The sequence below is a fragment of the Tsukamurella spumae genome (assembly GCF_012396015.1).
GTDB classification, from domain to species: Bacteria; Actinomycetota; Actinomycetes; order Mycobacteriales; family Mycobacteriaceae; genus Tsukamurella; species Tsukamurella spumae.
Genome location: NZ_JAAXOQ010000021.1, coordinates 1 through 85,287, shown reverse-complemented (window position 1 = coordinate 85,287; position 85,287 = coordinate 1). Strand labels below are relative to the sequence as shown.

Here is an 85,287-nt window from a genome sequence, read left to right as displayed (position 1 = left end):
GTGGACGGCGAAGTCGACTTTGAAGGCGCCGGGTCCGCGTCGGAATCTGGTGAAGGCGCGGTGGATTCGGGGTGGTAGGGCGTCGTCGAGGATGCGGGCGACCTGTGCGGGGTCGAGGTCGAACAGGGTGAGGTCGCTGGGTGGTAGGTCGTTGCGCGAGGTGACGCGGGCACCGGTCTCGATTCGTCCGCCGAGCTCTGTGAGTTCCGCGGCCAGCGCGGCTGCGATCGCCCCGGAGCCGCCGGCCGCGACCTTCCACCCGAAGGCGTGGCCGGCGGAGAGCAGGCCGAGACCGATGGCCGAGGTCATCGGTTGGTGCAGGGGTCGGAAGGTGTGCGCGGCGATACCGCCCCACAGTGCGCGGCCCTGCGGGGTACGGAACGCCCGGGCGAGCGCGGAGGCGGGAAGCGGTGCCGGAGCGCCGAACCGGGCCAGGTGGATCGGGTGCCTCGGGACGCGGAGGAGGGGCGAGAGGATCGCCGGCCCGACCTTGTCGATGTTCTCGACGGTGCCGGCGAACAGTCCCCGCCACAGCGCACCGTCGGCCCCGAGCCCGGCGGCGGTCTCCGCGACGGACCGCCGCAGCACCCCGCCGGTGCCGTCGTCGAGCGGCTGTACACAGTCGATCTCGGTGTCGAGCCAGTGCAGTCCGTGCCGGGCCAGGTCCAGCGAGTTCAGGAACGGGGACCCCACGGCCATGGGGTGGATCGCGGCGCAGTGGTCGTGGATCAGGCCGGGCGCGATGCCCTCGTAGGACCGGGTGCCACCGCCGACGGTGGCGGCCGCCTCCAGGACCGTCACGTCCACCCCCGCACGGGCCAGGGTGATCGCGGCGGCGAGGCCGTTGGGGCCGGAGCCGACGACGGTGGCGGTGCTCATGCTCCGACCGCCGGCCGATCACCGCTGGGCGTGCCGGTGCGGATCGTCGACCAGGTGGGAGTGTGCGGGGCGGGACCGTCGGGCAGCCAGGGCTGCGTCGCGGCGACCTCGTGCACGTTCCAGACGCCCTCCTCCACGACGCCCAGGGCGGCGTCGATCACCTTGTACGCCTGCGTCTTCTTGTGCACCGGCTGCGACTCGACCCACACCACGACGCACTCGCCGGGCTCGAACCGCGCCTCGTCCTGCACGGCCTTGATCATGTCCTCGTTGTGCAGGTGACCGTCGCCGAAGTTGAAGCCGAGGATCGAGTTGCTGAGGAACTCCGCCTCGCGGACGGTGCGGCTGTCGATGTCGGGCAGGGTGGCCAGCAGCACCGAGAAGATGCCGCGTCCCTGGCTGTGCAGCGACCGCCAGCCGATCGTCATCTGCAGCGTGATCTCCGCCCACAGCGGCGGGTAGCCGGCCGCGATGAACTGGTCGATCTGGTTCGGGGCGGAGCGGGTCACGCGGTTGAGCTTCTCCTCCGCGCCCGGGGCGAAGGCCCACACCGCAGAGGCCCAGTTGCCGGCGTACTGGCGCATGGACGGCAGGAACGAGACCTTGTCCGGGCGGAGGTTCCCGAGGACCGGGAAGAAGGCGAGCCCCGCGGCGATGATGATCGCCAGCCAGGCGGGAGTCATGTCCCACGGTGCGTAGCCGCTGCCGGCGGGGAAGCCGATGAACAGGAAGATCGCGGTGTAGCCGAACAGCAGGTTCCACTCCAGCGGCACCGCGAGCGGGAAGGTGGAGACGATGAACAGGTGGTAGAGACACATGAACACGGCGGCCACCACGGTGACGGTGCGGTTGGTCGAGAACAGCAGGATCAGTGGCGCGATGGTCTCGATGACCACGCCGGGGCCGTGTGCCATGAACCGCGCGACGGTGGACGGACGCATGTCCCGCGAGAAGTCCGTGTACTGCAACTTCTTGAACCAGCTGCCGGGCACGAGCGGGCTGTTGGAGACCATGGGTGGGATGACCATGGCGAAGTGGAGGTTGCACTTGGAGATGCCCGCGCCGATCCACACCACGCCGATGATCAGCTTGAGCGCGATGATCATGTTCACGAAGCCGTGGTCGCCGAACAACAGCGGCAGGAGCGCGAAGGCGAGCATCGGGGGCAGGTACTGTTCGCCGCGCGCGGCGAGGAAGATCGTCTTGTCCCGCAAGCCGATCAGGATCAGCAGGGCGATCGGCGCGATCAGCAGCGCCGGGCGCATCAGGCCGTGGGAGGCGTCGATGCCGAGCGCCGCGATCGCGCCGTCGAACCCGCCGAGGCCCGGCACGCCGGGGAGAGCGATGGCCACCACGAGCGAGACGAGCAGCGCGAGGTACACGAGGACGTCGAAAGCGGTGCGGCGGTTGCCGTTCGTGCCCGGGACCCACTTCCACGGGCGTAGCCGGATCGTGCCGGGGCGAGCCCAGAACAGGATCCCGCCGGTCATCGGCTTCGCCTTGCCGGCGAGCGGGCCCCACGACCCGGCGACGCCGATCGCCTCCAGGAGCACCGTCCACAGCACCAGCTTCTGGTACACGATGGGCTGATTCCACCATTCGCCCAGGGCGAAGGGCTGCATCCCGGAGGTGAGCGTGGCCAGCGCTACGCCGCCGAGGCCGTAGAAGACGAACAGCTTGAGCACGTAGATGACGTGGACCATGTACGGAGTGCCGAAACCGAATTCGGCCCACTGCGTGCTGAGTACGCGAATGCGCTCCATGAGGGGGCGCTGGAGGAATTCCTCGGGTTCCACTGCGGGGAACACCGGATCCTTGAATCCCATGATGACTCTCCTTGGTCGGGTGGTGGGTGGGGTGATGCGAGGTTGCTAGGGCGCGGCGACCGGGGGCGCGGTGCGCCTGCGCATCGTGGGCTTGTCGAGCTTGCCGACCGCGTTCTTGGGAAGGCTCGGGAGAGTCGTGATCTCCACCGGCAGTTTGTACTTGGCGAGCCTGCCCGCCGCGTGGGCGAGGATCTCCGCGGACTCGAGGGCCGCACCGTCGGTGAAGGCGACGAACAGGACCGGCACCTCGCCGAACTTCGGGTCCGGCCGGCCCACGACCGCCGCCTCGGCGACCTCCGGGAGCTGGTAGACCACCGACTCGATCTCCTTGGGGTAGATGTTCTCGCCGCCGCGGATGATGATGTCCTTCGCCCGGTCCACGAGCGTGAGGTAGCCGTCGTCGTCGAGGACACCGATGTCGCCCGTACGGAGCCAGCCGTCCACGAGCGTCGTCGCGGTGTCCTCGGGCCGGTTCAGGTAGCCGCGCATCACGTTCGGGCCGGCGATCAGCACGTCGCCCGGCACGCCGGCCGGCAGCGCCGCGCCGCCCGCACCGACCACCTTCACCTGCACGCCGGGGATCGGCGGCCCGACGGTGCCGGGCTTGCGCACGCCGTCGAACGGGTTGACGGTGGCGACGCACGTGCATTCGGAGAGGCCGTACCCCTCCCCGAGTGGGAATCCGTAGCGCCGCTGCACCTTCGCGAGCAGTTCGACGCTGGCGGGTGCGGCCCCACAGACGCCGAACCGGATCGAGGAGGTGTCCGGCCGGACGTCGGCGGGAAGGTCGGCGAGCATCTGGTAGATCGTCGGGACGGCCGAGAAGTAGGTGGGGCGCGCGCTGCGGACCTGCTCGAAGAAGGTCTCCGGGCGGAACCGGCCGGCCACCGTCGTGCGCCCGCCGACCAGCAACGGCGACAGGGTCCCCACGATGATCCCGTTGGCGTGGAAGAGCGGCAGGATGAGCAGGCTGTGATCGGCCGGCGTGAGCCCCAACGCCTGCGCCACCGAGGTGCACTGCGCGGTCAGGTTGGCGTGGTCGAGGCGAACGCCCTTGGGGCGGCCGGTCGTGCCGGAGGTGTAGATGAGGAGGGCGAGGTCGTCGGCGTGCGCGTCGGTCCGGGGGTGCGCCCCGTCGGCACGCAGATCGTGGGTCAGGAGTGCGGGCGCTCCGAGATCGACGTCGGGTTCGTTGTCGGTGACCAACACCGACGAGCCCGCGTCCGTCACCTGGTACCGCACCTCGTCGGCGGTGAGGGCGGGGTTGATCGAGGTGACGGCCGCACCGAGCCGCCACGCGGCGAACAAGGTGATGATGAGGTCGGCGGTGTTGGGGAGGAGGACCGCGACCACGTCGCCCCGGCGCGTACCGCGGGCGGCGAGGGCGGCGGCTGCGCGGGATACCGCCTGGTCGAAGGCGGTGTTGTCGAGGGCTCGGCCGTCGTCGGCGATCGCCATGTCCGACGGTGCGGTGCGGGCCCGGTGAGCGGGGAGGAGCGCGAAGTGCATCGGGGGTGCCCTCTCGGGGGACGGGAAATGCTGCACCTCGAAACCTAGGTGCGCGTGATCGGCGTCACATCGTCCGCGGCGGCCAACGATTCCCGCCGCGTTGTCCGCGACGAACAACGGCGGAAGTCGGCGAACCGTGATCGGGCGTGGGATCGATCGATACGCTCGGTGCCATGCCGGATACCGAGGACTCCAGCGCGTCCGCCGCCGCGTCGGCCGTGATCGTGCGGATGGAGCCCCGTGCCGCGGAGGTCACCGACGCGGTCCGGGACGTGATCCTCGCCCAGATCCCGGAACTGCGCGGCGACGCGCAGCTGGTCCAGCTGCTCCGCGCCAGCGTCGACGGCAACATCACGACGATCTTCGCCGCGATCCGGCACGGCATCGACGTGGCCGGCGTGACCGCGCCGGTCGCGGCGGTCGAATACGCGCGGCGGCTCGCACAGCACGACGTGACCCCCAACGCCCTGGTCCGGGCGTACCGCCTCGGCCAGCAGGAGCTGCTGCGCCTGGTCTTCGCGGAGGTGCGGGCGGGCGGGCTCGACGCCGACACCGCGCTGGAGGTCTTCGAGGCCACCTTCACCGCCACCTCGCAGTACATCGACTGGATCTCCGAGCAGGTCGTCGAGGTCTACCGGCAGGAGTTGGACCGGTGGCGCGAGGGCCGCGAGCGGATTCGCGGCGAGCAGATCCGGCGGATCCTCGCCGGTGGGGCGGAATCCCGCAGCGTCGACGATTGGAGCTCCGCGCTGCGGTACCCACTGCGCGAGCACAGCCTCGCCGTCATCGCCTGGTACCCGCAGCCGGCGCTCGAGCGCGGCGAGCTGATCGGGATGGAACGCTTCCTGCACCTCGCGGCGAAGCAGCTCGGCGCCGTCTCGACGCCACTGTTCATGGCGCACGACCGGCAGACGGCCTGGGGGTGGATCCCGCTGTCCGCCGAGGCTTCCGACGGTGCTGTGGAGGCGCTCCGGCGGTTCGCCGCCGCGGACGGCCAGGCCCCGTCGCTGGCGATCGGCTCGCCCCGTCGTGGTGTCGCGGGCTTCGTCCGCTCGCACCAGCTCGCGGCCGATGCCAGGACGGTGGCGCTGCGCGCCGCGGGGGAGGAGCGCGTGACCGTCGCCGCCGACGACACGGGTGTGGCGATCGCGGCGATGCTCGGCGGAGACCTGTCCACGGCCGATGTCTGGGTGCGCGAGGTGCTCGGGCCGCTCGCCGAGCCCACCGAATCGGATGCGCACCTGCGGCACTCGCTGCAGGTCTACCTGGAGGCCGGTTCCAGCTTCACCGCCGCCGCGCCGCTGCTGCACCTGCACACCAACACGGTGAAGTACCGGGTCCGCAAGGCCGTCGAGCGCCGCGGCCGGCCGCTCGAGGACGGCCGGCTCGACGTGGAGATCGCCCTGCTGCTGTGCCGGCGGTTCCCGACGATCACCGGACCGCACTGGCGCTGAACCGTTCGTCGAGCGGCCGACGCCCGATCGGTCAGCCGAACTCCTTCTTCGCACCGCGGACGAGGCCGCCGCCGATGATCAGCCGCTGGATCTCGGAGGTGCCCTCGTAGAGGCGCAGCAACCGGACGTCGCGGTAGATCCGCTCGACCGTGCTCTCGCGCATGTAGCCCGCGCCGCCGTGGATCTGCACGGCGCGGTCCGCCACGTCGCCGACCATCTCGGTGCAGTACAGCTTCGCGACCGACGGCGCGATCCGCCGGTCCTCGCCGGAGACCCACTTCGCGGCGGCGTCCCGGGCGAGGGCTCGGCCCGCCATGACTCCGGTCTGCATGTCCGCCAGATGCGCCTGGACCAGCTGGAAGTCGCCGATCGGTGTGCCGCCCTGCGTCGCGATCGCCGCGTGCCGCAGGGACTCGTCCAGTGCCCGTTGCGCAGTGCCGACCGCGAGGCCCGCGATGTGCACGCGGCCGCGGGCCAGCGAGGTCATCGCGGCCCGGTAGCCGCCGTCCTCGTCTGCGCCAACCAGGGCGGATGCCGGGACGCGCACACCGCTGAACGAGACATTCGAGGTCCAGGCGCCCTGCTGGCCCATCTTCTCGTCGTGCGGCGCGACGGTGAGCCCGGGGGCGTCCGCGGGGACGAGGAACACCGCGATGCCCGGGCCGGCGCCGGCCGCCGCCGGGCGGGTGCGCGCGAAGGTCACGAACAGGTCCGCCGATTGCGCATTGGTGATGAAGCACTTCTCGCCGTCGAGCACCCAGTCGGCGTCGACCCCCGCGCCGTCCCGGACGGCCCGGGTGCGCAGGCCCGCCGGGTTCGACCCCGCGCCGGGCTCCGTCAGCGCGAAGGACGCGACGACCTCGCCGGACGCGATCGGTTCCAGCCACGCCGACTTCTGTTCGGCGGTACCGAAGTTCACCAGCACCTGGCCGGCGATGCCGTTGTTCGTGCCGAACATCGACCGCACCGCTAGCGAGGTGTAGCCGAGCTCCATCGCGAGCTCGACGTCCTGCGCGAGATCGAGACCGAGGCCGCCCCACTCCTGCGGGATCGCGAAACCGAAGAGCCCCATGTCCTTCGCCTGCCGGCGCAGGTCGTCGGGGATCGCATCGGCGTCGGAGATCTCCCGTTCGCGGGGGACGACGCGGGTGCGCACCCACTGCCGGACCTGCTGCAGGATCTGCGCGAAATCCTCGGCATCGACCCCGCTCATGCGGCGGCCTCGAACAGCCAGGACATCACCAGCGCACCGGGATCCGGCACGCCGCGCACCGCATCGCCGAGGTAGCTCGCCCGGCCGCGGGAGGCGACGCCGTCGGCCGTGGCCGCCACGCCCCGGGCGGCCGCCGCGGCGGCGTCCGGCAGGGACCCGCCGCCCGACAGCACATCCGCGGCGGGCGAGAGCGCATCGACCACGGTCTTGTCGCCGACCCGCGCCCCGCCCAGCTCGACGACGGCGTCGAGACCGGCCCGCACCCCGGCGGCGAAGCCGGCACCGTCGGGCGCCAGGGCCCTGCCGAGCTCGGTGAGGAAGGTCCCGAAGACGGCCCCGGAGGTTCCGCCCGAGCGCACCAGGTACGAGGTGGCGATCGCTTCCAGGACATCGGAATCCGGGCCGCGCAGGGGCAGGGTGAAGTGGCCCAGCGCGGCGGCCATGTTGGTTCCGAAGTCGCCGTCGCCGGCCCGGCGGTCGAGGTCGGTGAGCTCGTCGATCGAGCGTTGCACGCGGCCCACGAAGTCCGAGAGCCACACGTTCGGCTCGCCGCGGTCCGCGGAATCGTCGGGCAGCGCGTGCGCGAGCGGGTCCGGATACGACGGTGCCGTGGCGGTGTTCGGCCAGCCCGGGGCGGCGGTCGGCGCGTCCCAGAGCCGGATCAGCTCCTCGTCCAGCGGGACGACGGTGACGGAGGCGCCGGCCATGTCCAGCGCGGTGATCACGCGCCCGACGAGCGAGCGCGTGACCTCGATCCCGCGCTCGCCCAATTGCTTGACGGTCTCGGCGAACAGCACGCCGAGCTCGAGATCGGTGACGGCGCCGAGGTTGTTGACCAGGACCAGTGCGCGGTCGCCGGAGCCCAGGCCGGTGCCCGGCAGGATCCGCGCGAGCAGGTCGGTGACGATGTCCTCGGCGGCGAGCACGGGCCGCTGGTCCCGGGCGCGCTCGCCGTGGATGCCGACGCCGAAGGCCATCTCGCCATCGGGGAGGTCGAAGGACGGCTCGGTCGCGCCGGGCACGGTGCAGGCCGACACCGACACCGCCATCGACCTCGCCCGGGCGACCGTACGCCGGCCCAGCTCGGCGACCTCGGCCAGCGGCGCCCCGAGATCGGCTGCCGCACCGCAGATCTTCTCCACGACGATCGTGGCGGCGGTGCCGCGCCGGCCGGGGCCCGCCGTGTCCTCGGTGGCCACGTCGTCGTCGACGAGCACCACCTCCGTCCGGACGGCGGGCCCCTGCGCATCGGCGACCGCGACCAGCCGCCGGGCGACCGCGAAGTTCATGACATCGCCCGTGTAGTTCTTCACGATGTGCAGTACGCCGGCGCCGGTGTCCACGGCGCGGGTCGCCGCGGCGATCTGAACGGCGTTGGGGGAGGTGAAGATCAGCCCGGGGCATGCGGCGTCGAGCATGCCGGCGCCGATCATGCCCACGTGCATGGGCTCGTGCCCGGAGCCGCCGCCGGAGACCAGGGCGACACCGGAGGCGCGCGGCGTGCGGCGGGAGACGAAGCCCGCGTCGTGCCAGACGGCATCGGGATGGGCCGCGAGGACGCCCCGCAGACCGTCGGTGAACAGGGAGCCGGCGGAGTTCTCGAAGCGCGCGCGTACCGTCACGCCCCCACGTTAGCGAGGAATGTGCAGCTCCGCGTGCCCGTCCTCGACAACGGCGAAGGCCGAGGTCGGGAACTTGGCGAAGGTGAAGGTGGGATCGAGGAGCTGGGCCGCCTCGGCGAGCCCCGGATCGTGACCCACCACCAGTACCGTGGTCGCGTCGCCCCGCTCCGCGTCGACGATCGTGAGGATCTGCTCGCCCGTGGCGCCGTACAACGTCGGGAGGAAGCGCACCGGCGCATCCATCGCCGCCTGCGCGAGCGTCGCCCGCGCCCGCTCGGCGGTGGAACACAGCACCAGATCCACCACGTGCCCGTAGCGGCGGATCGCCTTGCCCGCCAAGCCCGCCTGCCGGATCCCGCGCTGGGCCAGCGGCCGGTCGTGATCCTTCACCTTGTCCGGATACGCGGACTTTCCGTGCCGCAGCAGGATCAGGGTGTCCATATCGGACATCCTACGGGGTGAACCACGCGCGCAGTCGCCCCGATCCGGGTGCGGCGGGGCCGTCGTCGAGGTCCAGCAGCACGACGGTGCCGGGCGAGAAGCCCGGCAGCTCGGCGTGCGGGTCGAGCTCGGCGGCCGCCTCGGGCAGGCCGGGGAAGTGCGCGACCACCAGCAGGACCGGCACGTCGCCGGGGACGCCGTTGATCTCGTCGAGCACCCGGCGGCCGGGGCACTCGTACAGCTCCTCGGTCGCGGTCATCGGGCACCCCAGCCCCATCGCGTGGAAGGTCTCGACGGTGCGCCGCGCGAACGAGACGAGCGCGTGGTCGGGCTCGAGCCCCTGCTCGGCGAGCCACGCCGCGGACCGTCGGGCCTGGTCCCTGCCGTTCTCGGTGATCGGCCGGGCCTCGTCCGGGATCGACATGCCCGCCTCGCCGTGCCGCATGAGTGCCACCACCGTCATGCCCCGATCTTGCCCTGCCGGGAATGCGTACATTGGTGACATGGCTGGAAAAGAGCTCGATCCCGCGCGCAAGCAGGCCGCGCTGGACGTCGTGAAGCAGCATCCGGGGATGGTCGCCGCAATGGCCGCCCCGGCGGTGGTCGTGGTCGCGGTGGGATTCTTCATCAGCACGGGCCTCGGGTTCCTGCTGCTGGTGGCCCTCGGTGTGCTCGGAGCCGTCGGGTACTCGCGGCTCACGCGCCGTCGCTGAGACGTGCGGGTAGACGCCTGGCTGTGGTCGGTGCGGCTGACCAAGACGCGGTCGGCCGCCGCCACGGCATGCCGTGGCGGGCACGTGCGTGTCAACGGTGCCACCGCGAAGCCGGCGCAGCACATCGTGGTGGGCGATGAGGTGCGGCTGCGCCTCGGTGGCCGCGAGCGCATCGTCGAGGTGGCCACGCTGATCGCCAAGCGGGTCGGCGCGCCCGTGGCCGCCACCTGCTACATCGATCACAGTCCGCCCCCGCCGCCACGGGAGATCGTCGCCTCCATGCCGCACCGCGACCGCGGCGCGGGCCGTCCCACCAAGCGCGAGCGCCGCGACACCGACCGGCTACTCGGGCGGGACTGACGCGGCGTCGATGATCCGCTCGAACCACAGCTCCTGCGCGCCGAAGATCGCCGGGTCGTCGCCGAAGTAGCGGCGGATCACCGCCTCGATCTCGTCCTCGCGCGTAAAGCCGAGGAGCCGGCACAGTCTCGCGGCGTCTTCCAGGTCTCCTGCGGACAGTCGCGTCGACATCGCCTTCATCGCGAGAATGTATTCGGGGGAGGCGCTCGAGTGCGGCGAGCAGCTCCTCGATGTCCGCGGTCGTGAGGGAGAGCGGCACGTCAGACCCCCTCGAGATTCCCGGCCGCGAGGATCACGTTACGTTCGCGGAAGGCCGCCGGAGTGCGCAACATCTCGAGGAGCCGGTACCGGTGCGGGATGCCGAGCGGATCGAAGAGTTCGGTGCAGGTGCGGCTCGGATCGTCGCACCAGTCGAGTACTCCCGCCGAGACGCGGCCCGCACCGGTGAACACCGCCGCGCCGGCCAGGATCGTGTCCCATCCCGGCAGGTCCGTCGCCGGAGGCTCGCGATGGAAGGCGTCGAGCGCGGCACCGTTGGGCAGGCTGCGCGCCTGGAGGACGGACTCGCGGAGGACTCGCACCGAGAGGGACGCGTCCGCGCGCAGCACCTCGTCCGTGCGCAGGTGGCGAGCCAGGTCGGCGTAGGACGTGAGGCCGCGCGGGACCCCCGTCGATCCGATCGCCGACGCGAGCGTCTCCGACCTCTCCTTCCGTTCGTTTCAGCGTACGTCCGCACCCTCTACCGTGGAACCCATGACACCATCACCGGCCCGGGTCGCGCGGGCGCAGGACGCCGCCGCCGTGGCGGCGCTCGCCGCGCGGACCTTCCCGCTCGCCTGCCCGCCGTCGCTCCCGCGCGAGCACATCGCCGCCTTCATCGCGCAGCACCTCGGTGCGGCCGAGTTCGCCGCGCACATCGCCGATCCGGACCACCGGGTCTGGGTGGTCGACGGTGCGCCGGGACCCGACGGCACCGTGCGGCCGGTCGGGTACGCGCTGGTCCTGCACGGCGATTTCGCGGAGGGGCCCGAGAGCCTGCGCGGCGCACCGTCGAGCTACCTGTCCAAGCTCTACGTGGATCCGGACCACCACGGTGCCGGGGTGGCGCGGACGCTCCTCGACGCCGCGGCGCTGGACGCGGGCCGCGAGCCGCTGTGGCTCGGCGTGAACAACGACAACGCCCGCGCGAAGCGGTTCTACGCCAAGTCGGGGTTCGTGGTGGCGGGCACGCGCACGTTCACCGTGGGGGAGACGACCTTCGTCGACGACGTGCTGGTGCTCGCGGCGGAGGCGGCGCGCGGCGCGTAGAGCCGGGTGATCTCGTTGCGGCCCCGCAGATCCTGTTCGTCGGTGAAGCGCCAGTGCTGCGACTCCGCCTCGCGGGCACCCATGACCGCGGGCTCGGAGGCGACCGGCAACGAGGTGTCGCGCTTGGCCACCTCGGACAGGCGCGCGGACTCGTTGACCGGGTCGCCGATGACGGTGAACTCGTACCTCTCGATCGCACCCACGTTGCCCGCGACGACGATGCCGTACGACACGCCGATCCCGGCGGCGAGGTCGGGCACCGCGGCGGGCAGGCGGTCCGCGATCATCCGGGCCGCCCGGAGCGCGCCGCCGGCCGGATCCGGGTGGGGGAGCGGCGCGCCGAACACGGCGAGCACCGCGTCGCCCTCGAACTTGTTCACCAGGCCGTCGTTCTCCTCGACGGCCGTCACGATCACCTCGAAGAACCGGTTGAGCAGCCCCACCACCTCGGTGGCCGGCCGCTCCCGGGCCAGCGTCGTCGACCCGACCACGTCGACGAAGAGGACCCCCACCACCTGCTCGGAGCCACCCAACTGCACGCCCCAGCCCAGAGCCTGTTCGGCGACCTCGCGGCCGACGTGCCGGCCGAACAGGTCGCGCAGGCGTTCGCGCTCGGCCAGTCCCGTGGTCATCTCGTTGAAACCGGCCTGCAGCTCGCCCATGTCGGAACCGTCGAACACCGTGATGGAGACGTCGTGCTCGCCGTCCCGGACGCGCCGCAGGGCGCTGCGCAGTACGCGCAGCGGCCCGACGATGGTGTCGGCGTTGAGCAGGGTCAGCAGCGGGCCGGTGAGCAGCGCGATCGCGGCGATCGCGGTGACGCCGACGAAGATGTCCATCGTCGAGGTGTCGTCGCGGAAGGTGGCGAACACGACGACGAGGACGATCCCGACGATCGGCACGCCCGAGCCCACCGCCCACGCGGTGAACGCCCGCGCCCGCAGGCGGCTGCGGCGCGCGATCGGGTACCCGGCCTCGAGCGCCCGCGCCGCGGTCGGACGCAGCGCGAACTCGGTGATCAGATAGGAGATGGCGCACACCACCACACCGCTGAGCCCGGTGATGAGGGAGACCTTCGGCATCAGTTCGGGCGCGACGATGCCGTAGCCCACCGTGACCACGATCGTGCCGCCCGCCCACAGCAGCGCCTGGATCACGGTGAGCCGCCAGGGCGCGGTCATGGCCGCCCGCGCCTCCTGCGCAGTGGGCGTCTCACCCCGGATCGACCAGCGCAGCGACCGGACCAGCCGGACCGTGCCGAGCACGACGCCGAGGAGGAAGGCGATGCCGATGTAGATCGGCATCACCAGGAAGGGCATCCACCAGGGGTCCCACCGCATCGCGGGTCTGGGGATGCCGACCGTCGCCAGTGCGATGGCGAGCCCCACGCCGATGGCGTTGGCGATGAGCACGCCGGTGGTGAGCACCAGCTGGATCCGCACCCGGCTGGTGCGGGGGCTGTCGTCGGTGGAGCCCAGCAGGACGGACCCGTAGTCGTTGCGGAACCGAGGCAACCTCATTCCGACAAGGTACCGGTCCCGGGCCCTGCTCGGGTCAGACCTCGCGCGCGTCGAGGAGCTCGTCGAGCTTCGCGTATCCCTCGACGATGCCCTTCTCCATGCCGCTGGCCAGCATGCCGTCGCGGCTGTCGAAGCTGTCCAGCAGGGAGACGATGCGCAGCCGGGTGCGGTCGTCGCCGAGGTCCTCGAAGGTCATGGTCTCCAGCGAGACGCCGTCGGGCACGTCGTCGTAGGTGAAGGTCTGCACGATCCGGTCCTCCCGGACGTCGTGGAAGCTGCCGTGGAAGGCGTAGCGCTCGTCGCCGCGGCGACTGACGTACGCCCAACTGCCGCCGGTGCGGGCGTCCCAGTGCAGGATCTCGGTATCGATGTCGGACGGGCCCACCCAGCGGGTGTAGATCTCCGGGTCGGTGTGGGCGCGGAAGAGCTGCGCGGGGGTGGCGTGGAAGTCGCGCGTGATGGTGACGGTGGGGAGGGTGGCGGAGGCCTCGATGGCGGCCTCGGCGTTGACGCTGGTCATGATGCTGCTCCTCGTTCAGTGGTGTCGGTGGGGTTCTCTTCGGCGTTCATGTCGGCGAGCACCGCGTCGAGGCGCTGGTAGCGCTGCTCGGCACGGCGGCGGTACCGCTCGATCCAGCCGTTCATGAGGTCGAAGACCTCCGCCTCCAGGTGGGCCGGCCGGGCCTGCGCCCGCCGGGTCCTGCTGATCAGGCCGGCGTTCTCGAGCACCGTGAGGTGCTTCGAGACGGCCTGGATGCTCACGTCGTAGCGTTCCGCGATCTCCGTGAGCGTGGCGTCGCCGTCCGAGAGCCGGGCGACGATGTCGCGGCGCGTGGGGTCCGCCAGCGCGGCGAACGCGCGGGACAGGTCGTCGGTGTCGTCCGTGGCGCACCTCCCTTCATGTTCAACCAATCGATTGAATACGACGGTACGCCGCCGGCTCGGGTTATTCAACCCCTTGGTTGAATGGGCTCGTCCTCGGGACGAACGTCCGCCTCGGTGATAGGAACGACGCATGCGAACAACAGCATCCGTCGCCGACGCCGCCCGCACCGGGCGCACGGCGCTGCGCCGGGTGGTCCTCGCGCTGGTGGCGGTGCTGCTCGTCGCGGCCCCGCTGCCGGCGCAGGCCGACCCGGTGCCGCCCGTGGGCGGTGTCCTGCGCGTGGGCACGGAGGGCGTCTACCAGGTCTACAGCTACCACGACGATTCCGGGAAACTGACGGGCTACGACGTGGAGATGATCACCGCGATCGCCGAGAAGATCGGCGTCCGTGTGGAATTCGTGGAGACGCCCTGGGACTCGATGTTCTCCGCGCTGGAGGCGAACCGGCTCGACCTGGTGGCGAACCAGGTCTCCGCCAGCCCCGCGCGCGCCGCCAAGTACGACCTGTCCGATCCCTACAGCACCGCGACCGGGTCGATCCTGGTCCGCAAGGGCGACGACTCGGTGAAGTCCCTCGCCGACATCCGGGGCAAGCTCGCGGCGCAGAGTTCCACCAGCAGTTGGTCCGGCGTCGCCGAGCAGGCGGGCGCGCGGATCGAGCCGGTCGCGGGGTTCACCGAGGCGGCCACCCTGCTCGCGCAGGGCCGGGTGGACGTGGTGGTCAACGACACCGGCGTCATCCGCAACTACCTCGCGGTCAACCGCGACGCACCGGTGGCGATCGCCGCCGAGACGCCCGACAGGTCCGAGTCGGTCTTCGCGGCCCGCAAGGGATCCGGGCTCATGCCCGCGATCAACCGCGGCCTCGCCGAGATCCGTTCCGACGGCACCGCCGAGCGGATCTCACAGAAGTACTTCGGGGCCGAGGGTACCGCGCCGAAGCGGTCCACCACCTGGGACCTGGTGCGGCGCAGTCTGGTTCCCCTCCTCAAGGCGATGGTCACGAAGACCCTGCCGCTCACCGCCATCAGCTTCGTGATCGCGCTGGCCGTCGCGCTGGCGCGGATGTCGGCCCGACGGCCGCTGCGCGCGCTCGCGACCGCGTACATCTCCGTGATCCGCGGCACCCCGCTGCTGGTGCAGCTGGTCATCATCTTCTACGGGCTGCCGGCCATCGGACTCGTCTTCGACCCGTTCTTCGCGGCGGTGATCGCCTTCTCGCTCAACGTGGGCGGCTACGCGGCGGAGATCATCCGGGCCGCGATCGGCGCGGTCCCGCGCGGGCAATGGGAGGCGGCCACCACGATCGGCATGGACTACCGCACCGCGCTGCGCCGGATCATCCTGCCGCAGGCCGCGCGCACCGCCACCCCGCCGCTCGCGAACACCCTGATCTCGCTGGTCAAGGACACCTCGCTCGCGTCCACGATCCTGGTGACGGAGGTGTTCCGGCAGGCCCAGATCGCCGCGGCGCCCACCTTCGACTTCTTCGTCATGTACGTGGTCGCCGCCTGCTACTACTGGGTGATCTGCCAGGTCCTCAGCGTGTTCCAGACCCACCTCGAGAACCGCTTCGAAAGGTACGTGACGCGATGAGCGACCTGATCTCCGTCCGCGGGCTGACCAAGTCCTTCGGCGACGTGGACGTGTTGCGCGGCATCGACTTCGCGGTCCCGGAGGGAACCGTCACCGTCATCATCGGGCCCTCCGGGTCGGGCAAGACGACGGTGCTCCGCTCGCTCAACGCGCTCGAGCTGCCGGACGGGGGGACGGTCACCGTCGGCGATGCGACGGTGGACTTCGGCGCCGGGCCGCCGGGGAAGGCGGAGCTGAAGCGCTACCGGGCGCAGAGCGCGATGGTCTTCCAGTCGCACAACCTGTTCCCGCATTTCACGGCGCTGCGGAACGTGACCGAGGGGCCCGTCGTCGTGCAGAAGCGGCCCGCGGCCGAGGTCGAATCGCAGGCGCGGGAGATGCTCGCGCGGGTCGGCCTGGCCGAGCACGCGGACAAGTACCCGCACCAGCTCTCGGGCGGGCAGCAGCAGCGCGTCGGGATCGCGCGGGCGCTGGCGCTGCGGCCGCGGGTCGTACTGTTCGACGAGCCGACGTCCGCGCTCGACCCCGAGCTGGTGGGCGACGTGCTGACCGCGATGCGCGACCTCGCGGACGAGGGGCGGACCATGGTCGTGGTGACGCACGAGATGGCCTTCGCGCGGGACGTGGCCGATCAGGTGCTGTTCGTCGACCGCGGCGTGGTGCTCGAGGCCGGCGCACCCGCCGAGGTCATCGGGAACCCGCAGCAGGACCGCACCCGCGAGTTCCTCGACCGGATCCTGCGGCCGTTGTAGTCGCGGGAACCCCGCGCGGGTCGTGCCGGCGCGGTGCCTGAGCTTTACTGGGTCCATGCACCGTTTCCGCCAGGTCGACGTCTTCTCCTCCGAGCCCCCGCGGGGCAACCCGGTGGCGGTGGTGCACGACGCCGACGACCTCACGGACGAGCAGATGGCGGCGTTCGCGCGCTGGACCAACCTCAGCGAGACGACCTTCCTGCTGCGCCCCACCGACCCGGCGGCCGACTACCGGCTCCGGATCTTCACGCCCGGCGCCGAGCTGCCCTTCGCCGGGCACCCGACCCTCGGCAGTGCGCACGCGTGGCTGGAGGACGGCGGCGTCCCCGCGGCGGACGGCACCGTCGTGCAGGAGTGCGGCGCCGGCCTGGTGCGCCTGCGCCGCGGCGCCGCGCTCGCCTTCGCGGCACCGCCGCTCGTCCGGTCCGGGCCCGCGGACGCGGCCACCGTCGACCGGATCGCCGCGGGCCTGCGCCTTCCGGTGGCGGAGATCGTCGCCGCTCAGTGGGTGGACAACGGCCCCGGCTGGGTGGCGGCGCGGCTGCGCGACGCGGATGCCGTACTGGCGCTCCGCCCGGACTTCGCGGCGATGGGAGACCTGAACGTGGGCGTCGTGGGCGCGTATCCGGCGGGTGCCGACGTCGATGTCGAGGTCCGCGCCTTCTGCCCGGACCTCGCCGTGCCGGAGGATCCGGTGACGGGTTCCCTCAACGCGGGCCTCGCGCAGTGGCTCATCGGCACCGGTGCGCTGCCGGACCGCTACACGGCGTCCCAGGGCACCGCGCTCGGCCGGCGCGGCCGGGTGCACGTCGCGTCCGGCGACGGTGAGATCTGGATCGGCGGCGCGACCAGCACCACGATCAGCGGGACCGTCACGCTGGGCTGAGCCGGGAGACCTCCACACCTCCGCGGAGCACCCGCAGCAGGTCCAGGTCGGCGGACAGTTCGAGCAGGTCGGCGCGCAGGCCGGCGGAGAGCTCGCCCCGATCCGTCAGCCCCAGCAGCCGCGCGGGCGTCGTCGCGCCCGCCCGGGCCGCGTCGGCGAGGGGGACCCCCGAATACCGGACAGCGCGCGAGAACACGTCGAACACCGACGAGGTGCCCCCGGCGATCGCGCCCGGCGTCCCGTCGGGCGTGGTCAGGCGGGCCGTGCCGTCCCCGACGGTGACCTGCAGCGGCCCCAGCGAGTACTGGCCGTCGGGCATCCCGGCCGCCTGCATCGCGTCGGAGACGAGCGTGACGTGGTCGGGCCCGACGGTCGCGAAGACCATCGCGACGGTGCCGGCCGCGAGGTGCACGCCGTCGCCGATGATCTCGGCGACCGCGCGCCCCTCGGCCGCGACCTCGAGCGCCGCACCGACCGCGCCGGGGTGCCGGTGGTGCATCGGGTGCATGCCGTTGAACAGGTGCGTGATGCTCACCGGGCCGGTCGGCGTGCCGAGCGCGGCCGCGACGGTGTCGTAGTCGCCGGCGGTGTGCCCCACCGAGACGACGGCCCCGGCCGCGGACAACTGCTGGGCCAGCACGTCGAAGTGCGCCGTCTCGGCGGCGACGGTCATCGAGCGGATCCGGCCGCCCGCGGCGTCGAGGAGCGTCGCCAGTAGCGCCGGGTCACCGTCGACGATGTACCGCGGGTCCTGCGCCCCGCACACCTCCCGGGCCAGGAAGGGCCCTTCGAGGTGCAGGCCGGCGACGGTGCCGTCGTCGACGAGGGGCGCGAGGGTCGCGATCCGCTCGAGCAGCTTCTCCGGCGCCGCCGAGACGAGCGAGGCGAGCATCGTCGTGGTGCCGCGACCGAGATGGTGCGCGGCGGCCGCGCGGGCACCGTCGGCATCGGAGTCGGGGAAGCCGAACCCGCCGCCGCCGTGGCAGTGCACGTCGATCATGCCGGGCACGTACACCCGGTCCGACGGTGCCGGGAGCGTCGCGGCCGGGAACGCGGAGGCCGGGCCGACCTCCGCGATCACGCCGTCGACGAGGGCGAGGACCCCGTCGTCGATCGCCCCGGAGGGCGTGACGACGGTGCCGCGCAACAGTGGGGTCAAGCCGTGGCCTCCGCGTCCAGGTCCTCGTCCTCGCGACCGGGGGTCTTGAGGTTGCGCCGTTTGATGATGAAGGTGAACGAGAAGTAGTAGATCACGGCGTAGACGAGGCCCATCGGGATGAGCCAGAGCGGATTGGTCGCCTTGCCGAAGTTGAGCACGTAGTCGATCGCCCCCGCGGAGAAGGTGAAACCGTGGTGGATGCCGAGCCAGTTCGCTATCAGTAGGGAACTGCCGGTCAGGAGCGCGTGCACGAACAGCAGCGGCCAGGCGACGAAGATGAAGGAGAACTCCAGCGGCTCGGTGATGCCGGTGACGAAGCTGGTGAGGCCGACGGAGAGCATGATCCCGCCGACCACCTTGCGGTTCTCGGGCTTGGCGCAGCGGTAGATCGCCAGGGCGGCGCCGGGGAGGCCGAACATCATGATCGGGAAGAAGCCCGTCATGAACGTGCCGGCGGTGGGGTCGCCCTGGAGGAAGCGCGCGATGTCGCCGTGCACGACGGTGCCGGACGCGGTCTTGTAGTCGCCGAGCACGAACCAGACCACCGAGTTGATGATGTGGTGCAGGCCGAGCGGGAGCAGCAGGCGGTTGGCCGTGCCGTAGACGCCGCCGCCCACGACCGAGTTCTCGGCGACCCAATTGCCGAGACCCGTGAGCGCCCAGTTGAACGCGGGGTAGATGAAGGACATGACCACGCCCACGACGATCGCGCCGGACGCGGTGAGGATCGGCACGAGACGCCGGCCGGAGAAGAAGCCGATGTAATCGGGCAGCGTCGTCTTGTAGTACCGCTGCCACAGCATCGCCGACATGATGCCGATGACGATGCCGCCGAGCACGCCGTACTCGACCACCGCCGCGGCGCCGTCCTTGTCCGTCTTCCCGGCCAGGACGACCGGGGACATCGCCTTCTCGACGGCCTGGAAGGACAGGTAGCCGACGAGGGCGGCGAGCGCGGTGGAACCGTCGGCCTTCTTCGCCCAGCCGATCGCGATGCCGACCGCGAACAGCATCCCGAGGTTAGCGAACAGGGCGTTTCCCGCCCCGCCGATGACGGCGGCGACCGTCTTCATCGAGGAGAAGCGGCCGAGGAGATCGTCCTGGCCGAGGCGCAGCAGGATGCCCGCAGCGGGCAGGACCGCGATGGGCAGCATGAGACTGCGGCCGAGTTTCTGGAGACCGCTCAGATCGAGCCGTCGTGCTGATATACCGGATCCGGATGAGGAACTCATTTTTCGCTCCTGTCGAGGGACGAGTCCACTAGGGTGACGACAGGTTATAACCAGTTGGGGGCGGCGGGAGCCGGTTTCCCCGAACCTCACCGGAAGGGCGGCAGGCATGTCGAAGGCTCAGGACATCGTGAACGGACTCGGCGGGGCCGACAACATCGAGGAGGTCGAGGGCTGTATCACCCGGCTGCGCTGAGAGGTCAAGGACGCCGGTCTCGTCGATCAGGCCGCGCTCAAGAAGCTGTCGCACGGAGTGATGGTGGCCGGCTCCGCGGTCCAGGTCGTGGTCGGGCCGACCGCCGATGCCCTCGCGGAGGAAGTGCAGGACCTCCTGTGACCGACGTCCTCGCGCCGGTCGGCGGGCGGCTGGTGCCGCTCTCCGCGGTCCCCGATCCGGTCTTCGCGGGCCAGATGGTCGGTTCGGGTGTCGCGATCGAGCCGGCCGTTCCCGCCGACGGTGCCGACGCCGTCGTCGTCTCCCCGGTCGCGGGAACGGTGGTCAAGCTGCATCCGCATGCGGCGATCGTGCTCGGCGACGGTGGCGTCGGTGTTCTGGTGCACGTCGGGATCGACACCGTGAATCTGGCCGGCGAGGGCTTCACGCTGCTCGCTGCGGAGAAGGCGAGGGTCGCGGCGGGGGACCCGCTGATCTCCTTTTCCCCGTCGGGCATTCGCGATCGGGGCCTCAGCGCGATCTGTCCGGTCGTGGTGATGGATTCCGGCCCCGGATCGATCGCGGATCCCGAGGAGCGCGATGTGGTTGCAGGGGAGCTGCTGTTCGCGATGTGATCGGGCGTGTGCTCCGGCGTGTTCATCTGGTCACAGTGATCGAATCGAGGGGTAATCCTCTCATCGGGTTGAGTACTGTGAGCGCGAACGATGTCGAGCGGGTGACCGTGAACCATTCGTAGGACAAGTGATTCGGGCCGCGCGAGCGGAGATGGAGGGTACGTGGTGCGCTCGACGACCACTGTCGATGAGGGGTGTGTTCCGTGAACGCACATCTGATCGAGCAACTCATCACGATCCCGTTGTTCACCGGCGTCATCGGCTACATCACCAACTGGACCGGCATTCTGATGCTGTTCGAGCCCAAGCGGTTCTACGGCGTCAAGGTTCCCGGCATGGCCACGCTGTACCTCCTCCTGCCACGGCGGGTCCAGGTGATCCCGGCCATCCAGCCGGACGGCCGTGTCGGATGGCAGGGGATCGTGCCCTCGAGAGCTGAGAAGATGGCGAGCATCGCCGTCGACAAGTCGCTCAACAAGGTGGGCAGCATCGCCGAGTTCTACGAGGTGATGGATCCCGAGCACGTCTCCGAGGTGCTCACCCGCTCGTCGCTGCCGATGATCCCGTCGATCGTCGAATCCGTGATGCGGCGCGAGAATCCGCGCCTGTGGTACTCGCTCCCCGAGGACGTGAAGCTGCTCGTCTACCGCCGCGTGTCGGCATCGCTGCCGAAGGACGTACGGCGGATCACGTCGACCATCGGCGAGAACATCGACGACTACATCGACGCCAAACTCCTGGTGATCCGGTACCTCACCAACAATCCTGCGGTCCTCAAGGACATCTTCTACAACATGGGCCGCAAGGAGCTGAAGTTCATGCAGAACTTCGGCTTCTACTTCGGATTCCCGATGGGTTTCCTCCTCGTCGCGCTACTGCACTTCTTCCCGTACTGGTGGCTGCTACCGCTGGGCGGCATCGTCATCGGCTACGTGGTCAACTACATCGGGATCCTGATGATCTTCGAACCGATCCACCCCACCTGGTGGGTGCCGTGGAAGCAGGGCCTGTTCCTCAAGCGGAAGAAGGAGATCGGCGAGGAGTACGCCAAGGTGATGGCCGACAAGGTGATCACCATCGAGAACATCTGCGACGAGCTGTTGCACGGACCGCGCTCGGACCGGACCCGGGCCACCGTCGAGACGGTGCTGCGCGAGTCGATCGACAATGCCGCGGGCTGGGCGCGCGGCTTCGTCAAACTGTCGGTGGGGAGTGAGACCTACGACCGCGTGCCGCAGTTGGTCGGTGCCGAGGCGCTCAAGGTTGCCGAGGCGACGGTCAGCCAACCGCAGTTCGTGGCCGAGCAGCAGACCAAGGTCCGCGAGTTCGTCATCGAGCGCATGAGCAAGCTCGGCCCGGACGATCTCAGTGAGCTGCTCCGGTCGGCGATCAAGCAGGACGAGTGGCTATTGTTCCTGCACGGAGCGGTGCTCGGCTCGTTCGCCGGGTTCCTTCATCTAGCGATCTTCGGGGTGTGACAGACGTGAGTGACGAGTTCGGTTCCACCGCAGCGCGGAACGCCGATGATGCCGAGGTGCGCGAGCTGGCGGTGCGCGGCGAGGGGGAGTCCGGCGGTGGCCTCCTCGGGCGGCTCGGGCGCGTGTCGAACTCGGCGTTCAACGTGACCCGCGAGATCGGCGGCTCGGCGCAGCGGCTGACGCAGCAGTTCGTCAGCGAGGCCGGCCATCTCGTGGACGTCGCGCTGACCACCGAGGTGGCGCCGCGCGTCGTCGTCCACGGTGAGGTCGTCGACGAGCTCGACGAGCGTGAGGACGAGCCCGTCACCACCGCCGAGCAGCTGCGCCGCACGGGCGATCGACTGCTCGCCCAGTCCGCCGAGCCGGCCGGGGCGCAGGCTCCCCATCCGGCGTTCGCGCACATCCTGCAGGAGCTCTGCCCCGACGAGGCCCGGATCCTTCGGCTGCTGTTCGACGACGGTGCGCAGCCCGCCATCGACGTGCGCACCAACCGGCCGTTCGGGGTCGGCGCGGAGACGGTGGCCGCCGGTCTGTCGATGATCCCCGAGATTGCGGGCTGCAGGCACCCCGAGCGCATCGCCGCGTATCTCGGCAACCTGCACCGCCTGGGCCTGATCTGGTTCTCGAAGGAGCAGGTCGAGGTGCGGCGGTACGAGCTGCTCCAGGTTCAGCCGCAGATCATCGAGGCGGTCAGCGCGGCGGGCAGGTACGCCAAGACGGTGCGCCGCCGGATCGAGATCACCCCGTTCGGCCGGGACTTCTACGCGACCTGCTTCACCCCCTCGGCGTCGCGGGACGGCTTCTCCGCGTCCCACTGACTCGGTCACCGGTCTTTCTGCACAGCGGAAGGTCATTGCCGCGGTCCTGTGACGGCGCCCACAGTCGATGAATGATCGATACTCGCCTCAGCGCCGCCACCGACACAGGATTCCGGTGGCTCACACCGGTTACCGCCATCGCACTGTCCGTGTGCTGGCTCATGGTCGTCTTCGACGGCTACGACATCGTCATCTACGGCAACGTGATCTCCAGCCTGCAGGACGAATGGGGGATCAGCTCGTCCACGGCCGGCACGCTCGGCAGCCTGTGCATCGTGGGCATGATGTTCGGCGCCCTGGTCGCCGGACGCCTCGCGGACGCCATCGGCCGCCGGCGTGCCGTGCTCGGCTGCGTAGCGCTGTTCTCCGTGGCCACCGTGTTCTGCGCGCTGGCCACCGGCCCGGTCATGTTCGGCATCACGCGGCTGATCGCCGGGCTCGGCCTCGGCGGCCTCGTTCCGACGGCGAACACCCTCGCCGCGGAGCTGGTTCCGGACCGCGTCCGGGCCGCCGTCGCGACGCTGATGATGTCCGGAGCGCCCATCGGCGGCGTCGTGGCGGCCCTGCTGGGCCGGCAGGTGATCCCGGCGTGGGGCTGGCGGCCGATGTTCTGGTTCGCGCTGGTGGCGCTCGTCGTGCTCCTGCCCCTGGGCCTGCGCTTCCTGCCCAAGGACGAGCGCGCCGTCCGCGGTTCTCGCGCGGGGGCCGGATCCGAGGTGGGGGAGGGCTTCCGCGCCGTTCTCAGTCCCCGGTACCGCACGGCGTCGATCCTGTTCGCCCTCGTCACCGTTGCGACCCTCCTGGCCTGGTACGGCTTGGGCACCTGGCTGCCCAAGCTGATGCAGGACGGTGGTGCCGATCTCGGGAGCGCGTTGACCTTCGCCCTCGCACTGAATCTCGGCGCGGTGGCAGGCTCCTTCCTGACCGCATGGGCGGGTGTGCGGTTCGGGCCGATCCGGACCGGGGTGGTCACCGCCGGCCTCGCCGGGATCGGACTGCTCCTGCTACTGACCGAGCCGCCGACCGGCGTCATCTACCTCATCATCGTGATCGCGGGCATCGGCACGCACGGCACGCAGTGCCTGGTGATCGCGGCCGTGGCCTCGCGGTACCCGGAGGCCCTGCGCGGGACCGCACTCGGCTGGACGCTGGGCATCGGACGGATCGGCGCCGTGATGGCGCCGCAGATGGGCGGATGGTTGCTCTCCGGCGGGGCCGGTGCCAGCGGCAACTTCATCTTCTTCGGAACCAGCGCCCTGGTCGCCGCCGCACTGTTGCTCGTCATCCTGCGCAACGCCCGGAGCTCGGCGCCGGTGGCCATCGCGGCATAGGGAATTAGTTGCGCGAACGAGCGTTGTAGTCGGCGAAGAGAATCTGACTCGGACGAAGGACGAATGATGAGCGTGGATGGCAAGACTGCACTGGTGACCGGCGGCGGGCGCGGAATCGGGAGGGCGATCGCCCTGCGGCTCGCGGCCGACGGAGCGGATGTGATCGTCAACTACCGCAGCGGCCGAGAGGCGGCGGAGAGCGTCGCGCAGGAGGTGGAGCGCCTGGGCCGCAAGGCCTTCGTCATCCAGGCGGACGTCAGCCGACCCGAGGAGATCACGCGGCTGTTCGCGGAGGCTCGCGAGGTCGCGGACCTCGACATCGTGTGCAGCAACGCCGGTATCGAGCACTTCGGTCCGTTCCACGAGGTGACCGCGGACGACTTCGACGCGGTCTTCCGCACGAACGCCCGCGCCCAGTTCCTCGTGGCCCAAGCGGCGGGCACGCAGCTCTCGCGCGGCGGGGCGATCGTGCTGACCTCGTCGACCAGCGCGCGTACCCCCGTCTATCAGCACACCCTGTACGCGGCCAGTAAGGCCGCGGTCGAGGCCATCGTGCAGCACCTCGCGCTCGAGTTCGCGGATCTGGGGATCCGCATCAATGCGATCGCCCCGGGTGGCACGTCGACGGACATGGCCGCCGAGGTGGGGGCGGAGTACGTGCATCCCGCGCTCCGCGGCAAGATCGGTACGGAGGAGTTCATGCGCTCCTTCGCGGCTCTGGGCCGCATGGCGTCGGTCGACGAGATCGCCGCCGCCGTGGCCTTCCTGGTCTCGCCCGACGCCTCGTACGTCACCGGCAGCACCCTGCGCGTGGACGGTGGGCAATTGTGATCGCGTCGCGCCCGCGCCGACTATCCTGTGGAATCGCAGAATCTTCCATCCCGACTCGCCGGAGGTCACATCGTGGCATCGTTCGCCCCTGAAGAACTGGACTACATGCGCACCCAACCGCTGGTGCGCGTCGCCACGGTCGATTCGGACGGCCAGCCGGACCTGGTGGTCACCGGGTACGAGTTCGACGGCCGGGACTTCTGGATCGGCGGATTCGACCCCACGCGGACCCGCCGCACCCGCAACATCCAGAGTGGAAACAACAAGGTGGCACTGCTCTTCGACGATCTGATCACGCAGGGCGGCTGGACGCCGCGCTACATCCGCATCTACGGCACCGTCGAGCTGGTCGAGGCGCCCGCCGGGTCGGGGACGCTGAACATGCGCATCACCCCGGACGTCTCGTGGAGCGTGAACCTCACCCCGGATTCCACCGGCCCCGCGCACTCCCTCAAGCCGCGCAAGACCATCCACAGGTAGGCGGGAACGCCGCTCCCGCTGCCGGACCCGGCTACACCGTCGCGAAGAACTCCCGGAGGATCTTCGCGACGGTGTGCGGGGCCTCGTCGCACACCCAGTGCCCGCAGTCGTCGATGATGCCGCCCGTGACGGATACCGCGGCTTGATCCATGCAGGCCTTCGGCGCGTCGCGCAGGCAGTGCGAGCCGCCCCACGCCGTCACCGGGATCGTCAGCGGCGTGCGCGCGTGCGCGATGTTCTGCTCGGCGCTGGTGAAGAAGTCGCGGTAGTAGCCGAGCCCGGCGTGCAGGGCGCCGGGAGCGGTCATATCGCGCACGTAGGCCTCGATGTGCTCCTCGGGCACCGAGTCGGGCGCGTACGCGTACTCCTTGTAGAAGAAGCGCAGGTACTCCTCCTCGTGGCCGGCGAGCAGCAGATCGGGGATCGCCGGGACGCTCTGGAAGGCCATGTGCCAGAGGAAATTCCCGCCCGGCTGGGGAGTCATCGCGGCCTCCATGATGCCGAACCCGGGCGGCGCCATCTCCAGTACCGCCAGCGCGCTCACCTCGTCGCGGTAGTTCGCGGCGTAGCTGTAGGCGACAGCGCCACCCCAGTCGTGTCCGGCGATCCTGACCGATTCGATCCCCATGCCCGTGATCAGCTCGTGCACGTCGGAGGCCACCGCGTCGGTGTCGTAGGCGGTGGCGTTCTTGCCCGAGTAGCCCATGCCGCGCATGTCCGGTGCGATCAGCAGGTAGGTGTCGGACAGATCCGCCATCACGCGGTGCCACTCCCTGCTGCTCTGCGGCCACCCGTGCAGGAGCACGACCGGTTCGCCGGCGCCGGCCATGGCGTAGTGCAGGCGGATCCCGTTCACCACGGTGGTGTGGTGGGTGCGCGCGGACGCGTCCCCGCTCATTGCGGGTCCGTGCCGAAGATCTCTCCCGCCATCTTCTGGAAGTCCGGGTCGCTCCCGTCGATCAGGTTGGGATTTCCGTCCGCCCACTGGAACTGGTGCTTGAGGCGGTTGATCCGCCAGCCCTCGGGCGTCCGGACGAGGTCGTTGTCGTACCAGCCGTACTGCGTGTAGTGGTCGTCGCCGGACTTGTTCGGCTTCCGGTGGCGTGAGACGTGGTAGACGATGGCGTGCGCGTGGTCGGGGTCGCCATCGGGCGCCAGGTCGATGTGGAAGTTGGTGTACCGGTGCAGCACCACCAGCGGTCCGAGGGCGTTCTCCGCGAACCGGGCCCACAGCTCGGGCGTCGTCCGGCCCGCGGGCAGTCCGGTGAGGTCGTAGAAGTCGACATCGAACGGATCGGTCAGAGTGGTCGCGTACCGGGACCAGTCGTGGGTGTCGAGTGCCCGCCCGAAGGAGAGCATCACATCGGCGATCTGCTGGCGGTCCCACAGCTCGCGCACCATCGATTCCAAGGGGGGATAGGCGGTGTCGGTCATGTCGGTCTCCGATCGGAGGAAGGGGGTTGGTCAGTGCTCCATGAGCGCGGGGTTGATCGGGCCCCAGTTGTTGGCGGCCGCGACGTCCACCTCCCAGGTCTTGGGGTACTGGGGCGAATCCTCGTGCCACGGCCGGGGCTCGAAGTAGCCCTTGTCCTCGTCCGCGATCTGGTCGAGCTGCGTGAACAGCTCCACCATGTTGCCGTCGGGGTCCTTGTGGTAGGTGAAGACGTTGTGGCCGGCGCCGTGCCGGCCGGGACCCCACTCGAGCCGGAACTCGTTCGAGGCCAGTGAGTCCAGCATCATCTGCAGGTGATTGAGATCGCGGGCCTCGTAGGCGATGTGGTGCAGGTCCTTGAACGATGAGCTCTTGAGGAAGTTCGCCGTGTGGTGATCGCGTCCGCAGCGCATGAACACGAAGAAGTCGCCGATGGTGTCCGACCAGCGGAAGCCGAGCAGATCCTCGTAGAAGCTCTGGGCCTTGTCGAGGTCCGGCACGAAGGACGCCACGTGACCCAGCTTGGTGGGCCGCAGCCAACTGCGCGGCACCTCCACCGCATCGATCTCCGAGAACAGGTGCAGCGGCGTCTGCGTCCCGGGCTCGGTGAGGATCAGGGTGTCGGGCGAGCCGGGGCCGATGTCGCGCCGCCGCTCGGTCTCGTAGCCCCGCTCACGCATGCGGCGCTCGGCGTCGTCGAGCGACTCCTCGATCTGCCATCCGACGAAGGTCCGCCCGCGCGGCGCGCTGGTCTTCTGCAGCACCACGTTGTGGTGCTCGGATCCCGTGGTGAGGTAGGCGTACTCGGCCCCCGCGTCCACGACCACGAAATCCAGGTTCTTGGTGTAGTAGTCGACCATCGCGTCGATGTCGGGGGTCTCGAAGCCGACGTAGCCGAGCTTGGTCACGGTCGCGGCGGGATCGGTACGGGGGGTGCTCATTGCGGGGTCCTCTCGGGTTGGTGTGCTCGATCGATCGCCGCGGGCGCGGCGGAGTATTCGTTGAGGTAGTTCCACAGCCGCTGCAGCAGCGGCGGTCCGGCGGCGCGCCAGGCGGCTATCTCGTCCGCGTCCAGCTCGTGCGCGTCCCTCCCGGCAGCGAGTCGGACTCGGCACGCGGTGTCCAGCAGGTGCATCCGGGCAACGGCGAGCCCGGGCGAGGCGCCGACGGTGACGGCGCCGTTGCCGCGCAGCACCACCGCGTCGGACTGATCGAGCGTGCCGGCGACGGCGACGCCCGCCTCCCGGTCGCGCACCAGGCGCGCGGTCGGATGGACGGGCACCGTCGGGCCGAGCAGCGCGGCCTGGCCGTGGACGGGTCGCAGGGCGTCGTACACCGCGCCGGCGGCGAAGGAGGACTCCGGAATCGCCCGGCAGATGCCGCCGACGTCCGCGCGGGAGTGATACACGCCCAGGTGGATCCACGCCTCCCCCGGGGCGCGGGGCGGGAGCTCGGAGGCATCGAGTTCGACGGTGACCAGCTCGTCCGGGGTGGCGGAGGCGAGTGGCGCCGCCGGGGTGATGATGATCCGCTTCTCGTCGATCCGCGCGGACACGTGCCCGAAGGGGCCGACGATGCCCAGCGCCGCGACGACCCGCGCGGCGGCCACCGTCTCGGCGACGAGGTCGGCTGGAGTCATGACGAGGCGTCGGCCTCGGACGCGATCTGCGCGAACAGGGGCGCAGAATCGATGTAGACCCGCATCGAGGTGATCAGTCCGGCGCCGTCCCGGTCGATCTGAGTCACCACCGGCAGCGGCACCGGTGTCCCGGCCCGCGTGGTGTAGTGGCAGATCGCCTCGATGGAGGTCGGGCCGTCCCCGACGACGTTGACGAACTCGTGGCGCAGGCCGCCGATCGAGCTCCAGAACTCGCCGAGCATGCCGCGGATCGCGTCGTGCCCGATGGCGGCCGGATTGTTGCCGAAGCGCAACTCGGCACCGGGGGTGAAGAGCGGCAGCAGGTTCTCCATGTCCTCGGCGTCGACGATGCCGTAGGTCGTGGTGACCCAATCGGGTGCGGTCATTTCGGGTCCTCGCGATCCTGTGTGATTACTTGTTTACGAAGGGGTTTCGCCGGAGGCGACTTTGCGAATGGCGGTGAGCGTGGCCTTCACCGCGCTGAGGTAGTCCACGGTCATCCCGTCCGCGAACTCCTTCTCCCGGGGCGAGCCGCCTTCGACGCCGCTGATCACCAGCGCGAAGCTGAACCGCAGCTCCATGGTGTCCCCGTCGCCGATGATCTCGTTGGCGATCACGCCCAGGATCGGGCCCGACGTGCGGGTGAACACCACACGGTGTGGCTCCTCGAGGGTGATCCGCTCGGTGTAGGCGTCACCGCGGATCACGATGTCGCGGTCGAAGACCGTCTCGCTGAGCCGGCCCGTCACGGTGCAGTCGCTCATGGCGGGCACGAAGGGCAGGGCGTTGTTGGCCTTCCGTACGAGGCCGGCCCAGACGTCCTCGCGGCTGAGACGGATCGATCCGGGCTCGTTCACCGGGATTGCGTGGCTGACGAAGATCATCGTGTGGTGCTCCTCACTCTCTGGCCTCTAACTGTATGCACTTTTCGGAGTTCGTCAAGCCTGTATACAGGTTTGCTCGCAGTCTGTTGCACAATGTGCGCATGGGAACACGGACCTCGCGCGTGGATGGGTTGGAGCGCTTGCAGATCGCCGGGCAACGCCAGTCGATCGGGCCCATCCACGCGTACCTGCGCGAATGCATCATGGATGGCACGCTGCCGCCCGGAACCAAGCTCTCCCAGGTGGGGCTCGGCGAACAGCTCGGCGTGAGCAGGACACCCGTGCGCGAGGCGCTGCGGATGCTGCAGGAGGAGGGCCTCGTCGAGTTCGAGCCGAACCAGCGCATGCGCGTGGTCGGCTTCGATCCGGAGGTACTGGACTCGATCTACGGCTCGCGGATCATGCTCGAGTGCCTGGCGGTGTCGGTGACGGCGGAGGTGTTCACCGCCGCCGATTCCCGCCGCGCGAAGGTGAAGCTGTCCGAGATGCGCAGTGCGGCGAAGAAGAACGACACCGAATCGTGGTTCGTCGCGCACGCGCAGTTCCATCAGATCCTGGGCCACGCCGTGGGCGAGCCCCTCGACGGTGAGCTCCGCTCCCTCGCCGACCGCAGTACGCGCTACATCCGCCTCGCGCAGGAGTTCGACCCGCGGGTGTGGGCCGAGGCGGGCGACCTCGAGCATCTGGCGATCCTGGAGGCCGTCGCCGGGCACGACGGCGCCGAGGCGGTGTCCCTGATGGCGCACCACCTCGAGCGCACTGCGCTGCAGGTGCTTTCCCACTGTGCCGTGGACTTCGATCCGCTGCGCGTACGCAAGGCCCTCAGCATCGTGGTCGCGCCGCACCCGGTCGTGGAGGCCTAGGGACGCCCCGAGGACGCCCCGAGGTCAGAGCTGCATCTGGCGCACAGTGGGTGCGATCGGTCCGCGCCACATGTCGATCGACGATTCCAGGGAGGCGTCGAAGACGCGCGGGGTCCAGGCGTCGTCGTCGTGGATCAGGCGAGTGCCCACCGCGTACTCGTAGGTCAGGTTCTCGGGTCCGCGGAAGTAGACGAACGCCGATCCGGACGTGGGGTGCCGGCCGGGACCCTGGATGATCTCCACGCCGTTGTCCACCAGGAAGTGCCAGTTCCGGAACAGGTCGTCGTGGCTGGCCACCTGGAAGTTCACGTGGCACAGGGCCGGCCGCTCGCCGTAGAACACGGCGAGCTTGTGGTGCATGGGATCCACGCGCAGCAGGCAGGCCTTGTCGCCCACCCAGTCCGAGACCTTGGCGCTGAACACGGTGGTCCAGAACTTCCCGGCGGCGATCACGTCCGGGGCGTCGAAGCACGAGTGCCCGAACTCGGTGATCCCGGCGTTGCGGCCCGGCGAGAGCAGATCGGCCGTCACGAACTGGCGCGCGACCAGTTCGACCCGGTTGCCCCACGGATCGTCGAAGCCGATGAAGGCGCCGCATCCGCGCGACGCGGCACCGGCCTCGTCGCCACGGGTCACGGTGATCCCCAGCTTCTCCAGCTGCGTCTCGGCGTCCGCGAGCTCGTCGAGGCCACCCACGCGCAGGCCGGTCGCGATCGCCCCGGAGGGACCCTGCACGAAGGTCAGGCAGTGGACGCGATCGTCGGCGCGCAGGTGCGCGACGCCGGGTTCATCGGTGGGGACCTGCGTCAGGCCCACGATGCGGGTGGCGAAATCCACTGCCCCGTCGAGGTCTTCGACGCCGGAGCGGACATAGGCGATGTCGGGGATGGTGATCATGATGGAACTCCTTGCTCGAATCCGAGGTAACCGCGTTCGCGGGCCTCGGGGGGCCAGTGATCGCACTGGGCCCCGGTCAGCTGTGTCTGCAGGCACAACGGCGGATGACAGGGGCAGCTGCGGACGCTCGCGCGTCGATCCTGCTCCATCTTGTTCGGCCAGTCCGGATCGACGAAGAGCGCTCGTGCGAGGGCGATTCCGGCTGCCTTTCCCTCGGTGACGGTGCGTGCGGCCAGGTCGGGATCGGAGAGGGCGCCGTTCGCGATCACCGGGATGTCGGTGGCCGCACTCAGCGCCGCGGTGTCGCCGAGCGAGTACCCGGGGCGCCCCAGTAGTCCGAGGTTCTCGGGCAGACGCAAGGTCTCGAAGGTCGACGGGATCGCGAACAGGAACTCGGCACCGTCATCGGCGAGCAGCGGTGCCAGTCGCGCCGCCTCGGCGATCGACCAGCCACCGTCGATCAGCTCGTCCGACATCAGGTGCACGCCGACCACGAAGTCCTTCGAGGTGGCCTCGCGGACGGCCCGGACCACCTCGCGGACCAGCCGGGTGCGACCGTCGAAGTCGCCGCCGTACTCGTCGGTGCGGAGGTTGTGCCGGGGCGACAGGAAGCCGGACAGCAGGAATCCCTGCGCGGCGTGGATGTCGACACCGTCGAGCCCGGCCTGCTCGCAGAGCCTGGCGGAGTTGACGAATTCGGCGATCGTTTCATCGATCTCGGCCCGGGTGATCTCGTCGGGCATGACCTCGCGTCCGGGGAGCAGTTCGAAGGCGACCGCCGACGGCGAGAGCCGGCGTCGTGCCTCGTACTCCTCCCAGGGACCGCCGTAGCGACCCGAGTGCACGAGCTGCACCATGGCGAGGGCGCCGTGCCGGTGCACCGCATCCGCGAGCGCCGTGAGTCCGGGGAGGTGCTCGGGTCCGGAGACGATCGGCTGCAGCGGCATCTGCCTGCCGCCGAGGCTCACCGCGAAGTTCTCGGTGAACACGGTGCCGACGCCGCCGGCCGCGCGACGCGCGTAGTGCTCGACCTGCTTCGGCGAGATGAACCCGTCCGGAGTGCCGTATCCCACGGACATCGGCGCCATGGACAGGCGGTTGCGGGCGGTGGCCCGACCCAGGGGCAGCGGTTCGAACAGGGTCTCGATCGCGGAGCTCATGCTGGTCACGCCTTTCCCGCCATGGTGTTCCGGAGCGAACCGACGCCGGCGATCTCGATCCGCAGGACATCGCCGTCGGCCAGGAAGCTCTCCTTGCCCGCGCCCACCCCCGCGGGCGTGCCGGTGGCGATCACGTCCCCCGGCTCGAGTGTCATGCGGTGGCTGGCGGCGCTGATGAGCTGCGCGACATCGAAGATCATGTCGGAGGTGTTTCCGTCCTGCTCGTTGACATCGTTGCGCCACAGCTTGATCGACAGATTCCGCGGGTCCTCGATGAACCACGCCGGCCGCAGTCCCGGGCCGATGGGAGTGAATCCGTCGGCGCCCTTGGAGGCGAGCCAGTCGAAGGCGAAGGGCGGGGCCAGCGGATCCGGGCGGCGGTGCCTGCCGCGCGAGGATATGTCGTTGACCACGGTGTACCCGGCCACCCGGTCCAGGGCCTCCTCGACCGTGACCTCCTTGGCGCGGGCGCCGATCACCACTCCGAGCTCGGCCTCCCAGTCCACTCGCGCGGCGGGATCGGAGGGGATGTCGACGGTGTCGTCCGGCGCACTGATCGACGTGCTCGGCAGGAGGAAGAAGAACGGTTCCATGGTGGGCGGCACCGAGTCGATCCCCATCTCACGGAGGTGATCGGTGTAGTTGGCGCCGGCGCAGATCAGCTTGCCAGGCGCGGGGAACGGGGCCACGATCCGGCCCGCTGCGACCCTGGTTCCGGAGCGCGGATCGACCCCGCGCAGGACGGGACCGAGTGTCGGCCAGTCCCGGGCGACCGCGCCGACATCGGCGTAGCCGGACAGCTCGGGGGTGCTCCAGTACGTGCCGTCGTCATCGGCGAAGGCGACGCTCGTGGCCGGCGAGCCGGGCGGCGTGGATTCGGCCTGGTACGTCACTAGGGTCCACATGGCGTTCCTCCGGGTCGGCTGATTGTTCGTCGGGCACTGACAGGGATGCCGTGCATCCCCTCGCTTCATAGTGCATACAGTTTCGCCCGGATGTCAACGCTTGACTTGACCGACAAAACTGTACACACTTTTGGGGACGGGTCGATCTCCCTGATGTCGACCGAGGAGGGTGCGGTAATGACCACGCAGATCATCTCCGACTGTGCGGCGGAGCTCGCCGAGGCGTATCGCACGCGCCGGGCGATCACGCCGATCGCCGAGCGGTTCCCGGAGCTGACGATCGACGACGCGTACCGGATCCAGCAGCTGCAGGTCCAGTCCTGGATCGACGACGGTGCCGCCGTCCGCGGCCACAAGGTGGGCCTCAGTTCGCGGGCGATGCAGCGCCAACTCGGCGTGGACCGGCCCGATTTCGGTCACCTGCTGAACACGATGTTCTATCCGGACGGAGGCCGGGTGCCCGCGGGCACCTTCATCGCCCCGCGGGTGGAGGCGGAGATCGCCCTGATCCTGGGGAGTGACCTGAGCGGACCCGGAATCACCCCCGCGGAGGCGCTCGGCGCGATCGCCTGGGTGACCCCCGCACTGGAGCTCATCGACTCACGCATCGCCGACTGGCGGATCGGGATCGTCGACACGGTGGCGGACAACGCCTCGTCCGGCGGCGTGGTCCTGGGCTCGCAGCGCGTCCCCGTCGAGCAGGTCGATCTGCGGGGAATCGGCGGAACACTACGGGTGGGCGGCGCTCTCGTGGACACCGGCGCCGGCGGCGCGGTCCTCGGATCGCCGGTCAACGCCCTGGTGTGGCTGGCGAACGTGATGGGCGAGCACGGGGTGACGCTGCGCGCCGGGGAGGTGATCCTCCCGGGCTCCGTCACCGCGGCGCACGCGGTGGGACCGGGTGATGTGGCCGTGGCGACCTTCGACCGGATCGGCTCGGCCACAGTTCGATTCGTAGGTGAGGAGAGCGAATGAGTGCATCCGAGTGGACCGTCGAGCGGGCCGCTGATGAGATCCGTCATGCCGAGGTCAGTCGTACCGACCGGACGCCGATCTCCGACGAATGGCCCGAGCTGGACGTCGCCACCGCGTACCGAGTGCAGGACCTGGTGATCAACCGCCGGTTGGAGGCGGGGGAGACGATGGTCGGCGTCAAGCTCGGGCTGACCTCGCGCGCCAAACAGCAGCGCATGGGCGTCGACTCGCCGGTCACCGGCTGGCTGACGGACGAGATGGTGCTGGGCGTGGAGATCCCGCTGCAGGTGGACGAGCTCATCCACCCGCGGATCGAGCCCGAGATCGTCTTCGTGCTCGGCGAGCGCCTGATGGGCCCCGGGATCACCGCCGCGCGCGCCATGGGCGCCGTCGCCTCGGTGCACGCCGGGGCCGAAGTGATCGACAGCCGGTACAAGGACTTCCGGTTCCGGATCACCGACACCATCCTCGACAACGCCTCGTCCGCGAAGTTCGTGGTCAATCCCACCGGCGTCTCGCCGGTCGGGCTGGATCTCGCGCTGCAGGGCTGCCTGCTGGAGGTCGACGGGGACGTCGTCGATTCCGCCACCGGGGCCGCCGTGCAAGGGCACCCGGGGGAGGCGCTGGCGCTGGCCGCCAATGAACTCGGACGGCGCGGGATCGCGCTCGAGGCCGGCTGGATCGTGCTCACCGGAGGCATGACGGACGCGGTCTACGCCGAACCGGGCCATCAGGTGGCCGCCCATTTCGCGGATCTCGGCAGCGTGTGCATTGCGTGCCGCTGACTCGCTCGAACGCACAACAGAGAGGACCTGAAATGCCATTGGTGGAGATCACTCTCGCCCAGAAGCGAGAGCCGGAGGTGATCCGAGAACTGCTCCGGTCCGTCCATGACGCGGTCAAGGCGGCGCTGAGCGTTCCGGACGAGAAGATTCGTGTGGTGGTGCGGGAGGTGCCGTCCACGCACTGGTCCGCCGGCGGCGTCACGCTGGCCGAACGGGAGGAGCGGGCATGAGTCTTCCGTTCTTCGGTCATGTCATCGACGGCGAGGAGGTGCCGTCGGCTTCCGGCGAGACCTTCACATCCATCGATCCGTACACGCAGGAGCCCTGGGCCGAGATCGCGCTGGGCGGTGCGGCCGAGGCCGATCGCGCGGTCGCGGCGGCACGCCGCGCCTTCGACGAGGGCCCCTGGCCCAGGATGGGTTTCACCGAGCGCGGCCGCCTGATCCACCGGTTCGCGGATCTCATCGAGGAGCACGCCGAGGAACTGGGGCGGGCCGATACGCACGACATGGGCAAGCCCATCACGCAGTCCCGGGACAGCGACGTGCCCCGCACCGCGATGAACTTCCGCTTCTTCGCCGACCACGCGCGGCTCGCCACGGGTGAGACCCTCCCGATGGATACCGGCCACCACGCCTACACCCGGTTCGACCCGGCGGGCGTCGTGGCCGCGGTGGCGCCGTGGAACTTCCCGATGATGCTGGAGTCGTGGAAGGTCGCGCCCGCCCTGGGGTGGGGCAACACCGTCGTCCTCAAGCCTGCGGAGGACACTCCGACCTCGGCCACGATCATGGCGCGCCTCGCGCTGGAGGCGGGGATTCCCCCCGGCGTGTTCAACGTGGTGCACGGCTACGGGCCGGATTCGGCCGGAGCCGCGCTCACCGAGAATCCCCACGTGGACCGGATCACCTTCACGGGCGAGTCGGGTACGGGCCGGATCATCGCCGCGGCGGGTGCGCGCAACCTCGTGCCGGTCAGTCTCGAGCTCGGCGGCAAGGGGGCGAACATCGTCTTCGACGACGCAGAATTGGAGAACGCGGTCAGCTGGTCGATCCGCGCGATCTTCACCAACACCGGTCAGGTGTGCGTCGCCGGCTCCAGGCTGTACGTGCAGCGCGGCATCTTCGACACGTTCATGAAGCGGTTCACCGAGGTCGCATCCGCGATGGTGATCGGTGATCCGCAGGACGAGCGGACCGAGATCGGTCCGCTCGCCTCGCAGGAGCACTTCGGCAAGGTGTCCGAGTACGTGAGCACCGTCGAGTCCTCGGGCGGAACCATCGAGACCGGCGGCTTCGTCGACGGCTGGCGCGTCGCGCCCACGGTGGTGACCGGTCTGGGACAGGATTCCCGGCACGCCCGGGAGGAGATCTTCGGCCCGCTGGTCGTGGCGATCCCGTTCGACACGGAGGAGGAGGCGCTGGCCCTGGCGAACGACAGCAGGTACGGCCTCAACGCGATGCTCTTCACCGAGAATCTTTCTCGCGCACACCGTATGGCGGCGCGGCTCAAGGCCGGCAGCGTGTGGGTGAACTGCTTCTTCATCCGCGATCTGCGGGCTCCGTTCGGTGGAGCCGGCGATTCCGGCATCGGCCGGGAGGGCGGCGACTTCAGCCGGGAGTTCTTCACCGAGCCCAAGGCCGTGGTGATGCAGATCGAGCAGTAGCGGCCGGCGCCCCTCGGCGCCCCTCCGCGGTTTCGGGGGATGCCCGAAGCCATCCCCAGTTATGCATAGGATGCGAAGGTACAAGTATCAGAACTCCTGAGAGGTGCTTTCCGTGGCGCAGGGCAAGTCCAACATCAAGATCGTCCCGGCGACCGACGGCGAGGTGTACGCGGTCGCGGGCGACAACTATCGCGTGGTGATCTCCGGCGATCAGAGCAACGGGATGTACTCGGCGTTCGACATGATCGTGCCGCCCGGGGGCGGCCCCACGCCCCATTCGCACCCCAACTTCATGGAGTTCTTCTTCGTCATCGAGGGCGAACTGACCTACAAGACGGAGGCCGGCCACGCCGTGGTCGGCAAGGGGGGCCTGGTGCACATCCCCTTCGGCGGCGACATCCACTGCTTCAAGAACGAGTCGGATTCGGTCGCCCGCGTTCTGTGCGTGACGCTGCCGACCGGGATGGAGCGCATGTTCGCCAAGATCGGTGAGGCCGCGGCCATCGGCGAGTTCAAGCCCGTGCCCGACATGACCGCAGAGCGGATCGCCCTGCTGAACTCCGTCAACGACGAGTTCCAGCAGGTGACCTACCCCGCCGACTACCTCGACTGACCGTCCCATGGGCAGACCGGGCGGGTTCGGTCCAGGGCCGGGTATGGGCCGGCCGGCCATGGACGAGGATGCGGTTCGGCGGCGCAACGCCGAGGCGCCCGCGGTGGCCGATCTCGGCCGCCGGGTCGCGGTGCTGTTCGCGCCGTACCGGTGGCAGATCGCGGCCACCTGCGTGATCGTGATGGGCGCGGCCGCGCTCGGCGTCGTCCCACCGCTACTGGTGGAGAAAGTGTTCGACGACGCCCTGTTCCCCGCGTCCGGGCATTCGTCGTTGTCGCTGCTGGTCCGGCTGGTGCTGGCCATGATCGGGCTGTACCTGCTCTCCGCCGCGCTCAACGTGGCGCAGACCTGGCTCACCTCCACGATCGGCAACCGCATCACCGGCGACCTGCGCGTGCGACTCTTCGAGCACCTGCAGTCGATGGAGTTGGGCTTCTTCACCCGCACCAAGACGGGCGTGATCCAGTCGCGCCTGCAGAACGACGTGGGCGGCGTCTCCGGGGTGCTCACCTCGACGGTGACCTCGATCCTGGGCAACGTGGTCACGGTGGTCGCCTCGATCGTGGCCATGGTGCTCATCGACTGGAGGCTGACCCTGGCCTCCGTGGCGGTCATGCCGATCCTCATGCTGGTGCAGCGCCGCGTGGGCAAGGTGCGCGCGCGGATCGCGGGACAGACCCAGGAATCGCTGTCCGAATTGACCGCGATCACCCAGGAGACGCTGAGCATCTCGGGAATCCTGCTGTCGAAGTCCTTCAATCGGCAGCGCACCGAATCGGGCCGATACCAGGCGGAGAACGCCAATCAGATCCGCCTGCAGGTCAAACAGGCCATGAGCGGGCAGACCTTCTTCGCGGTGGTCCAGGTACTGATGTCCTCGGTGCCGGCGGTGATCTACCTGCTGGCGGGTGTCCTGCTCACCGACGGATCGGGATCGTCGATCACAGCGGGAGCCATCGTCGCGTTCACCACCGTGCAGGCGCGACTGCTGCAGCCGCTGGTCTCCCTGATGCGAGTGGCTCTCGACGTGCAGACCTCGCGGGCCCTGTTCGCGCGGATCTTCGAGTACCTCGACCTGGTCCCGCAGATCGTGGACGCACCCGACGCCATCGACGCCTCCCGGGCGCCGGGCCCGCGCGGAAGCGTCGCCCTCGACGGGGTGCTCTTCCGGTTCCCGGACGCCTCGCCCGAGAGCCGCCCGACGCTCGATCACGTCAGTCTGACGGTCGCGCCGGGCCAGCACGTCGCGCTGGTCGGGCCGTCCGGTTCGGGCAAGTCGACGATCCTGTACCTGATTCCCCGCCTGTACGACGCCACCGAGGGCGTGGTCGGGCTCGACGGTGCGGACGTCCGCACGCTGACCGGGGCCTCGATCATCGATGAGGTCGGGATCGTCTCGCAGGAGACCTACCTGTTCCACGCCACGATCGCGGAGAACCTGCGCTACGCCAAGCCCGACGCCACCGACGAGGAACTGGTACGGGCCTGCACCGCGGCCAACGTGCACCACATCATCATGAGCTTCGAGAACGGGTACGACACCATGGTGGGCGAGCGCGGCTACCGGCTCTCCGGCGGCGAGAAGCAGCGGATCGCCATCGCCCGGGTGTTGCTCAAGGACCCGCCGATCCTGCTGCTCGACGAGGCGACATCGGCGCTCGACACCGTCTCCGAGCGGGTGGTGCAGGAGGCCCTCGACGCCGTCGCCGATGGGCGCACCACCATCACTGTGGCGCACCGACTTTCGACCATCGTCGATTCCGATATGATTCACGTGGTGAACGCGGGAAGGATCGTCGAATCCGGGACGCACGCCGAGCTGATGGCGGTCGGCGGCCTCTACGCCGAACTCGCCGAGCAGCAGGTGGCCGCCGCGCGCATCGACGGCGCCGGCCCGAAGGACGAGCCGCCGCTCCCGGCGCGGCGCGCCGACAAGTGCCCGGAGCCCGACGACCTGCCGGAGGAGATCGCGGCCCTCACCGCACCCGATCTCACGGCACGGGCCACCGTGCCGCCTGCGGGATCGGGCGTCGAATGGCCGCCGAGGATCCAGTAGTGGCGCGCGGACCTTCGGCCAGCGATTTCATCGCCTGTGGAATAAGTCGGCCAGGGGTGCGTTGCACGGGGCACAGAGTCAATCGAAATCGCACCGTGGACCGGCCGTCGCGCTCATGCCGACGCGCCCCGTGGGTGCGGCGATCGGGAGGGTAGTGATGGGTTCCTTCGGGCATCCGCTCAGGTTCGGCGTGGTCATCGAGGCCGCCGCGGGGGATCCCGCGCGGGCGGCTCGACTCGCGGCCGTCGCCGAGTCGGTGGGTTTGGACCTGGTGGCCGTGGAGGGCGACGCGACGTCCGAGGGGTTCGACCCGTGGACCACGCTGAGTTGGGTGGCGGGCCGAACGACGACGATCGGGTTGCTGCCGGTATCGCTCGATCCGGCGGAGCAGCCGCCGGCCGTGACGGCGCGTGCGGCACTGAGCCTCGATCGACTGTCGGACGGACGGGTGAGCCTCGCCCTCACCACCGGGCACGACACGCAGCAGGAGTCCGTCGCGCAGCTCGCGGAGGCGGTGGACATCGTGCGCGGAGTGTTGACCCCTGGCGCGGGTGGGTTGGACTACCGGGGCGATCACTTCCAGGCGCACGTCGACGCGGGACCGGCGGCGAAGCACCGCATTCCGCTGTGGCTGAGCGGCTCGGGAGCGAAGCTGCTGTCCCTGGTGGGCCGTTCCGCCGACGGGTGGTTGGCAGATCTGGGCACCGGCGATGAGCGTGCACTGGAGGATCTGCGGTCGGGCAACTCCGCGATCGACCTCGCCGCGCACTTCGCCTCCCGCGACGCGGGCGACATCGCCCGCATCGTCCGGGTGCGCGGCGGTTTCGACGCCGCCGGCGCGGCCGACGGATTCTGCCACGGCGAACCCGCGCGCTGGGTCAAGGATCTGGCGCCGCTCGCCGTGCGCGACGGCGTCTCGACCTTCCTCGTGACCCTGGCCGACGAAGCCGCGATCGAGCGCTTCGCGGCCGAGGTCGTCCCCGCCCTCCGCGAGCGGGTGAACGCCGACCTGGGGGTGGAACTGCCCACCCGATGGCCGCGCACCGCGCAGGCCCGCAGCCGGCGGGCGCCGGGACTGGACTACGACGCGATCCCGGAGGAACTCGCCGAGATCGCCGTCGAGCCGGGCGATTTCGACTACGCGCGGGTGCGTTCGACGCTGTTCGTGACCGGGACCCCCGCCCTCGTGCTCAGGCCGCGCACCGTCGACGAGGCCGGCAGTGCGGTGCGGTTCGCCGCGGGCACGGGCCTGGAGATCGCCGTGCGCAGCGGCGGACACGGGATCGGCGGCCGCTCGACCAACGACGGCGGCATCGTGATCGATCTCGCTCGGATGAACACCGTCGAGGTGCTCGATGCCGGGGCCGGACTCGTCCGCGTGGGCGCGGGTGCGAAATGGGGCCAGGTCGCCGTCGCTCTGGCTCCGTACGGCCTCGCTCTGACCTCGGGCGACAGCCCCGGCGTCGGGGTGGGCGGTCTGGCCCTGGGCGGCGGGATCGGCTTCCTGGGCCGGGAGGACGGCCTGACGATCGACCGGATGCGTGCGGCCACCGTCGTCACGGCGGACGGTTCCGTGCTCCGCGCCAGCGCGGAGGAGAATCCCGATCTGTTCTGGGCGCTCCGCGGTGCCGGAGCGAACATGGGGCTGGTCGCGGAGTTCGAGTTCGAGGCCGCCCACCGGACGGACGTGGGGTGGGCGCAACTGGTGGTGGACGCCTCCGACCTTCCGGGCCTGATCGCCGGGTACGGGCGGGTCGCCCAGGCGGCGCCGCGGGACACCACGGCCTTCTTCCACGTCGGTCCGTCGGCGCCGAATCAGCCACGGGTGGCCCAGATCTCCGTGATGGTGGCATCGTCGGACCCCGATCAGGTGCGTCAGCGCCTGGTGCCCTTCACCGAGCTCGCGCCGGTGTACGACGTGCAGGCCGTGATCGCCCCCTATGCGGCGATCATGGGCTCGCTGCCCGACGACGAGGACGGCGGCGGACAGCAGGGCGGGGGCGAACTGGTCTCGCGTTCCGCGCTGGTGCCCGAACTGGACGCGGGCGTCGTGACGAGCCTGGCGACGATGCTCGAGCGCCGCGTGGTGTGGGTGGTGGCGATCCGTGCGATGGGCGGCGCGATCAGCGACGTGCCCGTCGGCGACACGGCATTCGCCCACCGCGACGCGGGATTCCAGATCTTCGCCCGCGGAGCGCGTCTCGCGCAGGTCGACGGGGCGTGGGACCAGCTCTCGCAGTCGGCGGTCGGCACCTACATCGGCTTCGACTCCGACGAGCGGCCCGAGCGGATCAACGCCGCGTACCCGGACCTGACGCTGGCCAAGCTGCGCGAGATCAAGAAGACCTACGATCCGCGCAATCTCTTCCACGACAACTTCGACGTGGCGCTGCCGCGCACGCGCCGTCCCGAGTAAGGAGACGAACATGCCCGACTACGGACACGAGCCGATCTTCGGTTCGTTCGCGACCCCCGTCAACGAGCCCACCTTCGCCGCGGTGGAATCCGCGATCGCGGCCGAGAACGCAGGCTTCGACCTGGTCAGCATCCAGGACCATCCCTATCAGCCGCGGTTCCACGACACGTGGACCCTGATGAGCTACATCGCCGCGCGCACCAGCCGGATCTCCATCACCGCGAATGTCTTCAATCTCCCGCTGCGTCCGCCGGCGATGCTGGCCAAGTCCGTGGCCACGCTTGATCAGCTCTCCGGCGGCAGGATCGAGGTGGGCATCGGCGCGGGCGGCTTCTGGGACCCGATCGTCGCGATGGGCGGTCCCCGGCGCACACCCGGCGAGTCCCTGGTGGGCCTGTCCGAGGCGATCGACATCATGCACGAGATGTGGGACACGAGTAAGCCGGGGGGCGTGCACTACCGGGGCGAGATCTACACGGTCGACGGCGCGAAGCGCGGTCCCGCACCCGCGCACGAGGTCGGGATCTGGGTGGGCGGCTACAAGCCGCGGATGCTGGGGCTGATCGGTGGCAAGGCCGATGGCTGGCTGCCCTCGCTGAGCCGCCTGGAGGGTGGACTCGAGGACGTGGCCCGGATGAACGCGGTGATCGACGAGGCCGCCCTGGCCGCTGGGCGCGAACCCGCGGACATCCGCCGGCTGTTCAACCACAGCGGTCGACCGGGATCCCCGCGCGAGGGCCGGTTGACCGGGCCGTCCGAGGCGTGGGTCGACGATCTGGTGGAGCTCGCGATCGACTACGGCATGAGCGGTTTCATCATCGGCGGGGACGACCGCTACACCCTGGACGTGATCGGTGCCGAGGTCATTCCCGCGGCGCGAGAAGCGATTCGACGGGCGCGGGCCTGAGCGCCCGCACTGAGTAGAACAACGAAAGGATCGACGACGATGTCGGACATGAGGAAGCTCCCCAAGGAGCAGGAACTGCGATTCAACCAGCAGAACATCAAGGAGTTCCGCGAGAACGCGGGCAAGGTCGGCGGACCGTTCGCCGGCATGCCGCTGCTTCTCCTGACCTCGATCGGTGCGAAGTCGGGCGAGGAACGGACCTCCCCGATGGCGGCCTTCGAGATCGACGGCGGCATCTACGTGGTGGGCTCGGCCGCCGGCCGGGACGCCGACCCGGCGTGGGTGCACAACATCCGCAAGAACCCCTCGGTGAAGGTGGAACTGCACCACAGGACCTACCAGGCCACCGCGGTGGAGCTCGATCGCGCCAAGCGGGACGAGATCTTCGCCGTCGTTTCCGCGAAGGCGCCCGGCTTCGCGCAGTACCAGCGACTGACCGAGCGCGTGATCCCGGTTTTCGAGATCACCGCCTGACGCGGCCCCACGCGGTCAGCGGGCCCCGCCGGACTCGGTGACCGTCATCTGCACCTGGTAACGGTCGGAGCGGTACCAGGAGTAGCTGTGTTCGACCCGCGTGGTGCCCGAGAACGCGACGCGATCGAAGGCCAGGATCGGGGCGCCCGCGGGCACCCCGAGCAGGCGCGCCAGCTCGCCATCGGCGGAGATCGCCCCGATCGACTGCTCGGCGCGGTCGATGTGGTGTCCGTACTCGGTGCGCAGCAGCTCGTAGATCGACTGCGTGAGATCGTGCGTGTCCATCCCGGGCGCGACGGACTGGGGGTACCAGGCGTCGTCGATCGAGATCGGCACCCCGTCGGCCAGCCGCAGCCGCTTGATGCGGAACGCCGGGTCCGCGGCGCGGATCTGCAGCGCCGCCGTCGTCGACGGGGGCGGGATCCGCAGCTCGGTCTGCAGCACCACCGTCGACGGTGAGCGGCCCAGGCGCCGCATGTCGTCGTGGAACGACGCGAGGTGCAGCTGGGAGCGGGCGGGACGGTCCGCGACGAAGGTGCCCTTGCCGCGGATCCGCACGAGCGTGCCCTCGGCGACGAGTTGCCGCAGCGCCTCGCGCACCGTGATGCGGGAGACGCCGTACTCCTCGCACAGCTGCCGTTCGCTGGGGAGCGCCGAGCCGGGCGCGAGACCGTCTGCGCAGCGCTGCTCGAGGAGCGAGCGGAGCTGCTCGTGCTTCGGAATCGGGCCGTCCGAGATCATGCCAGCATCTTGTCACACCAGGTCATGACCAGTGGATCAGCGGACCCCGGCGACCCGGAACTGCACGCTGATGCGCGGCCCGGCGTGCGGGACCTTCGGCACCGCGTGCTCCCAGGTGCGCTGCGCGGAGCCGCCCATCGCCAGGAGGTCGCCGTGGCCGATCGACAGCTTCGTGCTGGCACCGCCGCCCCGCGGCCGCATCAGGAAGGGGCGCGTGGCGCCCAGGGAGACGATGGCGACGATCGTGTCGTGCGTGGCACCGCGGCCGATCGTGTCGCCGTGCCAGGCCACGGAATCCGCCCCGTCGCGGTACAGGCACAAACCGACGGACGTGAAGGGCTCGCGCAGATCGTCCCAGTACAGCTCGGTGAGCCGCTCCCGCGTGCGGGCCAGCTCGGGGTGCGGGAGTGCGGCCCCCGTGTCGTAGTAGCGCAGCAGTCTGGGGACGGGCAGCGTGCGCTCGTACATGCGGCGCCGCTCCTCGACCCACGGCACATCGCGGCCCAGGGCCTCGAACAACTCGTCGGCCTCCGGCTGCCACGCCGTGCGCACGTCGAGCCACGCACCGTGGGCCAGGTCCCGACGGTGCGGGGCCAGCGGTACGGCGTCGTCGAACAGCGAGTCCTGCATCGCCCACGACGATACGACGACCCACCGACATGTTCGGGCCGGCGTCCGTAGGGTTGGGGGGTGCGATTCGGACTCTTCCTCCCGCAAGGCTGGCGCTTCGACCTCGTCGGCATCGACCCGGCGGACCACTGGTCCGTCATGAACGGCCTCGCCCAGCGCGCCGACGGCGGGCCCTGGGACTCGGTGTGGGTCTACGACCATTTCCACACCACACCGGTGCCCAGCCGGGAGGCCACCCACGAGGCGTGGTCCCTCATGGCGGCCCTCGCCGCCACCACCGACCGCGTCAAGCTGGGCCAGATGTGCACGGCCATGGGCTATCGCAACCCCGCCTACCTGGCGAAGGTGGCGGCCACCGTCGACCTGATCTCCGGCGGCCGCACGCAGATGGGGATCGGCGGCGGCTGGTACGAGCACGAGTGGCGGGCCTACGGGTACGGCTTCCCGTCGGCCGGCGAGCGGCTGGGCCGGCTCGACGAGGGCGTGCGGATCATGCGGCAGGCCTGGACCGAGGGAACGGCCACCCTGGACGGGAAGTACTACCAGGTCGACGGTGCCATCTGCGAGCCCCGCCCCCTGCAGGACGGGGGCATCCCGCTGTGGGTCGCCGGCGGCGGCGAGAAGAAGACGCTGCGGATCGCCGCGCAATACGCGCAGTACACGAACTTCGACGGCACCTTCGACGGTTTCGCGCACAAGTCGCAGGTGCTGCGGCAGCACTGCGCCGACCTCGGCCGCGACTTCGACGCCATCACCCGGTCGGCCAACTACAACATCGCGATCGGCGAGGCCGCCCGCGACGTGCAGACCCGGCTCGACGAGACGCGCAACCGGCTGCTCGAGCACGCGCCCGAGGCGGCGGTCGACGCCACCATGGGCAGCTTCCTCGGCATGCCCGGAGTGGGCACGCCCGCCGAGATCGTCGCGAACCTCCAGCGCCTCGAGGCCGAGGGGATGACCTATGCCATCTGCTACTTCCCCGAGATCGCCTACGACACTTCGGGACTCGAGCTCTTCGAGCGCGAGGTGATCCCCGCCTTCAGCTGACCGAGGCGGCGCGCCCCCTCGGTGAGTACCTCCTCGCGCTTGGCGAACGCGAACCGCAGGAGGTGTCCCCACCGCGCATGGTCGTCGGCGAGCGCGCTCACGGGCACCGCGGCCACACCGATGCGTCCCGGCAGTTCCCGGGCGAGGGCGGCGGCGTCGTCGAACCCGAGCGCCCGCCCGTCGGCCACGACGAAGTACGTGCCCTCCGACGGGTGCACCGTGAATCCCGCCTCGACGAGCGAGGCGGTGAGCAGGTCGCGACTGTCCTGCAGTGTGGGGGAGAGCTTCTCGAGCCACGAGGACTCGTGGTCGAGGGCGTGCGCGACCGCGTGCTGCAGCGGCGTGGCGCCCGTGAAGGTGAGCCACTGCTTGGCGGAGCGGCACGCGTCGGCGAGCTCGCGCGGGGCCGTGATCCAGCCGATTTTCCAGCCCGTCACGTTGAAGGTCTTGGCGGCGCCCGAGATCCGGACCGTTCGCTCCCGCATGCCCTCGAAGGCGGCGAGTGGGCGGTGCACCCGGCCGTCGAAGAGCAGGTACTCGTAGACCTCGTCGGTGAAGCAGAGCAGGTCCCGCTCGATGCACAGGTCGGCCACGAGCCGCAGGTCCTCGTCGGAGAGCACGGTGCCCGTGGGGTTGTGCGGGGAGTTCACGATGATCGCCGCGGTCCGGTCCGTGACCGCGCCCCGGAGCATTGCCGGATCGAGGCGGTAGCGGCCGCCGTCCTCGACCAGCGGCACCACGACGCGTACCGCGCCGGCCATCGCCACCGTCGCGGCGTAGGAGTCGTAGTAGGGCTCGATCAGGATCACCTCCTGGCCGGGCTCGACGAGGCCGAGGACCGCCGCGGCGATCCCCTCGGAGGCGCCGACGGTGATCAGCACCTCGCCGTCCGGGTCGTAGTGCAGGCCGTACTCGCGCTCGACCTGCGCGGAGACGGCCCGACGGAGCTCGGGCAGACCGTCGCCCGGCGGGTACTGGTTCATCCCGCCGTCGATCGCGGCCTTCGCGGCCGCGAGCATCCCGGCCGGGCCGTCCGTGTCCGGGAACCCCTGCCCCAGGTTGACGGCGCCGGTATCGGCGGCGAGCGCCGAGATCTCCGCGAAGATCGTCGACGTGAAGGGTTGCAGTCGTCGCACCGTGCGCATACCGGCAGCCTACTGACGGCGCTGGCTAGTGTGGAGCAATGACCTCAGCCGTCGTCGTCGGATCCGGCCCCAACGGGCTCACCGCTGCCGCGTACCTGGCCCGCGCAGGGCTCGAGGTGACGGTGCTCGAGGCCGAGACGACGATCGGCGGAGCCTGCCGGTCGGACGAGATGTCCGGCACCGTCGTCGATCGGTTCTCGACGGGGCATCCGCTCGCCTACGCCTCGCCCGCGCTCCGGGACGTGGGTCTCGACATCGCCTGGGGCACGGCGGAGATCGACGTGGCGCACCCGCTGTCCGCGGACGCACGCGCTGTCGTGGGCACACTCGCGGACGTCCCGGACTGCGGCCCCGACGTAATGGCTGCCTTCTTCGCGCCGATGACCGAGGTGCCGCGGCACCCCGTCCTCGCCACCCGGTGGGGCCCGCGCTTCGCGCTCCCGGCCGCCGTCACGGCCGCCGCGCTGGGCCGCGTCGGCGGCGCCGTCTTCGCCGGAGTCGCCGCGCACGGCATCGTGCCCCAGCACCTGCCGCTCACGAGTTCGCTCGGATACCTCCTGGCGGGCGTGCGGCCCTGGCCGGTGCCGCTGGGCGGCTCGCAGCGGATCTCGGACGGGCTGGCCGCGCTGGTGCAGGAGCACGGCGGGACGATCCGCACGGGCGAGCGGGTGACCGCACTACCCGATGCCGACCTCGTCCTCCTCGATACGGGCGTACCCGCGGCGCGGGAGTTGTTGGGGCGCAACGCTCCCGCGTGGCTGCGTCGCCGGACCCGGCGGTGGCGGTTCGGTGCTGCCGCGTTCAAGGTGGACCTGGTGATCGACGGCGGGATCCCCTGGGCGCAGGAGGATCTCCGACGGTCCGCCTTCGTCCATCTGGGCGGCACGGCGCGGGAGATCGCCGCCAAGGAACTCATGGTCAACAAGGGTCGGATGCCCGAGCGCCCCGTGATGATCCTCTCCCAGCAGTACCTGGCGGACCCGTCGCGCTCCGCCGGCGATCTCGTGCCCGTGTCGATGTACGTGCACTGCCCCAACGGATTCCCCGGCGATCTGACCGAGTCCGTGGTCGCCGAGGTGGAGCGGCACGCGCCGGGCGTACGGGAGCGCATCGTCGAACTCCGGTCCGTGGGGCCGGCCGGCCTGGAGGCGGGCAATGCCAACCTCGTCGGCGGCGACATCGCCGCCGGCGCGGCGATTCCGGCGCAGTTGGTCCGCCGACCGAAGCTGGTCGATCCCTACCGGCTCACCGATCGGGTGTACCTGTGCTCGGCCGCCGCGGCCCCCGGGCCGGGCGTGCACGGCATGGTCGGGTGGCACGCGGCGAAGGCGGCACTGCGGGCGCTGTAGTCGGCTACCGCGCGGTCGCCACCGCTACAGGGCACGGATCGCGTCGAGCTCGCGAGCACGCCGAGCCCTGGCGGTGAGCGCCTGGTCGAGGCTGACCGCCTCGAACCGCACTCTCGTGTTCGGCGGCATCTGGCCGATGAGGTCCATGTCCGCGCTGATGACGGTTCCGATCATCAGGTATCCGCCGCCAGAGACGGCGTCCCGGTGCAGGATGATCGGCTCCTGCCCGGACGGCACCTGGATCGAGCCGATCGGGTAGCACGCGTCCACGATGTTCGACGGGTCGTCGCCGGCGCCGAAGGGCGGCTCACGATCGACGAAGGCGAGCGGAGTGCCGCCCTTGAGGCGGTAGCCGATCCGGTCCGCCTCGGAGCCCACGGTCCAGGTCTCGGCGAGGAAGGTCGCCATCGACGCGGGCTGGACCCGGTGGTCGTAGAGCCCCGGGACCATGCGCAGGACGTGCTCCTTCGCGAGCGGGGTGCGCAGCTCGGGTGGCAATGTGCGCCCCGCGGCGCGGGCGGCGTTCGCCGCACTCCGGGGGCCGGTCGGCAGCACATCGCCGGCCTCGAGCTTGCGGCCGTTCAGCCCTCCGAGGGAGCCGAGCGCGTAGGTGGAGCGGCTGCCGAGGCGCTCGGGCACGTCCAACCCGCCGGCCACCGCGAGGTAGGCGCGGGCGCCGGCGGTGGCGAAGCCGAACGAGAGGACCTGTCCCGCTCGGACCGCGAGCACCGTATCGGTCGGTTGCTCGACACCGTCGATCTTGGGCGCCATCGCCGCGCCCGTCACGGCGATGGACGTGTCGGCGGTGAACCGGAGCTCGGGACCGAGGAGCGCGCACTCGAGGACGGCGGCGGTCTCCTCGTTGCCGACCAAGAGGTTCGCGGCGCGGAAGGACCGCTGATCCATCGCGCCGGACGGTGGGATGCCTAGGTGGTAGTAGCCTGCTCGCCCCTGATCCTGCACCGAGCTGAGCAGGCCGGGCTTGATGACCTCGATCGTCACGGGAGTGCCTCCAGGAGTGTCGCGGGGTAGCCGGTGGGGTCGGCGGTGAACTCGGCGAGGTCGAACCGGACCGGGGCCGTGCGCGGGGCGTACCGCCCGGCCTGCGCCTCGGCCTCGATCGCGTCGTACTCGGCGCGGTCGATGGGACGGAACTTCACGATGTCTCCGGGGCGGAAGAAGATCATGAACTCCCGCAGGTGCGGGGCGCGCTGCTCCGGGTCGTAGATGGGAACCGGTGTGATGCCGAACATCTGGTACCCGCCGGCGCCGCGGACGGAGTAGATGCAGCTGAACGCCCCGCCGTAGCCGAGTGTGCCCTTCGGCGTGTCGGTGCGGGGCCGCAGGTACTTGGGCACCTGGATCTGGCGGTCCCGTTCGACCATCTGGTACATGAACGGCAGGCCGGCGACGAAGCCGACCATGGACACGAACCACGGTGTGGCCGAGTGCGCTTCGATGAATCGCTCGGCATCGGTGTAGCCGTTGATGCGGGCGGCGTACTCGAGGTCCGTGGCCTCGGGGGCCTGGTGCCGGTCGCGGAATCGCATGAGTGTCTCGTGCGTCCACGGATCGTTGTACAGCACCGGGATCTCGACGATCCGGGTGTCGAGCACGGCCTCCGTCGTGCCGAGCCCGGCTTCGATCGCCTCGAGCTCGGCGCGCAGTGTCTGCACGCTCAGCACGTCGGGGTCGAAGCGCACCTGGTAGGAGGCGTTGGCCGGGCAGATCTCCGTGACACCCGGCAGGTTGCGTGCGGCGAGCTCGCGGGTGATCAGGATGCCGCGGAAGAAGGCGTCCAGGGACATCGATTCGGACAGCTCGACGAACAGGTGCTCGTCGCCGCCCGGGGTGTAGCGGGTGCTCACCGGGTCTCCGTTCGTTGTTCGATCCACGTGGTGTGCAGCTCGTTGTTGCGGACATCGTCCTCGGCGAGGAGCTCCTCGAAGAAGGGCAGCGTCGTCGCCGGGCCGACCAGCTCGGTCTCGCGCAGCGCACGCGCGAGCCGGGCCAGTGCCTGTTCGCGGGTCTCCGCCCACACGATCAGCTTGCCGATCATGGAGTCGTAGAACGGCGGGATCCGGTATCCGGAGTAGACCAGCGAATCCACGCGCACCCCGGGCCCCTGGGCCCAGTCGACGTTGTCGATCGTGCCGGGGGAGGGGCGGAAACCGGCGGCCGGATCCTCCGCGTTGATCCGCACCTCGATCGCGTGCCCCCGCCGGTGGATCCGGTCCTGGCGGTACGGCAGCGGGTCACCCTGGCACACGGTGATCATGGCGCGGATCAGGTCCACGCCGCAGATCTCCTCGGTGATCGGGTGCTCCACCTGGATGCGGGTGTTCATCTCGATGAAGTAGTACTCGCCGGTGTCCGGGTCGTAGAGGTACTCGATGGTGCCGGCGCCCACGTACCCGACGGAGCGGGTGAGAGCGACCGCCGAGGTGCACAGCGCGGTGCGGGTGGCCTCGTCGAGGATCGCGGCGGGCGCCTCCTCCCAGACCTTCTGCCGGCGCCGCTGCAGTGAGCAGTCGCGCTCGAAGAAGTGCACCGCGTCCGTGCCGTCGCCGAGGACCTGCACCTCGATGTGCCGAGCGCGCGCGATGAACTTCTCCAGGTAGATGCCGGCGTCGCCGAAGGCCGCCTCGGCCTCTTGCCGAGCCTCCGCGAAGGCCTGCGCGACCTCGTCGTCGCTGCCGGCGATGCGGATCCCGCGCCCACCGCCCCCGGCTGCGGCCTTGAGCAGTACCGGATAGCCGATCCGCCGGGCACATGCCACCGCATCGTCGGCGTCGGTCAGCAGGCCGTCGCTGCCCGGGACCACGGGTACGCCCGCGGACCGTGCGGTGGCGATGGCCTCCGCCTTGTGGCCCATCCGCGAGATGGTCGCCGCGGCGGGCCCGATCCAGACCATTCCGGCGTCGGTGACGGCCCGGGCGAAATCGGCGTTCTCGGACAGGAATCCGTAGCCCGGGTGCACCGCGTCGGCGTTCACCGTGCGCGCTGCGGCGAGCAGTGCCTCCGGGTTGAGGTAGCTCTTCTTGGCGTGTGCGCCGCCGATGTTGATCGCCTCGTCGGCGAGAAGCACCGCGAGGGAGGACTCATCGGCGTCGCTGTACGCGGCGATCGCGACGATGCCCATCTCCTGCGCCGCGCGGATCACCCGCACTGCGATCTCGCCACGGTTGGCGACGAGGAGTCGTTCGATCCGGGCCATCAGTCGGCCACTTCGATGCGCAGCAGCGTCTGGCCCACGTCGACCGGATCCTCCGATGCGACGAGGATCTCCACGACCGTGCCGGCCACGTCGGCGGTGATCGGGTTGAACATCTTCATCACCTCGATGAGGCCGATCTGGTCGCCGACGGCGACCACCGATCCCACGGTCACGAACGGCGGGCTGGTGGGGGACTCCTGCTGGTAGAAGGTGCCGGGAAGGGGTGCGGGAACCTCATGGATACTCATGGCGGGTCCTCTCTTTCGGTGTCGTTCGGGGTGCTGTGCGCGGTGCTGGTCGGAGCGTCAGGACAGGGGGACGGGCGGCGCGAAGGAGCGGACGGTGATCCCGGCACCGTCGAGCGCGGACCGGGTGCTGGTCATCAGGTCGATCGCGCCGCGGGTATCGCTGTGGATGCAGATGGATTCGAAGGGCACCCGGACGGTGGTGCCGTCGACGGCGGTGACGACACCGTCGCGGCAGGCGCGGATCACCTTGGCCGCCACCTCGTCCGGGGAGAGTGCCCCGACATCGCGGGTGAAGACGATCTGCCCGTCGGGGCCGTAGTGCCGGTCGGCGTAGAACTCCCGGATCACCGGGTGTGCGCGCTCGCGGGCCACGCCCTCGATGACGGAGCCGGCCATGACGAGGACCGGGAGCTCCGGGTCGATCCGGTGCAGCGTGCCGATCAGCGATTCGGCGAAGGCGGCGTCGCGCGAGGCGTGCATGTAGAGGGCGCCGTGCAGCTTGAAGTGCTGCAGGCGCAGGCCGTTCAGGGCCACGAACTCCCGCACCGCGCCCAACTGGTAGACGCAGTCGTCCACCAGTTCCTCGGGGCGCGCGTCGATGTGCCGGCGGCCGAATCCGGCGAGGTCGCGGAAACCGGGGTGCACGCCGACGCCGACGCCGTGCTCGCGTGCCAGAGCGACGGTGCGGGCGATGATCCTCGGATCACCGGCGTGGAAGCCGGCGGCGACATTGATCGAGCTGACCAGGGGCATCATCTGCGCGTCGACGTCGTCGCCGAAGGACCATGCGCCGAAGCCCTCGCTCATGTCGCAATTGATATCGATCGTGGTGGTCACGGGTCTCCTTCTGTGATCTGAGGCATAACCTACGAAAGCGCCCGGGTATTGGGAAGAACAAATATCTGATCCTTCAATATCGGCAGAACCGATAGCCTGGCCCCATGAGCTTCTCGGTGCGGCAACTGCGCTATTTCGTGGCCGTCGCGGAGTCGGGGCAGGTCAGCGGGGCGGCGCGCGAGCTCTTCGTCTCGCAGTCGTCGGTCACCGCTGCCGTTCAGCAGATCGAGCAGCGGCTCAAGGCCCCGGTCTTCCACCGCAGCGCCCGCGGCGTCGCGCTCACGCCGACGGGCCGTGCGCTGCTGCCCAAGGCGCGGCAGATCCTGCAACTCCTCGAGGAGGCGGAGGGCGTGACGCCGGCGGACCTGACGGTGTCGGGGACCCTGCGCGTCGGGGTGTCGTACACCGTGATGGGGTACTTCCTGCCGCATCACGTGCAGCAATTGGCGGTGCTGTACCCCGGGCTCAAGGTCGAGTGGTCCGAGATGGACCGGCAGCCCATCGAGGACAGAGTCGTGGCGGGTGACCTGGACTTCGGTCTGCTCCTCACCTCGAACCTGGCCGACGACTCGCAGCTCCAGTACGAGACCTTCGTGCACTCACGGCGGCGACTGTGGATGGCGCCGACGCATCCGCTCGCGGGCCGGGAGGGCGTGCGCCTCGCCGATGTCGAGCAGTACCCGTACGCCCTGCTCACCGTCGACGAGGCGGCCGTCACCACCCGTTCCTACTGGCAGGAGCGACCGATGAACGTCCTCATCAAGACCTCGTCGATCGAGGCGATCCGCAGCGTGGTCGCGAACGGCAACGCCGTGACGATCCTGTCGGACATGGTCTACCGTCCGTGGTCGCTCGAGGGGCGCAGGATCGACACGACGCTGTTGGCGGATCCGGTGCCGGACATGCGGATCGGGCTCACCTGGGACCGCGGCCGGGAGTTCACGCCGGCCATGGTCGCGCTGCACGACTACTTCTACCGGATCTTCCTCACACCCGCCCTGGGGTGAACGCCCGCGGCGCCCCGGGGCGACCGTTCAGTATCGCCACCGAATGGCGGTAGAAATACTCGCTGGACCCGGCCCCGCGGGTCCCGCAGGATCGTGGCAAGTGATGCACGATCCGACGAAAAGGCGGGTGACCAATGCGATTCCACGACCATCTCGCGGACCTGTGGGCACGCTTCGGCGAGCTCCGCCGCACCCACGTCGAGCTGTACGAGCGGCGTCAGATCCTGCTCGAGCCGTGGACGCACGAGATTCTGCACTGGGGGTCGGACAGGACCCTGCACGGATCGATCGCCGTCGGGCGGGCGAGGCCTCCGGTGACGCGCGGAGGGTGGTGCCCGTGCCGTCCGTTGGACGTGGTCGCCGAGGGGCGCGGGGTTGTGATTAGTAATTAGTAACTACTAATCTATTCGGGTGGCCACCCGAATGAGCGGATCCGAACGCAGAGCGCAGGTATTGGGGATCGCCGCGCGTGAGTTCGGCGCGCACGGCCTGCACGGAGCGTCGATCGACACCGTCGCTGCGGAGGCGGGGATCACGCAGGCGTACGTGTTCCGGATGTTCGGCACGAAGAAGGCGCTGTTCCTGCAATTGGTCACCGAGGCGTTCGGCGGACTGGTCGACGCGATGGCGAGGGCGGGCCAGGGCACCGTCGGGATCGAGGCGCTCTCGCGGATGGGCGCCGAGTACTACGACAACCTCGCCGACGACACGGCCCTCCGGCTGCAGCTCCAGGGCTTCGCCGCGTGCGGGGATCCCGAGGTCCGCGACGTGGTCCGCGACTGCTTCGCGAGCCTGTGGGACACCACTGCGGGCGGCACGGGGCTCGATCCCGTCACCGTCAAGACCTTCCTGGCCTTCGGCATGCTGCTCAACGCGGGCGCCGCGCTCGGCGTCGGCGAGGTCGACGCGCCCTGGGCCGACGGCGTGCGGACCCTGATCCGGCCCGGGCTGTTCGAGCACGTGCGCGCCGAGACCAACCGGCCGGCCTCGTGACCGGGCGGCTCCCCGGTGCGCTGGTCACCGTCGCCCTCTGCGCGGCGGTGATCGGGAGCGTCGGGGCGCCGCTCATCACCGCCGTGGCTTGGTCCGAGGACGTGTCGCTGGGCGCCGCCCAGTGGACCCTGACGATCACGCTGTTCGCGGGCGCGATCGCGGGGCCCGTGCTCGGCCGGCTCGGCGCCGGACCGCTCCGCCGACGCACGATCCTCGGCACGCTCGGCCCGGTGGCTCTCGGCGGTGTCCTGACGGTGCTGCCCCTACCGTTCGGCGTGCTCCTGCTGGGTCGCGCGCTGCAGGGCGTGGGCACGGCGCTGGTGCCACTGCTGATCAGTGTGGCCCGCAGTGCCCTCGGGACCGAGCGGGCGGCGAGGACGATCGCGTCGCTGTCGGTCGCGTCGACGGTGGGCATCGGCGTGGGGTACCCGTTGATCAGCCTCGTCGATCAGTTGCTCGGCCTGCGCGCGGCCTACGGAACCGGGCTCGCGATCACCCTGGTCGCCCTCGCCGTCGCGTGGCGGGTGGTCCCCGTCGACGAACCCGGGGTGCGCCCGCGGATCGACGTGCCCGGCGCGCTCCTGCTCGGTGTGGGCACCCTCGGTGTGCTGCTGCTCGTCGCGGAGCCCGCGCTCTGGAGTCGGCCGGGGGCGGCACTGGGCGTGCTCGCCGGTACCGTCGCCGTGCTCGTGGCGTGGGCCGCCGTCGAGCTCCGGACCGACGCGCCCCTCGTGGACCTGAGGCTCGCCGCGCGTCCGGTCGTGGCCGCCGCGAACCTGGCGATGCTGGTGGCCGGGATCGGGATGTACCTGCTGTTCAGCGATCTCACGCGGTACGTCCAGGTGCCATCGGGTGCGGCGTACGGCTTCGCCCTCCCCGGTGTGCTGGCCGGCGCCGCGCTGATCCCGTTCTCGGTACTCGGCTTCGTCGCGGGCAGGCTCGTGCCGCGGGCATCGGACCGGCTCGGCCCGCGCGGGACCTTCGCCGCGGCTTCGTCTCTCGTGGTCCTCGCTGCCGGGGTGTTCGTCGCCGGACGGGACCACCTCCCGGCGGTGCTGCTCGCGTTCGCGGCGCTGGGTCTCGGCGTCGGCGGGGCGTCCGCGGTGATGCCGCGTCTCGTGCTCGACGGGACGCCGCAGTCCGAGACCGCCAGTGCCATGGCGGTCAATCAGATCGCCAGGGCCGTCGGATTCGCGGTCGGTAGCGCGCTCGCGGGATTCCTCCTCGCCCGTGCCACGCCCGACGGTGCGCTCCTTCCCGCGCAGGGCGGGTACGTCGCCGTTGCGCTCTGGTCGGCGGTGCCAGCGATGGCGGCCGTCGCGGTGCTGGTGGCGGGGCGAGGGAGCCGCGTGCCGGGCATGCGTTCTACCTAGTCGCCTCATCTCGAAAACTTGTCGGTGGGTCCGGGTAGCGTCCTGGTATGGACGAAAAGCTTGCGGTAGAGGATGACCCGCCTCCTGATGGGGCGGTGGGTGTGGATGTGGTGGACCGGTTACGTTCGAGTGAACTCCGACGCTGCCGATTGGCGGTCGAGCAGTACGCACTCGCGGCGGACCTGCTCCGGCAACGGGTCTGCGAACGCGCCGCGGCGGGGGTGCCGCAGGACCGGTGGCAGCAGGGCGTCGCCGCCGAGGTCGCGCTCGCCCTGCACATCTCCCCGAACACCGCCGCCCGGTTCCTCGCCCGCGCGGTGCAGTTGGAGAAGTACATGCCGCACACCCGCGCCCGCCTCTACGACGGTGACCTCTCCCCGGAGGCGATCCCCACCCTGCTGGCCGGCCTGTCCCATTTGGACCTCGCCCGCCGTCAGCAGGCCGACACGGAGCTGTGCGCCGACCCCGCGACCCTGGCGGGGTTGGGGCTCAAGCAGTTGGCGGGGAAGGTCGAGCAGGTCGCCTACCGGTTGGACGCCCGCGCCACGGTGGATCGGAATGCGGCGGCGGAGAAGGACCGGTCGGTGACCCTCCGGCCGCTGCCGGAGGGCATGGCCCGGCTGTCGGTGCTGCTGCCGATGGCGCAGGCCGTCGGCGCCTACGCGGCGCTGCGCACCCACGCCGACACCCATGTGGGGCGCGATCAGGAACTGCGGACCCGGCCGCAGCTGATGGCCGACACCGCGTTCACGCGTCTGACCGGCCGCGACACCGCCGACGGGCAACCCGTCACCGTGCACCTCACCGTTCCCGCGACGGTGCTCCTCGGTGACCGGCCCGGTACCGCGCATCTTGACGGCGGCGGCCCCCTGCCGGCGGAGATCGCCCGCAACCTCATCGGGAAAGCCACCGCCGCCGGCGTCGCCTGGGTCAAGCGGCTCTTCGTGACGCCGGAGACGGGTGCGGTGGTGGCGATGGACTCCCGGCAACGCCTCTTCCCCGACGGACTGGCGGAGGTCATCCGGGTGCGGGATCGGTACTGCCGCACCCCCTACTGCGACGCGCCGATCGCGCACACCGACCACATCACCCCACACGCCGCCGGCGGAGCGACGAGCTACAGCAACGGGCAGGGCCTGTGCGCGGCATGCAACTACGCCAAGGAAGCCCCCGGCTGGCGCAGCGCAACCGTTGACGACCCGTCCGGGAGGCACACCGTCGAAACCCGAACCCCGACAGGGCATGTCCACCGATCCACGGCCCCGGAACAGGCGGCCTGAGGGGAGAGATTCAGTTCGCCTCGCCGATGGCGGGGCCGAGGATGTCGTCGGCATCGACGATGCGGTAGGCGTAGCCCTGCTCCGCGAGGAAGCGCTGGCGGTGTGCGGCGTAGTCGGCGTCGAGGGTGTCGCGGGAGACGACGGAGTAGAAGTGCGCGGTGCCGCCGTCGTGCTTCGGGCGCAGGAGCCGACCGAGACGCTGGGCCTCCTCCTGCCGCGACCCGAAGGTGCCCGAGACCTGCACGGCCACCGAGGCTTCCGGGAGGTCGATCGAGAAGTTCGCGACCTTGCTCACCACGAGTGTCGAGATCTCGCCCGATCGGAACCTGTCGAACAGGGCCTCGCGTTCCTTGTTCTTCACCGACCCGGTGATCACGGGCGCATCGAGCTCGCGCCCCAGTTCCTCCAGCTGATCGAGGTAGGCGCCGATCACGAGCGTCGGAGCGCCCTTGTGCCGCTCCAGGATCGACTTCACCACGGCGATCTTCGTGTGGGCGGTGGAGCACATCTGGTAGCGCTCGTCGGCCTCCGCGGTCGCGTACTGCATCCGCTGGTTCTCGGTGAGCGTCACCCGCACCTCGACGCAGTCGGCGGGAGCGATCCAGCCCTGCGCCTCGATGTCCTTCCACGGGGCGTCGTAGCGCTTCGGGCCGATCAACGAGAAGACGTCGCCCTCGCGGCCGTCCTCGCGCACGAGCGTGGCGGTGAGCCCCAACCGCCTGCGGGACTGCAGGTCCGCCGTCATCCGGAACACGGGTGCGGGGAGCAGATGCACCTCGTCGTAGATCATCAGGCCCCAGTCGCGGGAGTCGAACAGGTCGAGGTTGCGGTACTCGCCCTTCGACTTCCGCGTGAGCACCTGGTACGTGGCGATGGTGACCGGGCGGATCTCCTTCTTCTCGCCCGAGTACTCGCCGATCTCCTCCTCCGTGAGCGAGGTCCGGGCCAGGAGCTCACGCTTCCACTGGCGCCCCGCGACGGTGTTCGTCACCAGGATCAGCGTCGTGGCCTGCGCCCGGGCCATCGCCGCCGCGCCGACCATCGTCTTGCCCGCGCCGCAGGGGAGCACCACGACACCGGAACCGCCCAGCCAGAACGAATCGGCCGCGGTCTTCTGGTAGTCCCGCAGCTCCCACGGGTTCGAGTCCGTGTCCAGCGTGATCGGATGCGATTCGCCGTCGACGTAGCCGGCGAGGTCCTCCGCGGGCCACCCGACCTTGAGCAGCAGCTGCTTGAGGTGACCGCGCTCCGAGGGATGCACCACCACGGTGTCGTCGTCGATGCGGGCGCCCACCATCGGGGCGATCTTCTTGTGTCGGAGGATCTCCTCGAGGACTGCCCGATCCAGCGAGACCAGCGTGAGCCCGTGCGCCGGATGCTTGACCAGCTGGAGGCGGCCGTAGCGGCTCATGGTGTCGACCACGTCCACCAGCAGCGGTTGCGGCACCGGGTACCGCGAGAAGCTGACGAGCGCGTCGACGACCTGCTCCGCGTCGTGGCCCGCGGCGCGCGCGTTCCACAGCGCCAACGGCGTCACCCGGTACGTGTGCACGTGCTCGGGCGCACGCTCCAGCTCGGCGAAGGGGGCGATCGCCGCGCGGGCGGCGTTCGCGAGCTCGTGGTCGACCTCGAGGAGCAGGGTCTTGTCGGACTGGACGATGAGCGGTCCGTCGGTCATGAGTCAGTTCCTGTCCTTATTTGTGCTGGTAGCAGGTCCAGCGTCCCATGTGAACGGTTCGTGATCAGGCTTCGATCCCGCAGCAATCCCGCAGGAGTTCTTGGCGAGGGCTTCGATGGCGGCGTCCAGGTTCGCGGCGACCTCATCGAGGTCGGAGTCGAACAAGTCGCTGTACACGTCCAAGGTCATGCTCGGTTTCGAGTGTCCGAGCATCCTCCTGAGAGCAAGGACGTTCGCGCCTTCGGACACCGCGAGGGACGCCGCAGTGTGGCGTAGGTCGTGAGGGGTGACTGTAGGGAACATCGAGTCGGAACTCTGACAACGCGCCACAGCGGGACGGAACACTCTATTCCGCCACGTCCCGACGCGGAGCACATTCCCCTGTGTGTTCGTGAACACCAGGTCGCCTCGCGCCTTGCCCTTCACCTGCTCGGCGAGAGAGGCGGCGAGAGCAGAGGGGAACGGGACCGAACGCCGCTCGGTTGACTTAGGCGTCTTCCATACGAGCTTGCTCGCCTCCACTACAGCGCGCGAGACATTGATCCGTCGTCGTGTGAAGTCGATGTCTTGGACGCGCAACGCCGCCATCTCCGACCAGCGCAGCCCCGTGTACCCCAGCGTTAGCACCACCAGTTCATCATCCTCGCACTGTGCGGCAAGCTCGCGAAGTTGCAGGTGAGTGAGGTAGCCACGGTCGGGATGATCCCGTTTCGGGAGCCGTACTCCTGCTGCGGGGTTCTGGGCGATCCGCTTATCCTCCACCGCTGCATCGAGAATCATTTTCAACAGACCGTGGGCGTTTTCGATGGACGGCACTCCTGTGCCTTCGGAGACCATCTCTGCGATCCACGTCCGCACGGTGCTGGGCTTGACCTCGCCGACGGGCTTCTTCTCCCACTTCGGCGCGACGTGGACCTTCCACGTGCTGGCACGCTGGATCGCGGTGCTCTTGGCGATGTGCCCTTGTCCGGTGCTCCACTCGCGGTGGATGTCGCCGATGGTGACCTTCCCCTTGGAGCGGGGGACATGCTTGCCGCTGTCCACCTCGGCGAGCCGCGCGCGGAGCCACGTCTCAGCCTCGCGCTTGACCTTGAAGACCTTCTCGACCTCGGTGGAGTCGTCCGTTACGTACCGAGCCCGCCAGCGGGACTCCACGCCGTGCTTGGCGGACGGCACCTCGGACCATGAGCCATCGCTCTGGCGAACCCGCTTGACCCATCGGTCCTCGACCCCGCCACGGACACCCCTGTAGCCCACGGGTTACCTGCTGGTGATCGTGAGCAGGTTCGGCACCTGCTCCACGAGGTCGCGCACCTGCGCCGCAGCCGTGCTGTCGGCAATCTCGACCACCTCGGGGTTCCGAGGTGCCGCGTCGTCGGCAGCGTCGGGGGCAAGCGTCATCCACTCGCCGACCGCCTGCGCCCACGCGACCAGGGACGCGCGCAGCGCTTGTTCCGCCTGCTGGGCAGCCGCACGAGCGGGCGCGGCGGGATCGTCGGCGTCGTCGGACTCCGCGATGAGCACCGTCGGGGTGGTGCCCAGGGACGCCGCTATGGCGACCAGCTCGGGCACGCGAGCAGGACGCGTACCCGCTTCAATGCGCGCGAGAACGCTTGCTGCCATAGGTATTTCGTTCTGTTCACGGACACGCTTCGCGAATAGCTCCTGACTGAGCGGGAGCTGTTCGCGTCGTCGGCGGATCGCCGCGCCGAGGCTGTCATCCGTGAGCACGTGGTCAGCGTACCCGACTATCCCCCATATCAGACGACAACCCCCTGAAATGGGGTTGTGATACCTCAACCCTCAATATAGACTGGGCGATGCTAAAACAGGCGGGGCTTCGCCCCCATTGCAGACAGGAGGGGAGCATGACGCTCCTGACTACCCGAGAAGTGGCGAAGCTGGTGAGCAAGTCGCCCGCCACTGTCGCCGACTGGCGCAAGGACGGAATCGGACCCGCGTACCTCAAGCTGTCTCCGGGGCGGCAAGGCAGTGTGCGCTACGAGCTGAGCGCCGTCGAGGCGTGGATCGCCGAGCGTGCCGCTGCTACCCGCGCGGTGATCGAGGCGAAGCCCATCGCCACGGAGGTCGCCTAAGCCCATGACCACCAGCACATTCACCGCCTGCGGCGTGACCGTGACCCCAAACCCAGAGTCGGGCACGATCACGATGACCGACACCCTCGGATGCACGATCACGGTGCCCGCTGGCTATGCGTCGGACCTCGCCCATGACATCTGCGAAGCGATGCGTGAGGGCTGCACGGACGGTGTGCTCGAAGATGGTCCGCACTCGATTGCCTACGACGGGGCTCTCGGCGGCGCGGACCCGCGCTGGGTGCAGGGCGGTCTCCCCGACGCTTTCGCCGCCGTGACGACTTTGTACCTGGGCATCTTCGCGGCGGTCGCGGGGATCAAGTCGGTGCCGATCCAGCAGGCACTAGAGGTGCTGGGGGTTACCGGGTACATCGCGAGCGGCGGACCCCACTACGAGAACGACGGCTACGCGCTGTTCGTCAGCTCGATGGACGTGGCGCGGTTGCTCGGCGTCGATGAGGCATCCCTGCTGCGGCTCGCCGAGCTGGGACTGCTCGGGAACCACGGTCGTCGCGACGGGTCCGTGCTCGCCGTGGATGTGCTTCGTGCGCTCGGGCACGCAGTGCCGCAACGGATTCACCCATAAAACACGTCAGCCACCTCGGGCGGAGGTGGCTGACGGCAATCCCGAAAGGAATATCGACTTGTCAACCCAGGTTAACAGCGCGCCCTCTGCGTCCGCAAGCGGATCGCTGAAGAAGGCTGCGCCGCGCAAGAAGTCCGCGCCGAAGGCGACCAACGGCACCCAGCCCGAGGACACCACCACCGCAGCGGCTGCGTCCGCGCCCGCCGTGGACCCGACCACGGGCAAGATCAGCATCGACACCTCGCTGCCAGGGAAGCTGGTCGCGGGTGGTGTTTCGCCCGTGGGCGACTGGGGCGACCCGTCCAAGAAGCTGCTCGACAAGGACGGCAAGCCCGACCCGTTCTCGCAGGTTTCAGCTCCGCCGACGTACTCGGCTTGGGGCAGCCTCACGCGCCCCCTGCGTCCGTGTCAGACCACGGAGGTGGGTGAGAAGCACGTCGCGGCGATGCAGGCGCTCACGGGTAAGGCTCGCGAGCAGCTCATGCAGCAAGTGTTCCCGCCCGTGGTCCCGACCATTCCAGAAGTCGGCCCCACCCCATCGCTTCCTCCTCACCGCGCGGACTGGTCCGACGCGCTCGACCCTCAGCGCGAGTGGGACTTCTTCTCTGCGACGCCCTTCCTTCGGGCGATCCGCAACTGGGCGCGGGCGAACAGCATCAACCCCTGGTCGGCGTTCGCGGCGGCAATGGAAGCGATCCTCGGACATGTAGGGCCGCATGTGGTTATCCCGCAGATCGTCGGTGGAAAGCTCGGGAGCCTGAACACGGTGGTCGTGTTCGTCGCTCATCCAGGTGGAGGCAAGGGCACCGTGTTTGAGATTCGGGTCCGACTGGGCGGGACCGAGGAGCCTATTGGTGCGCCCGTGATCGACACGCCTGGATCAGGGGCGGCGGTCCCGGAGGCGTTCGCCTCACCTGAGACCACAGAGCTGGGCGAGAAGCGGATGCTGATCCGCAACGCGTCAGCGATCCTGCGGTACAACGAGATCACTCAGTTCGCCGACATCGTGACGCGTAAGGGCGACACGATGGATGCTGAGTTGCTCAAGAGCTACTCGGCGGAGGGGCACGGAAGTCGTGTCAAGAACTCCCCGTGTTGGACGCAGGACCACGAGACTCGTTCAGGGTTCGCGATCAACTGCCAGCCCGAAGCGGGGCAGTCTGTAACCGGAGACATCAACGCGGCCACGGGCAAGGTTCAGCGCACCCTCTACATGCCCGCCGAGTTCATCTCGGACGAGCCCACTGAGGAGGAGCTGGCAGCGGTCAAAGCCGACCTCTACGGCCACGAGAACCCCGATGACGACGACCTCAGCGCGTACGACGATCCCGAGTTCGAGAGGGTCTCCGAGCCGTTCACGGTGTACTTGCACCCCTTGTTCGGCACGACACGGTACAACGCAGCGGGCTACGTCGCGGGTGAGCAGGACTTCCACCTGATCAAGGTGCATAAGGCGGTCCGCGACCTGATCAAGCAGATGCGGCGTGTGCGTGGCTGGGACGCCGAGTTCGACGCCCGTGACACCCACGCCGCACTGACGCGGCTCAAGGTGGCGGTGGCACTCACAGTGATGCACGGCGGATACCTCGTGACTGTGCGGTGGTGGAACCTCGCGGGACTGGTGATGCAGACCTCGAATGCGGGGCGCACCATCGCCTACAACGGTGCTTCCAAGGCGAAGCGCAACGAGGCGCGGGCGGAGGGTGAAACCTCCGCTGAGCGTCGCGACGCTGAGGCGGAGAAGCTCAAGGAGCTCAAGGCTGAGCGTCTCGCCCTCCTCCGCAAGAAGACGCTCGACCGTGCACTGCAATGGGTGAAGGCGAAGCCTGTGAAGCACCCGTTGGGCTGGACGATCACCGAGATGTGCACGAGTCTGAACAGCTTCATGAACCCCAAGGGCACGACCCCGAAGACGACCGCTGAGGACGTGCGAGCCTGCGTCGATTCGCTGGTCGAGGAGGGCAAGCTCACGCTGATTCCCGACTCTCGGTTCGACATCAAGGGGAACGCGGTGCCCACCTTCCTGCCGACGGTGGCTATCGGGGCGGGGGCGGCATGATGATCAACTCCACGTCCTCGCGGCGGGGTATCGGACCCTCCGTACCCTCCACCGCGTCCTCCACGGAAAACGCCTGGTCAGGGCGGACCCTCCGTGCCCTCCGTACCCTCCGCCTGAGTGCCGTTCCGACTGACTCAGCGCTCACCCCCCTGCAACAGAAGAAGTTTAATATAGTGCATTCTCTCTGCTCTTGGGGCGAGCTGAGGCTGACGCGTGAGGGTGCTCAGACTCCGACCCCCGCAGTGGAGGGCACGGAGGGTACGGAGGGTCCGCGCCGACCTGCGGTTTTCTGTGGAGGACGCAGTGGGGGGTCCGTGGTCACAGAGCGGAGGGTCCGCGCGATTTCGGGCCTCCTCCCGCGTGAATCGCTCCTCGCCGCCGATTTCTCCCTCCCTTCGAGGCCAAGCGGAGATGCACTATGACAAACTTCTACGTCAACGATGGCGCTCCGATGTCCGATTTCGAGGCGGAGGGTCCGTGGATGATCACCACGCCCCTGAGCCCCTCCGATGCGCTCGACCTCCTCACCTCACTGGTGCGCCCTGAACCCGCCGTGCACCCCGCTCTGGTGCGGGCGTGCGCGCAGGTGCTCGACTACGACTCCCGCGAGGGGAACGGGCTGCTGTACGCAGCGGGGGCGGACGAGGCAGCAGAGTCCAGCCTCACTCGTTGGGCGCAGCAGATGCCGTCGGGGCTGCGGATCACGCAGGCGGGCATCGTGCCGCTTTCGTTCTCGGCGGACCAGTGCCGCGTCGAGCTGCTCAACGTCACCGCCTGGAATCGTCGCATCATCACGGCGGCACCGACTGTGGTCCCCGTGTGTGTCGGCGCACTGGGGGTGCCTGTCCTGCGGGCGACTATCAACACCTACGCGGGCTCGATCCCGAAGCTCGGTCTGCGGGCGCTCCACAGTGCCCTCCGTGACCACCTCCGCGAACAAGCTCACGGACCCCGCGTCCCCGCGACGAAGCTGCGCATGGACTGGGACTTGTTCACCGTCGAGGGCGACCGCACTGACCGCGACATCGACCGCCGCATCATCGCTCTCCTGGACGACCCGTACCCGGAGGGCGCGGGATACCGCGAGGACGTGCTCTCCACCCTGTGCGCCGCGTTCATGGAGTGCCCCGACGTGAACTACCGCCTGTTCGCCGAGCTGGTGACCGCCGCCTTCTCGCTGGCTCCCGACGTGTCCCTGGACGCGCTCTACGGGGTCGGCACCTTGCAGGCCGTGCTCGGAGTGGGCGCAGTCCTGGATGAGGCCGTCGCAGCAGGAGTGGTGTGGCTCGGTTCCGACCAGCTCCGCGAGCTGGAATCTGCCGCTGACTATGCCCGTGAACACCTCGGACTCGGCAGCCCCGCTGCCACCCCTGCCTGACCCAGAAAGGAACCCGACATGTCTCTTCCACACCGCTCCCGCCGCCACGCCCGCGAACGCCACCTCTACCTGGTCCCGCCGCTCGACGGGGCCGACAGCACGCCCGAGGCCCCCGCGCCGAGTAAGCCCAAGGCCGCGCCGACTGGCTTCCCCTGGGACATCCCCACCACCCCAAGCCCCTGGGGGATGCCGAGCAAGCCCAAGGCCGCGCCCTACGCGGGACGCCCTGCCTACGTGCACACGATCCCGCAGACCATGCCCGCCGACGACCACCACGAGCACCCCGCACGTCCCCGCGTGCAGTGGCAGCGCCTGACCGACCAGGAGGACAACTGACATGACCTCACCCATCGACCGCGACGATCCGCAGCTCGCCCACCTCACGCCCGTCGAGCGTGCGCGCTGGCTGGCGGAGGCAACGCGTATCCGCTTCTTCACGCCCGACGCCCCGCTCCCGCCGATCCCCACGCGCGAGGCCCTGGACGAGGCGGCTGCCCGCGCTGCCGAGCGCGCACGGCGGGAGCTGGACGAGGCCGCCCCGCACCCCGACAGCGGGCTGTGCAGTGATCCCCGCTGCCCGAACTGTCACATGGCCCCATCCGTGTCCGGCGTCGAGTTTGACCTGACCCCGCTGCCCGAGCTGCACTCCGAGGTGACCGCCATCTCCGAGCGCGTGTACCGCGCGGCCTGGTTGCTCCCGCTCGTGCACGTCGTGCGGGAAGGGATTCAGGCCGACCGCGAGCTGACTCTCGCGGCTGATTCTCAGTCCCGAGCTGCCTTGGAGCGGATGGGCCTCGGACTGGACCAGACCGTGCGGGTCGAGGCGATGGCGAGCGCCCTGCGCCCGTCACGTCCCCCGCGTTTGGGCGGGGTCACGCCGCACCTCCTCGCCCTCTGCGGGGAGGCGGAGGGAGTGCTGCTCCGCCTCGCCGAGGGCGATGCCCGCGCCCTCGACGACGCCGTGGGGGTCTACGCCCGCCTGCGTCGCGAAGCTGGCGCGCTCGCCGGGGAGGAACACATTTCCTCCCAGGCTCCGACGCTCACCGAGTCCGAGCTGCGCCTGCCCGCCTACGCCGAGCTGATCACCGATGTCCCCGCAGAACCCGCCCTAACCATCGACAACCCCAACAACCAGGAGAACGACTGACATGTCCGAGAACACCGAGACCACCGAGACCCCCGAGGTTGAGACCGCCGAGGCTGCGCCCTTCGGCACCGTGCCGCGTCCCTTCGATCTGGGGAAGTTCATGGAGACCCAGCGCGCGTGGGCGACGGAGGTGGGGCGGCGGCGCGCGGCGGAGGCCGCCCAGGCTCGCCTCGTTTACGACGAGCGCCAGCGTGTTGCCGCCGTGGCGTCCGCCGAGGTGCTCGCGCGAACCGCCTCCGCTGCGATGGCAGCGGACGTGGCCGCAGCGCGTGCGGCGCTCGCCCTGGAATACGCCCAGCGGGAGGCGGACGCCACGGCAGCCGCCGCCCAGCGGGCGCATAACGAGTACACCCGCGCTGTCGCCACTGCGGCGGCTCTGCCCGTCGTGCCCAACGACGCCGACCCCGAGACCGATGAGGAGACCCCGCGACCATGACCTTGCCTACCCTGTTCCGCCGTCGCCCGACGGCGACGCCGACTCCCGTTCAGCGGGCGCGCCGCTATTTCGCCCGTCTCATCTGGCTGTCGCTGGCCCTGAGCATCATCGGCAACGCGCTGCACAACATCGCGAGTATCGCGGTGTCCCTTCCCGTGCAGGTCGTGCTCTCGATCATCCCGCCGATCCTGCTGGCCTTGCTCATCCACGGCCTGTCCCACCTCGCCGCCGCGCAGCTCGGAGGCGCGCTCTACAACTGCGCGGCGGGTGCGGTCGCTGTCCTCGCGGCAGGTGCGGGTGTGGTCTCGTTCGTGACTCTGCAATCCCTCGCCCTGATGCCGTACCAGGCTGCGGGCTCTGTCCACGGCGGGTGGCCCGAGGGCTGGGCCTTTCTCTTGCCCGTGCTCTTGGACGTGCCAGTAGTCGTCGCGACGGCGGTGCTCGTGTCGATTGACCGCGCCGCGATGCGCACCGCTGGGGCGACCGTCACCGACGATGCGCACCAGGCTGACGCCCTTGCACCAGAGGGTGCGGGCGATGGTGCGGACCCCGCACCAGGCGATGCACGGCCCATTGACGGCACCGCTCCGGCCTCGGACCCTGACACGGGCGCGTCAGTGTCCGCACCAGGTCCGCACCAGCTCGTGACCTCGGGCGATGCGCTCGCCGATGCACTCACGCCCGAGGTGGTGCACCCGTCCGATGCGCCTGATGCGGAGCCCCGCACCACTGACTTCGACGTGGTGCGCGACGGTGCACCCGAGCCGCACCAGGGCGATGCGCTTGCCTCGCTCGCTGAGGCGCTGGTGCGTGCGGGACGCACCACTGCCGACCCAGAGACCGTGCACATCGTGCTGATGCGCACCGTCTCGGGCGCATCGTCACGGCGCGTTGCCGAGGAGGTGGACGGGCTCAGCTACAGCGCGGTGCAGCGGATTGTCCGCGCCGCGCGGGAGATGGGGGAGCTGCCCACCGTCGACTCCGCGTCTACTCCGATGCGCTTGGTCGGGTGAGCGCGCGACCTGCCCCAGCGCGCAACAGAGCCCGCCCTCCGATGATGGAGGGCGGGCTCTGTTGGTGTCCGGAGATGTCTATCGCGACGCCTGGCGCTTGAACGAGAAGTAGTAGCCGCCGCTGGGGGTGCCGTAGCAGCTCGCGCCGACCACGGTGACGCGCTTCATCTGCGTGCGCGCCTGATCACAGGTCCAATCTGAGCTGAACGGCCCGCGCTGCGCCCACTCGACGTTGCCGTAGGGCGTGGCGCTCGCTGCGGGTGCGGCGAGCGTGCTGACCGCCCCAGCTCCACCGAGAACCGCCGCGCCCATCAGCACGCCCGCCATCGTCCGCTTCGTCTTCGACATCTTCGTTCCCCTCCAAGTCGGTGAACGCGGAGGTGTCCCCGCGTCGTCGGAACCGACCTTCTCGATCTGCGCCAAACGGGCGCTTGGCGGACACTTGCACGTGCTCACGAACAGCACGGTCCCCCTGTACCGTCCTGGTGCATGGGGAGACGAAGGACACCACTGACCATTGCGATAGCTGCGGTCGCCGTGACGCTCAGCGCCTGCTCGACGGTCACGGGCACCGCCGTGCCAGACCCGAGCGTGGCAGCGAAGTTCAAGCTCAACACAGGGGGATTCCCGACCTCGCCGCGCAAGGTGGAGGCGGGCAACGCGCTCGACGCCTGGCAGCAGGAAGGGTGGCGGATCGCTTCTGCCGTCGTCACGCCGTGGGCGTTCTACCCCTCGCTGACGAAAGCGTGCAGCGACAACGACGACACCGCCGCGCCCGCCTTTTCGGCAGCAACGCTGACCAAGGCCACCGCCGCGATGTCCACCGAGCAGGCGAACATCGCGGGCAGCAACGGATACCAGACGGGGTTCATCGCGTGCGGCGACGACAAGAACAAGACCCGACTACGGGTCGGGATTCTCCGCTTCACCGACGAGGCATCGGCGAAGCGGGCGGTCGCACTGATCGCGGACAAGAACCCCTCCGAACAACACAACGTGCCTGCAAACTTCCCCGTGCGCGACGCGACGCTGACCATGCTCGGCGCGAACAGCGCGGTCGGGATTGCCTCGCTCACCACGATGGTCGCGCGCGGGAACCTCGTGGTGGTGTCGGGGATGATGGTGCCGACCGCAGCGGGCGGCCCCACCGCAGCGACGGTATTCGACGTAGTGGGCAAGGCGATGGCTGCGCAGGTCGCGAAGCTCGGCGACTATCGCCAGACCCCGTTCACGCTCGCGCAGGGACAGTCGGTGATCCCTGCCGTGCCGATGGACGACGACGGGATCATGGGCCTGACCGCGCCACCGTCGGAAGCGCAGGGCGCATCGGGACTGTCATCGAAGACCGCGCCCCTCGACGGCTGGGGAGACGCGCATACGTACACACTGAACTCGCACGAGACTATCGACGGTTTGGAGCGGTTCGGGCGTGCTGCTCTGAACGTGGTCCTGCGCTTCACCGACGACAAGGCATCTGCGGAGTACATGAGCCAGATGTACAGCGGGGTGAAGCAACCCATCGCGGGCATCTCCGGACAGTTCGGAGGCTGCATGGCGGTCCCCCTGGCGAATACCGCACAGACCGCCACGTTCTGCGTCGTCCGTTCTGGTCGGTACGTCGGTACCGCCTATTCACGGACGGCGGAGCAGGCGCAGCAATCAGCGTCGGCGACGTACCTCCGTCTCAAGGGAGCGAAGTAACCCTCTTCCGATCACGCGGGACGTGACACGTTCCGCCCCTGCACTTGTCGGTGGTCGCGGGCAAGGTCGGGGGCATGGACACACGCTCGCTGATCCGCCTCGCCCGCGCGAAGGGGTGGCAGCTAGACCAACGCCGCCGACACCTGCGCCTAGTGCCGCCGCAGGGCAGTCCACATCCCGCCGTGTGGATACCGAGGACGCCCTCCGACTGGCGGAGCACGAAGAACGCCGCAGCGCACCTGCGTCGCTGCGGCGTTCCTGTCCCGCACCGTGGCGGGAGGGGTTAAGTCAGGTTGGCGTACTTGCCCTTGGGGCCAAACCGCTCGTGTGCAGCTTGGCGGCTGCACCCCAGAGCGGATGCGATCATGTCCCAGCTATCTCCGGCTTCGCGGGCATCCGCGACCGCGTGGGCGAGCTTCGCGTTCGCCTTCTGCATCGCCTCGCGCTTCTCGCGTACCGCAACGCGGATCGCGCTGTAGTAGCGACCGTCACGGGCCTCATAGTCGCCATCAGCGAAGGCGTTGATTATTTCCTGGGCGTTCGTTGCCGTTGTCATGGTCTACGTCCTCCTTCGAGTGCGATTCTCAGGTCTGCTGGTAGGTACTTGTACAGCTTCCGTTGAAGCTTGTTGCAGTGACGAATGCGGTTCGGTGTGTCGTACGGGACTGCGATCACCTCCAACAGCTCTCCACTGCGGCTCCATCCGATGATCAACTGCTGATACTCGCCGTTGTACTCGTACCTGTTGACGATCTTCACCGCGTGCTCCTGCGCGTGCTCTATGTCCTCAGCGGAGTAGTGCTTGAGCGCGCTGTCCATGATCGCGAGGGGAATCTCGTCCTCTTCATCATCCGCCCACCAGTCGTATTCTGTCAAGGCTTCCCTGACACCCCCTCCTGCGCTCCGTCGCACCTCAGTATCGCAGCGGCTGATTGTTTGTGGCAGCTACTCTGCCGTCGCTGCCCCGAGCGCGCGGTACAGAGTCGCGCGGTGCACGCCCATGCTCCCCGCCACGTGACCGACCGATTCCCCGCCCGCGACCAGCAGCCGCGCATGGCGCACCTGCTCGACGCTGAGGGAAGGGCGACGACCAGGGCGCGCACCCCGCGCCCGAGCAGCGGCAAGTCCCGCGCGGGTTCGTTCGCTGAGCAGCGCCCGCTCGAACTCGGCGAGCACGAGGAAGATGTGCATGACCATGCGCCCGCTTGCGGACGATGTGTCGATCTGCTCGGTGATCGACACGAGGGCGATATCTCGCTCTGCCAGCTCGGCGGTGAGGACGACGAGGTGGCTGAGGTTCCTCCCCAGGCGCGACAGGCTGTAGACCACGAGCGTGTCCCCGCCGGACAACTCCGCGAGGAGTGCATCGAGTCGCGGGCGGCTCGTCGTGGACCCGCTCACACCGTGATCGGTCCACACCGCCGAGCACCCTGCGCGGTCGAGTGCATCGAGCTGTAGGCCCTCGTCCTGCTCGACCGTCGAAACGCGCGCGTACCCGAGCACGCGCCCCTCGACGGCTCTCGCACCCTCGACCGTGACCATGTTGTCGTTCACGTCCTGCTCCTCCCGAATCGTCGCGCAACGATGGTCTACACCCGATGTGCGACACAGTTTCGTCGCCTCGATTCTGCGACAGGAATCTGCGACAACCCGAGCTGCGAGAACCGTCGCGCCGCGCGCTGTCGCGCAGACGGTCGGTTCCGCGACATCCTGTCGGAGCCCATCGTGTGTCGAATCGACGGCGGGCGGGAACACGGAGATGTCATGTCCCGCGCGGTTGGACGGAGCGCACATCTACTCTCACCGCATGAGCGTTGTGCAATCGCTACTGCCGTGGGGTACGACGATCTTTAGCGCCGTGTCGTCCCTGACCGCCGTCGGAATCGCGACCTGGACTGTTCGTCATCAGAACAGAAGGGAACTGCGGAGCTTCGCCCGAACTCTCGTGACTGAGCACGTCACCGCTGTGATCACCCTCGCCAACGATGAGCTGGCGATGCTCAGCGCCGACGAGGCGGACCTGGGCGAGAAGCTCGCGCCTGGCGGCAAACATCTCGCGGACCTACACGCGCGACTGGTGAGCCACTCGATAGCTATCGACGTGGTGTCGCCGTCGTGCGCGCGCGTCCTGACGGAGAGCATCGAGCGGATTCGGGAGCGGCGGAAGGTCGCGGAGGATCAGAACACCAACTTCATGTACGGAGTGCTGTACGACGAACTATCGGCGCTGCGAGTAGCACTCCCCGCCGCACATCAGCGAGCACTCGCCCATCCTCGCGCGGACGAGAAGGAGGTCAAACAGACCGCCGAGGTGCTCAACTTCCCAATCACCATCGACAGGGTGGCGCGTCTCAATCCACGGCGGTACATCGACGAGGAGTAGCTACACCGCCGACGCCCGCGCGCGGTGCGCAGCGACCCGACACGCACCCGAACAGAAGCGCGCGGGACGCCCCGTGGAGCGCTTCGGGATCACCCGTCCGCAGTGCCCGCAGGAGGGTCGAGTTTCGTTACATCCGTCATCGGTTTCGCCGCCTGTGTAACGAAACTCCCTGTTGCTCCAGACCACTTCCGTGCGGCTGCCGTCGCGCCCAATCGGAGACTGTTCCGTCCGTGCGAGGAACTCAGTTCGGTGCCAGTCCGCGAACAGCTCGGCGTACAGCTCGGACTCGTAGCCGCTGAGGATGACTGTGGCCCTGCATTCCCTGAGAGCCGTCGCCAACTCGCGGTGCGCCCTCGCCCCAGCCATCTCCACGCGGTAGTTCCGCCTCCGCGTTTCCCCCAGATACGGCGGGTCCACGTACAGCAGCGTGTCCATGTCGCCGCCGTAGCGCGCTATGACTTCGAGAGCGGGCCTGCACTCAAGGGACACCCCGCGCAATCGCTCACTGACCTCCGCCATGCGCTCGACCGACGTGCTCATCGAGCGGGGAATCGGGTAGTGGCCCGAGTCCGTGGAGTGCTTCCACCCCGTGTTGATCAAAGTGCCTGCCCTGCCCTGCACGAGCGCTGACCAGACCCGCCGCGCAACCTCGATGTCGTCCAGATCGGCGGGGATCGACTTGGCGAGATTCCTCTCCTCGCGGCTGTGCGGGGTAAGCGCGCAGACCCGAGCAAGCTCGTCTGGCTGGTCTCGCAGCACGCGCCAGAACGTCATGATCGACTGGTCCAAGTCATTCACGACTTCGCTGCGGCACTGTGGTTTCGCCAGTAGCACCGACAGCCCACCGCAGTACGGCTCGACGTAGCGCCTGTGCTCGGGCATGAGCGAAACGATGTTGTCGGCCAGGCGGGCTTTCGAGCCGTAGTAGGGAATCGGACTGCGCACGCGATGCACGTTACCGGCTACATCACGATGTGCACGGGAAGCGCGCACATCCCGAATCGGCCATCCGACAGCCTCGCGACCCCGCCCCTGACCACGCCCACGTGCACCGCTCGGATCGTGCCCACGGATCAACCCCACGGATAGCGGTGCGGATCAGACCGCTGGACACCGCCTGTGCGGTGCCGAACAGGCCGTTCTTCCATCCGTGATGCGCGCAGACCCGCCGAATCGGACGGCTCGGGGCGATCCGTGATCCACGATTTCTGATCTACACAGCCATCCGTGAGGCTGATCTGGCGCGTGGACGCGGGCACGGCGAAAACGAGGTCGTGTTTCTCTCCAATAGGCACTCCCACCTGCTGCGTTTATGAACACGCGCACTGCCCGCGCGCACCTCGATTCCGTGATCCGAACCGCTATCCGAGGCGGGTCCGCCTTCGCGGTCGCAATGATCCGAACCCTCATCCGTGCGATGATCCGTGCGCTGGGGCCTGATCGGGCGCGGAAGAGGGCGGATCGGGCCTCGGGCGCTCGATTGGGCGTTGCCAAGCGGACGCCAGGTGGGCTGACGGATACTGCGACCGCAAAGCACCGCACATGCGGGACTGTCCCGCGCGATGATCTGGACGGTGTGGGTTGAGCAGGGAGATGGGAATGTGCACGTGATCGTGCGGTAGGGCTATCGCGGGGGACGTGACATGAAAACAGGCTTCGCACAGGGGGTTCGTGCGTCATGACTAGACCTGAACAAATGTTCGGGTTACCGTTTAGGCAGACGAAGGAGATGACCATGCGCAGGACAGCAGCGATGATCGCGGCGCTCGTGATTTCGGCGGGTGCTCTGTCGGGGTGCGCGGACAAGATCGACGGCACTCCTGTCACGAGCACGGGCGCGGCGGGGGCTACCTCCACCGCTGCGGGTGGTTCTTCTGCCGCCGCTGAGCGTGTCTCGGGAATGGAGAAGGTCCAGTGTCGCGTCGTCACTCCTGGCGACACGGGATGCATCTCTCGTACATCGATCCCCGCGAGCGCAGCGAAGCCAGTCTCCCTGCGAGCAGGCGACGCGATAGCCATCGCCTCGGGCAGTAACCAGACCATCGTCTCTGTCGGCGCACTCGTGACTGACGGCTCGACCACATGGGCGCTCGCGGGTGCAGCAATCCCGCGCACGCGCGAGGGGCGCGCGGCCATTGCCACCGACGGCACAACGCTCGGAACCGTTGCCAGCGTCCTGCTGTTCGGGGAGTCCGAGTACGAGGTGGTCGCTGTGAAGCTGGCGAGCAATGTGCATCCCACCGCAACGTCGGCGGGTGCTTCCACGGCTCCCGCCGCCGAGCACACCTCCTCGACGTTCACGGGAGCGGTGACGACCACGCCAACAAAGTGCGACCTCATTCACGGCGGGGAGACTTGCTTCTTCCCTGTGCCGACGATGCAGCCGGGTGATGGTGGCGGACCCGTAGTAGTTGGCGATCAGTTGGTGGGCATGGTGAGCATCGCCAGCGGCTCGGTGATTCCGTGGCCCAGTGTCGCGTCGCAGCTTTCGAAGCTCGGCGGTGGGGCGCACCTGCTCACGAAGTGAGCGTGTCGGAAGTCGCGCGAAGAGTCCGATTCCACGTGGAATAGATGTGCAGGCGAAACATCTACACGGAGGAACAGGACGACATGGCTATTCCAGTAGAAGGCGTTGACCCGCCCGAGTCGCAGGCTGAGGTAGGCGTGAGCGGCGTTGGCGAGTTGGGCCGCGCGTGGAAGTCGCGTGGTGATCAGGTCACCGCCATCGGGCATCGCACGCTGGCGTTGCAGATCGCGGGTGAGGGCACGTTCCCAACATCACTGCGGAAGAGCTTGGACGCGCTCGCTCAAGCGTGCACCACCCAAGGTGCGGCTCTCTCGGAGGCGGGCAAGGCCGCGATCAAGCAGGGTTCGCACGAAGAGACGTTCCAGGAGCAGTACAAGCTCGCGACCGCATCGTTGACCAAGGCGGTGGCCGCGAAGCAGCAGGCGCTAGTCATTGCCTCAATGGGCGGCAGCCCTGCGTACATGGCTAGCGCGCAGGCCGCAGAGACGAATGCCCGCGCTGGGCGGAAGCTGGTGCTCGACAACGGGGTCGCTGGCACGCAGATGAATCTCGACTGCCTCCCCGGACACGCGCGTGACGCGACCGAATCCGTCGGCAAGGCGCAGGGGCAGCTCACTCTCCAAACGGGATTCGAGCCGACAGGTAACAACGTCGCGCCCCCGACGGCTCCCTCCGCGCCCGCTCCGCGCGTGAATACGGGCGGGAACGCGAAGCCGTCGAGCAACACCCCGAGCAAGCCGACTGACACGACGCCCGACGCGGCGAACAAGAACAGCGTCGATGACAAGGGGCAGACGCCGACGGGACAGCAGCCCCCGAACCAGCAGGCGCAGCAGCTTCCGCAGCAGAGCCCGCAGCAAGGACAGCAGGGTGCGCCCCAGGCAGGTGGACAGGCGGCTCCCGCTGGCGGTGCACCCGCAGGGGGACAGGGCGCGAAGCCGAGCAGCGCGGTTCCCGTTCCTGCCGTGCAGCCGATCCGTACCGACTCGGGGAACAAGGGCGGCGGCGTGCGTCCTTCTACTCCGCCTTCGTCGCCACAGGGCAATACCCCGCCTGTTGGTAAGGGTGGCGTGATCGGCAGCGGGTCGGGTGGCGGCTCGACCGCTTCGCCCGCTGGTGGACAGCAAGCCAACAAGGCGGGCGGCGGCATCGGCAGCGGAGTAGGAGGCGGAACTACGTCGGGCACCAACAGCACGGGCGCACGCCCGATGATGGGCGGAATGATGGGAGGCGCGGGAGCCGGACACGGCGCAGGCGGCACCGCTCGCCCCAAGGGCGAAGTGAAGAGCACCGATCCGAAGATGAGCGCAGAGGACATCGCGCAACAAGCGTTGGGCGGCATCGTGCGCGACGACGATGACGGCAAGCCCGTCACCCCTCCGCCGCCGGGGTCGAACGGGAAGGCACCCGTCCCTCCGCCGATTCCCCCGAAGCCGTAACCCCTCATAGACCACGTAGGAGACCACGATCATGGCAACAGTCAGCAAGGCACACCTCGACCTGTTGGAGAAGCTGGCGAGCAGCCTCGAAACCGAGGCAGGAAACCTGGTGAACATGCCGACCAGCGCCCCGTCGGGCGCGGCGGACGCCCGCGCGACCGCGACCGCGAAGACGGCGGGCACGTCGTATCAGACCGCCGCCGCGAACGCTGCGAGCAACACTGCGCCGCTTTTCAATCAGCAAGCCGCCGCGATCCGTTCGTACGTTGAAGGGACACGCAAGATTCAGGAGCAGACCGAGCGTGGCGTGAAGAAGACGGAAGCGGTGATCCCGACGATGCCCACGCCGAAGGCGACGGCTCCGAAGTTCGTGGCGGGCGGCGTGCAGCATCCCGACGGGACGATTGACGTATAAGCCGTGTCGGCGCTCGCGCATCGTCCGCTGACGCGCCGACACTGGAAGAGACGGGGAGAGCCCCGCCATTGCCCACCGCCCCGTAGCGCGCCGTTATCTGTCCTGATCCTCGGCGCTACGGGGCGGTGGTGTGTCTGCACCCGACCGTGCGTGTCGTGAGTGGCGCGAACAATTCACGCGGCGGTCGAATGGATAAAGGACAGATAGGAGGCTCTCCCCATGAGCGATTCCCCGGTCGGGCAGACGCCGACAAACCCCAACAAGAAGTCGAGCACCATCGACCACGAGCGGATCGCATCCGCCGTGAAGTCGATCCGTGCGCACAGCTCCGATTTCGACATCAGCGCCGAGTGCGACGCGATCCTTGCCAGCTTCGACCGTGAAGTGACAGAAGGGGTAGCCGGGTGCCCGCTGCCTGACGTGTGGAAGGGACCGCGCGCCGCGTTGGTCGAGGCGTTGGATGCGATCAAGCAGAAGGTCAGCGAAATCCCCGCCGCGATGAACGCAGACGCGAACGCGTTGGAGACGTTCTCGAAGAGCACCCGTGCAACGCAGGACACCGCCGCACAGCAGGTGCAGCAGACCGTCGAGCAGCTCCCGAACGTGAGCGTGAAATAGGAGGCGGAATCGACATGGGTAAGAACCTCATCGACAAGGTGTACGCCGACGTGTGCGGGCAGTGCCGCGAGGGCGACAACGCGGTGCCCAAGGGCGACAACCGCGCGCTCCCGATGATCCCGCGCGATCCCGAGGACGTGCTTCGCCGCGCCGAGAGCGCGGTGTCGGGACCGGGCTCGGGCATGAGCATCTGGAACCCGCTGTATCCCATCGCCGCTATCAAGGACACGGTGACCGATCCGTTCGGGAGCCGCGAGGAGGCGCAGGCGCGGGAAGTCGCGACACGCGTGCTCAAGAAGATCGCCGCGTCGAATGCCGCATTCGCAGCGGTGGACGCGAACCTGCGCCCTGTCGCGAAGATGTTCGCGTTCCCCGACCCTGACGGGAACAACCCGAACGCGGAAAAGGCTGTGTGGCGTAAGGGCTCGGGTCGTCCAGATGACATCACACAGCTCACCGAGACAACGCAGTTGATCCACGCGCTCAAGTCCAAGCTCGATGAGCTGTCCGACAACAGCCTCACGCAGGTGTACAACAGCGGGAAGGTCAAGGAGGACACCTACGTCCAGCAGCTCTGGACGGGTGGGCGGCAGAACACCGCGAAGGCGTTGCGTAGCAGCCCCGTGGACGCGCTCTGCTCCGCGCTAACGGGCTGCAAGTCCACGGGCGGCGGGTCGCCCATCAACATCCTCGGCGGGAAGGACAAGCCCGCCGAGACCACGACCTCGGGCACGTCCGCGCGCGACGCGATCAACACCCTCTGGCTCGCACTGACGAAGAAGGCGGACAAGGCGCGCGATGTGCTCGTCAACGGCGGCGACCCGCTGCGCGGGGAAAAACTGATGACCGAAGAAGTAACGAACGCGGCGAAGAACGTTCTCGTGTCCGCGAACGCAACGCTGACCACGGCGGTGAGCAAGGCGAAGAGCTGGAACCTCGCGCTCGAATCGGGTGAAGTATCAGAGGTAGTGACCGCTCCCGCCAAGACGACCACCCCCACCCCGACGCCCACACCCACTCCCACCCCGAAGCCGTCCACGCCGACCCCGGGCACGCCCAAGCCTGAGGACAACAAGGGGAACGACGACAAGGACAACAAGGGCACCAAGCCGCTCACGACGGATGACATCAAGAAGATGATGGAGCAGCAGACGCCGAAGACCACCACGCCTGCGGCTACCACGCCCAGCGCGAACATCCCAGGTCTCGGCGGTGGCAGCAACAGCGGCGGTGGTCCGCAGTCCGCCAAGCCCGCGTCGAACACCCCGAGTGGGGACGAGCCGAAGAAGGTCGAGCCGAGCAAGACGGACGACAAGAAGGACGAGGACGCGATCAAGAAGGCGGAGGAAGAGCGCAAGAAGAGGGCTGAGGAAGAGGCAGCCAAGAAGAAGGAAGAGGAAGAGAAGAAAAAGAAGGAGGAAGAGGAGAAGAAGGCGAAGGAGAAGGCTGAGAAGGAGAAGGCGGAGAAGGACGGAAAGGACAGCGGTCCCAAGGTGACACCGCCTCCTGGCTCCGAGGTCAAGCCTGGGGACGAGAAGGACAAGCCCGCCGCCCCTGGTACACCGCAGCCTCCGCAGGGTCAGCCTGGGGTGCCCGCAGCGCCGCAGGACAGCAAGCCCGACAACACCGTGAAGATCGCGGGCAAGGACGTGACCTACCCCAGCGGTAAGTCCGCCGCTCTCGGTGAGCTGCTCAGCCGTGGTACACCCGAGCACCCCGCCAGCTTCTCCAACGCCGCCGCGCAGGCGGGGATCAACCTGCCGCCTGTGGGTGAGCTGGTCGGTCAGCCCGTGTCCCCGCAGCAGGCGCAGGTCGGTGACGCCGCCGTGGACAAGGACGGGAAGATGTACCAGGTCATCGGTGACGGCAAGGTGATCGGTGAGGACGGTAAGACGCACAACTTCAAGGACTTGCAGTTCGGGGACACCGGCAACGGCTTCTTCAAGCTCGACGGCACCGCAGGTGACGCCCCGCAGGGTGCTGTTCCTCCGCAAGGTGATGCAGGTCAGACCCCACAGCAGGGCGGCGCACAGCAGGGCGGTCAGCCTGGCGCACCTGGTGCTGGCGCTCCTGGTGCAGGTGTACCCGGGGTTGGACCCGCTCCCGCCGACGGTGCAGGCGGTCAGGGCGGTGCGCAGCCTGGCGGTGCGGGCATTGGGGCGAATGCAGGCATCCCGCAGCCGTCGAACTCGCCCACGCCCGATGACGGGTCCAAGCCCGCGCCTGGCGCGGGGCAGCCTGGCGCGCCTGGCGGTAAGCCCGACGGGGCGGGCGCGTCCACGTCGGGTGACCCGTCACTGCCGCAGCAGGGTAAGCCCGACGAGGGCACCCGCCCGCCGACCGCGCTGGGGTCGGGTGTGCAGCACGACCAGACCGTGCTCGACCCGTCGGCGGTCCCGAGCGGGAACTGATCCTCGGCGGTTGGTTGGCTGACCGCAGGGAAGTTGCTCCGCCCCTGTCCGAGTACGCGGACAGGGGCGGAGCTGTTTTGTGGGGCTGTTCTGTAGGGGATTGTCAATGTGGGTTGACAGCGGGCGCGGGCAGTAGCTCGACCAGGAACTGCGCGTCGTCGAGCAGGATGCTCACCTGTGGGGAGTCCACTAGCCGCTCAGTCACCTCCTCCATGACGTACTCGCTCACGGACAGTGGAATCCCCAGTTGTTCTAGCGCGGTGGGGAAATCGCACGGGGTCCAGCAGCTCCACCCACCTACGTCCCACAGCCACTCCGCGACGATGAACGGACCCTCCACGCTGCGGACACCGCTGCGGGTCGTGAGCGAAATCCGAGTGTTGATCACAGGCTCGCCGTCTCGGAAGAACACGTAGGGGGCGAGGCAGTAGGGCTGCCCCTCACACACGGGCGGGCTCCGTTCCGTCGAGCACTCCCACCGACGTGAACAGCGCCTCGGCGATGTCGGCGAGCTGCTGCGCACTCACCGTCGCCTCCCCGGCTTCGACCATCTCCACCTCCACCTCGTACATGCCCGCCGCCTCCGCCAGATCGTCCACCGACATGTGCAGCCTCTCCCGCTCCCTCGTGATCCGTGTACCCACGGTCTCTGCGCCGTCATCGGCAAGGCGACGGTACCGCGCCCACTGCTCCCGTTCGCGGTCCTCACGCTGGCGCCGTTCCCGCGCCTGCGCCTGCACCCTCGCGGCGTACTCGGCGTGCGTGTCCTCCACCGCACCCGCTAAGACGACGCGGTGCCGCATGAGGTACTGCACGTCAGCGGGCAGTCGGGACGGGGACATGCTCCTGATCCTGGTCGTGGGCGCTGACATCCACGGGGTTCGCGGGGTCATGTCCCGTGCGCGATGGGCTGGTCCTGGGATGCCAGGAAAAGAGAGGTCGCCTCTTGGTGTTGTTCCTGGTCAGGGCATATTTCCGAGCGGATAATGGAGGAATGAGCCGCACACCCGCACCTGCCCCGTACGTGCCCGCCGCCTACCGCCCAGGGACACCGCTCGCCGCAAAGATCGCGCGCGAGAACGCGGAGGCGAACCGCCGCCTGCGAGCCGAGCAGGCACGCCGCTCGGCTCTGTACGGCTCTCCTCAGCCGAATCGAGGGCGCGAGGCACCCTCCGCGCCCGAGAGCGTGGACGCGGAGGAGGGCAAGGGGAAGGGGAAGCCCAAGGGCGAGAACGGTCCCCGCCGTCGGCGTCGCCCAGGGGAGGCTCCGACTCTGGGTCCGTGGCAACGCGTGTACGGGATCGTGTGCCCGCGTTGTAGCGCAGTGAGCGGGGAGCTGTGCCACACCAGCGCTGGCGAGTTCCGCAGCGTGTGGGAGCCGCACCGAGGGAGGGAGAAGCACCACCTTGGCAAGCGCAGCGTCGGGGATCGCGGGGTGCGCCCCCACTTCGCGGCTGCACTCGCGGCGTGGGAGGACGGGATGAGTGCGAAGGCGGCGGGGATCACCAATCGGCTACCCGGTGACGAACAGCAGCGCCAGCGAGAGCAGGGCGCGGGGACTCGACAACAGCAGGTCCGAGGGGTTATCGGAGGGGGTAAGCAGGGCAAGCCCAAAGGCAGGGTGCAGTCCGCGAGCACGAGCGGGTCGGGGGCGGTCGGGGTGCTCGGGGCTTGGCTGGGCTCGTGGGTGTCCGCGTTCAAGTCCGCGTACGCGGACTTGGGCGAGGCGTATGAGCAGGGGAAGCGGCGGTGACCACAGTGCCCGCAAGCAGTATCAAGTCCGATGATCTTTGCAGGTCGCGGGCGGCGTCCGATCCCGCAAAAATCCCGCAGCACGGAGCGTCTCCTCACAAAATACGAGGAGGGTTAGACCCATTCCGCTGGAGAAACGGCTGGTAGGCGCGTTTTCGGTCCTATCTCTTGTCGGACTGGACGATGAGGGGTCCGTCGGTCATCTATCCATTGTGCCGCGCGAGGCGGCGGGCGAGCACGGGCACCACGATCGCCGCCGCCGCGATGTGCGTGAGGATCAGGACCGCGGCGGAGGCACCGTCGAAGCCGAAGGTGAGGTCGGGGACGAAGGACAGGACCAGCAGCCCCGCGCAGACCCGGACGAAGGTCGCGCGCGGGCGCCGGGCACGCCGCGCCAGCACGGCGGCGATCCCCAGAGCGATCAGCGAGAAGACCAGTGTGAGCTGCGCGAATCCCAGCAGGGGGATGGAGGCACCGTCGGGCCCGGCGAAGGTGACGCCCGCGCCGGAGGCGATCGCGGCGATCGCGGTGGTGACGATCGACGCCCCGACGGCGGCGGCGAGGCCGTGCCGCCACAGGGGCAGGCGGCCGGCGCGGGCGGGCGAGGCGGTGGTTGCGGCGATGGTGCTCATGGCGTGCTCCTCGGTAGTGGTGGCGCTCGGCCTGAGCGCGTCCTACCCCTTCCACGAACGGCGTCGGCGGATTTCGACATCGGTGCTGCGAGGAATTCTGGTGGCCGGGCCTCGTCGCTAGCGGCTCCCTACTCCACGTACTCCGCGGTGGTCACGCGGTGCAGGGCGAACCGGCGGGGAGCGTCACCGTCGACCGCCGTGAGCTGCCCGTGCCGCACCGACTCGGGCACCACGACGTGTCGCGTGAACACGCCGTTCGCGTCCACATAGCCCAGCCGGACGGACCGGCCGTCGCCCGCCGCGGACTGCAGCAGCTCCATCAGCTCCGGGCCGGAGACGCCGGTACCGTCGTCCGACGGGGCGTCCTGCCGGCGGATCTGCACGGCGGCATCGGCCAGCTGCTCGAGCGTCGGCCGCGCGGCGGGCGGCCGGAACCGGGGCGGGGGCAGCCGGATGGCGGACGGACGCAGGTCGACGACGACGCCGCGCGAGTCCTCGGCCGCCGCGTTGAACCCCGCGGCCGCCAGCCCCGCCACCAGATCCGACAGCGAGACCTGGGCGATGAGCACCGTCGGGGCGACGGCCCGCAGCGCCAGCGCCTCCGCGGAGGGGGAGGAGAGGACCGCGGCGATGAGTGCGGGATCGTCGGAGCGGAGGAACGAGCCCGCGACGCCCGCGCGCAGGGCGCCGTGCCGGCGCGCGACATCGTCGACCAGATAGGTCAGGCCCTGCGGCACCGGCGTCACCGCGTGCGCGGCGAAGAAGGCGTGCACCTCGGCGGAGGTGCGCCCGGCATCGAGCGCCCGGCGCACCGACGCGTCCGTCACGCGGTACACGGCCGCGCCGCCCGCGGACTCGAGGTCGGCCACCAGGGCCACCGACGCCGCGAAGTCGTGCGTCGTCGGTCCGGGAATCGTCAGCGTCAGATCCGCCTGGAGCAGGAACTCCTCGATCGGCTTCGGCAGCGCCCCGGCCATCGCCTCCGCGGAACCCCCCGCGCGGCCCGCGGCCGTCAGCGCGCCGCCCGCGACGAGGCCCACCACCTGCGCCTGCCCGACGATGTCCGCGATCGCCTCCAGCGTCAGCCTGCGGTACCAGGACGGGTGCGCGTACCGGGTCGCGGCGTGCACGTCGGCCGTCGCCGGGGCGGTGCCCTCCGGGGCGAGCGCCAGGGCGTCGAGCACGGCCGCGCGGTCCTGCGGGGCGACGGTGCTGCGCGCCGCCCGGTGCAGCGGCCCGACAATGCCCTCCTCGCCGCGGGTGCCGATCAGTGCGGGCTGTCGCCGCAGCTCCAGCCAGGTGCGGGCGAGCAGCGCCCAGCGGTCCGCGGGCTCGGACCGCTGCCACTCGTCGACCGCGACGGTCGGCGCGAACACCGAATCCTCCTCGCCGTCGAGCTCGCCCTCGGCGATCAGCGCCGCGGCCGCGAGCAACTCCAGCAGGAGCGCGGCGCGGTCCTCGGCCAGGCCCGCGGCCTTCGCCACGCGGCGCAGCTCGCGGATCCCGATGCCGCCCGCCTTCACCCGCTGCGCGGGAACGGCGCCGAGCACGCCCAGCACGTCGTCGGCGTGGCGCAGCAGCTCCAGCGCGGCGACCGCGCCGGCACCGTCGACGCCGGGGACGGGCGGACCGTCGAGCACGGGGGGCTTGAGGGACGTGCCCAGCGGCAGTTCGCCCCGTAGTCGGGCGCGGACCTCCCACGGCAGCTCGACGGTCTGGTGATCGACGCGCGCCAGCAGCCCCGAGGCGAGCATTCGCTGCACCGGATGCTCGGACGACGTGCCGGGGCCCGCGGCGGCGGTGCGGCCCAGCGGCGAGCCCTCCGCGAGGCGGTCCAACAGCGCCCGCTCGTCCTCGCCCGCGGCCGCGAGAGCGGCGTCGATGTCCGCGAGGTCCGGCGGGGCGATCAGCTGCGCGGTCCGCCACGGCACGGCCTCCCGAACGGCGGGCGCGGTGTGCAGCTCCTGCTCGCCCCGCACCAGCGCGAGCCCGACGAGCTTGTGCACCGACTCTGCGACCTGCTTCTTCAGCGCCCGGCCGCGGAGCCGGCGGGCCAGCGTCTCGACGTCGATCCCGGATTCGGCGAGCACGAGCTCCAGGACGGCCAGGTCGAGCAGGGTGAGGCGCTCGGACACCCGGCCCAGCGACGAGGGGCTGAGCAGCCGGCTCGCGAGTACCGGGAAACCCGCGGGGATCGGCGACGCCACATCGCGGCGGGCGTCGAGGAGGGCCGTGATCTCCGCGTCGTCGCGGCCGCGCAACCAGTCCGCGAGGAGCGCCGCGGGGGCGGCCGACGCCGCAATACTGCTCACCGATACAGCCTAGACACCGCGGCATGTCAGAATAGCGGCGTGTCTGAGACCTCGAATGCGAAGAAGCCCGGCTACGTCGACAACGGCTGGCCGCAGGCGAACGACGGCCATGCCGCCCACGCCGTGAACGAGCTGGCCGCCCCCGTGGTCGGCGCGATGTCGCCGTTCGGCGAGATGGAGTTCCCGCAGGAGCACATCCCGTACGTGCACCCGTCGACGAAGATCAACCGCTGAGCGAGCCTCACTCCGCTTCCCGCGACCACGGCGCGGTGAACGCCCGGGAACGCGATGTGCGCGAGCAGGGGCTCACGCACATCGACCCAACGGGCGCCGCCCGCATGGTCGACGTGTCCGCCAAGGACGTGACCGCGCGCACCGCCGTCGCGGCCGGGACCTTCCGGACCACCGAGACCGTCATCGCGGCCATTGCCGACGGAGCGGTCCCCAAGGGCGACGTGATGGCCACCGCCCGCATCGCCGGGATCATGGCGGTCAAACGCACCGCCGACCTGATCCCGCTGTGCCACCCGCTGCCGATCTCGGGCGTCACCGTCGACCTCGCGCCCTCGGGAGCGGAGATCACCGTGACCGCCACCGTGCGCTGCACCGGCCGAACGGGCGTCGAGATGGAGGCGCTCACCGCGGTATCGGTCGCCGGCCTGACCCTGCACGACATGGTCAAGGCCCTCGACCCGGCCGCGGTCATGACGGACATCCGTGTGCTCACCAAGGACGGCGGCAAGACCGGCCACTGGGAGAGATGATGACCGAACCCCTCCGACCGTCCCGCGACCGCTGCGCCACCGTCGTGGTCGCCTCCACCCGCGCCGCCCTCGGCGAGCGCGAGGACACCACCGGCCCCGCGATCGCGGACTGGCTGCGCGAGCGGGGCTTCGAGGTTTACGGCCCCGTCGTCGTGCCCGACGGTGCGGAGGTGGGCGCCGCCATCCGCTCCGCCGTCCGGCGCGGCGACGCCGTCGTGCTCACGACGGGCGGCACCGGCCTCACCCCGACCGACCGCACGCCCGAGGAGACGCGTGGCGTGCTCACCTTCGAGATCCCCGGCCTCGCCAACGCGATCCGGGCCGCCGGCCTGCCCGACGTCCCGACCACGGTGCTCAGCCGGGGTCTGGCGGGCGTCGCCGGATCCTCGCTGGTGGTGAACCTGCCGGGGTCCAGCGGGGGCGTCCGCGACGGGCTCGCCGTGCTCGACGGGGTGCTGCTGCACGCGCTGGACCAGATCCGCGGCGGCGATCATGGCTGAGGTCGTCATCGCCCAGGTCACCGAGGACCCCATCGACCTGCCCGCGCACGAGGCGGCGGTGGCGCGCGCCGAGGCCGGCGCGGTCGTGGGATTCGTCGGCGCCGTGCGTGATCACGACGAGGGCCGCGGGGTCACCCGGCTGGAGTATTCGGCGCATCCCACCGCGGGACGGGTCCTGGCGGAGGTCGTGCAGGCCGAGGCGGACGCCGCGACGGGCGTGCGCGCCGTTGCCGTGTCGCACCGGGTGGGCGCGCTGGAGATCGGCGACGCCGCGCTCGTGGTCGCCGTGTCGGCGGATCACCGCGCCGCCGCGTTCGCCACCTGCGCGCGCGTGGTCGACGCGGTCAAGGAGGCGCTCCCCGTCTGGAAGCACCAGCAGTTCCTGGACGGAACAGACGAGTGGGTCGGCAGCGCGTAGCTGCCGACCCACCACCGGTCCGTTACGAGGTGACCGGAACTACGGGCACGTGGTGACCTTCGTGGGGTCGCACGGGCGCGGAGTGAACAGGGGGACACCGAGGTGTCCGGGAACCACGGGGACGCCGAGCACACCGTCGGGGATGGTGGCGCCCGGGTTCGCCGGTCGCTGCGGGACGTTCGCCGTGGCGGGCACGACGGGCCGCTGCGGCGAGACGCCCGAGCTGGTGCCGGGCACGCCGACGCCGTCGATACCGCCGTTGTCGCCGACCGCGAGCGGATGTCCGGGGCGGCCGATCACGCCGCCGATGCCCGCTCCGGGAGCGCCGACGGGCACGCCGCCGACGCCCGCGATGGCCGGGCCGCCGAGGCCGCCGGGGATGGGGGTGCCGGCTCCGCGGGGC

General features: G+C 69.6%; 91 protein-coding genes and 3 pseudogenes. 50 read left to right on the top strand and 44 right to left on the bottom strand.

What is annotated here, in order from left to right; all coding sequences use genetic code 11:
* The 3 genes from HF999_RS15685 to HF999_RS15675 all read right to left on the bottom strand — a co-directional run.
* Positions 1–879: phytoene desaturase family protein (locus HF999_RS15685; protein WP_168546789.1), on the bottom strand; the 879-nt coding region annotated here is incomplete at its 3' end.
* On the bottom strand, positions 876–2,705 hold the full coding sequence (locus HF999_RS15680) for a DUF3556 domain-containing protein (RefSeq protein WP_168546788.1): 1,830 nt from the start codon (positions 2,703–2,705) through the stop codon (positions 876–878). The genes HF999_RS15680 and HF999_RS15685, both read right to left, overlap by 4 nt.
* 45 nt (positions 2,706–2,750) lie before the next feature.
* On the bottom strand, positions 2,751–4,214 hold the full coding sequence (locus HF999_RS15675; RefSeq protein ID WP_168546787.1) for a class I adenylate-forming enzyme family protein: 1,464 nt from the start codon (positions 4,212–4,214) through the stop codon (positions 2,751–2,753).
* 173 nt (positions 4,215–4,387) lie between these two features.
* Here HF999_RS15675 and HF999_RS15670 point away from each other — a divergent pair, with 173 nt between their 5' ends.
* On the top strand, positions 4,388–5,668 hold the full coding sequence (locus tag HF999_RS15670; protein ID WP_168546786.1) for a PucR family transcriptional regulator: 1,281 nt from the start codon (positions 4,388–4,390) through the stop codon (positions 5,666–5,668).
* 31 nt (positions 5,669–5,699) lie between these two features.
* Here the strand turns inward: HF999_RS15670 and HF999_RS15665 are convergent, their stop codons facing one another.
* The 4 genes from HF999_RS15665 to HF999_RS15650 are packed head-to-tail and all read right to left on the bottom strand — an operon-like array spanning position 5,700 to position 9,407.
* Positions 5,700–6,881, bottom strand: a complete 1,182-nt coding sequence (locus HF999_RS15665) for an acyl-CoA dehydrogenase family protein (RefSeq protein ID WP_168546785.1) — start codon at positions 6,879–6,881, stop codon at positions 5,700–5,702.
* Entirely contained in the window at positions 6,878–8,503 is a 1,626-nt protein-coding gene (locus tag HF999_RS15660; protein ID WP_168546784.1) for a dihydroxyacetone kinase family protein, read from the bottom strand. The genes HF999_RS15665 and HF999_RS15660 overlap by 4 nt, the downstream gene beginning before the upstream one ends.
* Before the next feature lie 9 nt (positions 8,504–8,512).
* The gene (locus HF999_RS15655) at positions 8,513–8,944 is read right to left on the bottom strand and encodes a SixA phosphatase family protein (RefSeq protein WP_168546783.1); all 432 of its coding nucleotides are present in this window, start codon (positions 8,942–8,944) and stop codon (positions 8,513–8,515) included.
* A 10-nt stretch (positions 8,945–8,954) separates the two neighbouring features.
* The gene (locus tag HF999_RS15650) at positions 8,955–9,407 is read right to left on the bottom strand and encodes a SixA phosphatase family protein (RefSeq protein WP_168546782.1); all 453 of its coding nucleotides are present in this window, start codon (positions 9,405–9,407) and stop codon (positions 8,955–8,957) included.
* 40 nt (positions 9,408–9,447) lie between these two features.
* Between HF999_RS15650 and HF999_RS15645 the strand changes: the two genes are divergently transcribed.
* Both HF999_RS15645 and hslR read left to right on the top strand, forming a co-directional pair.
* Positions 9,448–9,657: a hypothetical protein gene (locus HF999_RS15645; protein WP_168546781.1), complete on the top strand. Its 210-nt coding sequence runs from the start codon at positions 9,448–9,450 to the stop codon at positions 9,655–9,657.
* Between the two features lie 3 nt (positions 9,658–9,660).
* Positions 9,661–10,008 (top strand): annotated as a pseudogene (gene hslR / locus HF999_RS15640) (Hsp15 family ribosome-associated heat shock protein); the annotation flags it as partial.
* Here hslR and HF999_RS15635 read toward each other — a convergent pair.
* Together HF999_RS15635 and HF999_RS15630 are read right to left on the bottom strand one after the other, a co-directional pair.
* Positions 10,000–10,197, bottom strand: a complete 198-nt coding sequence (locus tag HF999_RS15635; RefSeq protein WP_246207910.1) for a ribbon-helix-helix domain-containing protein — start codon at positions 10,195–10,197, stop codon at positions 10,000–10,002. The pseudogene hslR and the gene HF999_RS15635 overlap by 9 nt on opposite strands.
* 80 nt (positions 10,198–10,277) lie before the next feature.
* Positions 10,278–10,598: a hypothetical protein gene (locus HF999_RS15630; RefSeq protein ID WP_246207908.1), complete on the bottom strand. Its 321-nt coding sequence runs from the start codon at positions 10,596–10,598 to the stop codon at positions 10,278–10,280.
* Positions 10,599–10,770: 172 nt separating this feature from the next.
* On the opposite strand from HF999_RS15630, the gene HF999_RS15625 reads away from it, so the two are divergent.
* Complete coding sequence (locus tag HF999_RS15625; protein ID WP_168546779.1) at positions 10,771–11,325, top strand: GNAT family N-acetyltransferase; 555 nt, start codon at positions 10,771–10,773, stop codon at positions 11,323–11,325.
* Here the strand turns inward: HF999_RS15625 and HF999_RS15620 are convergent.
* Genes HF999_RS15620 through HF999_RS15610 form a run of 3 tightly spaced genes read right to left on the bottom strand, consistent with a single transcriptional unit; the run spans position 11,214 to position 13,757 of the window.
* Complete coding sequence (locus HF999_RS15620) at positions 11,214–12,845, bottom strand: adenylate/guanylate cyclase domain-containing protein (protein WP_168546778.1); 1,632 nt, start codon at positions 12,843–12,845, stop codon at positions 11,214–11,216. The genes HF999_RS15625 and HF999_RS15620 overlap by 112 nt on opposite strands.
* 34 nt (positions 12,846–12,879) lie before the next feature.
* Entirely contained in the window at positions 12,880–13,365 is a 486-nt protein-coding gene (locus tag HF999_RS15615; protein ID WP_168546777.1) for an SRPBCC family protein, read from the bottom strand.
* On the bottom strand, positions 13,362–13,757 hold the full coding sequence (locus HF999_RS15610) for an ArsR/SmtB family transcription factor (protein WP_168546776.1): 396 nt from the start codon (positions 13,755–13,757) through the stop codon (positions 13,362–13,364). Before HF999_RS15610 ends, HF999_RS15615 begins: the two co-directional genes overlap by 4 nt.
* A gap of 103 nt (positions 13,758–13,860) precedes the next feature.
* Between HF999_RS15610 and HF999_RS15605 the strand changes: the two genes are divergently transcribed.
* Genes HF999_RS15605 through HF999_RS15595 form a run of 3 tightly spaced genes read left to right on the top strand, consistent with a single transcriptional unit; the run spans position 13,861 to position 16,965 of the window.
* Positions 13,861–15,327 (top strand): ABC transporter substrate-binding protein/permease, encoded by a 1,467-nt coding sequence (locus tag HF999_RS15605; protein ID WP_168546775.1) that lies wholly within the window; start codon positions 13,861–13,863, stop codon positions 15,325–15,327.
* Positions 15,324–16,079: an amino acid ABC transporter ATP-binding protein gene (locus HF999_RS15600; protein ID WP_168546774.1), complete on the top strand. Its 756-nt coding sequence runs from the start codon at positions 15,324–15,326 to the stop codon at positions 16,077–16,079. The genes HF999_RS15605 and HF999_RS15600 overlap by 4 nt, the downstream gene beginning before the upstream one ends.
* Positions 16,080–16,134: 55 nt before the next feature.
* On the top strand, positions 16,135–16,965 hold the full coding sequence (locus tag HF999_RS15595) for a PhzF family protein (RefSeq protein WP_168546773.1): 831 nt from the start codon (positions 16,135–16,137) through the stop codon (positions 16,963–16,965).
* Here the strand turns inward: HF999_RS15595 and HF999_RS15590 are convergent.
* Entirely contained in the window at positions 16,952–18,115 is a 1,164-nt protein-coding gene (locus HF999_RS15590; protein WP_168546798.1) for an N-acetylglucosamine-6-phosphate deacetylase, read from the bottom strand. The genes HF999_RS15595 and HF999_RS15590 overlap by 14 nt on opposite strands.
* 5 nt (positions 18,116–18,120) lie before the next feature.
* Positions 18,121–19,356: a PTS transporter subunit EIIC gene (locus HF999_RS15585; RefSeq protein WP_168546772.1), complete on the bottom strand. Its 1,236-nt coding sequence runs from the start codon at positions 19,354–19,356 to the stop codon at positions 18,121–18,123.
* A gap of 106 nt (positions 19,357–19,462) precedes the next feature.
* Here HF999_RS15585 and HF999_RS15580 point away from each other — a divergent pair.
* The 7 genes and pseudogenes from HF999_RS15580 to HF999_RS15550 all read left to right on the top strand — a co-directional run bounded on the left by HF999_RS15580 (position 19,463) and on the right by HF999_RS15550 (position 25,080).
* Positions 19,463–19,690 (top strand): annotated as a pseudogene (locus HF999_RS15580) (PTS sugar transporter subunit IIB).
* Positions 19,687–20,142 (top strand): PTS sugar transporter subunit IIA, encoded by a 456-nt coding sequence (locus tag HF999_RS15575; protein WP_168546771.1) that lies wholly within the window; start codon positions 19,687–19,689, stop codon positions 20,140–20,142. Before HF999_RS15580 ends, HF999_RS15575 begins: the two are co-directional and overlap by 4 nt.
* 203 nt (positions 20,143–20,345) lie before the next feature.
* Positions 20,346–21,620, top strand: a complete 1,275-nt coding sequence (locus HF999_RS15570; RefSeq protein WP_168546770.1) for a DUF445 domain-containing protein — start codon at positions 20,346–20,348, stop codon at positions 21,618–21,620.
* Entirely contained in the window at positions 21,617–22,438 is an 822-nt protein-coding gene (locus tag HF999_RS23060) for an Abi-alpha family protein (RefSeq protein ID WP_312854161.1), read from the top strand. The genes HF999_RS15570 and HF999_RS23060 overlap by 4 nt, the downstream gene beginning before the upstream one ends.
* Before the next feature lie 161 nt (positions 22,439–22,599).
* Entirely contained in the window at positions 22,600–23,769 is a 1,170-nt protein-coding gene (locus tag HF999_RS15560; protein WP_246207927.1) for an MFS transporter, read from the top strand.
* A gap of 63 nt (positions 23,770–23,832) precedes the next feature.
* Entirely contained in the window at positions 23,833–24,600 is a 768-nt protein-coding gene (locus HF999_RS15555) for an SDR family NAD(P)-dependent oxidoreductase (protein ID WP_246207905.1), read from the top strand.
* Positions 24,601–24,672: 72 nt separating this feature from the next.
* Entirely contained in the window at positions 24,673–25,080 is a 408-nt protein-coding gene (locus HF999_RS15550) for a PPOX class F420-dependent oxidoreductase (RefSeq protein WP_312854160.1), read from the top strand.
* Between the two features lie 31 nt (positions 25,081–25,111).
* On the opposite strand, the gene HF999_RS15545 is transcribed toward HF999_RS15550, so the two are convergent.
* Genes HF999_RS15545 through HF999_RS15520 form a run of 6 tightly spaced genes read right to left on the bottom strand, consistent with a single transcriptional unit; the run spans position 25,112 to position 29,035 of the window.
* Positions 25,112–25,978, bottom strand: a complete 867-nt coding sequence (locus tag HF999_RS15545) for an alpha/beta fold hydrolase (protein ID WP_168546768.1) — start codon at positions 25,976–25,978, stop codon at positions 25,112–25,114.
* Positions 25,975–26,514: a nuclear transport factor 2 family protein gene (locus HF999_RS15540; protein ID WP_168546767.1), complete on the bottom strand. Its 540-nt coding sequence runs from the start codon at positions 26,512–26,514 to the stop codon at positions 25,975–25,977. The genes HF999_RS15545 and HF999_RS15540 overlap by 4 nt, the downstream gene beginning before the upstream one ends.
* Before the next feature lie 30 nt (positions 26,515–26,544).
* Positions 26,545–27,453, bottom strand: coding sequence for a VOC family protein (locus HF999_RS15535; RefSeq protein ID WP_168546766.1), 909 nt, complete (start codon positions 27,451–27,453; stop codon positions 26,545–26,547).
* Positions 27,450–28,151 carry a class II aldolase/adducin family protein gene (locus tag HF999_RS15530; protein WP_168546765.1) on the bottom strand — a complete coding sequence of 234 codons (702 nt, stop codon included), beginning with the start codon at positions 28,149–28,151 and terminating at the stop codon, positions 27,450–27,452. Before HF999_RS15530 ends, HF999_RS15535 begins: the two co-directional genes overlap by 4 nt.
* Positions 28,148–28,537 (bottom strand): nuclear transport factor 2 family protein, encoded by a 390-nt coding sequence (locus tag HF999_RS15525; protein ID WP_168546764.1) that lies wholly within the window; start codon positions 28,535–28,537, stop codon positions 28,148–28,150. The genes HF999_RS15530 and HF999_RS15525 overlap by 4 nt, the downstream gene beginning before the upstream one ends.
* Before the next feature lie 33 nt (positions 28,538–28,570).
* Positions 28,571–29,035 (bottom strand): SRPBCC family protein, encoded by a 465-nt coding sequence (locus tag HF999_RS15520; RefSeq protein ID WP_168546763.1) that lies wholly within the window; start codon positions 29,033–29,035, stop codon positions 28,571–28,573.
* 101 nt (positions 29,036–29,136) lie between these two features.
* Between HF999_RS15520 and HF999_RS15515 the strand changes: the two genes are divergently transcribed.
* Entirely contained in the window at positions 29,137–29,898 is a 762-nt protein-coding gene (locus tag HF999_RS15515) for a GntR family transcriptional regulator (protein ID WP_168546762.1), read from the top strand.
* Between the two features lie 24 nt (positions 29,899–29,922).
* On the opposite strand, the gene HF999_RS15510 is transcribed toward HF999_RS15515, so the two are convergent.
* The 3 genes from HF999_RS15510 to HF999_RS15500 are packed head-to-tail and all read right to left on the bottom strand — an operon-like array spanning position 29,923 to position 32,860.
* On the bottom strand, positions 29,923–30,795 hold the full coding sequence (locus tag HF999_RS15510; protein WP_168546761.1) for a VOC family protein: 873 nt from the start codon (positions 30,793–30,795) through the stop codon (positions 29,923–29,925).
* Positions 30,792–31,955 carry an oxidoreductase gene (locus HF999_RS15505; RefSeq protein WP_168546760.1) on the bottom strand — a complete coding sequence of 388 codons (1,164 nt, stop codon included), beginning with the start codon at positions 31,953–31,955 and terminating at the stop codon, positions 30,792–30,794. Before HF999_RS15505 ends, HF999_RS15510 begins: the two co-directional genes overlap by 4 nt.
* Positions 31,956–31,960: 5 nt before the next feature.
* Positions 31,961–32,860, bottom strand: a complete 900-nt coding sequence (locus tag HF999_RS15500; protein ID WP_168546759.1) for a fumarylacetoacetate hydrolase family protein — start codon at positions 32,858–32,860, stop codon at positions 31,961–31,963.
* A 177-nt stretch (positions 32,861–33,037) separates the two neighbouring features.
* Between HF999_RS15500 and HF999_RS15495 the strand changes: the two genes are divergently transcribed.
* The 9 genes from HF999_RS15495 (at position 33,038) to HF999_RS15455 (ending at position 42,752) form a co-directional block, all read left to right on the top strand.
* Positions 33,038–33,835: a 2-keto-4-pentenoate hydratase gene (locus tag HF999_RS15495; RefSeq protein ID WP_168546758.1), complete on the top strand. Its 798-nt coding sequence runs from the start codon at positions 33,038–33,040 to the stop codon at positions 33,833–33,835.
* On the top strand, positions 33,832–34,620 hold the full coding sequence (locus HF999_RS15490; RefSeq protein ID WP_168546757.1) for a 2-keto-4-pentenoate hydratase: 789 nt from the start codon (positions 33,832–33,834) through the stop codon (positions 34,618–34,620). Before HF999_RS15495 ends, HF999_RS15490 begins: the two co-directional genes overlap by 4 nt.
* Positions 34,602–34,850, top strand: a complete 249-nt coding sequence (locus HF999_RS15485; RefSeq protein ID WP_312854159.1) for a tautomerase family protein — start codon at positions 34,602–34,604, stop codon at positions 34,848–34,850. The genes HF999_RS15490 and HF999_RS15485 overlap by 19 nt, the downstream gene beginning before the upstream one ends.
* Positions 34,847–36,286, top strand: a complete 1,440-nt coding sequence (locus HF999_RS15480; protein WP_168546755.1) for an aldehyde dehydrogenase — start codon at positions 34,847–34,849, stop codon at positions 36,284–36,286. Before HF999_RS15485 ends, HF999_RS15480 begins: the two co-directional genes overlap by 4 nt.
* Before the next feature lie 112 nt (positions 36,287–36,398).
* Entirely contained in the window at positions 36,399–36,899 is a 501-nt protein-coding gene (locus tag HF999_RS15475) for a cupin domain-containing protein (RefSeq protein ID WP_210733847.1), read from the top strand.
* A 58-nt stretch (positions 36,900–36,957) separates the two neighbouring features.
* Entirely contained in the window at positions 36,958–38,955 is a 1,998-nt protein-coding gene (locus HF999_RS15470) for an ABC transporter ATP-binding protein (RefSeq protein ID WP_246207903.1), read from the top strand.
* 157 nt (positions 38,956–39,112) lie between these two features.
* Positions 39,113–41,371: an LLM class flavin-dependent oxidoreductase gene (locus tag HF999_RS15465; RefSeq protein WP_168546753.1), complete on the top strand. Its 2,259-nt coding sequence runs from the start codon at positions 39,113–39,115 to the stop codon at positions 41,369–41,371.
* 10 nt (positions 41,372–41,381) lie between these two features.
* A complete protein-coding gene (locus HF999_RS15460; RefSeq protein ID WP_168546752.1) occupies positions 41,382–42,278 on the top strand; it encodes an LLM class flavin-dependent oxidoreductase in 897 nt (298 codons plus the stop codon).
* 39 nt (positions 42,279–42,317) lie between these two features.
* Positions 42,318–42,752 carry a nitroreductase/quinone reductase family protein gene (locus HF999_RS15455; RefSeq protein ID WP_168546751.1) on the top strand — a complete coding sequence of 145 codons (435 nt, stop codon included), beginning with the start codon at positions 42,318–42,320 and terminating at the stop codon, positions 42,750–42,752.
* Between the two features lie 15 nt (positions 42,753–42,767).
* On the opposite strand, the gene HF999_RS15450 is transcribed toward HF999_RS15455, so the two are convergent.
* The gene (locus tag HF999_RS15450; protein ID WP_168546750.1) at positions 42,768–43,493 is read right to left on the bottom strand and encodes a GntR family transcriptional regulator; all 726 of its coding nucleotides are present in this window, start codon (positions 43,491–43,493) and stop codon (positions 42,768–42,770) included.
* Between the two features lie 36 nt (positions 43,494–43,529).
* Positions 43,530–44,123, bottom strand: coding sequence for an alpha-ketoglutarate-dependent dioxygenase AlkB (locus HF999_RS15445; RefSeq protein ID WP_168546749.1), 594 nt, complete (start codon positions 44,121–44,123; stop codon positions 43,530–43,532).
* A gap of 60 nt (positions 44,124–44,183) precedes the next feature.
* On the opposite strand from HF999_RS15445, the gene HF999_RS15440 reads away from it, so the two are divergent.
* A complete protein-coding gene (locus HF999_RS15440; protein WP_168546748.1) occupies positions 44,184–45,170 on the top strand; it encodes an LLM class F420-dependent oxidoreductase in 987 nt (328 codons plus the stop codon).
* On the opposite strand, the gene HF999_RS15435 is transcribed toward HF999_RS15440, so the two are convergent.
* Positions 45,113–46,315 (bottom strand): pyridoxal phosphate-dependent aminotransferase, encoded by a 1,203-nt coding sequence (locus HF999_RS15435; protein ID WP_168546747.1) that lies wholly within the window; start codon positions 46,313–46,315, stop codon positions 45,113–45,115. The two genes, HF999_RS15440 and HF999_RS15435, sit on opposite strands and share 58 nt — an antisense overlap.
* A 38-nt stretch (positions 46,316–46,353) precedes the next feature.
* Between HF999_RS15435 and HF999_RS15430 the strand changes: the two genes are divergently transcribed.
* The gene (locus tag HF999_RS15430) at positions 46,354–47,664 is read left to right on the top strand and encodes a phytoene desaturase family protein (protein ID WP_168546746.1); all 1,311 of its coding nucleotides are present in this window, start codon (positions 46,354–46,356) and stop codon (positions 47,662–47,664) included.
* Positions 47,665–47,688: 24 nt separating this feature from the next.
* Here the strand turns inward: HF999_RS15430 and HF999_RS15425 are convergent, their stop codons facing one another.
* The 5 genes from HF999_RS15425 to HF999_RS15405 are packed head-to-tail and all read right to left on the bottom strand — an operon-like array spanning position 47,689 to position 51,966.
* On the bottom strand, positions 47,689–48,666 hold the full coding sequence (locus HF999_RS15425; protein WP_312854158.1) for a 5-oxoprolinase subunit C family protein: 978 nt from the start codon (positions 48,664–48,666) through the stop codon (positions 47,689–47,691).
* Complete coding sequence (locus HF999_RS15420; RefSeq protein ID WP_168546745.1) at positions 48,663–49,532, bottom strand: 5-oxoprolinase subunit B family protein; 870 nt, start codon at positions 49,530–49,532, stop codon at positions 48,663–48,665. The genes HF999_RS15425 and HF999_RS15420 overlap by 4 nt, the downstream gene beginning before the upstream one ends.
* Entirely contained in the window at positions 49,529–50,881 is a 1,353-nt protein-coding gene (locus HF999_RS15415) for an acetyl-CoA carboxylase biotin carboxylase subunit (protein WP_168546744.1), read from the bottom strand. Before HF999_RS15415 ends, HF999_RS15420 begins: the two co-directional genes overlap by 4 nt.
* On the bottom strand, positions 50,881–51,129 hold the full coding sequence (locus tag HF999_RS15410) for an acetyl-CoA carboxylase (protein WP_168546743.1): 249 nt from the start codon (positions 51,127–51,129) through the stop codon (positions 50,881–50,883). Before HF999_RS15410 ends, HF999_RS15415 begins: the two co-directional genes overlap by 1 nt.
* 57 nt (positions 51,130–51,186) lie before the next feature.
* Positions 51,187–51,966: a 5-oxoprolinase subunit PxpA gene (locus tag HF999_RS15405; protein WP_168546742.1), complete on the bottom strand. Its 780-nt coding sequence runs from the start codon at positions 51,964–51,966 to the stop codon at positions 51,187–51,189.
* A gap of 104 nt (positions 51,967–52,070) precedes the next feature.
* Between HF999_RS15405 and HF999_RS15400 the strand changes: the two genes are divergently transcribed.
* The 5 genes from HF999_RS15400 (at position 52,071) to HF999_RS15380 (ending at position 56,619) form a co-directional block, all read left to right on the top strand.
* The gene (locus HF999_RS15400) at positions 52,071–52,973 is read left to right on the top strand and encodes a LysR family transcriptional regulator (RefSeq protein WP_168546741.1); all 903 of its coding nucleotides are present in this window, start codon (positions 52,071–52,073) and stop codon (positions 52,971–52,973) included.
* Between the two features lie 134 nt (positions 52,974–53,107).
* Positions 53,108–53,365: a hypothetical protein gene (locus HF999_RS15395; protein WP_168546740.1), complete on the top strand. Its 258-nt coding sequence runs from the start codon at positions 53,108–53,110 to the stop codon at positions 53,363–53,365.
* A gap of 31 nt (positions 53,366–53,396) precedes the next feature.
* Complete coding sequence (locus tag HF999_RS15390) at positions 53,397–53,966, top strand: TetR/AcrR family transcriptional regulator (protein ID WP_168546739.1); 570 nt, start codon at positions 53,397–53,399, stop codon at positions 53,964–53,966.
* The gene (locus tag HF999_RS15385) at positions 53,963–55,339 is read left to right on the top strand and encodes an MFS transporter (RefSeq protein WP_168546738.1); all 1,377 of its coding nucleotides are present in this window, start codon (positions 53,963–53,965) and stop codon (positions 55,337–55,339) included. The genes HF999_RS15390 and HF999_RS15385 overlap by 4 nt, the downstream gene beginning before the upstream one ends.
* Positions 55,340–55,386: 47 nt before the next feature.
* The gene (locus HF999_RS15380) at positions 55,387–56,619 is read left to right on the top strand and encodes an HNH endonuclease (RefSeq protein WP_168546737.1); all 1,233 of its coding nucleotides are present in this window, start codon (positions 55,387–55,389) and stop codon (positions 56,617–56,619) included.
* A 10-nt stretch (positions 56,620–56,629) separates the two neighbouring features.
* On the opposite strand, the gene HF999_RS15375 is transcribed toward HF999_RS15380, so the two are convergent.
* The 3 genes from HF999_RS15375 to HF999_RS15365 form a co-directional block, all read right to left on the bottom strand.
* On the bottom strand, positions 56,630–58,297 hold the full coding sequence (locus tag HF999_RS15375) for a DNA repair helicase XPB (protein ID WP_168546736.1): 1,668 nt from the start codon (positions 58,295–58,297) through the stop codon (positions 56,630–56,632).
* 3 nt (positions 58,298–58,300) lie between these two features.
* The gene (locus HF999_RS22640) at positions 58,301–59,473 is read right to left on the bottom strand and encodes a tyrosine-type recombinase/integrase (protein WP_312854157.1); all 1,173 of its coding nucleotides are present in this window, start codon (positions 59,471–59,473) and stop codon (positions 58,301–58,303) included.
* Between the two features lie 84 nt (positions 59,474–59,557).
* Positions 59,558–60,028, bottom strand: coding sequence for a helix-turn-helix domain-containing protein (locus tag HF999_RS15365; protein WP_168546734.1), 471 nt, complete (start codon positions 60,026–60,028; stop codon positions 59,558–59,560).
* Between the two features lie 137 nt (positions 60,029–60,165).
* On the opposite strand from HF999_RS15365, the gene HF999_RS15360 reads away from it, so the two are divergent.
* The 8 genes from HF999_RS15360 (at position 60,166) to HF999_RS15325 (ending at position 67,012) form a co-directional block, all read left to right on the top strand.
* Positions 60,166–60,393, top strand: a complete 228-nt coding sequence (locus tag HF999_RS15360; protein ID WP_168546733.1) for a helix-turn-helix transcriptional regulator — start codon at positions 60,166–60,168, stop codon at positions 60,391–60,393.
* 4 nt (positions 60,394–60,397) lie between these two features.
* Positions 60,398–60,979, top strand: a complete 582-nt coding sequence (locus tag HF999_RS15355; protein ID WP_168546732.1) for a hypothetical protein — start codon at positions 60,398–60,400, stop codon at positions 60,977–60,979.
* Complete coding sequence (locus HF999_RS15350) at positions 60,939–63,038, top strand: hypothetical protein (protein WP_168546731.1); 2,100 nt, start codon at positions 60,939–60,941, stop codon at positions 63,036–63,038. The genes HF999_RS15355 and HF999_RS15350 overlap by 41 nt, the downstream gene beginning before the upstream one ends.
* A 451-nt stretch (positions 63,039–63,489) precedes the next feature.
* Positions 63,490–64,416, top strand: coding sequence for a hypothetical protein (locus HF999_RS15345; RefSeq protein ID WP_168546730.1), 927 nt, complete (start codon positions 63,490–63,492; stop codon positions 64,414–64,416).
* A gap of 18 nt (positions 64,417–64,434) precedes the next feature.
* Positions 64,435–64,752 (top strand): hypothetical protein, encoded by a 318-nt coding sequence (locus HF999_RS15340; RefSeq protein WP_168546729.1) that lies wholly within the window; start codon positions 64,435–64,437, stop codon positions 64,750–64,752.
* Between the two features lies 1 nt (position 64,753).
* Positions 64,754–65,563: a hypothetical protein gene (locus tag HF999_RS15335; protein ID WP_168546728.1), complete on the top strand. Its 810-nt coding sequence runs from the start codon at positions 64,754–64,756 to the stop codon at positions 65,561–65,563.
* 1 nt (position 65,564) lies between these two features.
* Positions 65,565–65,999 (top strand): hypothetical protein, encoded by a 435-nt coding sequence (locus HF999_RS15330; protein ID WP_168546727.1) that lies wholly within the window; start codon positions 65,565–65,567, stop codon positions 65,997–65,999.
* Entirely contained in the window at positions 65,996–67,012 is a 1,017-nt protein-coding gene (locus tag HF999_RS15325; protein ID WP_168546726.1) for a hypothetical protein, read from the top strand. The genes HF999_RS15330 and HF999_RS15325 overlap by 4 nt, the downstream gene beginning before the upstream one ends.
* A 78-nt stretch (positions 67,013–67,090) precedes the next feature.
* Here HF999_RS15325 and HF999_RS15320 read toward each other — a convergent pair whose 3' ends face one another.
* Positions 67,091–67,360: a hypothetical protein gene (locus HF999_RS15320; RefSeq protein WP_168546725.1), complete on the bottom strand. Its 270-nt coding sequence runs from the start codon at positions 67,358–67,360 to the stop codon at positions 67,091–67,093.
* 141 nt (positions 67,361–67,501) lie between these two features.
* On the opposite strand from HF999_RS15320, the gene HF999_RS15315 reads away from it, so the two are divergent.
* Entirely contained in the window at positions 67,502–68,713 is a 1,212-nt protein-coding gene (locus tag HF999_RS15315; RefSeq protein WP_168546724.1) for a DUF7373 family lipoprotein, read from the top strand.
* 283 nt (positions 68,714–68,996) lie between these two features.
* Here the strand turns inward: HF999_RS15315 and HF999_RS15310 are convergent, their stop codons facing one another.
* From HF999_RS15310 to HF999_RS15300, 3 genes are all read right to left on the bottom strand, one after another.
* Positions 68,997–69,269, bottom strand: a complete 273-nt coding sequence (locus tag HF999_RS15310; protein WP_168546723.1) for a hypothetical protein — start codon at positions 69,267–69,269, stop codon at positions 68,997–68,999.
* Entirely contained in the window at positions 69,266–69,589 is a 324-nt protein-coding gene (locus HF999_RS15305) for a hypothetical protein (protein ID WP_246207899.1), read from the bottom strand. The genes HF999_RS15310 and HF999_RS15305 overlap by 4 nt, the downstream gene beginning before the upstream one ends.
* Positions 69,590–69,658: 69 nt before the next feature.
* On the bottom strand, positions 69,659–70,267 hold the full coding sequence (locus HF999_RS15300; protein ID WP_312854156.1) for a recombinase family protein: 609 nt from the start codon (positions 70,265–70,267) through the stop codon (positions 69,659–69,661).
* A 391-nt stretch (positions 70,268–70,658) separates the two neighbouring features.
* Between HF999_RS15300 and HF999_RS15295 the strand changes: the two genes are divergently transcribed.
* Complete coding sequence (locus HF999_RS15295; RefSeq protein WP_168546722.1) at positions 70,659–71,096, top strand: hypothetical protein; 438 nt, start codon at positions 70,659–70,661, stop codon at positions 71,094–71,096.
* Here the strand turns inward: HF999_RS15295 and HF999_RS15290 are convergent, their stop codons facing one another.
* Positions 71,097–72,041 (bottom strand): DNA adenine methylase, encoded by a 945-nt coding sequence (locus tag HF999_RS15290; protein ID WP_312854155.1) that lies wholly within the window; start codon positions 72,039–72,041, stop codon positions 71,097–71,099.
* A gap of 790 nt (positions 72,042–72,831) precedes the next feature.
* Here HF999_RS15290 and HF999_RS15285 point away from each other — a divergent pair.
* The 5 genes from HF999_RS15285 (at position 72,832) to HF999_RS15265 (ending at position 78,506) form a co-directional block, all read left to right on the top strand.
* Positions 72,832–73,623, top strand: a complete 792-nt coding sequence (locus HF999_RS15285) for a hypothetical protein (RefSeq protein WP_168546721.1) — start codon at positions 72,832–72,834, stop codon at positions 73,621–73,623.
* A 137-nt stretch (positions 73,624–73,760) separates the two neighbouring features.
* Positions 73,761–75,062 (top strand): hypothetical protein, encoded by a 1,302-nt coding sequence (locus tag HF999_RS22845; protein WP_168546720.1) that lies wholly within the window; start codon positions 73,761–73,763, stop codon positions 75,060–75,062.
* A 31-nt stretch (positions 75,063–75,093) separates the two neighbouring features.
* Positions 75,094–75,477: a hypothetical protein gene (locus HF999_RS15275; RefSeq protein ID WP_168546719.1), complete on the top strand. Its 384-nt coding sequence runs from the start codon at positions 75,094–75,096 to the stop codon at positions 75,475–75,477.
* Positions 75,478–75,696: 219 nt separating this feature from the next.
* Complete coding sequence (locus HF999_RS15270) at positions 75,697–76,095, top strand: hypothetical protein (RefSeq protein WP_168546718.1); 399 nt, start codon at positions 75,697–75,699, stop codon at positions 76,093–76,095.
* A gap of 14 nt (positions 76,096–76,109) precedes the next feature.
* Positions 76,110–78,506 (top strand): hypothetical protein, encoded by a 2,397-nt coding sequence (locus HF999_RS15265; protein ID WP_168546717.1) that lies wholly within the window; start codon positions 76,110–76,112, stop codon positions 78,504–78,506.
* A gap of 103 nt (positions 78,507–78,609) precedes the next feature.
* Here the strand turns inward: HF999_RS15265 and HF999_RS22840 are convergent, their stop codons facing one another.
* From HF999_RS22840 to HF999_RS23055, 4 genes are all read right to left on the bottom strand, one after another.
* Positions 78,610–78,735 (bottom strand): hypothetical protein, encoded by a 126-nt coding sequence (locus tag HF999_RS22840; RefSeq protein ID WP_281347368.1) that lies wholly within the window; start codon positions 78,733–78,735, stop codon positions 78,610–78,612.
* 211 nt (positions 78,736–78,946) lie between these two features.
* A complete protein-coding gene (locus tag HF999_RS15260; protein WP_168546716.1) occupies positions 78,947–79,348 on the bottom strand; it encodes a helix-turn-helix domain-containing protein in 402 nt (133 codons plus the stop codon).
* Positions 79,349–80,461: 1,113 nt separating this feature from the next.
* Positions 80,462–80,890, bottom strand: a complete 429-nt coding sequence (locus tag HF999_RS15255) for a DUF6069 family protein (protein ID WP_168546715.1) — start codon at positions 80,888–80,890, stop codon at positions 80,462–80,464.
* 128 nt (positions 80,891–81,018) lie between these two features.
* Entirely contained in the window at positions 81,019–83,202 is a 2,184-nt protein-coding gene (locus tag HF999_RS23055; RefSeq protein WP_168546714.1) for a helicase-associated domain-containing protein, read from the bottom strand.
* Between the two features lie 39 nt (positions 83,203–83,241).
* On the opposite strand from HF999_RS23055, the gene HF999_RS15245 reads away from it, so the two are divergent.
* The 4 genes from HF999_RS15245 (at position 83,242) to HF999_RS15230 (ending at position 84,884) form a co-directional block, all read left to right on the top strand.
* Positions 83,242–83,436, top strand: a complete 195-nt coding sequence (locus HF999_RS15245) for a hypothetical protein (RefSeq protein WP_168546713.1) — start codon at positions 83,242–83,244, stop codon at positions 83,434–83,436.
* 104 nt (positions 83,437–83,540) lie between these two features.
* On the top strand, positions 83,541–83,966 hold the full coding sequence (gene moaC, locus HF999_RS15240; RefSeq protein ID WP_168546790.1) for a cyclic pyranopterin monophosphate synthase MoaC: 426 nt from the start codon (positions 83,541–83,543) through the stop codon (positions 83,964–83,966).
* The gene (locus tag HF999_RS15235) at positions 83,966–84,466 is read left to right on the top strand and encodes a MogA/MoaB family molybdenum cofactor biosynthesis protein (RefSeq protein ID WP_168546712.1); all 501 of its coding nucleotides are present in this window, start codon (positions 83,966–83,968) and stop codon (positions 84,464–84,466) included. Before moaC ends, HF999_RS15235 begins: the two co-directional genes overlap by 1 nt.
* Positions 84,459–84,884 carry a molybdenum cofactor biosynthesis protein MoaE gene (locus tag HF999_RS15230; RefSeq protein ID WP_168546711.1) on the top strand — a complete coding sequence of 142 codons (426 nt, stop codon included), beginning with the start codon at positions 84,459–84,461 and terminating at the stop codon, positions 84,882–84,884. Before HF999_RS15235 ends, HF999_RS15230 begins: the two co-directional genes overlap by 8 nt.
* A gap of 39 nt (positions 84,885–84,923) precedes the next feature.
* On the opposite strand, the pseudogene HF999_RS15225 reads toward HF999_RS15230, so the two are convergent.
* Positions 84,924–85,287, bottom strand: a pseudogene (locus HF999_RS15225) (hypothetical protein); the annotation flags it as partial.

Coding starts and splice junctions, on each gene's coding strand:
- HF999_RS15535 (WP_168546766.1), bottom strand. CDS start 27,453: ATGAGCACCCCCCGTACCGATCCCGCCGCGACCGTGACCAAGCTCGGC.
- HF999_RS15545 (WP_168546768.1), bottom strand. CDS start 25,978: ATGAGCGGGGACGCGTCCGCGCGCACCCACCACACCACCGTGGTGAAC.
- HF999_RS15670 (WP_168546786.1), top strand. CDS start 4,388: ATGCCGGATACCGAGGACTCCAGCGCGTCCGCCGCCGCGTCGGCCGTG.
- HF999_RS15455 (WP_168546751.1), top strand. CDS start 42,318: ATGTCGGACATGAGGAAGCTCCCCAAGGAGCAGGAACTGCGATTCAAC.
- HF999_RS15505 (WP_168546760.1), bottom strand. CDS start 31,955: ATGAGCTCCGCGATCGAGACCCTGTTCGAACCGCTGCCCCTGGGTCGG.
- HF999_RS15675 (WP_168546787.1), bottom strand. CDS start 4,214: ATGCACTTCGCGCTCCTCCCCGCTCACCGGGCCCGCACCGCACCGTCG.
- HF999_RS15615 (WP_168546777.1), bottom strand. CDS start 13,365: ATGACCAGCGTCAACGCCGAGGCCGCCATCGAGGCCTCCGCCACCCTC.
- HF999_RS15445 (WP_168546749.1), bottom strand. CDS start 44,123: ATGCAGGACTCGCTGTTCGACGACGCCGTACCGCTGGCCCCGCACCGT.
- HF999_RS15655 (WP_168546783.1), bottom strand. CDS start 8,944: ATGGACACCCTGATCCTGCTGCGGCACGGAAAGTCCGCGTATCCGGAC.
- HF999_RS15650 (WP_168546782.1), bottom strand. CDS start 9,407: ATGACGGTGGTGGCACTCATGCGGCACGGCGAGGCGGGCATGTCGATC.
- HF999_RS15355 (WP_168546732.1), top strand. CDS start 60,398: ATGACCACCAGCACATTCACCGCCTGCGGCGTGACCGTGACCCCAAAC.
- HF999_RS15400 (WP_168546741.1), top strand. CDS start 52,071: ATGAGCTTCTCGGTGCGGCAACTGCGCTATTTCGTGGCCGTCGCGGAG.
- HF999_RS15320 (WP_168546725.1), bottom strand. CDS start 67,360: ATGTCGAAGACGAAGCGGACGATGGCGGGCGTGCTGATGGGCGCGGCG.
- HF999_RS15315 (WP_168546724.1), top strand. CDS start 67,502: ATGGGGAGACGAAGGACACCACTGACCATTGCGATAGCTGCGGTCGCC.
- HF999_RS15235 (WP_168546712.1), top strand. CDS start 83,966: ATGACCGAACCCCTCCGACCGTCCCGCGACCGCTGCGCCACCGTCGTG.
- HF999_RS15390 (WP_168546739.1), top strand. CDS start 53,397: ATGAGCGGATCCGAACGCAGAGCGCAGGTATTGGGGATCGCCGCGCGT.
- HF999_RS15275 (WP_168546719.1), top strand. CDS start 75,094: ATGGCAACAGTCAGCAAGGCACACCTCGACCTGTTGGAGAAGCTGGCG.
- HF999_RS15470 (WP_246207903.1), top strand. CDS start 36,958: ATGGACGAGGATGCGGTTCGGCGGCGCAACGCCGAGGCGCCCGCGGTG.
- HF999_RS15395 (WP_168546740.1), top strand. CDS start 53,108: ATGCGATTCCACGACCATCTCGCGGACCTGTGGGCACGCTTCGGCGAG.
- HF999_RS15465 (WP_168546753.1), top strand. CDS start 39,113: ATGGGTTCCTTCGGGCATCCGCTCAGGTTCGGCGTGGTCATCGAGGCC.
- HF999_RS15460 (WP_168546752.1), top strand. CDS start 41,382: ATGCCCGACTACGGACACGAGCCGATCTTCGGTTCGTTCGCGACCCCC.
- HF999_RS15325 (WP_168546726.1), top strand. CDS start 65,996: ATGACCTTGCCTACCCTGTTCCGCCGTCGCCCGACGGCGACGCCGACT.
- HF999_RS15260 (WP_168546716.1), bottom strand. CDS start 79,348: ATGTCCCCGTCCCGACTGCCCGCTGACGTGCAGTACCTCATGCGGCAC.
- moaC (WP_168546790.1), top strand. CDS start 83,541: ATGGTCGACGTGTCCGCCAAGGACGTGACCGCGCGCACCGCCGTCGCG.
- HF999_RS15480 (WP_168546755.1), top strand. CDS start 34,847: ATGAGTCTTCCGTTCTTCGGTCATGTCATCGACGGCGAGGAGGTGCCG.
- HF999_RS15490 (WP_168546757.1), top strand. CDS start 33,832: ATGAGTGCATCCGAGTGGACCGTCGAGCGGGCCGCTGATGAGATCCGT.
- HF999_RS15375 (WP_168546736.1), bottom strand. CDS start 58,297: ATGACCGACGGACCGCTCATCGTCCAGTCCGACAAGACCCTGCTCCTC.
- HF999_RS15230 (WP_168546711.1), top strand. CDS start 84,459: ATGGCTGAGGTCGTCATCGCCCAGGTCACCGAGGACCCCATCGACCTG.
- HF999_RS15645 (WP_168546781.1), top strand. CDS start 9,448: ATGGCTGGAAAAGAGCTCGATCCCGCGCGCAAGCAGGCCGCGCTGGAC.
- HF999_RS15595 (WP_168546773.1), top strand. CDS start 16,135: ATGCACCGTTTCCGCCAGGTCGACGTCTTCTCCTCCGAGCCCCCGCGG.
- HF999_RS15270 (WP_168546718.1), top strand. CDS start 75,697: ATGAGCGATTCCCCGGTCGGGCAGACGCCGACAAACCCCAACAAGAAG.
- HF999_RS15335 (WP_168546728.1), top strand. CDS start 64,754: ATGACCTCACCCATCGACCGCGACGATCCGCAGCTCGCCCACCTCACG.
- HF999_RS15585 (WP_168546772.1), bottom strand. CDS start 19,356: ATGAGTTCCTCATCCGGATCCGGTATATCAGCACGACGGCTCGATCTG.
- HF999_RS15540 (WP_168546767.1), bottom strand. CDS start 26,514: ATGACCGACACCGCCTATCCCCCCTTGGAATCGATGGTGCGCGAGCTG.
- HF999_RS15415 (WP_168546744.1), bottom strand. CDS start 50,881: ATGGCCCGGATCGAACGACTCCTCGTCGCCAACCGTGGCGAGATCGCA.
- HF999_RS15525 (WP_168546764.1), bottom strand. CDS start 28,537: ATGACCGCACCCGATTGGGTCACCACGACCTACGGCATCGTCGACGCC.
- HF999_RS15435 (WP_168546747.1), bottom strand. CDS start 46,315: ATGCGCACGGTGCGACGACTGCAACCCTTCACGTCGACGATCTTCGCG.
- HF999_RS15310 (WP_168546723.1), bottom strand. CDS start 69,269: ATGACAACGGCAACGAACGCCCAGGAAATAATCAACGCCTTCGCTGAT.
- HF999_RS15620 (WP_168546778.1), bottom strand. CDS start 12,845: ATGAGGTTGCCTCGGTTCCGCAACGACTACGGGTCCGTCCTGCTGGGC.
- HF999_RS15495 (WP_168546758.1), top strand. CDS start 33,038: ATGACCACGCAGATCATCTCCGACTGTGCGGCGGAGCTCGCCGAGGCG.
- HF999_RS15635 (WP_246207910.1), bottom strand. CDS start 10,197: ATGAAGGCGATGTCGACGCGACTGTCCGCAGGAGACCTGGAAGACGCC.
- HF999_RS15345 (WP_168546730.1), top strand. CDS start 63,490: ATGTCCGATTTCGAGGCGGAGGGTCCGTGGATGATCACCACGCCCCTG.
- HF999_RS15340 (WP_168546729.1), top strand. CDS start 64,435: ATGTCTCTTCCACACCGCTCCCGCCGCCACGCCCGCGAACGCCACCTC.
- HF999_RS15410 (WP_168546743.1), bottom strand. CDS start 51,129: ATGAGTATCCATGAGGTTCCCGCACCCCTTCCCGGCACCTTCTACCAG.
- HF999_RS15380 (WP_168546737.1), top strand. CDS start 55,387: ATGGACGAAAAGCTTGCGGTAGAGGATGACCCGCCTCCTGATGGGGCG.
- HF999_RS15680 (WP_168546788.1), bottom strand. CDS start 2,705: ATGGGATTCAAGGATCCGGTGTTCCCCGCAGTGGAACCCGAGGAATTC.
- HF999_RS15285 (WP_168546721.1), top strand. CDS start 72,832: ATGCGCAGGACAGCAGCGATGATCGCGGCGCTCGTGATTTCGGCGGGT.
- HF999_RS15560 (WP_246207927.1), top strand. CDS start 22,600: ATGGTCGTCTTCGACGGCTACGACATCGTCATCTACGGCAACGTGATC.
- HF999_RS15530 (WP_168546765.1), bottom strand. CDS start 28,151: ATGACTCCAGCCGACCTCGTCGCCGAGACGGTGGCCGCCGCGCGGGTC.
- HF999_RS15360 (WP_168546733.1), top strand. CDS start 60,166: ATGACGCTCCTGACTACCCGAGAAGTGGCGAAGCTGGTGAGCAAGTCG.
- HF999_RS15600 (WP_168546774.1), top strand. CDS start 15,324: ATGAGCGACCTGATCTCCGTCCGCGGGCTGACCAAGTCCTTCGGCGAC.
- HF999_RS15265 (WP_168546717.1), top strand. CDS start 76,110: ATGGGTAAGAACCTCATCGACAAGGTGTACGCCGACGTGTGCGGGCAG.
- HF999_RS15625 (WP_168546779.1), top strand. CDS start 10,771: ATGACACCATCACCGGCCCGGGTCGCGCGGGCGCAGGACGCCGCCGCC.
- HF999_RS15255 (WP_168546715.1), bottom strand. CDS start 80,890: ATGAGCACCATCGCCGCAACCACCGCCTCGCCCGCCCGCGCCGGCCGC.
- HF999_RS15500 (WP_168546759.1), bottom strand. CDS start 32,860: ATGTGGACCCTAGTGACGTACCAGGCCGAATCCACGCCGCCCGGCTCG.
- HF999_RS15520 (WP_168546763.1), bottom strand. CDS start 29,035: ATGATCTTCGTCAGCCACGCAATCCCGGTGAACGAGCCCGGATCGATC.
- HF999_RS15510 (WP_168546761.1), bottom strand. CDS start 30,795: ATGATCACCATCCCCGACATCGCCTATGTCCGCTCCGGCGTCGAAGAC.
- HF999_RS15555 (WP_246207905.1), top strand. CDS start 23,833: ATGATGAGCGTGGATGGCAAGACTGCACTGGTGACCGGCGGCGGGCGC.
- HF999_RS15515 (WP_168546762.1), top strand. CDS start 29,137: ATGGGAACACGGACCTCGCGCGTGGATGGGTTGGAGCGCTTGCAGATC.
- HF999_RS15605 (WP_168546775.1), top strand. CDS start 13,861: ATGCGAACAACAGCATCCGTCGCCGACGCCGCCCGCACCGGGCGCACG.
- HF999_RS15330 (WP_168546727.1), top strand. CDS start 65,565: ATGTCCGAGAACACCGAGACCACCGAGACCCCCGAGGTTGAGACCGCC.
- HF999_RS15450 (WP_168546750.1), bottom strand. CDS start 43,493: ATGATCTCGGACGGCCCGATTCCGAAGCACGAGCAGCTCCGCTCGCTC.
- HF999_RS15430 (WP_168546746.1), top strand. CDS start 46,354: ATGACCTCAGCCGTCGTCGTCGGATCCGGCCCCAACGGGCTCACCGCT.
- HF999_RS15665 (WP_168546785.1), bottom strand. CDS start 6,881: ATGAGCGGGGTCGATGCCGAGGATTTCGCGCAGATCCTGCAGCAGGTC.